Origin of the sequence: Peptoclostridium sp. AF21-18 (assembly GCF_003478825.1) — a bacterium.
GTDB lineage: Bacteria > Bacillota > Clostridia > Peptostreptococcales > Peptostreptococcaceae > Peptacetobacter.
Map to the genome: position 1 here is coordinate 57,672 of NZ_QUGE01000002.1, position 115,343 is coordinate 173,014.

General features: G+C 29.9%; 105 protein-coding genes, 1 pseudogene, 1 riboswitch and 2 other annotated features (2 of these 109 cut by a window edge). Of the genes and pseudogenes, 11 read left to right on the top strand and 95 right to left on the bottom strand.

The features are described from left to right. The 4 genes from DWX74_RS01655 to DWX74_RS01670 form a co-directional block, all read right to left on the bottom strand. Positions 1 to 512 carry the beginning of an FtsX-like permease family protein gene (locus DWX74_RS01655; protein ID WP_286164138.1) on the bottom strand. 2,740 nt of this gene lie to the left of the window's left edge, so only the first 512 of its 3,252 coding nucleotides appear in the window; it begins with the start codon at positions 510 to 512; its stop codon lies off the left edge, out of view. Further along, positions 512 to 1,216, bottom strand: coding sequence for an ABC transporter ATP-binding protein (locus tag DWX74_RS01660; protein WP_118548409.1), 705 nt, complete (start codon positions 1,214 to 1,216; stop codon positions 512 to 514). Before DWX74_RS01660 ends, DWX74_RS01655 begins: the two co-directional genes overlap by 1 nt. Before the next feature lie 165 nt (positions 1,217 to 1,381). Next, the gene (locus DWX74_RS01665) at positions 1,382 to 1,924 is read right to left on the bottom strand and encodes an NADH peroxidase (RefSeq protein WP_118548410.1); all 543 of its coding nucleotides are present in this window, start codon (positions 1,922 to 1,924) and stop codon (positions 1,382 to 1,384) included. 282 nt (positions 1,925 to 2,206) lie between these two features. Continuing rightward, positions 2,207 to 3,019, bottom strand: a complete 813-nt coding sequence (locus tag DWX74_RS01670; RefSeq protein ID WP_118548411.1) for a purine-nucleoside phosphorylase — start codon at positions 3,017 to 3,019, stop codon at positions 2,207 to 2,209. 345 nt (positions 3,020 to 3,364) lie between these two features. On the opposite strand from DWX74_RS01670, the gene DWX74_RS01675 reads away from it, so the two are divergent. Then, on the top strand, positions 3,365 to 4,150 hold the full coding sequence (locus DWX74_RS01675) for a DUF3800 domain-containing protein (protein ID WP_006439156.1): 786 nt from the start codon (positions 3,365 to 3,367) through the stop codon (positions 4,148 to 4,150). Positions 4,151 to 4,184: 34 nt separating this feature from the next. Here DWX74_RS01675 and DWX74_RS01680 read toward each other — a convergent pair whose 3' ends face one another. Continuing rightward, complete coding sequence (locus tag DWX74_RS01680; RefSeq protein ID WP_118548413.1) at positions 4,185 to 4,715, bottom strand: PadR family transcriptional regulator; 531 nt, start codon at positions 4,713 to 4,715, stop codon at positions 4,185 to 4,187. A gap of 211 nt (positions 4,716 to 4,926) precedes the next feature. Between DWX74_RS01680 and DWX74_RS01685 the strand changes: the two genes are divergently transcribed. The 3 genes from DWX74_RS01685 (at position 4,927) to DWX74_RS01695 (ending at position 8,288) form a co-directional block, all read left to right on the top strand. Next, positions 4,927 to 6,291 carry an MATE family efflux transporter gene (locus DWX74_RS01685; protein WP_118548414.1) on the top strand — a complete coding sequence of 455 codons (1,365 nt, stop codon included), beginning with the start codon at positions 4,927 to 4,929 and terminating at the stop codon, positions 6,289 to 6,291. A gap of 484 nt (positions 6,292 to 6,775) precedes the next feature. Beyond that, a complete protein-coding gene (locus DWX74_RS01690) occupies positions 6,776 to 7,165 on the top strand; it encodes a GntR family transcriptional regulator (RefSeq protein ID WP_006439155.1) in 390 nt (129 codons plus the stop codon). After that, complete coding sequence (locus tag DWX74_RS01695; protein WP_158573218.1) at positions 7,158 to 8,288, top strand: DUF5808 domain-containing protein; 1,131 nt, start codon at positions 7,158 to 7,160, stop codon at positions 8,286 to 8,288. Before DWX74_RS01690 ends, DWX74_RS01695 begins: the two co-directional genes overlap by 8 nt. Positions 8,289 to 8,669: 381 nt before the next feature. Here the strand turns inward: DWX74_RS01695 and DWX74_RS01700 are convergent, their stop codons facing one another. The 18 genes from DWX74_RS01700 to DWX74_RS01785 all read right to left on the bottom strand — a co-directional run bounded on the left by DWX74_RS01700 (position 8,670) and on the right by DWX74_RS01785 (position 26,447). Then, on the bottom strand, positions 8,670 to 9,473 hold the full coding sequence (locus DWX74_RS01700) for a Nif3-like dinuclear metal center hexameric protein (protein ID WP_118548416.1): 804 nt from the start codon (positions 9,471 to 9,473) through the stop codon (positions 8,670 to 8,672). Positions 9,474 to 9,498: 25 nt separating this feature from the next. After that, positions 9,499 to 10,185, bottom strand: a complete 687-nt coding sequence (locus DWX74_RS01705; protein ID WP_118548417.1) for a tRNA (adenine(22)-N(1))-methyltransferase — start codon at positions 10,183 to 10,185, stop codon at positions 9,499 to 9,501. Positions 10,186 to 10,301: 116 nt separating this feature from the next. Beyond that, positions 10,302 to 11,462: an RNA polymerase sigma factor RpoD gene (gene rpoD, locus DWX74_RS01710; protein ID WP_199647503.1), complete on the bottom strand. Its 1,161-nt coding sequence runs from the start codon at positions 11,460 to 11,462 to the stop codon at positions 10,302 to 10,304. 13 nt (positions 11,463 to 11,475) lie between these two features. Continuing rightward, a complete protein-coding gene (gene dnaG / locus DWX74_RS01715) occupies positions 11,476 to 13,305 on the bottom strand; it encodes a DNA primase (protein WP_199647505.1) in 1,830 nt (609 codons plus the stop codon). Between the two features lie 115 nt (positions 13,306 to 13,420). Continuing rightward, on the bottom strand, positions 13,421 to 14,701 hold the full coding sequence (gene aroF, locus DWX74_RS01720; protein ID WP_330415591.1) for a 3-deoxy-7-phosphoheptulonate synthase: 1,281 nt from the start codon (positions 14,699 to 14,701) through the stop codon (positions 13,421 to 13,423). After that, entirely contained in the window at positions 14,682 to 15,059 is a 378-nt protein-coding gene (folB, locus tag DWX74_RS01725; RefSeq protein WP_118548420.1) for a dihydroneopterin aldolase, read from the bottom strand. The genes aroF and folB overlap by 20 nt, the downstream gene beginning before the upstream one ends. Before the next feature lie 24 nt (positions 15,060 to 15,083). Further along, entirely contained in the window at positions 15,084 to 15,872 is a 789-nt protein-coding gene (folP, locus tag DWX74_RS01730; RefSeq protein ID WP_118548421.1) for a dihydropteroate synthase, read from the bottom strand. A gap of 13 nt (positions 15,873 to 15,885) precedes the next feature. Continuing rightward, the gene (folE, locus tag DWX74_RS01735) at positions 15,886 to 16,491 is read right to left on the bottom strand and encodes a GTP cyclohydrolase I FolE (RefSeq protein ID WP_178412097.1); all 606 of its coding nucleotides are present in this window, start codon (positions 16,489 to 16,491) and stop codon (positions 15,886 to 15,888) included. A 19-nt stretch (positions 16,492 to 16,510) separates the two neighbouring features. Then, a complete protein-coding gene (locus tag DWX74_RS01740; RefSeq protein WP_118548422.1) occupies positions 16,511 to 16,891 on the bottom strand; it encodes a hypothetical protein in 381 nt (126 codons plus the stop codon). A 234-nt stretch (positions 16,892 to 17,125) separates the two neighbouring features. Then, positions 17,126 to 18,328 carry an MORN repeat-containing protein gene (locus tag DWX74_RS01745; protein WP_118548423.1) on the bottom strand — a complete coding sequence of 401 codons (1,203 nt, stop codon included), beginning with the start codon at positions 18,326 to 18,328 and terminating at the stop codon, positions 17,126 to 17,128. Between the two features lie 153 nt (positions 18,329 to 18,481). Further along, positions 18,482 to 19,348, bottom strand: a complete 867-nt coding sequence (locus DWX74_RS01750; protein WP_118548424.1) for a YitT family protein — start codon at positions 19,346 to 19,348, stop codon at positions 18,482 to 18,484. Between the two features lie 384 nt (positions 19,349 to 19,732). Continuing rightward, on the bottom strand, positions 19,733 to 20,422 hold the full coding sequence (locus DWX74_RS01755) for an LrgB family protein (protein ID WP_118548425.1): 690 nt from the start codon (positions 20,420 to 20,422) through the stop codon (positions 19,733 to 19,735). After that, positions 20,415 to 20,783 (bottom strand): CidA/LrgA family protein, encoded by a 369-nt coding sequence (locus DWX74_RS01760; RefSeq protein ID WP_118548426.1) that lies wholly within the window; start codon positions 20,781 to 20,783, stop codon positions 20,415 to 20,417. Before DWX74_RS01760 ends, DWX74_RS01755 begins: the two co-directional genes overlap by 8 nt. A gap of 101 nt (positions 20,784 to 20,884) precedes the next feature. After that, complete coding sequence (locus DWX74_RS01765; RefSeq protein WP_118548427.1) at positions 20,885 to 22,264, bottom strand: aldehyde dehydrogenase family protein; 1,380 nt, start codon at positions 22,262 to 22,264, stop codon at positions 20,885 to 20,887. 103 nt (positions 22,265 to 22,367) lie between these two features. Next, positions 22,368 to 23,843 carry a VanW family protein gene (locus DWX74_RS01770; protein WP_118548428.1) on the bottom strand — a complete coding sequence of 492 codons (1,476 nt, stop codon included), beginning with the start codon at positions 23,841 to 23,843 and terminating at the stop codon, positions 22,368 to 22,370. 102 nt (positions 23,844 to 23,945) lie between these two features. After that, positions 23,946 to 25,373: a UbiD family decarboxylase gene (locus tag DWX74_RS01775; RefSeq protein ID WP_118548429.1), complete on the bottom strand. Its 1,428-nt coding sequence runs from the start codon at positions 25,371 to 25,373 to the stop codon at positions 23,946 to 23,948. A gap of 161 nt (positions 25,374 to 25,534) precedes the next feature. Continuing rightward, positions 25,535 to 25,870, bottom strand: coding sequence for a hypothetical protein (locus DWX74_RS01780; protein ID WP_118548430.1), 336 nt, complete (start codon positions 25,868 to 25,870; stop codon positions 25,535 to 25,537). 103 nt (positions 25,871 to 25,973) lie between these two features. Beyond that, entirely contained in the window at positions 25,974 to 26,447 is a 474-nt protein-coding gene (locus tag DWX74_RS01785) for a pyridoxamine 5'-phosphate oxidase family protein (RefSeq protein ID WP_118548431.1), read from the bottom strand. Positions 26,448 to 26,652: 205 nt separating this feature from the next. After that, positions 26,653 to 26,909 (top strand) — a binding site (T-box leader). Positions 26,910 to 27,032: 123 nt separating this feature from the next. Between DWX74_RS01785 and DWX74_RS01790 the strand changes: the two genes are divergently transcribed. Further along, positions 27,033 to 27,599: a tryptophan transporter gene (locus tag DWX74_RS01790; RefSeq protein WP_118548432.1), complete on the top strand. Its 567-nt coding sequence runs from the start codon at positions 27,033 to 27,035 to the stop codon at positions 27,597 to 27,599. Positions 27,600 to 27,708: 109 nt separating this feature from the next. Here DWX74_RS01790 and DWX74_RS01795 read toward each other — a convergent pair whose 3' ends face one another. The 4 genes from DWX74_RS01795 to DWX74_RS01810 all read right to left on the bottom strand — a co-directional run bounded on the left by DWX74_RS01795 (position 27,709) and on the right by DWX74_RS01810 (position 31,439). Further along, on the bottom strand, positions 27,709 to 28,305 hold the full coding sequence (locus tag DWX74_RS01795) for a ribonuclease H1 domain-containing protein (RefSeq protein ID WP_118548433.1): 597 nt from the start codon (positions 28,303 to 28,305) through the stop codon (positions 27,709 to 27,711). Between the two features lie 148 nt (positions 28,306 to 28,453). Further along, the gene (locus DWX74_RS01800; RefSeq protein WP_006439131.1) at positions 28,454 to 29,839 is read right to left on the bottom strand and encodes an MATE family efflux transporter; all 1,386 of its coding nucleotides are present in this window, start codon (positions 29,837 to 29,839) and stop codon (positions 28,454 to 28,456) included. 79 nt (positions 29,840 to 29,918) lie between these two features. After that, on the bottom strand, positions 29,919 to 30,731 hold the full coding sequence (locus tag DWX74_RS01805) for a MerR family transcriptional regulator (RefSeq protein ID WP_006439130.1): 813 nt from the start codon (positions 30,729 to 30,731) through the stop codon (positions 29,919 to 29,921). A gap of 42 nt (positions 30,732 to 30,773) precedes the next feature. Further along, the gene (locus DWX74_RS01810; protein WP_118548434.1) at positions 30,774 to 31,439 is read right to left on the bottom strand and encodes a diphthine--ammonia ligase; all 666 of its coding nucleotides are present in this window, start codon (positions 31,437 to 31,439) and stop codon (positions 30,774 to 30,776) included. A 190-nt stretch (positions 31,440 to 31,629) separates the two neighbouring features. Here DWX74_RS01810 and DWX74_RS01815 point away from each other — a divergent pair, with 190 nt between their 5' ends. After that, positions 31,630 to 32,601, top strand: a complete 972-nt coding sequence (locus DWX74_RS01815) for a TIGR01212 family radical SAM protein (protein ID WP_118548435.1) — start codon at positions 31,630 to 31,632, stop codon at positions 32,599 to 32,601. 175 nt (positions 32,602 to 32,776) lie between these two features. Here DWX74_RS01815 and DWX74_RS01820 read toward each other — a convergent pair whose 3' ends face one another. The 23 genes from DWX74_RS01820 to DWX74_RS01935 all read right to left on the bottom strand — a co-directional run bounded on the left by DWX74_RS01820 (position 32,777) and on the right by DWX74_RS01935 (position 57,585). After that, positions 32,777 to 33,565 carry a hypothetical protein gene (locus DWX74_RS01820; protein ID WP_006439127.1) on the bottom strand — a complete coding sequence of 263 codons (789 nt, stop codon included), beginning with the start codon at positions 33,563 to 33,565 and terminating at the stop codon, positions 32,777 to 32,779. Further along, on the bottom strand, positions 33,559 to 34,260 hold the full coding sequence (locus DWX74_RS01825) for an ABC transporter ATP-binding protein (protein ID WP_118548436.1): 702 nt from the start codon (positions 34,258 to 34,260) through the stop codon (positions 33,559 to 33,561). The genes DWX74_RS01820 and DWX74_RS01825 overlap by 7 nt, the downstream gene beginning before the upstream one ends. A 2-nt stretch (positions 34,261 to 34,262) precedes the next feature. Next, positions 34,263 to 34,628 (bottom strand): GntR family transcriptional regulator, encoded by a 366-nt coding sequence (locus tag DWX74_RS01830; protein ID WP_006439125.1) that lies wholly within the window; start codon positions 34,626 to 34,628, stop codon positions 34,263 to 34,265. 152 nt (positions 34,629 to 34,780) lie between these two features. After that, a complete protein-coding gene (locus DWX74_RS01835; RefSeq protein WP_118548437.1) occupies positions 34,781 to 36,718 on the bottom strand; it encodes an ABC transporter permease subunit/CPBP intramembrane protease in 1,938 nt (645 codons plus the stop codon). Further along, positions 36,708 to 37,505: an ABC transporter ATP-binding protein gene (locus DWX74_RS01840; protein ID WP_118548438.1), complete on the bottom strand. Its 798-nt coding sequence runs from the start codon at positions 37,503 to 37,505 to the stop codon at positions 36,708 to 36,710. The genes DWX74_RS01835 and DWX74_RS01840 overlap by 11 nt, the downstream gene beginning before the upstream one ends. 45 nt (positions 37,506 to 37,550) lie before the next feature. Continuing rightward, the gene (glpK, locus tag DWX74_RS01845) at positions 37,551 to 39,047 is read right to left on the bottom strand and encodes a glycerol kinase GlpK (RefSeq protein ID WP_118548439.1); all 1,497 of its coding nucleotides are present in this window, start codon (positions 39,045 to 39,047) and stop codon (positions 37,551 to 37,553) included. A gap of 184 nt (positions 39,048 to 39,231) precedes the next feature. Then, positions 39,232 to 39,984 (bottom strand): copper homeostasis protein CutC, encoded by a 753-nt coding sequence (locus tag DWX74_RS01850; RefSeq protein ID WP_118548440.1) that lies wholly within the window; start codon positions 39,982 to 39,984, stop codon positions 39,232 to 39,234. 31 nt (positions 39,985 to 40,015) lie between these two features. Then, positions 40,016 to 40,900: an alpha/beta hydrolase gene (locus tag DWX74_RS01855; protein WP_286164141.1), complete on the bottom strand. Its 885-nt coding sequence runs from the start codon at positions 40,898 to 40,900 to the stop codon at positions 40,016 to 40,018. A gap of 211 nt (positions 40,901 to 41,111) precedes the next feature. Continuing rightward, positions 41,112 to 42,191: a hypothetical protein gene (locus DWX74_RS01860; protein ID WP_118548442.1), complete on the bottom strand. Its 1,080-nt coding sequence runs from the start codon at positions 42,189 to 42,191 to the stop codon at positions 41,112 to 41,114. Between the two features lie 64 nt (positions 42,192 to 42,255). After that, on the bottom strand, positions 42,256 to 43,803 hold the full coding sequence (locus DWX74_RS01865) for a hypothetical protein (protein ID WP_118548443.1): 1,548 nt from the start codon (positions 43,801 to 43,803) through the stop codon (positions 42,256 to 42,258). Further along, positions 43,787 to 44,821 (bottom strand): transglutaminase domain-containing protein, encoded by a 1,035-nt coding sequence (locus tag DWX74_RS01870; protein ID WP_118548444.1) that lies wholly within the window; start codon positions 44,819 to 44,821, stop codon positions 43,787 to 43,789. The genes DWX74_RS01865 and DWX74_RS01870 overlap by 17 nt, the downstream gene beginning before the upstream one ends. 91 nt (positions 44,822 to 44,912) lie before the next feature. Beyond that, positions 44,913 to 46,445 (bottom strand): PP2C family serine/threonine-protein phosphatase, encoded by a 1,533-nt coding sequence (locus tag DWX74_RS01875; protein WP_118548445.1) that lies wholly within the window; start codon positions 46,443 to 46,445, stop codon positions 44,913 to 44,915. A 16-nt stretch (positions 46,446 to 46,461) separates the two neighbouring features. Beyond that, on the bottom strand, positions 46,462 to 47,178 hold the full coding sequence (locus DWX74_RS01880; RefSeq protein WP_118548446.1) for a vWA domain-containing protein: 717 nt from the start codon (positions 47,176 to 47,178) through the stop codon (positions 46,462 to 46,464). A 28-nt stretch (positions 47,179 to 47,206) separates the two neighbouring features. After that, the gene (locus DWX74_RS01885; RefSeq protein ID WP_118548447.1) at positions 47,207 to 48,523 is read right to left on the bottom strand and encodes a serine/threonine protein kinase; all 1,317 of its coding nucleotides are present in this window, start codon (positions 48,521 to 48,523) and stop codon (positions 47,207 to 47,209) included. 10 nt (positions 48,524 to 48,533) lie between these two features. Beyond that, positions 48,534 to 49,094, bottom strand: coding sequence for a TerD family protein (locus tag DWX74_RS01890; RefSeq protein ID WP_118548448.1), 561 nt, complete (start codon positions 49,092 to 49,094; stop codon positions 48,534 to 48,536). Positions 49,095 to 49,443: 349 nt separating this feature from the next. Next, positions 49,444 to 50,289 carry a MurR/RpiR family transcriptional regulator gene (locus DWX74_RS01900; protein WP_118548449.1) on the bottom strand — a complete coding sequence of 282 codons (846 nt, stop codon included), beginning with the start codon at positions 50,287 to 50,289 and terminating at the stop codon, positions 49,444 to 49,446. Beyond that, complete coding sequence (locus DWX74_RS01905) at positions 50,290 to 51,189, bottom strand: ROK family protein (RefSeq protein ID WP_118548450.1); 900 nt, start codon at positions 51,187 to 51,189, stop codon at positions 50,290 to 50,292. It lies immediately after the preceding gene. Positions 51,190 to 51,315: 126 nt separating this feature from the next. After that, positions 51,316 to 51,774, bottom strand: coding sequence for a YhcH/YjgK/YiaL family protein (locus tag DWX74_RS01910; protein ID WP_118548451.1), 459 nt, complete (start codon positions 51,772 to 51,774; stop codon positions 51,316 to 51,318). Positions 51,775 to 51,887: 113 nt separating this feature from the next. Continuing rightward, on the bottom strand, positions 51,888 to 53,387 hold the full coding sequence (locus DWX74_RS01915; protein ID WP_118548452.1) for a sodium:solute symporter: 1,500 nt from the start codon (positions 53,385 to 53,387) through the stop codon (positions 51,888 to 51,890). A gap of 56 nt (positions 53,388 to 53,443) precedes the next feature. After that, positions 53,444 to 54,325 carry an N-acetylneuraminate lyase gene (locus DWX74_RS01920; RefSeq protein WP_040410204.1) on the bottom strand — a complete coding sequence of 294 codons (882 nt, stop codon included), beginning with the start codon at positions 54,323 to 54,325 and terminating at the stop codon, positions 53,444 to 53,446. A gap of 148 nt (positions 54,326 to 54,473) precedes the next feature. Further along, entirely contained in the window at positions 54,474 to 55,139 is a 666-nt protein-coding gene (locus DWX74_RS01925) for an N-acetylmannosamine-6-phosphate 2-epimerase (RefSeq protein WP_118548453.1), read from the bottom strand. Between the two features lie 286 nt (positions 55,140 to 55,425). Next, positions 55,426 to 56,628, bottom strand: coding sequence for a hypothetical protein (locus DWX74_RS01930; RefSeq protein WP_118548454.1), 1,203 nt, complete (start codon positions 56,626 to 56,628; stop codon positions 55,426 to 55,428). A gap of 69 nt (positions 56,629 to 56,697) precedes the next feature. Continuing rightward, positions 56,698 to 57,585: a LysR family transcriptional regulator gene (locus DWX74_RS01935; protein ID WP_118548455.1), complete on the bottom strand. Its 888-nt coding sequence runs from the start codon at positions 57,583 to 57,585 to the stop codon at positions 56,698 to 56,700. 325 nt (positions 57,586 to 57,910) lie between these two features. Here DWX74_RS01935 and DWX74_RS01940 point away from each other — a divergent pair, with 325 nt between their 5' ends. Both DWX74_RS01940 and DWX74_RS01945 read left to right on the top strand, forming a co-directional pair. Continuing rightward, entirely contained in the window at positions 57,911 to 58,807 is an 897-nt protein-coding gene (locus tag DWX74_RS01940) for an NAD(P)/FAD-dependent oxidoreductase (protein WP_199647507.1), read from the top strand. A gap of 40 nt (positions 58,808 to 58,847) precedes the next feature. Then, positions 58,848 to 59,879, top strand: coding sequence for a YeiH family protein (locus DWX74_RS01945; RefSeq protein WP_118548457.1), 1,032 nt, complete (start codon positions 58,848 to 58,850; stop codon positions 59,877 to 59,879). A 147-nt stretch (positions 59,880 to 60,026) separates the two neighbouring features. Here DWX74_RS01945 and asnS read toward each other — a convergent pair whose 3' ends face one another. Next, complete coding sequence (gene asnS / locus DWX74_RS01950) at positions 60,027 to 61,424, bottom strand: asparagine--tRNA ligase (RefSeq protein WP_040410202.1); 1,398 nt, start codon at positions 61,422 to 61,424, stop codon at positions 60,027 to 60,029. 51 nt (positions 61,425 to 61,475) lie between these two features. After that, positions 61,476 to 61,718: a binding site (T-box leader), on the bottom strand. Positions 61,719 to 61,971: 253 nt separating this feature from the next. Between asnS and DWX74_RS01955 the strand changes: the two genes are divergently transcribed. Beyond that, complete coding sequence (locus DWX74_RS01955; protein ID WP_243412002.1) at positions 61,972 to 63,117, top strand: AI-2E family transporter; 1,146 nt, start codon at positions 61,972 to 61,974, stop codon at positions 63,115 to 63,117. Positions 63,118 to 63,166: 49 nt separating this feature from the next. Here the strand turns inward: DWX74_RS01955 and DWX74_RS01960 are convergent, their stop codons facing one another. From DWX74_RS01960 to DWX74_RS02030, 15 genes are all read right to left on the bottom strand, one after another. After that, the gene (locus tag DWX74_RS01960) at positions 63,167 to 64,405 is read right to left on the bottom strand and encodes a hypothetical protein (protein ID WP_118548458.1); all 1,239 of its coding nucleotides are present in this window, start codon (positions 64,403 to 64,405) and stop codon (positions 63,167 to 63,169) included. A gap of 100 nt (positions 64,406 to 64,505) precedes the next feature. Further along, positions 64,506 to 64,859 carry a cupin domain-containing protein gene (locus DWX74_RS01965; RefSeq protein WP_118548459.1) on the bottom strand — a complete coding sequence of 118 codons (354 nt, stop codon included), beginning with the start codon at positions 64,857 to 64,859 and terminating at the stop codon, positions 64,506 to 64,508. An 88-nt stretch (positions 64,860 to 64,947) separates the two neighbouring features. After that, positions 64,948 to 66,015: a peptidylprolyl isomerase gene (locus DWX74_RS01970; RefSeq protein WP_118548460.1), complete on the bottom strand. Its 1,068-nt coding sequence runs from the start codon at positions 66,013 to 66,015 to the stop codon at positions 64,948 to 64,950. A gap of 101 nt (positions 66,016 to 66,116) precedes the next feature. Continuing rightward, positions 66,117 to 66,695 (bottom strand): hypothetical protein, encoded by a 579-nt coding sequence (locus DWX74_RS01975; protein ID WP_118548461.1) that lies wholly within the window; start codon positions 66,693 to 66,695, stop codon positions 66,117 to 66,119. Positions 66,696 to 66,722: 27 nt separating this feature from the next. After that, positions 66,723 to 68,843: a DNA topoisomerase III gene (locus DWX74_RS01980; RefSeq protein WP_118548462.1), complete on the bottom strand. Its 2,121-nt coding sequence runs from the start codon at positions 68,841 to 68,843 to the stop codon at positions 66,723 to 66,725. 167 nt (positions 68,844 to 69,010) lie between these two features. Next, positions 69,011 to 69,190, bottom strand: coding sequence for a hypothetical protein (locus DWX74_RS01985; RefSeq protein WP_118548463.1), 180 nt, complete (start codon positions 69,188 to 69,190; stop codon positions 69,011 to 69,013). Positions 69,191 to 69,553: 363 nt separating this feature from the next. Then, positions 69,554 to 69,928, bottom strand: a complete 375-nt coding sequence (locus tag DWX74_RS01990) for a hypothetical protein (protein WP_118548464.1) — start codon at positions 69,926 to 69,928, stop codon at positions 69,554 to 69,556. Between the two features lie 286 nt (positions 69,929 to 70,214). Then, a complete protein-coding gene (locus tag DWX74_RS01995) occupies positions 70,215 to 71,708 on the bottom strand; it encodes a phosphomannomutase/phosphoglucomutase (protein WP_118548465.1) in 1,494 nt (497 codons plus the stop codon). A 499-nt stretch (positions 71,709 to 72,207) separates the two neighbouring features. Next, on the bottom strand, positions 72,208 to 73,260 hold the full coding sequence (locus tag DWX74_RS02000) for a galactitol-1-phosphate 5-dehydrogenase (protein ID WP_118548466.1): 1,053 nt from the start codon (positions 73,258 to 73,260) through the stop codon (positions 72,208 to 72,210). A 25-nt stretch (positions 73,261 to 73,285) separates the two neighbouring features. Next, positions 73,286 to 74,323 carry a zinc-binding dehydrogenase gene (locus tag DWX74_RS02005; protein WP_118548467.1) on the bottom strand — a complete coding sequence of 346 codons (1,038 nt, stop codon included), beginning with the start codon at positions 74,321 to 74,323 and terminating at the stop codon, positions 73,286 to 73,288. Positions 74,324 to 74,433: 110 nt separating this feature from the next. Beyond that, positions 74,434 to 75,708, bottom strand: coding sequence for a PTS galactitol transporter subunit IIC (locus DWX74_RS02010; RefSeq protein ID WP_118548468.1), 1,275 nt, complete (start codon positions 75,706 to 75,708; stop codon positions 74,434 to 74,436). 126 nt (positions 75,709 to 75,834) lie between these two features. Continuing rightward, complete coding sequence (locus DWX74_RS02015) at positions 75,835 to 76,119, bottom strand: PTS sugar transporter subunit IIB (protein ID WP_118548469.1); 285 nt, start codon at positions 76,117 to 76,119, stop codon at positions 75,835 to 75,837. Between the two features lie 36 nt (positions 76,120 to 76,155). Beyond that, a complete protein-coding gene (locus DWX74_RS02020; RefSeq protein WP_118548470.1) occupies positions 76,156 to 76,614 on the bottom strand; it encodes a PTS sugar transporter subunit IIA in 459 nt (152 codons plus the stop codon). Positions 76,615 to 76,893: 279 nt separating this feature from the next. Next, positions 76,894 to 79,848: a sigma 54-interacting transcriptional regulator gene (locus DWX74_RS02025; RefSeq protein ID WP_118548471.1), complete on the bottom strand. Its 2,955-nt coding sequence runs from the start codon at positions 79,846 to 79,848 to the stop codon at positions 76,894 to 76,896. 235 nt (positions 79,849 to 80,083) lie between these two features. Further along, positions 80,084 to 80,659: a xanthine phosphoribosyltransferase gene (locus DWX74_RS02030; protein WP_118548472.1), complete on the bottom strand. Its 576-nt coding sequence runs from the start codon at positions 80,657 to 80,659 to the stop codon at positions 80,084 to 80,086. A 330-nt stretch (positions 80,660 to 80,989) separates the two neighbouring features. Here DWX74_RS02030 and DWX74_RS02035 point away from each other — a divergent pair, with 330 nt between their 5' ends. Further along, the gene (locus tag DWX74_RS02035) at positions 80,990 to 82,492 is read left to right on the top strand and encodes an IMP dehydrogenase (RefSeq protein WP_118548473.1); all 1,503 of its coding nucleotides are present in this window, start codon (positions 80,990 to 80,992) and stop codon (positions 82,490 to 82,492) included. 195 nt (positions 82,493 to 82,687) lie between these two features. On the opposite strand, the gene grdD is transcribed toward DWX74_RS02035, so the two are convergent. The 12 genes from grdD to nadA form a co-directional block, all read right to left on the bottom strand. Further along, the gene (gene grdD, locus DWX74_RS02040; protein WP_006439088.1) at positions 82,688 to 83,836 is read right to left on the bottom strand and encodes a glycine/sarcosine/betaine reductase complex component C subunit alpha; all 1,149 of its coding nucleotides are present in this window, start codon (positions 83,834 to 83,836) and stop codon (positions 82,688 to 82,690) included. Between the two features lie 10 nt (positions 83,837 to 83,846). Continuing rightward, positions 83,847 to 85,379 carry a glycine/sarcosine/betaine reductase complex component C subunit beta gene (gene grdC, locus DWX74_RS02045; RefSeq protein WP_118548474.1) on the bottom strand — a complete coding sequence of 511 codons (1,533 nt, stop codon included), beginning with the start codon at positions 85,377 to 85,379 and terminating at the stop codon, positions 83,847 to 83,849. A 308-nt stretch (positions 85,380 to 85,687) separates the two neighbouring features. After that, positions 85,688 to 86,995, bottom strand: a complete 1,308-nt coding sequence (grdB, locus tag DWX74_RS02050) for a glycine reductase complex selenoprotein B (protein WP_118548475.1) — start codon at positions 86,993 to 86,995, stop codon at positions 85,688 to 85,690. Positions 86,996 to 87,013: 18 nt separating this feature from the next. Beyond that, positions 87,014 to 87,490: a glycine/sarcosine/betaine reductase complex selenoprotein A gene (grdA, locus tag DWX74_RS02055; RefSeq protein WP_083780535.1), complete on the bottom strand. Its 477-nt coding sequence runs from the start codon at positions 87,488 to 87,490 to the stop codon at positions 87,014 to 87,016. A 119-nt stretch (positions 87,491 to 87,609) separates the two neighbouring features. After that, a complete protein-coding gene (locus DWX74_RS02060; protein WP_118548476.1) occupies positions 87,610 to 88,896 on the bottom strand; it encodes a glycine/sarcosine/betaine reductase component B subunit in 1,287 nt (428 codons plus the stop codon). A 73-nt stretch (positions 88,897 to 88,969) separates the two neighbouring features. Further along, the gene (gene trxA, locus DWX74_RS02065) at positions 88,970 to 89,287 is read right to left on the bottom strand and encodes a thioredoxin TrxA (RefSeq protein ID WP_040410274.1); all 318 of its coding nucleotides are present in this window, start codon (positions 89,285 to 89,287) and stop codon (positions 88,970 to 88,972) included. Between the two features lie 104 nt (positions 89,288 to 89,391). After that, on the bottom strand, positions 89,392 to 90,342 hold the full coding sequence (gene trxB / locus DWX74_RS02070) for a thioredoxin-disulfide reductase (protein ID WP_118548477.1): 951 nt from the start codon (positions 90,340 to 90,342) through the stop codon (positions 89,392 to 89,394). A gap of 173 nt (positions 90,343 to 90,515) precedes the next feature. Beyond that, positions 90,516 to 90,890, bottom strand: a complete 375-nt coding sequence (locus DWX74_RS02075; protein WP_199647509.1) for a GrdX family protein — start codon at positions 90,888 to 90,890, stop codon at positions 90,516 to 90,518. 98 nt (positions 90,891 to 90,988) lie between these two features. Then, a riboswitch (glycine riboswitch) is annotated at positions 90,989 to 91,094 on the bottom strand. A 369-nt stretch (positions 91,095 to 91,463) separates the two neighbouring features. Next, complete coding sequence (locus DWX74_RS02085; protein ID WP_118548479.1) at positions 91,464 to 93,146, bottom strand: M3 family oligoendopeptidase; 1,683 nt, start codon at positions 93,144 to 93,146, stop codon at positions 91,464 to 91,466. A gap of 63 nt (positions 93,147 to 93,209) precedes the next feature. Next, positions 93,210 to 94,046, bottom strand: a complete 837-nt coding sequence (nadC, locus tag DWX74_RS02090; protein WP_199647511.1) for a carboxylating nicotinate-nucleotide diphosphorylase — start codon at positions 94,044 to 94,046, stop codon at positions 93,210 to 93,212. Continuing rightward, positions 94,024 to 95,331 (bottom strand): L-aspartate oxidase, encoded by a 1,308-nt coding sequence (locus DWX74_RS02095; RefSeq protein ID WP_118548480.1) that lies wholly within the window; start codon positions 95,329 to 95,331, stop codon positions 94,024 to 94,026. Before DWX74_RS02095 ends, nadC begins: the two co-directional genes overlap by 23 nt. 17 nt (positions 95,332 to 95,348) lie before the next feature. Continuing rightward, the gene (gene nadA, locus DWX74_RS02100) at positions 95,349 to 96,269 is read right to left on the bottom strand and encodes a quinolinate synthase NadA (RefSeq protein WP_006439075.1); all 921 of its coding nucleotides are present in this window, start codon (positions 96,267 to 96,269) and stop codon (positions 95,349 to 95,351) included. Positions 96,270 to 96,931: 662 nt separating this feature from the next. Here nadA and DWX74_RS02105 point away from each other — a divergent pair. After that, complete coding sequence (locus DWX74_RS02105) at positions 96,932 to 98,386, top strand: carbon starvation CstA family protein (protein ID WP_118548481.1); 1,455 nt, start codon at positions 96,932 to 96,934, stop codon at positions 98,384 to 98,386. Between the two features lie 73 nt (positions 98,387 to 98,459). Here DWX74_RS02105 and buk read toward each other — a convergent pair whose 3' ends face one another. The 17 genes and pseudogenes from buk to DWX74_RS02185 all read right to left on the bottom strand — a co-directional run. Further along, positions 98,460 to 99,524: a butyrate kinase gene (gene buk, locus DWX74_RS02110; protein WP_118548482.1), complete on the bottom strand. Its 1,065-nt coding sequence runs from the start codon at positions 99,522 to 99,524 to the stop codon at positions 98,460 to 98,462. A gap of 53 nt (positions 99,525 to 99,577) precedes the next feature. Further along, complete coding sequence (locus DWX74_RS02115) at positions 99,578 to 99,994, bottom strand: DUF3785 family protein (RefSeq protein WP_118548483.1); 417 nt, start codon at positions 99,992 to 99,994, stop codon at positions 99,578 to 99,580. 39 nt (positions 99,995 to 100,033) lie between these two features. After that, complete coding sequence (locus tag DWX74_RS02120) at positions 100,034 to 101,248, bottom strand: transglycosylase domain-containing protein (RefSeq protein WP_286164145.1); 1,215 nt, start codon at positions 101,246 to 101,248, stop codon at positions 100,034 to 100,036. A gap of 41 nt (positions 101,249 to 101,289) precedes the next feature. Next, positions 101,290 to 101,829, bottom strand: coding sequence for a 3'-5' exonuclease (locus DWX74_RS02125; RefSeq protein ID WP_118548484.1), 540 nt, complete (start codon positions 101,827 to 101,829; stop codon positions 101,290 to 101,292). A gap of 47 nt (positions 101,830 to 101,876) precedes the next feature. Next, a complete protein-coding gene (locus DWX74_RS02130) occupies positions 101,877 to 102,716 on the bottom strand; it encodes a tRNA 2-thiocytidine biosynthesis TtcA family protein (RefSeq protein WP_118548485.1) in 840 nt (279 codons plus the stop codon). A gap of 225 nt (positions 102,717 to 102,941) precedes the next feature. Beyond that, positions 102,942 to 104,123: an NAD(P)-dependent malic enzyme gene (locus tag DWX74_RS02135; RefSeq protein WP_286164149.1), complete on the bottom strand. Its 1,182-nt coding sequence runs from the start codon at positions 104,121 to 104,123 to the stop codon at positions 102,942 to 102,944. Then, positions 104,118 to 104,660 (bottom strand): annotated as a pseudogene (locus DWX74_RS11225) (Fe-S-containing hydro-lyase); the annotation flags it as partial. The pseudogene DWX74_RS11225 and the gene DWX74_RS02135, both read right to left, overlap by 6 nt. Before the next feature lie 12 nt (positions 104,661 to 104,672). Beyond that, entirely contained in the window at positions 104,673 to 105,512 is an 840-nt protein-coding gene (locus DWX74_RS02140; protein WP_118548486.1) for a fumarate hydratase, read from the bottom strand. 61 nt (positions 105,513 to 105,573) lie between these two features. Next, a complete protein-coding gene (ybaK, locus tag DWX74_RS02145) occupies positions 105,574 to 106,059 on the bottom strand; it encodes a Cys-tRNA(Pro) deacylase (RefSeq protein WP_118548487.1) in 486 nt (161 codons plus the stop codon). A 39-nt stretch (positions 106,060 to 106,098) separates the two neighbouring features. Beyond that, entirely contained in the window at positions 106,099 to 108,057 is a 1,959-nt protein-coding gene (locus DWX74_RS02150) for a YgiQ family radical SAM protein (RefSeq protein ID WP_118548488.1), read from the bottom strand. A gap of 11 nt (positions 108,058 to 108,068) precedes the next feature. Next, positions 108,069 to 108,605: a PaaI family thioesterase gene (locus DWX74_RS02155; RefSeq protein WP_118548489.1), complete on the bottom strand. Its 537-nt coding sequence runs from the start codon at positions 108,603 to 108,605 to the stop codon at positions 108,069 to 108,071. A 19-nt stretch (positions 108,606 to 108,624) separates the two neighbouring features. Further along, positions 108,625 to 109,365: a hypothetical protein gene (locus DWX74_RS02160; protein WP_118548490.1), complete on the bottom strand. Its 741-nt coding sequence runs from the start codon at positions 109,363 to 109,365 to the stop codon at positions 108,625 to 108,627. 32 nt (positions 109,366 to 109,397) lie between these two features. Further along, positions 109,398 to 110,117: a phosphatase gene (locus DWX74_RS02165; protein WP_118548491.1), complete on the bottom strand. Its 720-nt coding sequence runs from the start codon at positions 110,115 to 110,117 to the stop codon at positions 109,398 to 109,400. A 145-nt stretch (positions 110,118 to 110,262) separates the two neighbouring features. Further along, entirely contained in the window at positions 110,263 to 111,534 is a 1,272-nt protein-coding gene (locus DWX74_RS02170) for a 30S ribosomal protein S1 (RefSeq protein ID WP_118548492.1), read from the bottom strand. Positions 111,535 to 111,677: 143 nt separating this feature from the next. Then, positions 111,678 to 113,045 (bottom strand): MATE family efflux transporter, encoded by a 1,368-nt coding sequence (locus DWX74_RS02175; protein WP_118548493.1) that lies wholly within the window; start codon positions 113,043 to 113,045, stop codon positions 111,678 to 111,680. 151 nt (positions 113,046 to 113,196) lie between these two features. Further along, positions 113,197 to 114,279, bottom strand: coding sequence for a DNA polymerase IV (dinB, locus tag DWX74_RS02180; RefSeq protein WP_118548494.1), 1,083 nt, complete (start codon positions 114,277 to 114,279; stop codon positions 113,197 to 113,199). Between the two features lie 168 nt (positions 114,280 to 114,447). Then, on the bottom strand, positions 114,448 to 115,343 hold the 3' portion of the coding sequence (locus DWX74_RS02185; protein ID WP_118548495.1) for a DUF1846 domain-containing protein. Its footprint extends 613 nt past the window's final position; 896 of the gene's 1,509 nt are visible here — the last part of the coding sequence; its start codon lies beyond the right edge, outside the window; it ends in the stop codon at positions 114,448 to 114,450.

Genomic DNA, 115,343 nt, shown 5'->3' on the forward strand with positions numbered 1-115,343 from the left:
AGATTTTCACTCAATTTATCTTCGGTACCAGATTTTATCTTTAGAGTTTTTCCTATTTTCAAATTAAGATGGTCGTATTTTGGCTTTAATACAACACATTCACCTGAGTTTTTAGGAAGCCTTCCCTTTATCAATTTTACTCTGTTTATATAGTCCTTGTTGTCATTAGATAAATCATCTGTAGGAATAGCATGAACTTTTAATACTCTATCCTGATCTTTTACATTTGTTATAACATCCATAGAGTAAGTAGGAAATACACCCTCTACCGTATCCAATTTTTTAATTGCCTTTACATCATCCTCTGTTAATCCTAAAGTAGATATAATTTCCACATCCATAAAGTTGTACTCATCATAATAATCATCAACTGTATTTCTCATTACCTTAGGAGATACCTTTATTCCAGAAAAGAATGCAACACCTAGAGCAACAATCAACATTATAGAAAAGTATCTTCCCTTAGATTTTAAAATATCCCTTAATATATCTTTATTAAGCGCTTTTTTCATTACCATTCAATCCTTTCTATTGGAACAGGATTTTCGTTTTCAGTAATACTTTCAATCATTCCATTTTTTACTTTTATTACTTTATCTCCCATTGGAGTTATAGCAGAGTTGTGGGTAATAATTATAACTGTCATTCCCATTTCCCTACAAGTTCTCTGTAAAAGTTTTAATATAGCTTTACCTGTATTGTAGTCCAAAGCTCCAGTAGGCTCATCACAAAGAAGTAATTTAGGATTTTTTGCAAGTGCTCTTGCTATTGCAACCCTCTGCTGTTCTCCTCCTGATAACTGAGCTGGGAAATTGTCTTTTCTATCTTCAAGACCTACCTCTTTCATTATGTCATCTATGTCTAGAGGATTTTCACATATCTGAGTAGCAAGCTCAACGTTTTCTTTTGCGGTAAGGTTCTGCACTAGATTGTAGAACTGGAAAACAAATCCAATATCGTATCTTCTATAAGTTATAAGATCTCTATCGCTATAATTATCTATTCTTTTTCCGTCTACAATAATTTGTCCTGATGTTGCAGTATCCATTCCACCTAAAATATTTAGAATTGTACTCTTACCAGCACCACTTGCCCCAACTATTACAACACATTCTCCTTTATCAACAGAGAAGTTTACACCATTAAGTGCGGCAATTTCTACCTCACCCATTTTATATATTTTTTTTACATCTTTAAATTCTATATATTTGCTCATATTTCTTACCTCTGTTACAAAATTTATCTTTAAAATAATTATAGCATAAAGCAAATGTAAATTATATAACGTGGATTTCCAAAAAAACATAATATTTTTTTGAATAAAAAAAGGACTATTACAAATTATTGCAATAGCCCATTTATACATTCTATTTATTCAATCTTATTTGAAGTATCTATTTAATAATCCTAAGAATGCTTTACCATGTCTAGCTTCATCTTTACACATTTCGTGAACTGTATCATGTATAGCATCTAATCCTAGTTCTTTAGCTCTCTTAGCTAGTTTTAATTTACCATCAGTTGCTCCGTATTCAGCGTCAACTCTTAATTCTAAGTTTTTCTTAGTTGAAGTTTCAACTACTTCTCCTAATAATTCAGCAAATTTAGCAGCGTGTTCTGCTTCTTCGAAAGCTATTCTTTTGTAAGCTTCTGCTACTTCTGGATATCCTTCTCTATCTGCCTGTCTTGACATTGCTAAGTACATACCAACTTCTGTACATTCACCAGTAAAGTTAGCTCTTAATCCTTCAACAACTTCTTCATCTACACCTTTAGCAACACCTATTCTATGTTCGTCAGCCCATACTCTTTCTCCACCCATTTCTTCGAATTTTTCTGGACCTACTTTACATACTGGACATTCTGCTGGTGCAGTTTCTCCTTCATGTATATATCCGCATACTGTACAAACCCATTTTTTCATAATCTTAATCCTCCATAATCTTTAATTTCTAATTTTTATATTCAAATTCTTTTTAAAGAGTTTTGTCTTATCTCTTATGTTATTTATATACCCGGTGATAAATAGCTTAAACATATTTTTTTAAAATTTTTTCACTTTTTTTAAATATTTTTTTATTGAGCATTTTCTCTATTAATCGTATTTTTAAATTAGTCTTTATGTTGGATTAGATTACTTACTTATCTTTCGTTTTTATGAATTTATATCTATTGTTGCATATTTACTATCATTATTTATGTTTCTTTACAGGTTTTTTATAACTCTAGTTATTAGCTTAGCAAAATTAACTTTCACTTTTTCAGTTGTTTCTATTACTTCTTTGTGATTTAATTTTGTTTCTGATATTCCCGCAGCCATATTTGTTATACAAGATACTCCTATTACCTTCATTCCACAATGTGCTGCAACTATAACTTCTGGAACTGTAGACATTCCTACAGCATCACCACCTAAAACCTGAACCATTCTTATTTCAGCAGGTGTTTCATAGTTTGGACCTGAGAAGAATGTGTATACTCCTTCTCTTATTTCTATCCCCTCTTCTTCAGCAGATTTTTTTATTAGATCTCTATATTCCTTATTGTACGCATCTGACATATCTGGAAATCTAGGTCCTATTCTGTCGTCATTTTTACCTATAAGAGGATTTGAGCCACTTAGGTTTATATGATCTTTTATAATCATTAAATCTCCTGCATCAAAGTCTTTATTAGCACCACCAGCTGCATTTGTTACAATAAGTGTTTCTGCTCCAAGCATTTTCATAACTCTAACTGGCATAGTTGTAAGCGACTGAGAATACCCCTCGTAATAGTGAAATCTTCCCTGCATAGCAACAACATTTTTCCCTTCTAACTCACCTATAATTAATTCCCCCGCATGACCTACTACAGTAGATACTGGGAAATTAGGTATGTCGCTGTATTTTATTTTTACTGGATTTTTTATATTTTCAGCCATAGCACCAAGACCTGATCCAAGTATAAGAGCTATTTCTGGTTTTATATCAGTTATCCCCTTTATATATTCAGTAGCCTCTACTATTTTTTCGTACATAATTTTCACACCTTTCCAAGTTCAGTATTCTGTTTAACATATCATATCATTACAATAATATATTTTCAACACAAGTAAAGTTAATTTATTAAACTAAAATAGCAGCTTCGTATCAAAAAATACTCAGCTGCCTTTAGGGATTATGTAACTTTGACTTAATGTTACCAGTTACCAATTTAAAATTGTTCCGTTATTCTATTTTAAACTTTTTTGTGTTTTAAGTCAACTATTTATACTTTTTTATTTAATTTTTTACAATTGACGAAATTCTTGTATCTATTTGAATAATATTATTATAAAAAATATGCTATTATATAATTATTAATAGGAAATGGAGGAATAATTTTGATAAATATTTATATAGACGACTCAGGAAGCCGCAGCCTTAAAGATTTAGATCAGCCTGTATATCTTTTAACTGCTGTTTGTATAGATAATAGATATTTTGGAGATATTAGCGAAAAATTAAAGGTAATAACAGATAGATTCAAGTTTAAAATCGAAAATACACTGCAGTCATCTTTTGACAATAATACATATACATCTAATAGAGCCAATAAGATGTCTAAGCTTTTAACCGATTTAGTTATAAGCGAAAACTTTGAGCTACATTGCTCAGAAATTATAAGAGGAGATATTCCATATATAATTTTGGATAAAGATGATAGGATAAATACCATTAAAAGAACTCTTAGAGTTGTAGAAAGCTATGATATACCTATATTTACTGTTTATTGCGATAAAAATGAGTTTTTAAATCGTCATGGTAAAGGAAATGAGTCTGAATGTTTATTAAACAGAAAAATGACAGAGGCGCTTGTTGAAATGATTTCTATTTATTTAGAAAAAAACAATGAACAAGCTTGTATAATAGCTGACGAAGGTAATTATACTGTTTCTAACTATATGATTCCTTATCTTAGAGAAAATCCAAGCGAAAGAATAAGTTCTGAAATTATGCAGAAAAAAAGCTATGATAGTGTAAATATCCAACTTGCAGATGTATGCGCATATACTACTAATATGAAACTGATGCACAATATTAAAAAGGATAATTATAAGCATAAGAAGATTGCCGAGGAATTATTTACTGTTATAGAGAATTATAATACCTTAAATAGACTATTCTAAAAAATGCTGTCGTAAAATTTTACGACAGCATTTTTTAAAAGTTTAATTTTTCCTTTAATTCTAAAATCCATTTTTCAATCGCTTCTGCTAAAACATATTGTTGATTTAAAACTTCCATACCTGTTCTAGGTATTTCTGTATTATCTTTTTTTTCTTCTATATTAGTTTTTAAATATCCTTTTAAGATATTTATATTCTTTTCAATTTTTAATATACATTCCTTTTGATAATTCTCTGGTAAGTTTTCTAAATTTACAACTACTGCATTAAAATTTAAAAAGATATTTATAGGTTCATCTGATATCTTTAGCATCAATCTTTTGAATTCTTCTTCTCCATCGTTCGTCAATGTATAAACCACTTTTTCAGGCATATTACCCTCTTTTATATTTTTACCTTTTATTAATCCTTTTTTTTCTAATTGTATTGTTTTTTTATATATGGAAGGAGTACTAATTTTAACCCATTTTGAAATATTTCTATATTCTACTAATTTTTGAATATCATACGCTCCCATAGCTTTATCTTTTAACATTCCTAAAACTATTAAATCTATTGTTGACATATTATTCACTCCTATAATTTCTTTTAAAATATAACTTAATTTTACACTAGCTATAATTTATAGTATTAATTTTTATAATAATTGTCAAGAAATTAATATCTTAGATATTGACTTATACTATAATTTATACTACTATATATTATATCTTTTATAGTACTATATTTTACAGTAGTATAAAAGATGCAATATACATTTTAAGGGGGTTTTATAAATGAAACAAAAAAATAATAAAATTGAACTTTTAGGAAGCGCTCCTATATCACAATCATTAATATTACTTGGTATACCTATTATGATTGGTATGCTTATCAACGCATTTTATAATATAGTTGATGCTTATTTTGTCGGTAAACTTGGAGAAAGTGCTATGGCTGCAATTTCCATTGTTTTCCCTATTGGTCAGGTTGTTGTTGGATTAGGATTAATGTTTGGTAATGGAGCTGCTTCATATCTTTCAAGATTATTAGGAAAAGATGATAAAAAAACTGCCAATCAAGTTGCTAGTGTTGCAATTTATAGTAGTGTATTTATTGGGTTAATTTTTATAATAATTACTCTAGTTTTTATGAAATATATTTTAAAATATTTAGGTGCAACGAGTACAATAATACCTTATGCTTTACCATATGCAAAAATATATATATTATCTTGTGTTTTTAATATTTTTAATGTAACTATGAACAATATTGTTGCTAGCGAAGGTTCTTCTAAAACTGCTATGTCTGCTCTTCTCTTAGGAGCCCTTGCTAATATTTTCTTAGATCCTATTTTTATTTATTATTTTGATTTTGGTGTTATTGGTGCTGCTATTGCAACTGCAATTTCTCAGTTTATATCCACACTTGTATATATAATTTATATTTTGAAGAAAGAAAGTTATTTTTCATTTAATATACGAAATTTCCATCCTACAAAAGAAATATTTTTTGAAATTTTTAAAATTGGTATTCCTACTTTAACATTCCAATTTTTAACAAGTCTATCTATCGCTTTAATAAACATTAATGCTGCTAATTATGGCGATACTGTAATTGCCGCAATGGGTGTTGTAACTAGGATAATTTCAATGTGTACTTTGGTTGTTTTCGGTTTTTTAAAAGGATTTCAACCTATAGCTGGATTTAGTTATGGTGCTAAAAACTTTGATAGATTAAATAAATCTATTAAAATATCTATTTTATGGTCTACAACATTTTGTATAGTTGCAGGATTGATAACTATTATATTTTCTAAACAAATTGTTTCTCAATTTGCAAACGGAAATAATATTATGATTTCCTTAGGACAAAAATCTCTTATTGCTAACGCTCTTTCTTTCTTTTTATTTGGATTTTATACAGTTTACTCATCTTTATTTCTTGCTCTTGGAAAAGGATGTAAAGGATTTTTACTTGGGGCTTGTAGACAAGGAATTTGTTTTGTTCCAGTTATTTTAATCCTTCCTACTTTATTAGGTATAAATGGTATATTATATGTTCAACCCATTGCTGATATTCTTTCTACTTTTGTAACTATTTTTATGGCTATAAATCTACATAAGGAATTAAATTTAGAAAAAAATAATATTAATCTATAAGAAAATAAGGATGTCAAATTAAAAATTTGACATCCTTATTTTTAGTAAATGAAAATTGAAACTCGTGATCTAGATTGCAGAAAAAAAGTGAAACCCGTCACCTCGTGTTTCACTTCTTTAATAATCTCATAAAATAATGTCTTAGAATATCCCCGTCATCTCGTGTCATATTCCAATCTATTTTCACCTATATATTAACATATCCATTACATTTTTTCAAATTTTTAGCAAATTTTTTCGAAACATTTAACCTATTTTTTATTTAATTTTTACACCTATATGTTATATATTTTTATTTATTATATAGTATATATCCAATCACTTATTTTTAATAATATTTTAACTATTTTAATTCTTTAAAAATAAATTGTTACTCTTCCCACCATCAAATTTTTCAAAAAGTATATTGCTTTTTTGTTATGTCTGTTATATATTATATATAACAAATAGAATTAATATAATATTTGGAAAGGAGTTTATAAATATGAAATTAGAACTAGACTTTAGCAGCAGTAAATCCATATATCTGCAAATAGAAGATAATCTTATAAAAGCAATAGCAAAAGGAGATTTAAAAATAGGAGAATCTCTACCTTCTGTTAGAAGTATGGCTGAGGATATTGGTGTAAATCTTCATACTGTCAACAAAGCCTATAACGAGCTTAAAGATAGGGGTTATCTAAATATAGACAGAAGAAAAGGCGCTGTTGTAGCAGATCTTCCAATGGAAAAAAACGAAATTAAAGAAAAAGAATTATTTGATGAATTAGAAATATTAATATCTAATTCATTCTTATCAGGTATTCAGAAGGATGAATTCCTAAAATTAGCAGAAAAAATTTACAATGAATGTGAGGTTGTTAAAAATGACTAACTATAATATAGAATTAATGGTTATGGTCCCTATAATTATTTTACTTGCAATTGTAGATTACAATATGCAAAAATTTACAAGCAAGAAAGTATTCTATGGGGTTAATATTCCGGAGAAATATAGAAATTTCGAAGAGTTAAAACATATAGATAAAAGCTACAAAAGAGGTATAATAATCTCTACTGCTGCTGTACTTATAATCCAAATTGGATTATCTTTATATGCTAATTTTACATTAAATGAAAATCTTTATCTTGCAGCTGTTACAGTGCCTATAATACTTACAGTTGTTTTATACTACTTTATATACTATAGTAGCTACAAAAAGGTACTAGCATTTAAAGAAGATCATCTTTCTACAATAAATCCTGAGCTTAAATCAGAAAAAACTCAGATACTTGATGTAGATTTTATGCATGAAAGAGATAAATTAGTAAAAAAATACAGCTTAATATATATTATTCCTATACTTTTAGTTGTAGTGTCTTCAGCTTATGCTTTTATCAACTACGATAAAATACCTGAAATGATGCCTACACACTTCAATTTCCAAGGAATCGCAGATGGATTTACTGTAAAAACTAAAGCTTCTTTCTTAGCACAGATAGGTATACAAATAGTTGTAATGCTTTTAGTTTATTTCGGCTCTATTTATTCTTTAAAAGCTAGAATAAAAATAGATAAAAATGATTCTAAATCTGATATAGCAAATACTATTAAGTGTTTAAACCATTTAGCTAGCGAATCATTATTTATGCTATTTGCAATGGCCTTACTTTTCAGTTCAATTTCATTTGGGCTTGTTAATCAAGAAGTAAATCAAATACTTGTAATTTTATCAACTGTACTACTTCTAGCATCAATAGTTCCTTTAATCTATACATCTTCTAAATTAAAGAAAGGCAACTATTCTGATGTTTCATATACTGTTGATGATGATGACAAATACTGGATTTTAGGTTGTTTCTACTACAATCCAAATGATCCTTCAGCATTTGTTCAGAAAAGATTTGGAATTGGATGGACTGTCAATCTAGGAAGTGCTAAAGGAAAACTTATAGTTGCCTGCATTGTACTTATGCTAGTTGCAACAATTTTCATAAGCTTTAAATTTGCAGCATAGATAAGTGTATCAAAGCAAAATTACAAATCTATTTGAAAATAAACTTTGATTTCTTTATTCTAATATTTCAATAATTTTACAAACTGTAATATTCCGAAAAAATTTTGGAGCTATTAGTATAATATTGCAATAAGTTTCTTTTGTTAGTAATAATCTTTTATAAATTTACTAACTTAAAAAGTGGATAAAATCAAAATTTGCTAAAATTATTGATAGTATGTAGCATATGAGTTATATAGACAAAACTCTCTCGATAATCTGCAGACGTGGGTTTTAATTACAACAAAGTGTTTTACCTACACGCACGTCGAAGCCTGGAGAGGAGTTTGTCTATATCTCATATACTTTCATAATAACAAAATATTAGCAAATTTTGATTTATTATACTATTTTAAATGGATTTAGATTAGTTTCACTCTTGATTACTTCTACCCCAGCCAATTCATTTGATAAAAAGTTGTACATAACATCTTTAAATATATTTTCACTGTCAAAATGTCCGCAATCCACCAAATTCATTCCCATATCGAATACATCCTGAGCTTCATGGTATTTAACATCTCCAGTTAAAATAACATCTGCGCCTTCTTTAGCAGCCAGTTTTGCAAACTCTGAACCAGAACCAGTTACAACAGCAACCTTAGATATTTCTTTTCCTAAATCTCCAACAACTCTAAGTGCATCTATATTTAACACACTTTTTAGTTTTTTACAAAGTTCTTTTAAACTAATAGACTCTTCTAGTTTTCCGATTCTTCCAAGACCATAAGTTTTTCCTTCACAGTAGTTCTCGTCTGAATCTATCTTATCTAATACTTTTGTATCCTTAAAATCCATTACTTCCATAAAATAATCATTTAATCCATCAAAAGCTATATCAAAATTAGTGTGCATTGAGTAAACAGATATATCATTTTTTATAAGCTTATGGATTAAATTTCCTTTGAAATCACCTGTATTTACTCTATTTATTTTACCAAATATAAACGGATGATGAGTAACCACAAGTTCTACACCCTTTTCTATAGCTTCATTTACAACAGCCTCATTTGCTTCAAGTACTGTCATCACTTTTTTCACATCAGAATCAAAATCTCCTACTAAAAGACCTACATTATCCCAATCATAAGCTAAACAAGTTGGATATTTACTTTCTATTTTTTTAGTTATATCTTTTAATTTCATTATTATCACCTTTTCAACAAAATTTTTATAACATTTTTTCTAATTTTTCTATTTTAGACTCCACTTCTTCTCTTCTTTTTCTTATATTTTCATTGTCTATGCCTTCAAATTTTTCTAAAATAGCTTTATTTGTTCTTATTTTCTTTTCTACAAATTCTGTAAATAATTCATTTTTATTATTTAATAGTTTTTCTCCAACTTCGTAGTATATTTCATCAGAAGGTGTATTATTTTTTCCAGTATATCTAGCAGTCATTATTTCATATATTCTAAAGTCCTCGTTCTCTAAAACTTCTTCCATTATTTCATATCCATTGTTTAGTAGATATTTTCTAAGCTCTTCCTGTGCCTGCATTGGCTGAAGTATTAATTTTTCAGCGCTCTGAGCAACTTCTTTTTTAGCTTCTAGTATGTCTGCTATTAAAGCTCCTCCCATTCCTGCTATTATAATTTCATCTACTTCGCCTTTTTCAAGAACTTCTATACCAGAACCAAGTCTTAATTCCGTTTTAGCTTCTAGTCCGTTATGTCTTACTTCTTTTCTAGCATTTTCTAAAGGCCCTTTATTTATATCTGCTAAAATAGCAAATGGTATAGTCCCTTTATTTAATAAATAAACTGGTATATATCCATGGTCTGTCCCTATATCTGCTACTCTTTTTCCTTCAGATACAAAAGAGGCTATTTTGTATAATCTATCTGTTAATTTCATAAATTTATTCCTTTCAATACATTTATAATTTTTTATAATTTTACTTTATTTTAGATAGAAAAAATACGCCTTTTTTCAAGACGTATTCTTTCTGTATTTTATTAATCAAGAAGTTATTAATCAAGATAATCTCTAAGTTTTTTAGATCTACTTGGATGTCTTAATTTTCTAAGTGCTTTAGCTTCTATCTGTCTTATTCTTTCTCTTGTTACATCAAACTCTTTACCAACTTCTTCAAGAGTTCTAGCTCTACCATCTTCAAGACCAAATCTTAATTTAAGAACTTTCTGTTCTCTTTCATTTAATGATCCTAATACTTCTTCTATCTGTTCTTTTAATAATGAGTATGCAGCTGATATATCTGGAGCTGGAGCATCATCATCTGGTATGAAATCTCCTAAATGAGAATCTTCTTCCTCACCTATTGGAGTTTCTAATGATACTGGATCCTGAGCTATCTTCATTATTTCTCTTACTTTTTCTACTGAAAGATCCATTTCTTTAGCTATTTCTTCTGGTTTAGCATCTCTACCTAATTCCTGAAGTAACTGTCTTGAAACTCTCATAAGTTTGTTTATTGTTTCAACCATATGTACAGGTATTCTTATTGTTCTCGCTTGGTCAGCTATAGCACGAGTTATAGCCTGTCTTATCCACCAAGTTGCATATGTACTGAATTTGAATCCTTTTTCATAGTCGAATTTTTCTACCGCTTTTATAAGACCTAGGTTTCCTTCCTGTATTAAGTCTAGGAATAGCATTCCTCTACCTACATATCTTTTAGCTATACTTACAACTAGTCTTAAGTTTGCTTCAACTAATCTCTGTTTAGCCAATTCATCACCTTCATGCATTCTCTTTGCATATTCAACTTCTTCATGTGGTTTAAGTAGTGGGATTTTACCTATTTCTTTAAGGTACATTCTAACTGGGTCATCGATACTTATTCCTTTTGGAAGCGATAAATCTAATGCTTCTGAATCAACATCTTTATCGTCATCATCTGAATCAGGATCATCTAAATGATCAAATCCCATTTCATCATTATTTCCAACTGCAAATGTTGCATTATTTTTCTTAGATTTTTCATCAACTAGTTCGATTCCTACACTCTGAAGAGTATCATAAAGATTGTCCATCTGCTCTTTATTCATTTCAACTGTTTCAAAAGCATCACCTATTTCTTCAAATGTAAGAGATCCATTCTTCTTCCCTTTTAATATCAGTGCGTTTGCCTTTTCTTTTAGCTCTTTGTTTTCTGCTTTAACTTTATCCACACTTAAACCCCCTTTATAAATTCCTTAATCGTTTATTTAAATCTACTGATTGTAATGCTAAATTCATTATTTCTAAATCTAGCTCTTTAGCTGCCTCTTTATCAGATTCAGCTAAAATTTTACTTTTAGCACCTAGTTCTTCTTGCTTCATTCTAAGTTTATCTATAGTTTTCTTTAAAGAGTTTCTTCTGACACTCCTTACAGTTTCTTCTATTTCTTTCATATTTTTTATATTTATACTTTCCAAAGATGTTTTCTTTAAAGATTTAATGTATTCATCATTTATACCTTCCAACTCATCTGGCTCTACAATCTTTTCTGAATCTATCTTTGATAAATAGTTAAGTATTTTTTTGCTATCCTCCATTAAAAGCTCTTTTTCATCTATTTTTAATAAGATTTTTTCTCTAGCTGCTGGGATAGTCATCATTATTTTAATTAACATTATTTCAGTTAATTCTTCGCCATGTTGGATTGCATCCATTTTTTCTATAGGCTTTTCTTCTTTTTTATTAAATTTATTATTGAATTTTCCATTAGATAAATTTTTAGAACTATATGATTTACCGTATATTTCTCTCTTTACCGCATCTTCATCTAGCTGAACTATTTCACTTAAATATTTTATGTAGTAATCTATCTCTACAGGACTCTTTAGCTGTTTTATAATATTAACCGCCTCCTGAGCAAATTTTATATTATCCTGATCCTTAGATAAGTCGAAAGTTGACTTTAGATTATCTATTTTAAATTTAATCCGAGGTACAGCATCCTTCATTGCATTTCTATACTCATCAGTTCCATATTTTCTAACGTATTCGTCTGGATCCTTTGCATCTTTTAAATCAAGTACCTTAACTGATAATCCAGCCTCTACTAGTATATCAATAGCTCTAAGGCTTGCTTTTGTTCCTGGTCCATCAGAATCGTATGATATTATTACATTATCCGCATATCTTTTTATCAATCTAGCCTGCTGACTAGTAAGGGCTGTTCCCAATGTAGCAACAGCTATTTTTATACCGTATTGATACAGAGATATTAAATCCATATATCCTTCTACAAGTATTACGGTTCTTGAAGAAAGATTTTTTCTAGCAAAATTTAAACCATATAAATTATGTCTTTTATTAAATATCAATGTATCTGGTGAATTTAAATATTTTGGTAGTGAGTCATCTAGTACTCTTCCACCAAATCCTATTACATTGCCCCTATAATCAAATATAGGAAACATAACTCTATTTCTAAACTTGTCGTAATATTTATCTGTTTTTGTACTTTTTCCTATCAAGCCACATTCTAAAAGCTCTTCTACACTATAACCTTTTTCATCTATTAAATAATCCATTAAGCTACTCCAAGCATCTTGAGAGTATCCTAATCCGAATCTTTTTATGGTTTTATCATCTAGACCTCTATTTCTTAAATAATCATATCCTCTGTTTTTTGATTTTACGAGATTAGCAAAATAGAATCTAGCCGCTTCCGTATGTATATCTTGATATTTTTTACTTAATTCAATTTTTTGTTTTGTTTCTTCGTCGATGTTAAAATTTATGTCAATTCCGCATCTATTTGCAAGCAGTCTCACTGCATCCATAAAGTCTAGATTTTCCATTTTCATGACAAAATTTATAACATCTCCACCCTCCCCGCAACCAAAACATTTATAAACCTGTTTTGCTGTGCTTATGTGGAAAGACGGTGTTTTTTCGACATGAAAAGGACATAAGGCTTTGTAGTTTTGACCTGAAGGCTGTATTTTTATATAGTCACCTATTACGCTGGCTATATCGCATCTAGCCTTGATTTCCTCTATAATCTCTTTCATATCGTTCATATTAACACATCCCTCTGTTTTTTGTCTTAACATTTCTATTTTACACGAATTTTTATCTTTGTCAATGTTAATAATATAAATAATTCTACTTTTTTTTAGAATATCCTTCTTTTATTTATAAATTTTTATAATTTTTTTTAATTTTTTCCATCAGCTCTTCAAAATTATCAAAATCCAAAGACTGTTCTCCATCAGAAAGAGCCTCGTCTGGGTTAGGATGTACTTCAACCATTATACCATCAGCACCGCAAGCTAAAGCTGCATATGACATTGGAGCAACTAACTCTCTAATTCCTGTTCCATGACTAGGATCTACTATAACTGGTAATCCTGTTTCTTTTTTAATTATAGGTACTGCTGCTAAATCCAATGTATTTCTAGTGTAATCGTCGTAAGTTCTGATTCCTCTTTCACACATTATTATTTTTTCATTTCCTTCTACAGCTATATACTCAGCAGAGCAAATCCATTCATTTATAGTTGCAGCAAGTCCTCTTTTTAGCATAACAGGCTTGTCCTGCTTTCCTGCTTCAGAAAGAAGTGGGAAATTCTGCATATTTCTAGATCCAATCTGAATTATATCAGTAGAATCGTATACTTTTTCTAAATCTCTAATATCCATAAGCTCTGTTATTACAGGCATTTTTGTTTTCTTTCTTACCTCTTTTAATATTTCAAGACCTTCTTCTTTAAGCCCATTAAATGAAAATGAAGATGTTCTAGGTTTATATGCTCCACCTCTTAAAATATCTGCACCTTGACTTTTAACAAACTCAGCAGTCTTTAAAAACTGTTCATAGCTTTCTATAGCACACGGACCTGCTATAACAATATTATCTTTTCCAAATTCTATGCCCTTTTCTCTATTTACAATAATTTTTTTCTGCTGAGAAAATGGATTTTCTGCGTTTATTTCAAATTCTTTTATATTTCTTTTTTCTTCATCTGGCAATCTATTAAATGCTTCTAGTACATTTTCTCCATTTATATCCAGCTCTTTGCTTAAATCAAGTAATGGTCTAAGCACAAAAGCTCTCTCCTTCATTAAAGGATGTGGTACCTTTAAATCTTCTGTATCTATAACTTCATTATTATAAAGAAGTATATCTACATCTATTGTTCTAGGCCCCCATTTTATTATTCTTTTTCTATTTAATCTTGTTTCTATGTTCTGACAAAATCTAAGCATTTCGTGTGGATTAAAGCTAGTATCCACTTCTAAGCATATATTTAAGAAATCTGGCTGCTCTGTATATCCCCATGCTTTTGTTTCGTATATCTTTGACTTTTTAACAGAAAAAACATATACACTATCTTCTATCATACCGCACGCTCTATTCAGATAGCCAAGTCTATTTCCCATATTTGTTCCAAGACTAAGATAAACCTTGTTCATTCTGATATCTCCTTATTTCTACTCCCATATAATCAAAAATTCCCTTAACAGGAGCCTCTTTTTTTCTTATCCTTACCATAACTGAATAAGCAATATCAAATCTATTTAATATCTCTGATGCTATATTTTCAGCTAATGCTTCAATTAAATTGAATCTCTTATCTTCTGTAAATTCTCTAGTTATTTCATAAACTTCTGCATAATTTATTGTTTTTGTAAAATCATCATTTATTCCAGCTTCTTTTGTATCCGTTCCTATTTCTATATCTATAAAAAACTTCTGACCTAGAACACTCTCTTCTTTTAAAAGGCCATGATAACCGTAGAAAGCCATATCTTTTAAAATAATTTTATCCATAGCTATCACCTCAAATAAAGTCTACTATCTGTATATAGCATCTGCCATTTTTGCAGCTCTTAAATTTTCTGTTACATCATGTACTCTAACTATATCTACTCCATCTCTTATACCAAGTACCGTAGTTGCAACTGTTCCTTCAACTCTATCCTTAGGTTCTAAATGTAGTACGTTTCCTATAACAGATTTTCTTGAAGTACCTAAAAGTATTGGATATCCTAAATCTCTAAGCTCTCCAAGTCTTCTAAGCACTTCTAAGTTTTGTTCAAATGTCTTACCAAACCCTATTCCTGGATCTAGTACTATTTTTTCTTTTTTAACACCTGCATCTAAAGCCATTTTTATACTTTCATTTAAGAAGTCTTTTATTGATTCCATTATATCTTTATCATATTCAGTTCCATCCTGATTATGCATTATACAAACTTCCGCATCGTACTTAGCTATTACATTTGCCATATTTGTGTCTTTTCTAAGTCCCCAAACGTCATTTACCATTTCAACACCTAGCTTTAATGCTTCCTCAGCAACATCAGCTTTATATGTATCTATTGACATAGGAAGTGATATTTCTTTTTTTAATGCTTTTATAACTGGTACAACTCTTCTTATTTCTTCTTCACTATCCACATAAGTATGTCCCGGTCTTGTAGATTCACCACCAATATCTATCATATCGGCACCTTCTTCAACCATCTCTTTAGCATGTTTTAATGCTTTATCTACTGAATTAAAATCTCCACCATCAGAAAAACTATCTGGTGTAACATTTAATATTCCCATTATATAAGTTCTTTTTCCATAATCTAACATCTATCTACTCCTCCTATTTCATAAGTATTAAATTCATCGCTTCTGTTCTAGTAGCTATATCTTTTGCAAATACTCCTCTAACAGCTGAAGTAACTGTCTTTGAGCCAGGCTTTTTAACACCTCTCATAGTCATACACATATGTTCAGCTTCTATAACAACCATTACCCCATAAGGTCTTAATTCTTCCATTATTATATCCGCTGTTTCTTTTGCAATTCTCTCTTGTAGCTGTGGTCTTTTAGCTATAGTTTCAACTACTCTAGCTAATTTTGAAAGACCTGTAAGTCTTCCACCCTTTGGAATATAAACAACATGAGCTTTTCCAAAGAAAGGTACTAGATGATGTTCACAACAAGAATAGAATGGTATATCCTTAACTATAACCATTTCCTCGTGTGATTCCTCTGGGAAAGTAACTTTTAAATGCTCTCTTGGATCCTGGAAAATACCACAGAATATCTCTTCATACATTCTAGCAACTCTGTCTGGAGTTTCTTTAAGACCTTCTCTATCTGGATCTTCTCCAATAGCTTCTAAAATATCTCTAACAGCTCTTTTTATTTTTTCCTTATCCATTTTTCCTTCTTTTAATTCCATATTTTCTTTTGAATCTAACATTTAAAACACTTCCTTTTTATTAGTTTTTATTTATTTTTTCATACATTATTTTACATTTTTCAATGATATCCTCAGAAATTTCCTCTCTTTCAAAGACTAATACAGGCTTAGAAATAGCCTTTACAAAGAATTTTTCCCCTTTTTCTATATATTTATACGCACTTTCTATAGAAAAATAATTGATGTCAAATTCTACACCAAAGTAATTTGGAAACTCTCTTATTTGATCAGAAATCTGATTTTTTCTTATAACAAATAAATCTATATCATTTATAGATAAATTTTCGTCAGATAAGTCCTTATACTTTGCAGAACCTACCAACATAATAGAGATGTTATTCTCATCACTTTTTAATTTATTTACAACAAAATCAAATGCTTTTTGTTCTTTTTTTCCCATTTTTACACCTCCTAAATTATATTCTATTTTAGGCAGTACTATATACATTTCTATAAAAATTTTTTATTTCCTCTTTTTATTTTCAATTTTTTTATTTTATTTTTGTTTTTTTGCTCTCTTCCAATTTTTTATACTTTTCAAATCAAAAATTATACCTTTAAATAAAAAAATAGGGAACCTATATTTAATAAATTCCCTATTTCTTTTATTATTTAACATTTTTATTTTTCTTTATTATTCTCTGCCTGAGAAAACTTCTTCAAAAGACATTCCAAAAATTACTGGCTTGTCATTTTCCCAAGTTCCACTGTATAGTATATCTCCATCCACATCATAGAAAGTTCCTTCTCCATGTTTTCTTCCATCTTTGAAATCTCCCTCATAGCTCTTTCCATCTTCCCAGATAAATCTTCCTTTTCCGTTTATCACGTTATTTACCCATTGACCTTCATACACTAGTTTTCCATTTCTATCAAAGCAGCTTCCTCTTCCATTGAATTTTCCTTGTTTAAATTCACCTATATACATATCTCCATCTTTCCACTGGTAGAATCCATAGCCATCTTTTCTACTGTCTTTCCATTCGCCAAGATACTCAGAACCACTGTTATATATCATTCTACCTATACCATTTGCCATTTCTCTTTTGAAATTACCTGTATACTCATCTCCATTAGAGAATTTATAAACACCTTTTCCTTCTCTATTATTGTTTTTAAACTCTCCAACATATTCATTTTTTGTTTCTCTCTCAGAATAGAAAATATAATTTCCCATTCCATGCATTTTATTATTTATCATTTTTCCTATGTATATATCACCATTGCTAAACTCGTAAATTCTTTCCACAGGTTTTACATTTTTCCCATCTGGATTAGGTGTATATGCATCGACTTCCATATCCATTCCATATTCTCTTTCTGGCTCTAATTCATCATCATAATCATCATATTCTTCATCGTCAATATTTTCTATATTATTATCTAAATCATCTAAATAAAGAAGATCATCATCTAAAAGTTCTTCATCGTATTCTATATCTTCATCTGAACTATTGTCTAGTATATCTATATCATCCCAGAACTCATCCTGCGTTTCATCCTTTAGAAGACTCAAAGCTTTTCCTACATCCTCAGCGTTCATTCCATAGTCATCATCTATATCTATATCTACTTCTTCATATACACTTTCTTCAACCTCATCTTCTTTATCTATATAAAACTCAGATTTTTTGAAATATTCTTTTTCTATTTCCTCTTCTTCTTCATATGCCCTTCTCTGCATTTCTATTTCATTAACTTCAAAGTCAGTTGCATATTCTTCTCTTCTTATTAGCTTTTCTCTTTTTATTTCAAAATTTCTAACTTTTTTTTCGACAATTGCAATTTCTCTATTATATCTATTAAATATTTCTTTATATCTTCTAGGTAGATTCATAACTTTCCCCTCCAAAGTAAAATGTCTTTATTATATTATTTAAATTACTTTCTTATATTATTATAATACTAAATTCTTATATATAAAAGCAAAAAAATAAATCCTCACGCTTTTATCATGAGGATTTTATTTCCTAAAATATGTATTTTAATTTTAAAGATCTTTTGCTTTGAATCCTCGACCTTTTACTTCTGTAATATCATTTACTGAAATAAAGGCCTTATTATCGCAGCCAAGAGAAATTTCTTTTATCTGAGGAATTTCACTTGTAGAAACTATAGTGTATATTATTTTTTTCTTCTGATGAGTATATGCACCTTCCGCTTCAAGGAATGTAACACCTCTTACTAATTTTTTCATTATTATTTCAGAGATTTCTTCAGCTTTATCAGATACAACCATAACAGCTTTCTGTGAGTTCATCGCATCTTTTACGAAGTTCATTGCTGTTGCATTCATAAATATATCTATTAATGTATAAAGCGCTAAATCTAATCCAAATAAGAAACTTCCTATAAATACTATTACGGCATTTATCGCCATAGCAGTATCTTTTATTTCTATATTCTTTTTAACCTTTAAAATAGCAGCTATTATATCTGTACCACCAGTAGATGCTCTTGCTCTAAATACAAGACCAACTCCTGCCCCTGATAATAATCCACCGTATATAGCCTGAAGAATCATATCATTTATTGGTATAAACTGTGATATATCAGATGTTACACCTAATAAAAATGAAAATATCGCCATATTAATAAGACTTAATATACAGAATTCTTTTTCAAGATATATAAAACCTAGTATAAACACCGGTATGTTTACTACAAATGTTAAGAACCCTATATTCATCCCTGTAATGTAGTTTATCGCAGTTGATATCCCTGTAGCTCCTCCACTAAGAAGTCCAGCAGGTCTTAAAAATCCATTTACTCCTATAGATGTTATCAACATTCCTACTATCATTGTTAAAAGTCTTAAACTAGGATGCTCTTTTAGAGTATCTTTTACTTCACTCATTTTTTTCTCCCTTCAATTCCCTCAATTTAATAATTTTCTACTAATAATTTACTATAAATCAGTCTTTCCTGACTTCACATATATATTATAATCAAATTTTTTTTATTGTCTAGTCTAAAAAATCTATACTTTTTTAGCAATAAGAGCATTTTTTACTTTATTTATTACATAATTTATATTTTTTTATTAAGTTAATGAATTTTATTTTTCACATCTTGCAATTTTTCGCCCTTATTTTTGTCGTTATACAGTTTTATTGAAATTATTTCTAGTAGCTTTTCAATTTTATAAATTGAAGGTAAATTTAATTATCTTAAAAATTTTTTATTTTTCTTCCTAAAAAAATTTTTATTTTTCTATTTTACAGCAATACTCATACAAATTTTATAAGAATTTTATTAAAATAGGAATCAATATGACTGTAAGTGTTCCCGATATTCCTATTGATAATCCACTCATAGCACCTTCAACCTCACCCATTTCTATGGCTTTTGTTGTTCCAAGTGCATGTGATGCCGTACCAAGAGCTATTCCTCTAGCTATAGGATGCTTAATTCCACCTATTTTAAATACTAGTGGAGATATTATAGCACCTAATATTCCTGTACAAATTATCGCAACAACTGTTATCGCTTCTACGCCACCAAGAGAATTTGTAAGAGATATACCCATTGGAGTAGTTATAGATTTTGGTATAAGTGAGTTTAAAAGAGATGAGTCCGCATTTAAAGCTCCTCCAAGTATTTTTATAGATATAAAAGATACTAAAACCCCTACTGTTATACCAATTATTATCTCCATCATATTTTCTTTGAACAGTTCAAACTGTTTATAAAGTGGTACTGCTAGTACGACTGTTACTGGAGATAAAAAGAAGTTTATACTATCTCCACCTATCTTATATGCTTCATAAGGTATTTTTGTAATACTTAAAAAGGCTATTATACATATAATCGCTATTAAAAGCGGATTAAATATAGGATTTCCTGTTTTTCTTTGAATAAACCTTCCCAAATTATAAAAAATTATAGTCAAAAGAAGACCAAATATTGGTGTCTGAGTTATATTATACATTAGATTTCTTTTCCTTTCTTTTCATCATTATTTCCACCACAATTCCTGTAAACCACATAACTATAGCTGTAGTTACAAATATTGCTAAAACTAGAAGTATTATATTTTGCTTTATAAGATTCATAGATTTTATAAGCGATACTCCAGCTGGTACAAAGAACAATGCCATATTATCTAAAAAGAAACCAGATATACTGTCTATGCTCTCTATGCTTATAATTTTAAATTGAAGCATTAAAAATAACAGGATCATACCAATTATACTTCCTGGAATTAAGACAAAACTAGATATCATAGAGCTTATATACTCTCCTACTACCCAAATTCCAAGAATGATTGCTAACTGATTAAATACTTTCATTAATCATTCCTCCTTTCCCCTAAACTAAAATACCACATATTGTATACAATAGTCAAAGATATATTAATTACAACATTGTATTCTTTTTATTTTACTAAATGTTACAATATATTAAACACTTTTTTTATTAATTCTAGCTTTTTTTCATTAAATGGAGGATACTTCATACTTATATCTGCAAATTTTTTAGATTTTACAACAGATTTTTTATGACTAAATGCATCAAAGCTAGCTTTTCCATGATAATTACCAATACCACTTCTTCCTATTCCACCAAATGGAAGTCCCTCAGATGTACAATGGATTATAGTATCGTTTACACATCCACCACCAAAAGATACTTTTTCAATTATCTCTTTTTCAAATGAGTTATTATCGGTAAATAGATACAATGCTAAAGGATTTTTATTTTTATCTATTATTTCAAATATCTCACTTTTATTTTTGTAGATAATTATAGGAATTATAGGTCCAAATATTTCTTCTTGCATTATTTTTTCATCCATACTAGATACTTCTAATATCGTTGGCTCTATCTTTAAACTATCATCATCGTATTTTCCTCCAAATATAAGTCTTTTTCCTTCGATTAAATTGAGTATTCTATCAAAATTCTTTTTATTTATTATCTTAGGATAGTCATCTGACTCAATTGGATTTTCTCCATAAAATTCCTTGATATAGTGTACTAACTTATCTCTAAGTTCTAAAAATACAAGTCTATCGGCTATTATATAGTCTGGTGCAACACATGTTTGTCCAGCATTCATAAATTTTCCCCACACTATTTTTTTAGCTGCGTTATCTAAATCTGCCTTCCTATCAATTATACAAGGGCTTTTTCCACCAAGTTCTAACACACAAGGTATCAATCTTCTACCAGCTGATTCTGCAACAGATACACCTATTTTAGGATTTCCTGTATAGAATATAAAATCAACATCGGATTCAATTAAATTTATTGCCTCTTCCGCTTCACCAGAAAATACAGCAACATATTCCTCATCAAATACTTCTTCAACTATTTCTCTAACCACTCCAGATGTAAATGGCGATATTTCTGAAAGTTTTAATATACTAGTATTTCCCGCTGCTATACTTCCTATAAGTGGCATTAGTGCTAATTGAAACGGATAATTCCACGGAGATAGTATTAAGCAAACTCCATATGGTTGATTGTAGATTCTATTGTCTGAAAATGGATTCATAATAGATGCTCTGACTTTTTTAGGTTTTGACCACTTTTCTAGATTTTTTATAGTATTTTTTAACTCACTTTTTACTATTCCTAATTCTGTTTCATATCCTTCAAATTCCGATTTTCCTAGGTCTAGCTTTAATGCGTATAAAATCTTTTCTTCATACTTATCAACAGTATCTCTCAATTTTATTAAAGCTTTTTTTCTATAATTTATATCAATAGGCTTTCCAGTTTTAAAGAATTCCTTCTGCTTCTCGACAACTTCTTTATATCTTTTCATTTCCTCACCTCTAAATTAAATTCTTAATACTATTATTATATTTATTCAAACAAAAAGAAAGGGGTTGCTGATTTTTTTCAACAACCCCTATTGATTTTTTTATTTAGTTTTTATTATTTTCTTTAACTTCTTTTGGTGTTGCTTCTGGCTTTTGAGCTTCTCCACCTGAATTCCCTGTATTTCCGTCTGGTTTTTGAGTTTCTCCTCCACCATTATTTCCTGAGTTATTTTCGCCAGGATTCTGTGGTTCTTCTGGTTTTTCCTCTACAGGAGCAGTTCCTACAAATATAACACCATTCTGCTTTGGATAGCTTGATGTTGCGATTTTTTCCTTTTTAATCTGTTTTCCATTTTTGTCCTTGTATATTCTATATGTTTCAACAACATATCCATTTCTACTAGCCTTGTCTACTTCTTCTTTACCTGCTGGTAAATCACTTTTTTCTACCTTCTGAGGTGTAGCCTGTGAAACAGATATAGTCTTAGTCTGTATTTCTATATTCTGTTCATCTGCCTTGCTTCCAAATACCTGACATACTATTGATCCACCTGTTACATAGTTCTGAATATAGACATTATGTTTATACGGATTCTTAAATACAAAATCTATTCCACTATCTGTAACAGTAGCATCTCTACCCATTCCAACATAAGAAGAAGGTATTGTATGATTTTTTACATTTACAATTTCCATTCCTGATTTAAGTGCTGCATTGTACAAAGTAGATGATACCTGACATACTCCACCACCTAGATCTTCCTGCATTTCTCCCTGCACTATAACAGGCGCACTTTTATATCCATTGGCCTTATTTCTTTTTCCAACTATAGTGTTGAAAGAATATTCCTGACCTGGTTTTAAAATTACACCACTTGATGCATTTGTTGCTATTTTTATATTTTCAGTTCTGTTGTAATTATTTTTAAATGTAGTTACAGATGTTCCAAGTGCCTTGTCCATACCTTCAAGGTCTGATTTTTTTATCTTAGGCTCATCAAGCTTAACAACAGCTTCAGTCTTAAATTTATTTGCAGATAACCGCTTTTCAATAGCCTTGTTTGTTTCAGCTTCATTAAGAACTACTCCATTTTTTTCTGGAACTATAGTTATCTTATCATTATCAGTATTTATTTTTGCATTTTCTTTTTCTCTATCGACATCTTTTCTAATTTTATCAAGTTCTTCTTTTGCCTTAGCTTTATCGTATTCTATTGCCACACGTACATTAGTTTCGTGTCCCATCATAGATTTAGCCATATCGAACATATTAGAAAATATATTTCCACTTCTATCAACTTTGTATGCATTTTCAACTGTCTTATTTATGTCATATTCAAAGTTTAGCTCATCTAAATTAAGTTTCCAACTTCTTTCCTCGCTGCTTAGTGTAAACTCATTAGTATCAAATACCTTTATTTTATTTTTTGCCTCTTCTTTTGTCATTCCTCCAAGATTTATCCCATTTACTATTACGTTTTCAGCTATTTTATCGCTTTTTACTTTTGAAAACATAAAACCTACTGCTCCCAGAACAACAACCAATAAGGCTATTAATGCTACTTTTATTTTTTTCGACATCAAACTTCTCCTCTTTTTGTTTTATTTTCAGAGTACATCCTTAAATCTCTGAATTAGTTAAATACCTATTTTTATATTTTTTACTAATTCTATTCTCCCATATTATATAAGAACTAGTTTATTATTTTCGAAAGAGTACACTGCACCACTGTACATATCTACGCAGTACAAGTCTTTACCTCTTAAGAACCCTTTATTACCTATAAAGAAGAAATATGTATTCTCCTTCTTATTTAGCATTTCACTTATTTTCTTATCACTTTTAGAATATCTTTCTGCCTTATCAGAGTCAATTTCTTCCACTTTTTTATATACCCTTTTCTTCTTTTCTAATTCATTTTTTAGATTTTCTGTTGCGTCTTTTTTAGAAATAGCAAATTCAATTTCTCCATTTGTATTTAGTCTAAAGAAATTGGCATTATCAATATCTTTATATGACCTTTCTCCATCCTTGTATAAATATAGCTTTTTATTTTCTGCATTTATAAGAACTTCATTTATTCTTTTACCATATTTAAGTATTTCTGCATAATAGTATTTTTCTCCATTTACCATCTGTGGTAGAGGACTTACTGTTATTCCCTCTGGTTCTATATCAACTGCCTTACAGTATATATTTTTTATATCATCTGATCCTAAAGTGTACTCATCTAATTTTTTCTGATAATCCTTTAGAATTTTCTCGACTTTTTCATCATCAGGATAGTATTTTTTTACATATTCCATATATTCTGTCGCAACTTGGTAATTTCCACCCTTTGCTGCTAAAGCAGCTTCCTGAATATAATAATCATACATTTTTTCTATACATTCTTTTTTATTCTCTTCAGCCTTTTTATAGTACTTTTTATCCTTTTCAAGCACCTTTTCATAGTTTTCGATAGCCTGAGAATACTGGAATTTCTTTTGATATTCGTATCCCTGTTCATATAACATTCTAGAATCGTATATAAATTCTATATCTTGTCTATATTCTTCTGTTCCAACTTCCATTCCCTGTAATGCTGAAATAGTATCCACAAATGATTTGGCTGTTTCATAATCTATACTTCCATCACTATACATATCAGCTGCTTTTTTACACTGCTCTAACAATTTTTCGCTTTTAACAGTTATTCTATCTAAAGAATTGACCATATTGACAAATCCAGTAAATTTTTCTTTTGATATACTTCCTTTAAAAAAATCATCTCCGGTATTTTCTAAGAATTTATTTATTTTTCTAGAAAGCTTAGCATTAAATCTATCCATTTTTCCCTCTGAAAACTCTTTTTCTAGAGAAGAATAGTAATCTATTGCTATGGCGTATTGTCTTGATTCTATATAATCCATCATATGATTTATTTCTGAATAGTATCTAAAATGATTCCATATAGCAAACACTAGTAATACAGCTACAACTATTTTTATGATGCTAAATTTGCTTAGATTTTCAAACTTGGGTAGATTCCTCTTTTTCTTTTGTTTTTTCCTTTTTTTATAATCCGGCTCTTTCTCACCGAAATCATTCACCCATCCATCAATTTTCATAAAACTTCCCCTTTTATAAACAATTTATAAAATAATTTAATTTTCAAGTTATATCTATAAAAAAAATAAAACACAGTAACAACTGTGTTTATTTTTATATATACAATTGCATTTTTATCGAGCAAATAAATATCTGGTATTTATAAAATATATATTTAATACTATGATACCTTTCTTCTGTATTCTCTTTCTGGTGTAGATACTGCAGGAGCGCTCTTTCTGCGAACTTTTTGTTTCGCAACTGCTTTCTTTTTAGTAGGTTTTCTAAATACTTTATCAGCATTTGCTAATACCATAAGTGCACTTAATCCAAGTGCTACTAAACTTGCTGGTATAAAATACCACCAGAAGTCTGGAGTATTAGCACCTAAAAAAGCATTAATTACTCTTAATACAATAGCTGAAGCATAACATATTATAAATGACATAGCTGTATATTTTAGTATTTTTTTTAAACTTCTTTTTATTATTTTAACTATTGAACCTGACTTTTTCAAGAACTCACCTCCATTGTATTTACTACATATATTTTAATTTACATAACATAATTTAACTATAGCAAAAAAAACGACTATTTGCAATAACTTTCACAATATTCATCTATTCTTTAGACGCTTTTCCTGATATTTTTTCTGGTACAACTTTTATTATATCTGTTATTTTGAAAAGTTTTTCTATATATTCATTTCCATCTTCTATATAATCTGTTGAATATGTTTTTATTACCTCTCTTAATACGTTTCTTTTTTCTTCCTCATCTTCAACTATAGACGCATTTCCAAATACTACTACACTTTTGTATCCAACAGTAAATTTATCCGGTACAAATTCGTAATCTGAAACTGCACTTACACAAACTTTGCTATTTTCATTTATATTGTCGATTTTATGTCCTTTTTTTGAACAATGATAGTATATATTTCCGTCTAAGAATACGTGGTTCATCGGAACCGCATACGGATACCCATTATCTACAGATATTGTAGATAAAAAACTCACATCTGAATTTTTTAATATTTCTATCCCTGCTAAACTTCCTTTATCTCTATCAACTCTTCTCATATCTCTGAACATCGAAAGACACTCCTTTTTCATTTAATATTTTTTAGTTTTTATTTTATTACTTAGTTATATATATTCTATATAATTTGTATTTTTCCTTTTTTAAAAAGAATTATTTCTCTTTTTTGTATCATATTTCAAAAAATTCAAAAATAATTATTGACAGAATCTTTTTTTTAGATTATGATTAATACAAGTTAAAAATAATAAATTTTCAGTAAATTCTTTGACGAGGAAGAGTAACTGTTTTTAGGTTCAATACAGAGAGTTGACGTTGGTGAGAGTCAGCAAGAAAGAAAATAGTGAATGGGCCTTAGAGAACCGGATTGAAATATTTTTAAAGTAGACTCCGGCGTTTGGTGTACGTTACAACACACAGAATATGTTAGTATTCTTGCAGAGATGTATTTCTTGTATAATTTTACAAGATATACGAATTTAGGTGGCAACGCGAATTAATACTTCGTCCTATATATAGGGCGAAGTTTTTTTATTTTACGGAAAAGGAGGTGTAAACTATGGTATGAACTTTACTAGAAGATAATATCGAATCAGAATGGCAAAATAATAAATTTAAAATACTTGGAGGAAAATACAATGAAAGCAATAGCAAATACAACAGCAAATACAACAACAAAAGTGAATACAAGAAAAATGGTTCTAAACTCAATACTTCTTGCAATAGGTCTTATACTTCATCAGATTACACCTGCTCTAGGACTTCCTATGCAGCCAGACTTCGCACTACTTACAATGTTTATAGTAGTTTTAATAAATGGAAATGATTATAAAAGCTGCTTATTAGCAGGAATAGTTACTGGTGTATTTACAGCACTTACAACTAAATTCCCTGGTGGACAGCTTCCTAATGTTATAGATAAAATAATATCTGTAAACTTTGCATACTTACTAGTTTACATAATGTATAGCATACCTTTCTTAAGAAAAATGGATATGAAAAAAGCAGGTAAAATAGTTTCTATATTCTTATTCCCGCTAGGTACACTTGTAAGTGGATCTATATTCCTACTTGCTGCTCAGTATATAGTTGGACTACCTGTAGGATTTAGCGTTCTTTTCATATCAGTTGTTATACCAGCAGTAGTTATTAACTTTGTTGCAGGTTTAGTACTTTACAATGTAATACTTCGTTGCATAAAATAAATTGAATTAGTTTAATAAGATATCAACTATTTTAAGTTTGAAATCCTCAATATAAAAAAGGATGTAAATAATGTCTTTTAATACAGATATTATTTACATCCTTTTTGTTTTACTTATTTAATCCGTCTTTGGCAAGTTGATCTGCCATCTCATTATATTTGTCGCCGGTATGAGCTGCTACTTTTACGAAACTAACATCTAATCTATCTTTTATAGAGTTGTAATAATCTCTATACTCTATAGTTCCTTTTTTGTTAGCTTTCCATTCTCCTGTACACCACTTTTCTATTCCCTGATAATCAAAATATATTACCAACTTTGGAATATTATTTTCTATACAGTAGTTCATAGCGTACTCAGAAGCTTTAATTTCCCCTGCTACATTTCTCATACTTAGATATTCTTCATCGTTTCCACCAAAGCTTTCTGTATGTATAACTTCTCTATTTTTTAGTACAACCACACCAGAGCCATACTTTTTAATTGAATGCTCATAGCTTCCATCGACATATACTTCTATTGTATTTTCATCAACTTTTATTTCTTTTTTTATTCCGTTGACAAAGTTTTCAGCTTCTTCCATAGTTGGAAAGCTTTTAAACTCCGCCCCTTTAAATCCACTTATCTGTTTGCTACATTCAGTCCAAGTTAAAAACACACCAGTTTTATAACCTTTTCTAACTGCGTAAAATTTCTTTTTAGCCAAACAAACACCTCCAATATTTTCTAATGGTATTAAAATTATTAATAATTTGGTCTTTATACTTTTTCTATTCTAACAGTTTTTTGTTTTTATGTCATTGGTTATTTTTTTTAGAGGTGTTTGCTGCCTTATCTTGATTTCATAGTTATATTTAATAACATTCATTTAATTTTTCTTTTTTTACTTTAGGTGATTTCATATCCTTGTAAACTGCCTTTATTTTTGTCTTGTATAGAACTATTGCTGTTATCATACAAGTTCCTTCTGCTAGTATTGCAGAATACCATATTCCTTCTCCACCAAGTATAGCTATCATTAAGTATAATGCAGCTAATATCAAGAAGAATCCTCTTCCTAAAGATACTACTGCTGCTATTCCTGGTCTTTCAACTGATACGAAGAATGCTGAAACTATTACGTTTATTCCCATAAATGCAAATGCGTAAGAATAAATCTGAAGCACTCTTATAGCTTCTGTAAATATCGCTGTTTCTGTTGGATCTATGAATAATCCTACTATAAAGTCTGGTATAAGGTGACATATTACAACAAATGCTGCCGATGCTATTACACCTGCTATAGCAGACATTTTAAATAGTTTCTTCATATTAGTAGAGTTCTCTGCTCCAAAGTAATAACTTACTAATGGCTGCATACCCTGTGCTATACCCATCATTGTCATAAGTACCAATGTGTTTACATAGTTTATAATACTGTAATAAACTACACCCTGTTCACCTATGTATTTTATTATGTTTAAGTTGAAAAGCATTACTACTATACCGCAACTAAGTTCTGTTGTTGAGTCTGGTATACCTATAAATGCTATTTTCTTAAATTCTGGGAAATCAAACTTAAATCTTGAGAAATTAAGTGTTGAATTTTTTCTAAAGAAGTGAACTAAGAAGAAGACTGTAGAAAATACCTGTGATAAACCTGTTGCAATTGCTGCACCCATTACACCCCAATGGAATACCATTATAAATAAGTAATCAAGTACAACATTACTAATTGCTGATATTATAACTCCACAAGTTGCTAAAATTGGGAATCCATCTGTTTTTATAATTACTTCAAGCGAATAAGATACCATAAAAAATCCATTAAATAGTACTATTATTCCAAGATAGTGTTTTACATAATCCATAGTTGAAGCAGTAGCACCTAGCATTGTAGCTACTTTTTCTAAATTTAATAAAACTCCGCCCATTATTAATAATGAGAATATTATTATTACTACTGTATTCATAGTAAATATTTTATTAGCTGAATCTATATCTTTTTTACCAAGATATACAGCTATTATTGTAGATGCCCCTGTTGAGAACATCAGTGATAATGCGAATATAAAGTTTACAAAAGGCATTGAGATATTCACAGCTGCAAGTGCTGTTTCCCCTACTCCTCTTGCAACGAATATACCATCGACCATTGTATAAAGCGAGAACACCCACATAGATACAACTGAAGGTATCATATACCTTAAAAATTTTGCCTTTAAGCTCATGTTTTCATTTGATAACAATTTCGAATCCATTTTATATACTCTCCTCTCTTCTTATCTAAAATGATAAACTATGGTATAATACCATAGTCAAGAGGTTTTATGAAATTTTCTATATTTTTTTAACAGGAATTTGTATTTCTGTAACAAATTCTTCTGGATTTCCCGTTTCATGTATATCAATTTTATATATTTCCAGAGGCCCACCAACTGCTTCTAAATTGTTTTCTTTTATATATTCTTCTAGTTTTTTTAAATGCTCGTGATTGTATATATAATCGCCTTTATAAGTAAATGTTACATAGTATCCTTCTTCAAGAGTTATGTTATAAGTTTCTTCATCGTCATCTATTAGACAAAATACTGATTTAAATACATTATTTAAACCTTTTTTTAAAGCTTCTTCTGAGAAAAACGATCCTATATTATTATTTCCTAAAATATCAAATCTTCCCTCATACTCGTTTTGAAGCCTCTGCACGCAGAAGTCAAACTCCTCATCTCTAGTTATATTTGCATTTAATTCTATAGCTTTTCTCTTTTCTATATATTTTAATTCTATGTTTTCAAAATTTGTTATTTCTTTAGATTCAGCTATAGCACTTAGTCTATTTATGATATTACTTCTCTGAGAGTTTAACTCTTTGATCTTAGTTTCCGTCAAAATAAGCTCCTCATTTAAAATTCCTTCTGTAGTTCTTAAATTTCTATTTTCAAGATATTCTTTTATCTTTTTCATAGAGAATCCAAGTGTTCTAAGCTCTTTTATGAGATTTAAACGATATAAATCCTGTATGCTATACATCCTATATCCATTAGTATCTCTGTCTGGTTTTAAAATCCCTAAATCCTCATAGTACATAAGAGAATCCTTGCTGAATCCATATATTTTCGAAATCTCTCCTATTTTATAGTAATCCTTCATATTTTCCTCCTCATATAATATTTTCGTCTAAATTTACATACCTTAAACTATATTTACTTCTATTATTGCACTTTGATATTCCTCTTTTATTTCTCCTAAATTATAATTTAATTTTTTATTAAATAAAGGTCCATCTACCACAATTGTGTGGTATTCTCCATTTTCACCGCATAAATCTATTTCTATGTTTTTTTCCTCAGAATATCTTTTGATATCCTCAATAGTTTCTCTATTTAATTCTCTTCCTAAAAAACTTTCATTCAAATAATTTAAATTAACCTTTTTAATAATTGCCTTAAATCCAGAATCTATAAATCTTTCAACTGCTTCTTCTCTATCTATCTTTTCTAGTGGCATTATACATTCAATACCTACGTTTTTGCATCTTGTCTTATTCCAATTTAAGTGTTGCTCTATGTCTATATCTCCAAACACACAGATATTTACTCCTCTTTCTTTTTTTATTCTTCTTAATGTATTTTCAAATTCTTCCTCATAATTATCCATTCTACAAAATACCGGATATACTTTTAATCCAAGTACATTTTCATATTCTTCTATCATTTTTAAATTTATCCCATGAGTCCAAGAATCCGTTTCCTTTACTGTTATAATTATTGAATCCGGAATAAATCCTCTTTCCTTTATTAAATACATTGCTAAAGTACAGTCTTTTCCCCCGCTAAATGAAGTAACAAACTTTTCCATATATAAAATCTCCTTATTTTGTACATTGCTTATTTTATCTGTTAAAATTCCTTATTATTTAATTATATAATATCAATCTCAATACTAACAACTTCATTTGTACCTCGATATATGTTATTATTGATTATATAAATTTTGAAAATATACTATTAAAAACTAATAAATAAAAAATTTTAGAAAGGAATTTATAATGGAAAAATTCAAATACTCTTTTGATAAAAATAAAAGATACCATACATGGAACTACTATTTAAGACAGACTTTTGGAGAAAAAATTTTTAAAGTTTCTCTAAATGCTGGTTTTACTTGTCCTAATGTAGATGGGACTTTAGGATATGGTGGATGTATATACTGTAGTAGAGAGGGATCTGGAGATTTTGCAGGTAATCCAAACGATAATTTAAGAAAACAGTTTGATGAAATAAAAGCTATGATGCTAAAAAAATGGCCTAATGCAAAATATATAGGCTACTTCCAGGCATTTACAAATACTTATGCTCCGTTAGAAGTATTAAAAGAAAGATATGAAACTGTTTTAGGATTTGAAGATGTTATAGGTCTTTCAATATCTACTAGACCTGACTGTTTACCTGATGATGTTGTGGATTATCTAGCTGAATTAAACGAAAGAACTAATCTTTGGGTAGAACTTGGACTTCAGACTATACACGACGAAACATCTGATATAATAAACAGGGGACACACATATCAAGATTTCTTAGATGGTTTTAAAAAATTAAAAGATAGAAATATAAAAACTGTTGTACATATAATAAATGGACTTCCTGGTGAAGATAAAGAAATGATGATGCAAACGGCAAAAGCTGTTGCAGATATGGGGGCGGATGGTATAAAAATCCACCTTCTTCATATAATAAAAGATACTCCTCTACGGGACTTCTTGAACAATGGACAAATAGTACCTATGGAACAAGAAGAATATATTAATTTGGTATGTGATCAGCTTGAAATCTTACCTGAAGAGATGGTTATCCACAGACTTACTGGAGATGGTAAAAGAGATGAACTTCTAGCACCTCTTTGGAGTCTAAAAAAATGGGAAGTTCTTAACCGGATTGACGATGAAATGAAAAGAAGAGGAACTTTTCAGGGAAGTAAATATGTAAAACCTGATTACGATATATTTAAAGATTGCAAATAAAAATATCAAAATTTATCAATTTAAAATAGCCATTTGAATTAATTTTTCATACGGATAATAATTATCTTACAGAGTTGAAAAACATAGACAAAACTCACTCGACAATGCGACTTGATCGCCTGGAGAGTAGTTTGTCTATGTTTTCAACCTCAAGATATATTAACCTATGAATTTTTTATTCAAGATTTAATTTCTTTTCAAGTATGTAAGAAGTTATCATAAATAATACTACAGAAACTACACCATAGAATACTAATGTGTATATTGATGATGCACTTAACATTGACATACTCTGTGGAGCTGTTAGTATATTCATACTTTCTAATAGATTTGAAAGTCCATCACTTATAACTGATACTATCATATTTATTATGAAAAATGCTATTATCGCAACAGGAGTTCTGTGTTTGTTAAATGGTTTTAACTGTCCTATTGATAATGAAGTGTATATCACTAATATGAAAGATATATAATCTACTATACCTAACATAAATGTTATTATCATATTTAATATTATATCTCTAGCACTTAGTAAATTCATAACCATGTAGTTCCAAACATTTCCCATAGACCGTATAAATTCTTTCATTGTAGCCATACCAGAAGGAAGCATTATTACAACAAATACTAAAAATACTACTATAGTACTTAAAATTAAATAAACAACAGATGTTATTATTTTAGATGCTACTATTTTCTTTGCACTTACAGGAAGTGTCATCATCAAATAACCTTCATCGCCAAGTAAGTTTTTGCTAAATCTTTTTATAATAACAGTTATTGTTAAAACACCAAGTGTAATCATTAAAGCTACCATTATTAACATACCTAAACTCATGCCTACATCTACATTTGCAAGCATAAATATTCCTATTAATACACCAGTAAGTATTAAACTCGCATATATCGCTAAGAAGCTTCTCATTGTAGCTTTGAATTCATATTTTATAAGTTTACCTAACATCTAAATTCCTCCCTAAATAAGGCATCTATTGATTTACCTTTTTCTTCTCTTATTTCATCTACATTACCCTGTAGTTTTATTTCTCCGTATGATAAGAATATTATCTCATCACATATATTTTCTATTTCACTTATTAAATGTGTTGCTATTATAAGTGTACTCTCTTCAGAGAAATTCTGAAGTATTGTTCTCATAATAAATGATCTTGCAGCAGGGTCAACACCACCTATTGGTTCATCTAGTATGTAAACATCAGCATTTCTAGACATCACTAATATTAACTGTACCTTTTCCTTAGTACCTTTTGACATATCTTTTATCTTTTCATCTACATTTATATTTAATGCTTCTATCATTTCCTCAGCTTTTTCTAAGTCGAAGTCTTCATAAAAATCACTGAAGAATTTTAAAAGGTCTTTCATCTTCATCCATTCACTTAAATAAGTTCTTTCAGGTAAGTAAGATACTATTTTCTTAGTTTCTATAGAAGGTTTCATACCAGCTATTTCTATAGTACCTTCATCTGGCTGTAGTAGTCCATTTAATAGTTTTATCATTGTACTCTTACCACTTCCATTAGGTCCAAGTAAACCTACTATCTTACCTTTTGGAATATCAAGGCTTATACCTTTTAATGCTTCTTTTTTGCCGTATCTTTTAACGACGTTATCTAATTTTATTATAGTATTTTCCATAATTATTCTCCTTTCACATTCTCGGCTATTAGAGAGATTATCTCATCCGGGCTATATCCTAGCTGTACAAGAAATTCCTTTAAACCATCTATTCTTTCATTTGCCATATCTTTTTTCATTTTATTTATTTTATCTATATCATCAGTTACAAATCTGCCTTTTGTTCTTTGACTATACATAAGCTCCTCCCTCTCTAACTCAGATAATGCTCTCTGCATTGTATTTGGATTTACTTCAGCTTCTGCAGCTAAAGCTCTAACTGTTAGCATTTTTGACCCCGGTTGAAACTCTCCGGATACAATCTTCATCTTTAGAGTGTCAACTAGTTGAATATAGATAGGCTTGCTATTATCGAATTCCCAGCTCATAACTTTCCCTCCTTTTTATTATTGTATTAAGTTGTTAATACAATAATACTATAGTACAATCTACATTGCAATCTTTTTTTGATTTTTTTATAAATAATTTCAAAAAATAAAAGAGATTATCAAGTTAAAACCTGATAATCTCTACTTTACGTCTATATAAGGAGTAACATCGCTTGTACTCCAAAGTTTACTGATAAAACTGATAGTAAATTGTTGAAAAAGTGTATTCCAACCGATGTAAATATTGATTTTGATTTATATACATTGTATGCCATTACCATTCCCAGTATAGAAGTCGGTATTATTCTAATAAAATCTAAGTGCATTATACCAAATAATATTCCACTTACTACAATAGCAAACATAATATATTTTTCATTTTTCTGTCCAAAAGTTTTTTTATCTCTAAATGCAGATAGTATAAATCCTCTAAACAATGTTTCTTCGCATATTGCAGGTACCAATGCAAATAATATTATCTGAGTGAATAATCCTCCACTAGATCTTATAATATTATTCAACTGCTCAGATACCTTCATTTGATCTGGGAACAGTTTTAATAATATCATCACAAATACGGACATTATTAAACTTCCTACAAACCAAGTTAATGCTGCTCTTATTATGTCTTTTAGTTTGATTTTTTTTATGCTAAATAATTTTTTGAAGTCCGCCTTTATGTATATTGCAATTAATACTGGTATCATAGCCATAATGAACTGATTTATAGTATTCCCCATTATTCCAAGCTTCATATTTAGTATAGGAGATACGTATATTAAGCTTATAAATGCCAATACATATACCATAAATCCGTCGCTAATTCCTGGCATACTCCCCTCTTTTATACTACTTCTCTTCTGAATAAGTTTAAAGTTTCTTTTTTCACCAAATAAAATATCCTCAGAATTGAATATTTTTGAAAGTAGTACTAGAGAAATTAGTACAAATATTAGATTTACAATAAGTACCAAGCTCACCATTTTCATATTTGCTCTAAGTGATATTACACTTTTTATTAGAAGTGAAATATTTACAACTGGTATTGTTGCAGTTATTCTGCTAAGAGAAATATTTGGTATCATTGAAATATATGCTGGTACCATTATTACAAGCATAAGCGGTGTTATATAGTTTTGAGCCTCTTTAAATGTCTTAGCAAATGAGCAAACACACATAGCAAGTGCTGATACAACCTGAGCAAACAAAATAACACTGACTATGGTTATAAGTACAGCACCACCTAGTACCGAGTAATTTATATGCACCATAGAGGGATTATATATCGATTCTGCCTTCATAAAGTATCCCAATGTGCAACTCATAGAAATTATGTTCAATAAAGACGTCAAGATAGCACTTGCAGATACTGCCATATACTTACCTATTACAAGCTCCATATTAGATATTGGAAGTGAGAACAATGTTTCAAGAGTTCCTCTTTCCTTCTCACCAGCCATAACATCTATTGCTGGATAAATAGAGCCAAATAGCACACCTATTATAAGTATAAATGGTATTACCTGTCCTAATAACATTCCCGCTTTTTTAGCACTATTTGTTATATCTACTTTTTCATATTTTATAGGTTCTAGTATCTGCTTAGAATTTAATCCATGTTTTTCTATCTCTCTCTCAGACATTTTTCTTTTATATTTATTCATTACATCAAATATAGCATCTGCCTTTATTCCTGATTCATCTGATGCAGAATTTATAATAACTTTGTAGTCATTATCCTTTATAGAATTGTCTATATAGGCATCAATTTCACCTTTTTCCAATTCTCTTTTATAATCTTTAATATTTGTTTTTATTTCTATATTTCCTAGTGTATCTTCTTTTTCTCTAATTGAATTTTCATTGTCTACAATTTCTACAAACTCCGCATTTGGAGCCGAAGATAATCCAAGTGTTATAGTTTCTGATGTCATTTTATTTATTGATGAATTCATTATTCCCATCAACAACACCATTATTATAGGATATAAAAGTATTGGAACAACTATCATCATAAATATACTTTTTCTATCCCTTACTATATCCAAAATTTCTTTTTTAAAAATTTCTTTTATTATTTTAATCCTCATTCAAACCCACCTCTTTATCCGCTAGTTTTATGAACACCTGTCTTAAAGATTTTGAGTTTGTTTCTCTCATAAGGTCTGCTGGCTTACCTTCAGCAATAATTTTTCCCTCATATATAAGAATTATTCTATCGCATAAAGTTTCAGCCTCTTTCATATAATGAGTAGAGTATAAAACAGTTTTTCCATTTTGCTTTTCACGTAACATGAAATCTATTATTGCTCTACTGCTCAAAATATCCAAGCCTAGAGTTGGCTCGTCAAATATATATACGCTTGGTGAATGTATAAGACATCTAGCAATAGAGGTTCTCTGAGTCTGACCTGTTGATAAATTTTCTATTCTGTTGTCTATAAAATCTTCCATACTCATTATTTCAGATATTCTATCTATGGATTTTTTTATACTTTCTTCGTCCATTTCATACATTTTTCCAAATATAGTCATTATTTCTCTCGGGGAAAATCTTCCATATAATCTAGTATTCCCTGATAAATAGCCTATTTCCCTTTTTGCGAGATTCTTCTCTTCTTCATAGTTATATCCACAAATTTCAACGCTACCAGATGTAGGTGTCAAAATTCCAGCTAACATTCTAAGAAGCGTCGTTTTTCCTGCTCCATTTGGTCCAAGTATACCTACTATTTCCCCTTTTTCGGCTTTAAATGAAATATGGTCTACAGCAAGAAACTCCTCTTCCTTGACCTTTACCTTTTTGCCAAATCTTTTTTTCTCTCCATCACTAATAATTCTTGTAAATATTTTACATAAGTCGTTAACTTCTATCATAGTACCCCTCCATTTGAGCTAAATAGAATTAAATTTATATTCTATTTATTCTTCCCAAGCAAGAGATCTTTCTACAGCTCTTTTCCAATCTTTGTAAGATTTTTCTCTAACTTCTTCGCTCATTTTAGGTTCGAATTCTCTATCACAAACCCATCTTTTCTTTATATCTTCTTTGCTCTTGAAGAATCCAACTGCAAGTCCAGCTAAATATGCTGCACCTAGTGCTGTTGTTTCAACTATTTTAGGTCTATCTATTTTTACATTTAATATATCTGACTGGAACTGCATTAAGAAGTTATTATTACTAGCACCACCATCTACTTTTAATGATTTTAGTTCTATTCCTGAGTCATTTTGCATTGCTTCTAGTACGTCTTTTGTCTGATATGCTATAGATTCTAGAGTAGCTCTTATTAGATGTTCTTTCTTTGCTCCTCTTGTAAGTCCGACAATTGTTCCTCTAGCATACATATCCCAATAAGGAGCTCCAAGTCCTGTAAATGCAGGCACTACATATACTCCATTAGTATTTTCAACTCTCATAGCATATTTTTCACTGTCAGCTGCACTCTTTATCATTCTAAGCTCATCTCTAAGCCACTGAATAGATGCACCTCCCATAAATATACTTCCTTCTAGCGCATACTCTACTTTTCCATCTACTCCCCAAGAAATAGTTGTTAAAAGTCCATTTTCTGATTTAACAGGTTTTTCTCCTGTGTTCATAAGTAGGAAACATCCTGTTCCATAAGTATTTTTAGCTGTCCCTTCTTCAAAGCAATTCTGTCCAAATAGAGCTGACTGCTGATCTCCAGCACATCCTGCTATAGGTATTTTTATATCTGCAAATAATCCGGAGTCAGTATATCCATATACACAACTAGATTCTTTAACTTCTGGAAGCATTATTTCTGGTATATCAAGTTCTTTTAATATATCCTTATCCCATTCTAATGTGTTTATATTGTACATCATTGTTCTAGACGCATTTGAATAATCTGTTACATGTACTCTTCCACCTGTTAATTTCCATATTAACCAAGTATCTATTGTTCCGAAAAGTAATTCTCCTTTTTCAGCTCTTTCTCTAGCACCTTCTACATTATCTAGTATCCATTTTACTTTTGTTGCAGAGAAATACGCGTCTATTATAAGTCCTGTTTTTTCTCTTATACATTCAGTTAGACCTTTTTCTTTTAATTCATCGCATATTTCTGAAGTTCTTCTACATTGCCAAACTATTGCATTATATATAGGTTTACCAGTTTTTTTATCCCATACTACAGTAGTTTCTCTCTGATTTGTTATCCCTATAGCAGCAATTTCTTCTGGATTTATCCCAGCAGTGTCTACAGCTTCTCTCATAACACCACTCTGTGAACCCCATATTTCCATAGCATCGTGTTCTACCCAGCCTGGTTTTGGATATATCTGTTCAAACTCTTTCTGCGCAACTTTTATTATGTTTCCATCTTTATCAAATATTATACATCTTGAACTAGTAGTTCCCCGGTCAAGTGCCATTATATATTTCTTTTCCATTATTAATCTCCTCCAACAATTTCGTTATGAAAATTTACTTTGAAAACGTAATTCGTTATATTAAATATTATAACCATTTTTATAGTAGCTGTGTTAATACAATACAACTTTTTTTAATTAAATACAAAAAAATCCGCAGATTTTAAATCTACGGATTATAAATTTCAATTATTTTTTTAAATAATTATTTTCTTGCGTTGTCTAATACTTCTCTAGCTTCTCTTATTTTTTCTGCACTAGTCTGACATATTTCATATTCACTCATCATAGGAAGTCCCATACTTACGCCTTCTTTTCTATATTCCATTTTGCTATCTAAAGTAACTTTTCCAGACATATGGAATGAAGTAGCATTTGTGTCTGCTAAGAATTCTTTTATAACATTAGCATTAACTCCGCTTCCTACTAATATTTCTATGTCATCTCCTGCTTTTTCTACTAATTCTTTTATTAAATCTTTTCCATCTAGTGCATTATTTTTATGCCCTGATGTAAGTATTGTTTTTATTCCTAATTTTTTAGCCTGTTCTAATGTTTCAAATGGATCTTTTGTCATATCAAAAGCTCTATGTAATGTTACATGCATATCTCCAGCTTCTTTAACTAATTCTTCCATTTTTTCTAAATCTAATGTTCCGTCTACATTTAAGCATCCAACAACTACACCATCTGCCCCAGCATCTCTAAACATGGCAACTTCTTCTTTTAATATTTTAAATTCATTTTCTGTATAATGGAAATCTCCAAATCTTGGTCTTAACAGTACAAATATTTTTATATCTGACTGTCTTCTTATTTCATTGTATAATGCTATACTTGGTGAAGTACCTCCTATTATTAGGTTTGCTGCAAGTTCTATTCTATCTGCCCCACCTTTATCAGCCTCTAAAGCCGATTCTACTGAATCCACACAACATTCTAGTACAAAATCCTTCATGATTTCCTCCTGATTATTTATAATATTATATTTAATTTATTTTATCGCTTATAAAATTACAGATACTTTCTACAGTTATATCTAGCTGTTTATCTTCAGATATTATAGATTTTGTATCTCCCTTTTGAAGTCCATAATCTCCAAATGCAGAGTGATTTCCACCTTCTATTTCTACATATTCTGTATCTTTCGGTAAATCTTCCTTAGCCTTTATCATATTGTCAAAGTTTATTACTCCGTCTTTACTTCCCCAAATTGACAATACTTTTGCTCCACTATCTTTTATTTTATCTCCTGATGGATAAGATGCTAAATATACTATTCCTTTAATCTTATTATTTGTAGATATTGCATTTGTCGCCATAGCTCCACCTAATGAATGACCTACTATAACCCAATTTTCAATATCTTTATTCTCTTCAATTACTTTATCTGCTTTATGTGATGAGAATATTGCCATATTAAACGGCATATCTACTGCAAATACTTTATATCCATTCTGTGCTAGTCTATTTGCAAGTGGTGCATATGCTTTAACATCAATTCTAGCTCCAGGATATATTATCACACCGGTATTAGATACAACATCCTTAGGTATAAATTCTGTTATATCTCCTTCAACTACTTTTACTTCACTGTTAGAAACTAAATTTTCTCTAGCTACATCTTGTGGTTCGTAGGCATTTAGAAGCCATGCCAATGATCCAACAAGTGCTATAATAACTACAACTGCTACTGCTTTGAATATATTTTTATTTATTTTTCTTTTTTTCTGTCTTTGTTTTTCTTCGTTTTGTTTTTTTAATTCTTCTTCAGTTATTAAAGGTTTGTTTAGTTCCATAGTCAAGCTAAAAGTATCATATTTTTTTTCGTTGTTCTTTTTTCTTCTGATTTTTGAGCTTTTATCGCTATGCATAACTTTTTCCTCCATTTTTCGTGTTCATTATTATAGTTTAACTTAATGTGTTTTTTTTTTCAATATTATTGATTTTTTTCACATTAAATACACATACTGTTCTTTTTACAAACAAAAGATAAAGTTTTTATAAGTATTAATTCATATTTAACATAAAAAAGTACTATCAGATTAAACAAAAAATGTTTAATCTGATAGTACTTTTGTTTATCTAACATGGCCGTGGTTCAGTCATGTACGGTGAAAAATAAAATACTTTTCCATCTGATTTTCTAACAACATAATTCATATCCCGCATATCTCCAAACTCATCTTCTACAGAAAATATATAATAATTACTATTATAGTATTCGTAGTTAGTTAATGCCATTAAATAATTACTTTCTTTTGTATATTCATAATCAAAAGTAAGACTATTATCTCCTGTTTTTCTATATAATATTTCTATAGCTTCCTCTACACTAATCCCTTTACCTACATTATTATGCTCTTCCTCTGTTGAACACGCTCCATCATGCATTTTTTTACATTCTACCTGCCAGTCTTCAAGTCCTAAATTTTCATCACCATAAGGTAATATATAGTTATTAGGATAAGCTGCTATAGAAAATTCATAAACTTCCATATTTTCTTTTTTAACAGCTAAATCAACATCTCCTTCATCGCTAAAATAAGCATTTTCATCTAGACCATAATCTGAAAATACATAGAATTTTTCACCTAAATCATATTTTTCATTTCCTTCTTTTTCCAATTCTGGATCATACTCATATTTATAATAATCTTCTCCTACTGTATTTTTTATCCGTTCATATGCTTTTTTTATTTCAGGTTGCATTTCATAGTAGTATTGTTCATATTCTTTCTTTACTTTCCAACTATCTGCCTTTTCTAATGCATTCATTTGTCCACCAGCAAAATAGACATTGGTATCATTTGTATTTTTATTTACTAAATAGTTACATTTTCTAATATTTGTTATTTGTCCATTTTCATCAGCATCTATTACATTAAATGCATAATAATTACTTTTTATAAAATCTTCCATTATATAATTTTTATCTGGATTGTACTGATAAACAACTCTTTCTTTGTTATCTCCAGTTATTTTATATAAGTTGTTCATAGCTTTTTTTACTTCTGGCTCTAATGTTTCTTGGCTTGCTAATATTGGCCTTATGCTATTTTTTTCTCTTTTTTCCATATATGTTTTTATGTTTAGACCTAACATTACACTTAAGCAAAGAATGCAAAATCCTAGAATTGTTATTAATATTTTTTTGTTTTTCATTGTATTCCTCATTCCATAAATTAATATTTAATAAGTTTTTAATACTTTATTATCTCTATACATATTAGAAATACTCTCTATAATTTGTAAAATCAAAGTAATCTACATTTGGATCATATTCCTGTTTGTATATAATATCCCAATCTGTATAATTATCAATTAGCCATCTTTGGTTATAATAATCATAATATGTTGTCATTTTTTGAGTTTCTATCTGTATTCTTTCATTGTCTACAACAAATACAGTATCTAAACTAAATGTCGCCTTATCTTCTCCATACATTTCTAAATTATATATGCTAAAATGTTTTACATATACACTTTTATGTTTATATTGTGGTATAGATATTTTTAGTTCTTTTGATAATTGTCCATCATCTACTAAATCTCCCCGAACGTATGAATAATCAGCATTTGAAACTGCTTTTTCATAGTCTGTATAGTATTCAGTTAATAAATCTTCTTGCTCCATAAAATAAGACTGTTTAGTTGAACTATAGTCCCCATATTCGCTATATCTTGTTGGAAGTGATTTCTTGACTGTTGGTGCTGAGGACATTGCACCTTCCATAGCTCTATTTACTTTTTTCTCTTCAACTTTTGGTTCTGTTTCTGATTCTTCGTAATAATTTTCATCATTATAATTTTCTTGTTCTGAGTTTGCTACAACTTCGCTACTTTTATTTATATTATCATCTGTTGTATTTGCTAGCGTGTTATTTTTTGAACTAAACATTAAATTAGCTACAATAAGTAATCCGATTAACAATATACTTGCAGCCATTATTTTATTTGTTTTTTTCTTATTTACAGTATTTGAAGTAGTATTTTGTACATTTACATTATTAATACTCTTCTGATTTACTGTATTTAATTGTTTATTATTTGATTTTAAACTATTAAATATACTCTTTGTAGTATTATTGTTTATCCCTTTATTAGTATTATTTAATCTTAATATTATATTATTTATTTCAATATTTACTTTTTCTATTTTTCGCTTATTCTGTTCTTCATTTTCTAATATGTACAGTTCTTTTTTAGTTTCGTACAATTCTAGCAAATATGGCTCAGTATTATTTTGTTTTGATAATCTTATACCTTCATCAATTAATGTATGTATATAATTTATTTTATTTCTTATAAATTCATTTGTATTGCTTTTACTTTTATCTTTTAAACATTCTATTTCTACTTCTGCTAATTTTAAGTTTATTAATTCTTTATATTTATAACCATAATGGCTTAATTCATTTAATTCTATAATTCTTTGGTTGTTATTATTAAATGCTATAAAATAATTATCTAATGCCGACATACTTATTCTTTTATCTTGTTTAATTTCTTCTCTTATAACTATTTTTAACGCATCAGCTATATCTCTCTCATCTTTTGAATTTCTTATAACATAATTAATTTTTTCATCAAAAGAAAGATTTAGTTTAGTAGCATTTTTTCCTAATATTTCGGCATCTGATTGAGTTTTATTTGTATATAATCTAGTATTTTTTGCATTGTTTATATTTAACTTATTTGATTTAATTTTATTTTTTTTCTGCTTGTCCATAGGTTTTTCTAAATTAATCTTATAACCACTATTTTTTCTTTCCATAATAACCTCCTTCATTTTTTATAATCATTCCAGCCATATCCGCTTTATTTATAATAATATTGAATTTTGATATATTTGTTATATTTTTCGCCTGTTTAAGCATGATAAAATAATTCATTTTTAATTTTATCTCATTTATTGATTTTAATACTAAATCTGATTCTAATTTAAAATATAAAATATTTTCTTTTTCATAATTATTTTCAATAAATTCTTTTACATCATTATAATTTCTTAATACTGATTTTGTATAACAATAGTAATTAAAGTAATAATTATCACATAAAGGCATCACATTTGTAATTTGATGAGTTTTTCTTATGTAGTTTGATGTTACATTAAAATATTTATAATTTGGATATTTCTTACCATTTATATATATATTGTCCCAACTTATATCAATATGATAGCTTTTATTATTTATTTTTATAATATTCCAAGCATGTTGACTATCAGTTTTTATATTAAAACCTTGATTTGTTTTTCCATATGCTACCATACATTTTATTGAAACTAAATCACATAGTAATTTAAATGCTTTTGATATTCCTTCACACACAGCTCTTTTTTCTATAAATACCCCCATTATAGAGTGTGCATTAGGAGAATAAAATCTATCATGTTCTACAAATTCAACATTTTTTATTATACTATCATGAAAATATTTTTCTGTTTGAAATGTATTTAAATTCTTTACTTTTATATTATCAATTATTTTATCTGTAATTTTTCTTACTTTTATATATTTTTCTTTACTTTCTTCTTTATCATATATATACAACGGCTCTATTATTACTTTTTTTAATGTTTTTTTTATAGATAATTTATTTTGATTAACAAAAAAAAACAATGGTGTATCCATTAATATCCTTATATACAGCTCATGTATTTGTTTTGTACTCCATTTTTTATCTATCTCAATTTCTTTATCAAAATTTTTTATTCCATTATAAATTTTTTTATACAAATCTTTTTCGCTATCATTTTCTAAAATACTATAATAATATTTATTATTCAATTCATTTCATCTCCCGAAATATTTTTAATAATAAAAACAGATATATCAAATTTTTAATAATACATCTGTCTTTATTATTTCAATTAACTATTTAAATCTTTTTCCAAAATTTCCAAGATTTTTTTTCTTTTTTAATATTTTTGCCTACTTTCTCGTTTTCATCTGATAAATCTTCTTTTGATTTTGGGATTTGTGGTATCTCATCATTTTGCAAAGGATCTTTCTTTTCTTCTTCTATATTTTGATTTTCATATTTTTCTAACACTTCATTTTTATCATCTGTGCACTCTAGCTTTGTTTCACTTAATAAACTATCTTTATTTATTTCTTCCAAATTTACATATTCTTTTTTTAAACAATTTGTCTTTCCAGATATTTCATCATCAGATAATTGAATATCATTTCCATTATTTATTTCAGAGCTATCACTATCAATAGAAGTATTATTCCCTTTTTCTAAAATATCTTCTCCATAGTTATCTGCTACTTCCGATATTTCTTGTTCTAAAAAATCATTTTTAGAAGATCTATTCTTTTCTTTTTCATCATATAATAAATTATTTTCTTCTAAATGATATTTAACTTCTTGAATATTTTCCTCATCATACATTTTTATCTTTAATGTTTTATCAGATTTTAAGCTTTTATTCTCTATAGAATCAGTATCTATTATATCAGATATATTTTCTTCATTATCATCTTGAGTTTCTGATGTTTCGCTTCCCAATAAATCTTTTTCAAAACTCTTAATAAAATCTAGTTCTTTTATATTTTCAATATCTAATATTGAAGCAATAGAAATATCATCTCCACTTCCATGCTTTGATAATGTTGGAATATAATTTTTTAACTCTTCATATGCATCTTCAAATTTAGTATTAGAAAAAGAGTACAATACTGTTCTATATAACTCATACAATTGTTGATCGTTTTGGAATGAGTCATCAACTCCATCAGTTCCAATAAATACTGCAACAGGTAAACTTTTTGAATCTGATTTTTCAATAAAAATATGTCTAAAGCTATCAATAGCATCTTCATCACATATTGATGTAGTAACATTTAAAAAACATTTCTCATCTATAGGTACAGGTTGAATAAATTCGCCATCAGAATTTATAAAAATACATTTCCCATCTCCTATTTGGATTGCAAAACAATATTTTTCAGTACATACTACTGCTATCATTGTTGTCCCATATGCTGAATAAAATTTTTCTGACTTATCATTTGAATATCTTTTTCTAGCTCCTTCAGATACCCTATTTAATTCTTCCTCTGTAAAAGGATTTTTTGATATATCTTCCTTTACTTTTTCATTCCATGAAAATATTATACTAGCCTTTAAATTATACATAACTCTGTCGTAATAATCTTTATCTTTTTCAAAAGACTCTATTTTCTCAAAATCTTTTATGAATTTTTTTACTTTTTTTAAAGCTACTTCCTTCGCTATATCAGATCCCTTCGAACTTCGAACATAATCATCTCCGCCGTGTCCATCACAAACTACAATGATAGAATAATCTCCATTACTAAAGCTTATAGATGCATCTTGACATTCTGTTCCTCTTTTTATATGGCTTGCTCCTATATAAGAAATATTAAAAGATTTATATTCCATCTATATAACCTCTTTTCTACCATTCTTCATCATCAAATGAATCCCAATCAGCTGCATCCGCAACCTGATTTTGTATTTCTTTTGTAAATTCTTCTTGTTTACTACTACTTCCTATACTTGCACTTTTACTAGCTACCTCTGATGCTCTTACGCTAACAAACTGTATCCATTTTTTTAGTGCTTCTGGTGTATGTACTGTTATTACAGATTCTGAACTTCCTGTAAATTCTTCCAATACATCCTTATTCGCATCATCACCTATTGCTATAGCAACTTTTATAGCTTTTTTAAACCAGTTATTCTGTTTTAATTTATCAAGTCCATGTTTGTAGTTATCTGTTGGACATCCATCTGATAATAAGAATATCGCTGGAGCAAATGACCCTGTAGCATCACACATAAATTCATCTTTTGATAATTTATCATTTAGCTTATTACAAGCTTCTCCTAAATCTGTAAGTCCGTTTGCATTTAAGTAATTCCATCTAAACTTTTCTGCTTCTATAGGTTTATCATCTACCCAATGAGCTCCTGATGAAAATGCTAATGTAGCTATTTTTATCTGTGCATCTGCATTATTTTCAGACAAATCCTTTAATTCTGGAACTATTTCTTCTATAGCTACATTAACAGTTCCTATCTTTGATCCAAACATACTTCCTGAAACATCTACTAAGAAAAATAAAACCATTGTTCTTCTTGGTATTTCTACTACTTTATCATATATTCCCATAACATAATACTCCTTTAATTTTTATTATTTATAACATTATCTCTCCAACTACATTATCACCAAAATCTATTTTTAGTCCTTTTCCAAGTTTTATAACTTCTCCATTCATATAAGATTTAGTTAGACCATTTGGCAATATAGCTTTCCATGTGTTAATTGATTTATTTTTTAATCCTATCGCTGATTTATTTACTTTGCTAGTTACTATTTCACCTATCTCATCATTAAAATTATCTGTATCTTTTAAATGACATGTATACACTTTTTCGCCTTCTATTATAGGTATATTATACTTTTTAATTTTTAATGTTAGATACTGTGGCAATTTTTTATTACAATTAATACAAGATACTTCATCTATATCTTCATATAAAAATGTTTCCTCTCCACATAATGGACATTTTATTGTTCTATTTCTAAGTTCTATAAAAATTCTTATCCATTCTTTTTCTAATATTCTTTGATCTCTATCCGTTTTTAAACACTCTTTTGAAAAAGCTTTTTTAAAATTATCCCTGATAAATTTAGGATATATTGGCCAAAGCGCTATTTCATTAGAATGCACACCTCTAACTGGTCTATTTGAATCGTCACTATCATCCCAAACAAATAATGCTTCTTCCCCATAAAATTTTCTTTCAAGTTCTTCTGTCATACATGGTTTTTTTAGAGTTCTTTTACCTTCTAAAGGATGATTTAAAAATAATATTAAATATAGTATTACTGATAATGAAAATCTGTCTGTTTTTATATCTGGTTTTTTAATTTCATCTGATGACTGAGCAACTAACTCTGGAGCCATATATCTACATTTACCCATAATACCTAAGTTTTCATTATTTGGTGCAACATTATCATTATCACATATCAACACATCACCATTTTTAGGATTTATAAAGAAGTTTCCGTCATTCAAATCTTGATAACTATATCCTCTTTGATATAATTTTCTTAAACCTTTTGTTATGCTTAGAGCTGCATTTATTACAGCATATATATTAGCAAATTTTTCTTTTGCTAATAAAAACTGAGAAAAATCTTTATATTCTTTTGGTCTTAAATCCATAAGATATCCAAAACTATCCTCATAATATTCTGTTATCTTCTGTGGCCATAAAAATACATTATCTGGAGATCCTTCTTTTATATTATTCTGTATATTCATATAGAATGAGTCTATTCTATCTCCTAACTTCTTTTCAAAATACCACTTTAGAGCATACTCTTTTCCCTCATATTCAACTCTATATACTATTCCTTGACCACCTTCTCCAAGTTTTTCAATAATTTCTAATTGACCGCCAGATACAACATCAATCTTTTGCCCTTTTATAAATTCATTCATATTTTCCCTCCTATATATTTCCTCCGTAATATCTTATAATATCTATTAATCCACCTTTAAATCCCTTCGATTTAGGTGTATATTCCCACTCTTCACCATTTCTTACTATTTCTAAGGCTATAATTGCTTTTTCATTTCCAAATTCTTTTTCTAAATCAAATTTAAACATCATTTTCCCAGATAAATCAAATTCATCTCCTGATTTAGATATTTTTAAATTAGAATTTTTAATATCTTTAAAATAATAATCCTCATCATCAACTTCATGTATACTTGCCACTATAGATATTCGTTCTATTTCTGACGTCACTTTATTCAAATTAACAACTATTAATTCTTCATCATCGACTTTATTACCAGTTATATTATCTGATGTATATATAACAGAATCATCTTCACTTATTTTATTGTTATAGAAAATAAAATTCTCATCTCTATCCAACTTTTTATCTTTATTTAGTAAAAATGCCGATACATCTAAATCAAATGTTTCATTTTCATTCCTACTTTCATTCCAATTTAAATCACCTATAATTAATTCTATATTATCTTTTTCTTCTATCTTTTCCATCCAACGCCTCCCATATCACATATAATTATAGAAACAAAAAAAGCACAGTTTTCTATAATGTATTTAATCTACATAATATAGAACTGTGCTTATATTCAAAAAAATGTATAACAAATAAACTAACTTGTTTGTTAGTCTGTCTGTCTGTCTGTCTGTCTGTCTGTCTGTCTGTCTGTCTGTCTGTTGATTTTATCGAATATCATCAAAAGAATACAACCCCTTTTATTATTTCTAGCAATTACACATTTATTTTATTATTTTTTACATTTAGATTATATCATAGATTTATACAAAATAAAATAAAAAAGCACATAATACCGTTGATACAATATTATATGCTATTCCTTTTTTACTCATTATACAATTTTATCGCATCAGTTGTCTTAATCTTTCTCTCAACAACCTCAGCAGACTTCTCTTTAACAACCTGAGTATACACAAGATCTATAATAAAGAACTGTGCTAGCTTTGAAGAAATCGAACCTGTCTCAAGTATACTCTCTCCAGAAAAGTACCCTAAATTAACATCTGAAACATCTCTCAGCCTAGAACTCTTGTCCTCTGTAACAGAAATAACACTTGCTCCATTTGCCTTTGCAATATTAACTGTCTTTATAATCTCGTCTGTTTCTCCAGAATGAGAAATAGCTACAATAACATCATCTTCATCCATAAGTGATGCCATCATAATCATATTATGGCTGCTATCCATCGCCATGCAGTTAAACCCTATTCTAGAAAACTTATAATTAGAATCCTCTGCAGTCATACCAGAATATCCTATACCTATAAAGAATACTTTCTTGGCATTTATAATCATATCTGTAGCCTTTTCGATATCATTTCCATCTATTATATTAAAAGTATTTTCTAATATTCTTATATTAGAATTGAATAATTTTCGGGCACTTTCCATAACACCTTCATCATTTTCTATACTTCTATTTATAATTGTTCTATTTTTTAATCCTGAAATCTCCCGAGCTAATGTAACCTTAAAATCCTGAAGTCCACTATACCCCATTTTCTTAGAAAATCTAGTTATAGTAGCCTCCCCAATTCCACTTTCCTTAGCTATCTGAGATATCGACTTATAAAAAACATCCTCGATATTTTCCTTTATATACTCGATTAATACTTTATCAGATTTCGTTGCTTTAAAATTTGGTTCTTCAAGCTGTTTTAATATACTCATTTATTCCTCCACGTGTTTATTTAAAAAGTTGCGTAGAGCTCCTATCATACCTGCACTATTTTTCATATATGCAAATTCTATTCTTGTATTTTCATAAACTCTTTCAACTAATATTTTCTTTAATTCTTCATCTAAGATTGGTCTAATATACTCTTCCTGAGCCATTATTCCTCCACCTAGAATTACAGTATCTGGATTCACAAGGTATGCAACATTAGAAATACCTAAAGCTAAAACTCTTATCATTTCTTTTAAAGATAATATGCATATCTCATCTCCAGCTTTTGCCTCTTCAAATATTATTTTACCATTTAAATCTTTATAGTCCATATTTTTTAATCTTGCTACCTTTTTTACAAGGCTAGAAGTTGAAGCTAAATCCTGGAATGAATTTCCTTCTATTATTGTATGTCCTATTTCTCCGGCACTATTGCAGCAACCATTGTGTATTTTACCATCTATTATTACTGCTCCTCCGATTCCCGTACCTATAGTCATACATACAGATGTTTTACTTCCTTTTCCTGATCCTAACCATGCTTCTCCAAGTCCTGCACAGTTTACATCATTTTCAACTTCACAAGGTATATTGAATTCTTTTTCTATTTCTTTCTTAAATTCAAGTCCTGTATATCCTGGTATTATACTTTCTATAGCATAGACGATTTTTCCTTCTTCTGGATCTACCATACCTGCTGTAGATACACATATACCTTTTATATCATCATTTTCTTCTATATATTTTCTACTTATATTTTTAGATTTTTCAAGAATTCCAGGTCCACCCTTTTCAAGAGCTTCTGTATCCATCTCCTGTCTATCTAATATTTCTCCTAATTCATTAGCTAATCCGTATTTTATAGAAGTTCCGCCGATATCTATACAAACATATTTACTCATTTTGATTCCTCCGATTTATAAATCTTTAATATATTAACATATTATTTATTTTTCTTCAAGTTTAGCGCTTTTACGCAAAAAAGAGGCTAATTATAAAATAGCCTCCTTAATTATCTTTATATTCAACTATTTTATTATAACTTTGAAAATCGCTTTTTTTATTGAGCTTTTTTCTTCACCAGCTTTTAGTGCTGTCATATGTGCATCTTCAGGATAGCATACTAAAAAGTCTCCACTTCTAAGTACTACTTCTGAATTAACTGCATCTCCTTCTAATGGAAGAAAATCTCCTTCTTCCTGGAATTCTTTCTGTTCTAAGTTTTCTATGAAGTTAAGAGCTATTCTTTCTTCTCCACTTAACATTAGGTGTACATCTATATATTTTCTATGAGCTTCCCAGAATCTTTCTTCTTTTACAGTTGTATCATATCCAACTATATTTACAAAGAAATCATCTCCATCTATTACATGAGATCCTTTTTCAAAATCTAAAAGATTATTTTCCTTTGCATATTCAAAGCATTTTTTTATATCTTCTGGTAAAACTGAATTTGTTTTATCATAGTTTATATTTCCAAAGATCATTTTATTTTCCTCCGTATAATTTTTTAGAGTAACCGCAAATGCGATTACTCTAAATTGTTAGATGATATAATTTAAATTATATAAGCACTTTGGTTGGTTGCAATTTTATATAATTAATTTTTACCGTAGAATACAGTTGTTTCTGATTTTGCTTCTTTTCCATCTTTGTTAGTGAATTTACTTACTATTAAACCAACAACTACACATATAGCTATTGTTATTAAAGAGTATGCCCAGTAAGTAACTTCTGGTACAAAGTATTTTAAGTATACTACTACTATTGCTGATGCTATAAATCCTGCATAAGCACCTTTGCTATCTGCTTTTTTAGAGAATGCTCCAAGTATAAATACTCCAGCTAAAACTCCTAGAACAAGTCCCATGAAACTATTGAACCATTCATAAGCTGATTTTATATCTCCACTAGCAAGTACTATTGCTACTATTATTGCAAATATCCCTACTCCTAATGATACATACTGTGCTATTTTAGTCTGTCTTTCCATTGGAATTTCTTCTTTAGATAATAGAGCCTGTATATCTAGAACCCAACTTGTTGCAACTGAGTTTAATCCAGTTGATAAAGTTGACTGAGATGCTGCATATATTGCTGCTAAAAGTATTCCAGTTACACCTACTGGTAATTCATAAGCTATATATGATGCAAATATCTGGTCCTGCTGAACTGTCTGAGCAAGCTCTGGATTCTGTCCGTAGAATACGAATAAGCAAGTTCCTATTAAATAGAATATTGTTGCTAATCCCATTGAAAGTATTCCGTTTCCATAAGTCATTTTATTTAACTGTTTTATATCTGTTGTAGTTGTAAATCTCTGAACAACGTCCTGACTTGATACATAAGATGACAATGTATTAAGACCAGCACCAAAGAATATTATAAACGCACTTGTGTGTAAGAAGTTTGGATCGAATAATTTTTCATCAGGTAATAAGAATTTATTTCCTGTTGTAAGAGTACTCATTACTTCTCCAAATCCACCGTTTATCTGGCTTATCATGTATATTAACGCACCACTTACACCTATTATAAGAACCATTCCCTGTATGAAATCTGTCCATAAAACGGCTTTTAAACCACCAGTGTAAGAGTATATTATTGCTATTATACCCATTACTACTATAAGTATATTAACATTTATTCCTGTTAAACTTGAAAGTACCACAGATGGAAGGTACATTATTATTGACATACGTCCTATCTGATATATTATGAACATTAGAGCACCTAATATTCTAAGACCTTTGCTTTCATATCTCATTTCAAGATACTGATAAGCTGTATCTATTTCTAATCTACTGTATAAAGGAAGGAAGTATCTTATAGTTAAAGGTATTGCTATAAACATACCTAACTGAGCAAACCATAAAATCCAGCTTCCTGCGTATGAGTTTCCTGCTAACGAAAGGAATGATATTGGACTTAGTAAAGTCGCGAATATTGAAACTGATGTAACCCACCATGGTATAGTACCATCACCTTTAAAGAATTCCTTTCCTTTCATCTCCTTTTTCGAGAAGAAAAGTCCAGCGAATAAGACCGCTAGTAGATAAACTACTAATACGACTAAATCGATCATCGTAAATCCTACCATTATTTATAATCCTCCATTGACTTATATGTAATCTATCCCTATTTATTACTTATTTATTAAAAATATTTTTTATGTATTTCTTTCGCTCTTGCTGCCATTTCTGGAGTTGTTTTTTTCATTGGTTCTCTACAAAGACCAGCGTGTACTCCTTCTTCTTCTAACATAGCTTTTATTGTGTGATATAATCCGTTATCTAATATATCTGTTATTAAATCATTTGTTACATGCTGTATTTCTCTAGCTTCTTCTATTTTTCCAGCCTGAGCAAGTTCAAATATCTGTCTAGCTCTAACACCGTTTACATTGAAAGTAGAACCTATAGCTCCATCTACTCCTAAAACTGTAGCTGGTAACATCATTTCGTCGAATCCAGCAAATATTAATTTATTAGGGAATGCTTTTCTCATTCTTTCTAATAAGTAGAAGTCTGCTGCAGTGAATTTAACACCTATTATTTTTTCGTTTTCGAATAATTCTGCAAACTGATCTAAACTCATGTTTACACCTGTTAAGAATGGTATAGAGTATATTATTAATCTGTTATCTACTGAGTTTATTATTGTATTGTAGTAGTGTTTTATTTCTTCGAAATCGAATTTATAGTAGAATGGTGTAACTGCACTTATTGCATCGTATCCTAAATCTGTTGTGAATTTTGCAAGTTCTACAGCTTCTTTTAAGTTTACTGAACCAACCTGAGCTATTAATTTTATTTCGTCTTTAGCTTCATCTTTAGCTATTTCAAATATTCTTTTCTTTTCATCAGTTGAAAGCATGAAGTTTTCCCCTGTACTTCCACCAACATATAATCCATCAACTTTCATTTTATCTATATTGTGTCTTATTATTTCTCTTGTCCCCTGTTCGTTTACGTTTCCATTTTCATCAAAAGAAACTAATAATGCTGAATAAATACCTTTCATATCTGTTGTTTTCATTTTCCAATCCTCCAAAATTTTATAATTTATTTTATTTTTTATTTACGCATCCTTTACGGATGAAAGTTACATCTTAATTAACGTTTTCCTAAACGTCGCAATATTCTTCATTTTCAAACTGAAGAGTAAGAATGACTTACTCTTATCGCTATTTTATTGCATCTGCAAATTTAGCTGTTATTAACTGTGGTCTTGTTATTGCTGATCCAACTACTGCAGAAAATACATTATGTGCATATACTTCTTTTAAATCTTCAGGAGTATTTATTTTCCCTTCTGCTATAACTGGTACTTTTAAGTCGCTAACAAGTCTATCTATTAATTCAAAATCAGGTCCTACTTTATTTACTGAGTAAGATGTGTATCCTGCAAGTGTTGTAGAAACACAATCTACACCTAATTTTTCAGCTTCCATAGCTTCTTCATAAGTAGATATATCTGCCATAACTAGTACATTATTTTCTTTTATATATTTTATTAACTCAGCAAGATTTTCATCTCCTGGTCTTTTTCTATCTGTACAATCAAGAGCTATCATTTCACATCCTGTTGTTAAAAGCTCGTCTATTTCTTTTTTTGTAGGTGTTATATATATTTCTGAATCATCGTAATTTCTTTTTATTATCCCTATAACAGGAAGTCCTGTTACTCTTTTTATTTCTTTTATATCTTCAACACCCTGTGCTCTTATACCAGCTGCTCCACCTTCTTTTGCTGCATTTGCCATTCTTCCCATTATGAATGAGCTATGAAGTGGTTCATCTGGTAATGCCTGACATGATACTATTAATTTTCCTTTTACTAAATCTAGCATCAATCTACCTCCTTTTGAAAGTTTATTTCAATTTTTATTTTTCTAATATCGTTTTCAACAATTAAATTCTACCACGCATTTTCATTTTGTGCAATATATTTTCATAAATTTATTCAAATTTTGAAATAAAATTTCTTTTATACATCTTTTAACTGACTTTTGTAGTTATTTTTGATAATTAAGCAAAAAAAATCACTGCAATTTTCATTTTTGCAGTGATTACATAAAATAATTTTCATTTTTATTATAGAAATAAATTTTCATTTATAATTTTATAACATTATTTTTATTTGAATAAATCATCTAAATGAGGTGCTACCCTATATCCTATTTCTGTAAATACTACAGTGAATAATATAGATATAACAAATGTAGTGAATGTTCCAGCTCTAACTGCTAAATCCATAGATGACATATTCTGAATCATTGATCCTGATATTGAAATAGCACTAAACTTAGCTACTAAACCAACTAAAAATCCAAACGCTATACTGAAATGTAGCACAGTTTTTCTATTTTCAAATCTGTAGTTTCTATATATATTTGCTCCGACAAAAATCATAGCTATGGCAAATATACAGAATATAATCCGTATAAGTAGCTTAGTGTCTGTAAATGTAGCACTATTGAATATACTGAATATAGACATAGATGATGAATCACCTATATGTACTATTCCTCCTGTAGCTATTGTAATTAAATATGCCGCCATCTGCATAATATACGCTATTACAGCGCCACCCTTTGAATAATCTGAAAGTCCAAAGTCATAAAGTGTTGAATTTTTTGTAAATACAACTATCACAGTTATAACTAGTATTATTAAAGATAATTTTAAAAACTCTTTAACAGCGTCAGATATTATATCTGTTGTGTAGTACTCTCCATGGAATTCTTTTCTATAATTTAAAATAACAGATGTTAAAAATGCTATTAAAAATCCGTTTCCAAATGCTGGGAAGAATTTATAACCTATGGCTATATAATTATTTCCGAACCCAGATATATTTCCCATTCCAAGATTTATTCTTGTTGTACTAAATATTGATGTTATAGCCAATAATAGGCCATATATAAAACCTACTTTTAGAGCTTCAATAATACATCTATCAATAGATTCTATTTTTCTTCTATATATAAATAAATTTGCAACTATTAAAGCTAAAATAGGTATCAATAATAGAACTATTACTCCTATATTTATTGTAGATGAAGAGAACATCATCATTCCATTACTTCTTATTCTAACTCCAATAAGATTTAATCCTAAAAGTATACTAAACATATTAACATTTCCTATACCGCCTAAAAACTGTCTCCGCACAGAACTTGCTATTATAGAAACAATAAGAAGTATAACAAAAGCTATTCCTGCAACCTTTAATGGCTGATTTCCTTCTCTTTTTAAGTTTATTTTTTCCTTCAGACCCCTTATATTCTCTTTTATATTATCAAAATTGGGTTTTTTAAATTCAAAATTTGTGCTCATCCGTATCCACTCCTATTTCATTTTATAGAAATATAATACAATACAAAACTTAATTCTAACTTAAAGAATTTATTTTAATGAACTCTTAAAAATCTCAAATATCTTTTCATAATCCTCTGAAAATGCACTATCTTTATTCCATAAGAATGTAAAATCATGACTAACTTTAAAATCATCTAATTTAATTTCTTTAAGTGTTCCATTTTTTATTTCTTTTTCAACAGCAGATTTATATAAGAATGAAATTCCACAATCCCGACATAATAAATCTACTATAGTGTGAATATTTTCTATCTCTATTGTTCTTGGAAAATCTTCTACATTAAGGTTTTTAACAGCCAAGCTCTTAGTAAGTATTGCTCTAGTTCCAGAGCCATTTTCTCTTATAATAAGTCTTTCGTTTGTAAGGTCTTTTAAAACTTTCACTTCCTTTTGGAATTCATGATTTTTAGCAACTACGGCTATGTAGTCCTCTGTTTTAAATACTCTTGTATTATAGTTGTCTGCTTTAAAATAGCCTTCAACTATTGCAAAATCTATACTTCCTTCATGAAGATAAGAAAGAAGAGTTTGAGTATTTCCGTATCTAACCTGAAAATCCATATCTGGGTTTGCATTTATAAAGTCTATCAATGAAGGAATAACCGTATATCCACCAATAGTCATAGTTACCCCAAATGTAAGTATTTTCTTTCCTATCATACTTTCCTTCATTCTATTTTTCATTGTAGTTTCATCATTTCTCATTGTTTCTAAAGTAGATCTAAGTATTTCTCCAGCTGGTGTAAGACTTAGTTTCTTCTTATCCCTTATAAATAATGGTGTTTCATATTTTTCCTCAAGATACTTTATATGCTGGGATACAGCTGGCTGAGTCATACAAAGCGCTTCTGCAGCGTGAGTAAAATTCATATACTCACATACCTTTAAAAATGTTTCAATTCTAAAATCAAGCATATCTTTCCTCCAAAATTTTGTGCTTTCCTCTAACACATCTTATTTTCAAAAGATCCTTTTAACCTTATATAACATATTTTCCTATTATCCTATTTCGCTATTCTAGTATTTTAGCTTATAAACTTATTTTATATTAATATTGATTTTTACACCATAAAGAAAAGGAATTTTTGTATCATAAGATATATTTATCTATATATTATTATACATAATTTTACAAAATGGTTGTTAGGGTTTATAGTTAAAGCATAGCAAAGAACAAACGCAAAACAAAAGCTAATTAAAAAATTTAAACACTTTAATTTTTAAAAGGAGGAACGGAATTATGTACGATATAGTAATCATAGGAGCAGGACCAGCTGGTGTAAGTGCTGGAATATATGCTAAAAGTAGAGGAAAAAAAGTACTTATAATAGAAAAAGAAAAAGTTGGTGGACTTATAGGAAAAGTTTCTACAGTAACTCATTACGCAGGAATAGTAAATGGTGAAACAGGAATAAGTTTTGCTGAAAGACTAAAAGAACAGGCCGAAAATTCAGGAATAGAAATAGTTTATGAAGATGTAAACAATGTAGATTTAAAAGGCGATGTTAAATTAGTATTCACTAATAACAATCTTTATAAAGCTAAAAAAATAATAATCGCCAACGGTACTAGAGCAAGAAAACTTGGTATAGAAGGCGAACTAGAATTAGCAGGAAAAGGAATAGGTCTTAATGCTGCTAGAGATGGTAAAGATTATATAGGTAAAAATGTATATGTTGTAGGTGGTGCAGATGGCGCTATCAAAGAAGCTCTTTATCTTGCACAGTTTGCTAAAACTGTTACAATAATACATTTTGAAGATTCTCTTGGATGTATAGCAGAATTTAGAGAAAAAATCAAAAAAACTAGTAATATAAATGTAAAATTAGGATCAAGACTTCACGCTGTTTACGGAAAAGAGAGAGTTGAATCTCTTGATATATCAGATGAAAAAACTGGTAGTATAGAAACAATATCAGATCCAGGATGCGGTATATTTGTCTATGCAGGTACTGTTCCTAACACAGAGCTATACACTGATTTAAAATTAGAAAATGGTTTTATACCAGTTGATGAAAAAATGGAAACAGAAATAAAAGGTGTTTATGCCGTTGGTGATATAAGAGTTAAACCAGTTAGACAGGTTGCAACTGCTGTATCAGACGGAACAATAGCTGCAATAAATGCATCAATGTAAAAACAACTCATAAATGTAAGCTTTAGGAGGATTAACTTATATGAACTTTATAAAAGAAAAATGGAAGGGTCTTTTAATGTGCTTAGCCATTTCTATCCCTTCAGTACTACTTGGAAAAAAATTCCCGATAATAGGAGGTCCAGTGTTCGCAATACTTATAGGTATGGTTCTTACAATGTTTATAAAAAATAAGGAACCATACGAACCTGGAATTAAATATACATCTAAAAAAATATTACAGTACGCTGTAGTCCTTTTAGGATTCGGTATGAATCTTGAAGTAGTTATGGAAACAGGTAAACAATCTTTACCTATAATAATCTGCACAATATCTACTTCACTTATAATTGCATATCTACTTCATAGAAAATTAGATATGCCTGAAAAAATATCTACACTTATAGGTGTTGGATCTTCTATTTGCGGTGGTTCTGCAATAGCTGCCACTGCACCAGTTATAGATGCCAATGAAGAGGAAGTAGCTCAAGCTATATCAGTCATCTTCTTATTCAACGTACTAGCTGCTTTAATATTCCCTAGTTTAGGTGCTCTTCTTGGCTTCTCTACAACATCTGGTGAAGCATTTGGAGTATTTGCTGGAACTGCAGTTAACGATACTTCTTCAGTAACAGCAGCTGCATCTACTTGGGATAGTATATACCAGTTAGGAAGCCGGACACTTGATAAAGCAGTAACTGTAAAATTAACTAGAACATTAGCAATTATACCAATAACTCTGTTCTTAGCTTTTAGAAGAGCTAGAAAAGCAGAGATGGAAAATGGTAATAGTATACCACTAAAACAGGTATTCCCATTCTTTATACTGTTCTTTATAGGAGCAAGTATAATAACTACAGTAGCTACATCTGCTGGTGTATCACCAGAATTCTTCCTACCATTCAAAGAATTATCTAAATTCTTTATAATAATGGCTATGGCTGCAATAGGATTTAATACAGATATAGTTAAGTTAGTTAGAAGTGGCGGTAAACCAATACTTCTTGGAATGTCTTGCTGGATAGGTATAACAGCTGTTACATTAACATTACAGCACTTTATGCATATCTGGTAAATAAAATTGCCTCTAACCCCAATTTATTTTATTATACATATTTTAGGAAAAGCTGTCGTATGAATATTAATCGACAGCTTTTTCTCTTGAAATTAAGTATAAAAAATGGCTACCGCAAAATATTGCGATAGCCTATTTTTTAAGTTATTAGAATTCTGCATTTTTAGGAGTTCTTGGGAATGGTATTACGTCTCTTATGTTTGACATTCCTGTCATGTACATTATTATTCTTTCAAATCCTAGACCGAAACCAGAGTGAGTAGCTGTTCCGTATTTTCTAAGTTCTAGATACCACCAGTAATCTTCTTCATTTAAGTTCATTTCCTGCATTCTTGCACGAAGTACATCTTCTCTTTCTTCCCTCTGAGATCCTCCGACTATTTCTCCAACTCCTGGAACTAATAAGTCCATAGCTCTTACTGTTTTACCATCTTCATTCATTCTCATGTAGAATGCTTTTATATCTTTTGGATAGTCAGTAACGAATACTGGAGCTTTGTATATTTCTTCTGTTATATATCTTTCGTGTTCAGTCTGAAGATCGCATCCCCATTCTACTGGGTTTTCGAATTCATGTCCTGATTCAAGTAGTAATTCTATAGCTTTTGTGTAAGTTATTCTTACGAAGTCAGAGTTTACTACGTTGTTTAATCTTTCTAATAAACCTTTGTCTATGAAACTATTGAAGAACTGCATTTCTTCTGGAGCATTTTCCATTACATAGTTTATTATGTATTTTATCATATCTTCTGCTAATTCCATGTTATCTTCAAGATCAGCGAATACTATTTCAGGTTCTATCATCCAGAATTCAGATGCATGTCTACCAGTGTATGAGTTTTCTGCTCTGAATGTTGGTCCAAATGTATAAACATTTCTGAAAGCAAGAGCCATTATTTCAGCATTTAACTGTCCAGAAACAGTAAGGTTAGCTTCTTTACCGAAGAAGTCTTTAGAATAGTCTATTTTTCCTTCTTCTGTTCTTGGAAGGTTTTCCATATCTAATGTAGTTAATCTGAACATTTCTCCAGCACCTTCACAGTCACTTCCTGTTATGATTGGAGAGTGAGCGTATACGAAGTTTCTTTCCTGGAAGAATTTGTGTATAGCATAAGCTGCTAAAGATCTAACTCTGAATACTGCAGAGAAAGTATTACTTCTAGGTCTTAAGTGTGCTATTGTTCTTAAGTATTCTAATGTATGTCTTTTTTTCTGAAGTGGGTATGAACTATCTGACATACCTTCTACTTCTACTTTTGTTGCGTGTATTTCTACTGGCTGTTTAGCACCTTCTGTTGATACTAATTCACCTTCTACTAGTATTGATGATGATATAGGTAATTTACCTATTTCTTTGAAGTTTTCTAATTTTTCATCTAATACTATCTGCATATTTTTGAAGAAACTTCCGTCATTTAATTCTATGAATCCGAAGTTTTTTGACATTCTTGATGTTCTTATCCATCCAGCAACTTTTACAGTCTGCCCAACGTGAGCTTCTTTGTTTCTATAAAGCTCTTTTATTTCTAAAAATTCTTTCTGCATATTTTTCTCCACCTTTTCTTTTTTTTAAATAAAAAAACCTTTCAATCCCATAATAGGGACGAAAGGTATAATAATCAATTCGCGGTACCACCCTGATTGCTGACAATCTCAGCCACTCATAAAGCTTTTGCTTATGGAATATAACGGTTCCTACCGTCTGAGCCTACTAACAAATGCTTTCGGTCAGCTGCTCCAAGATGTTCTTCAGTATAGACAATTAGCAATCGGACTCTCAGCAACGCCGACTCTCTGTAACTATTAGAAAATACCTACTCTTCTTTTCACTGCATTTAATATAAATATATACAATTCTTATTTTTAAAAATTGTGTTATCTATTTGCAATTATATCAGTAGTTTTTAATTAAGTCAAGAATTTTGCAATTTTTGATTCTTTCACTTCAATTTATTTTTTTTATTTGATTTTTTCTTTATTTTTTCTTAATATTTAATCCCTTGTATAAAGCAATTAAAAAATGTATAATCTTTTTTATAGATTTTTAAAAATTATTTAAAACTTAAATTTTTTTTGAAAGGAGTTAAAAATATTGAGTGTTAAACGTAAAAAAAAGAAAGTTTACTTAAATGTAGTTTTCACACTAGTTTTAACGTATTTAATCATAAAACTTATCGATAACTACCAGTATTTCTTTGGAATGCTCGATTTCCTTATAGGCTTACTTATGCCTTTCGTTATAGCTTTTGTTTTGGCTTATATATTCAATCCAATTATAAAGTTTTTCGAAAATAGGTTTAAAGCTAAAAGAGGCGCTTCTCTATTTATAGCTTATGGTGGGCTTATTGCAGTATTACTTGCTATACTTTTTATGACCTTACCTGTGATAATAGAGAGTATTATAGACATAGTAAATCACGCTCCAACATACTTTGCTGAAACAGAAAAATTCTTAATAAACTTCTCAAGACATTTAGAAAATATAGATGCAGCTACTATGCAGGAAATATGGAATAAAATTTCTAACATGCTTCCTAATTTAAGTAGTTTATTTGTAGGATCTATAGGAGAAATATTTAAAAAGACATTCTCATTTGGTAAGTTTATATTCAATCTTGTACTAGCATTTATCATTTGCTTCTACATACTTCTTGAAAAAGAAAAGATATTTGATTTTTTAAAGAAGGTTGTATATGTAGCTTTAGGTGATAAAAAAGCTAGTTTTGTGTTGACAGTTTCAAGAGATCTTAATGAAAATGTAGGTAAATATTTTACTGGAAAGATATTCGACTCTATCATCGTAGGAGTACTTTCTGGTATAGGTCTATTTGTATTGAAGTCTAAATATGCGTTATTATTTGGTACTTTAATGGGACTTATGAATATGATTCCTTATTTTGGACCTGCAATAGGTATGGCTCCTGTTGTTTTAATAAACCTATTCTCAGATCCTAAGATAGCATTATTCTCTTTAATATATCTTCTTGTTGTTCAGCAGGTAGAAGTTGCATTTATAGAGCCTAAGATTGTCGGTGGTCAGCTTGGTTTAAGTCCATTCCTTACAATACTTGCGGTAACTGTAGGTGGAGGATTCTTTGGAATACCAGGTATGATTCTATCTACTCCAATAATGGGGGTTTTAAAAGTATATATTACAGAATACGTAGAAACTAAATCTCAAGAAATACATATGAGCAATTTTGATAATCCAAAAGATCAAAATAATAATCAAGAATAAAAAATATGGGTATCTCAATTAATTAACTGAGATACCCTCTTTTATTTTCTTAATATTTGATTATAATTTTTTCACTCGGTTTTGTAGATTCATTTTCACCTACTCCAACCATATATATTTCTAAAGTCTTTTCCTTATTTTCACCTTCAGTTTCCTCTTCATTAGATGATTCAATTTCTATAGTTGTATTAACCTTGCCTTCTTTTTCTTCAGACTGTGGAATTGATTTTAATACTTCATATCCTTCATCATCGTATTTTTTAGCATAAACCTCATAGGATTTTATTCCATCCAGAGAATCCCAACTTATTTCTATCTTTACTTTTCCTTCTTCAATATTGTATGAATAATTGACATTCTTTATAGAACTATTTTTAATACTTCTTTTCTTTACCGTTATTTTTACAGTTGCCTTCTTTTCACCACAAGACACTATAACTTTTTCAGTACCTTCTCTTACCGCTGATATTTCACCTTTTTCAGATATATAAGCAGCTCTTTCATCCTTTTTCTTTTTAGTTGAATAGTTATACTCTACATTTGGAGCTTTTAGGCTTTTAGGAGAAGTAGTTATCTTCGCTTTTATCGTTGCACTTTGACCTTCTTCTAGTACAAATTCATTTGGAACTTCTAGTTTAGCAACTTTTGCCTCTATTTCCAGTGGTATCTCTACAGTTTTCCCACCACATTCGCCACTTATAGTCGCACTTCCTACTCCTACAGCTTCTACATTATCTCCTTCTATCTTCAATACAGATTCGTTGCTGCTTAGATATTTTGTTTTATATGTATCCGTAAACTTCTTATAATTTGATATAGCAACTGAGCTTGTTATAGTTGCCTTATCGCCTACATATTTTAAGCTATCACTTAAATCAAGGTCTAAGCTCTCAACATCAGGATTAACTATTTTTATCATAGCTTTTTTAAGTACCCTAGTCTTCTTCATAACCGCCACAGAAGTATACCCTTCTTTTAGTGCAGTCATCTTGTTGCCTTTAATCTCTGCAATACCGGTATCATCTAATACATTGAACCAAAGCTCTGGATCCTTTGCATATCCAGGTATTTTGACATAATTTCCTGCAGATATTTCAACCTCATCGCCTAGTTTTATAATATATTTATCCAGGTCTTTTATATAATTTCCTCCGATAATCTTTATTTCTACGCCTTTTACTAGCGGAGTTATTATCCCTTTTGAAAACATAAAATACTGTCCTACTAGGAGAAGTGGTACAATAATTATTAATAATATTATTTTTTTATTTTTATTAAAATCTTTCATTTTATATCTCCTCCTTTACTTTATATTTTCAAAATAATACCTAAAAGTAATATATCATTTTTTTAATAATTTTTCAAACAATTCTGTATAATGCAGTATATTATTTTTCATCAAAAAGAACTACCGCTAGAAAATCTAGTACTCCATCTCCTATATTTTCTATTGAATGTTTTGCACCATCTGCTGTGTATATAACATCGCCTTCTTCTACAACAATTTCTTTTCCATTGTCGTTAACTAGTCCTTTTCCACTTAGTATATAATATACTTCAAAATCTTTAGTATGGTCGTGTTCACCTATTGAAGCACCTGGTTCTAATACTATTCTATTGAATAGTCTACCATGTCCTCTTAATTCTTCTGGAGTTACTAATACTGTAAAATCTCCCTTTCCTTTTCCACCCTGAACATGTTCTCTAACCTGTGTAGTTGTTTCTGATTTTTTTCTTATCATAAAAAAAACACTCCTTCTCTTTGTAGATATATTTTTTCTATATTATATTATTCTTTTTAAATTTTTCAATTCCTTCTAATTTTTATATTTATATCAAAAATTTAAAAAGGTGCAACAAATCTGCTGCACCTAGTTTTATCTTATATTTATCTTTTATTTCAACATTGTACTCTTTCATCAATTCTTCCATAAGTTTGATTTGTTTTTTATAAGAAAGCATACTTTTTATTTCCTCTTTTACTTTGTCAAAAGATTCTTCCTCAGTACCAATTCTTTTTATAATGTGGTATCCATAAATACTTTTTAGAGGTTTTTCTATATATTCTCCTTCTTTTAAAGTCGAAATTTTTTTTCTCAAATTCTTATCTGTAAAACTCATTTCAAGACCCCCTAGTCCACCTGGTATAGTACCACCTATATCCTCAGAGTACTTTTCTTCTAAGTCTTCAAACGTATATCCTTCTTCTAGTTTTTTATAGATTGCATTTGCCCTCTTTTCAGCATCAGCTATTTCTTCATCGCTAAGCTTTTTACCTGAGTTATCTACAGTACTTATAAATATATCTCTATATACTCCTTCTCTAAATTTATCCTTATTAGCGTCATAATATGCTCTAGCTTCCGAATCACTAACCTGCGTTTTTTTATCTAGATACTTGTACGCTTTTATAGTCTTTCTCATGCTTTTTACTAATTTATTTTTGTCGTCAGCATACTTACTTTTAAACTCATCTTCATCCAACCCAATCTTACCTGTTATAAATTTTTCTAGGTTATCATAGGTATCCTCTATTTCTTGTCTTGTTACATGTACATTCTCTTCCTTTGCTTTTCTATAAAGAATATCTTCGTATACAACATACTTGATTAGTTCTCGTTTATAATTATCAGAACCTATATTTTCTATTATATTATTTTTATCTATATAGAATGCTTCTTCGGCTCTTTTTTCTACTTCATTGAATCTTAGTTTTTCTCCGTCTATGTATGCAACTACTTCTTTAGAATCATTTTTTAAGTTACTATCTACAGGTCTTATATATACATAGAGCATAGTCAAAAATATCAATACTAATGCAATTACTATTAATAATTTTGAATCGAGTAATTTTGATATATATTTTTTTATCTTCGAAAAAATATTTTTATTACCCATTCTATTCCTCCAAATAATCAATATCTTTTATTTATAATATAAATTATCGCTATGTATATAATATGAAACATTTATGAAAATGATTTGAATTGACTAGATTCTTAATTTTTTTTATTTCTTATTTTTTTCAATGCATATGGAATTGATACTAAACATCCTACAAGAGCATCAATCATATCCATTACTGTATCTGTAAGTCCTCCTACTTGAGTATGTGTATGCATTATATGGTCCATACTAAACTCTCCTATTTCCCATAATGAAGCAATTCCCATACTGAACATAAACATAAATATCGCTATAAATATAATATTCATCTTGCTTATTTGTTCATCTGTATTGAAAAATTTGATGAATGTATACGCTGCTGTAACAGTCAATAATCCAGAAGTCACATGTAGAAAATCATCATAGTGAGGTATATCATAGAATCCATATCCAGATCCTAAAACAGATGCTATACACGCATACCACATGAATACACTATACAATCCATCACTAAGCAGTTTAGGTAATCTTTTATTTACCTGATAAAGCACTACTGTAAGTATCAAGCAAAATACAGATACTGATATACCCATACTATCTTTTGTGTATAGGAAATATCCTAAAGAGCCTATAAAGAATATAGTTAAAATTATTGTTGTTATTTTCTTTAATCCTAATTTTTTACTATACATTTTATTGCCTCCTGTTTTTATTAGCATCTATTTTTTTAATTTAGCCAATGCGTCGGCAAAAGGATTATTAAAGTTTTCATTTTCTTTTTTATTTTGATCCTTCAAGTACTTATTAATATCCCTTTTAGATGCTTTATTTTTTTCTTCTTTTTTTCTATTGTTAAAAGAAGATAGCTTTTCTCTGTACCCACAAGAACATACAAATATTTTATTTTCCCCTTCTCCTCTTAATTCAAGCTTTTTATGACACTCTGGACATCTTGCATTTGTAGTTTGAGATAACATCTTTCTAGTATTACATTCTCTATTTTCACAAACTAACATTTTCCCTCTTTTTGTTTTTACTTCTAGCATATAGTGCCCACATTCTGGACATTTGTTTCTAGTTAGATTGTCGTGTTTAAACTGACTATCACTATTTTTTATATCGTCTATAGCTTTTTTAGAATAATCTTTTATTTCATTCATAAATACATTTTTATTCAATTTATTCTCTGATATTTTCTGAAGTTTTCTTTCCCATTCAGAAGTCATCTCTGCACTTTTTAGTTTTTCAGGAACTAATCCAAGAAGCTGCTTTCCTTTGGATGTTATTATTATATCTTTATCCTTTTTTTCTAATAAGAATGATGAGAATAGTTTATCTATTATATCTGCCCTTGTTGCAACTGTTCCAAGATTATTTTTTTCCATTATTGTTAAAAGCGATGCTTCATTTAATCTAGAAGGTGGATTTGTTTTACCTTCTGTTTTTGATATAGATCTAACTTCTAATTTTTCACCCTCTTTAAATATAGCAACTGATGAATATACATCATCCTCATCTTGATTAGAATAAAGCTCTTTCCATCCTAATTTTTTAATATTTTTAAACTTAGCAGTAAATTTTTCTCCTGCTATTTCACATTCTATACTTGTTTCATCGTATTCCTCAGGATCATAAAGAACTGATAAAAATCTCTTAATAACTAAGTCGTATATATTTCTTTCTTTGGCTGTTAAATCATTTAAAAATGCCCTTTCCTCTGTTGGAATTATTGCATAGTGTTCAACTACCTTTGAATCATCTACAAATGATTTAGATACTTTTATTTTTCTTTTTAAAACACTATTTGCAACTTTTCTGTAATCCCCAATATTTACAGCATTTACTCTGTCTTTTAAAGTATCTACTATATCACTAGAAATATATCTTGAATCTGTTCTAGGATATGTAAGTAGTTTATGTCTTTCGTACAAGCTCTGAACTGTAGATAAAGTTTCCTTTGCAGAATATCCATATATTTTATTTGCATCTCTTTGTATTTCATTCAAATCGTATAACTGAGGTGAATAGTTCTTTTTAGTTTTTACAGAGTATTTTTTTACTTCTACATTATTTCCTTTTATTTTATTTATAATCTTATCTACTATTTCCTCGTTGAATACTGATGTATTTCCTTTATTATTTTTCCAATTTAATTTTATGACACTTCCTGCTTTATTTACCTTTACTTCTATTCCATAGAATTTTTTAGGTTCAAAAGCTTTTATTTCTTCTTCTCTTTTCATAACCATGTTTAAAGTAGGTGTCTGCACTCTACCACAAGATAGTTGTGCGTTGTATTTAACTGTGAGCGCTCTAGTTGCATTTATTCCTATTATCCAATCTGCTTCAGCTCTTGCAAGTGCTGAGTCGTATAATCTATCGTATTTTTTAGATGATTCTAACTTTGTAAATCCTTCTTTTATAGCCTTATCTGTGTTTGAAGATATCCACAGTCTTTTCATAGGCTTTTTAACTCCAGATTTTTCTATAATCCATCTAGCAACTAGCTCTCCCTCTCTTCCAGCATCTGTAGCTATTACTATTTCAGATACATCGTTTCTTTCTAATAAAGTTTTTACTTTTTGATATTGCTTACCACTTTTTTTGATTACAACTGTTTTTAAATACTTTGGTATAATTGGAAGATCTTCCATTTTCCACTCCTTGTATTTTTGATTGTATCCTTCTGGATCTGCAAGTGTAACTAGATGACCTAGTGCCCACGTTACTATATATTTATCGCCTTCTATATATCCATTTTTTTCATTTTTACATTTAAGTACATTAGCTATATCTTTTCCAACAGATGGTTTCTCTGCAAGTACTAATATTTTTCCCATAAAAATTACCTCTCATAAATTTACTTTGTACAGAATATTATAATACTTTTATATCTAATAATCGATACAAGTTTTTAATTTATAAGAGGTTTTCTCTATTTTGTCTTTTATTATTTACTTTTTTATAGAAAAATTTATCATTTTTTTATTTTAAATTCACTTTAATTCTACATTAGTTTGTAAAGTAACATATTTGATACTGTCATTACAATTATAGACATTATTAGATTATTTTGAAATACTAGCATACAAACTATCATTCCTATTATTTGAATTACTACAAATATTATTGCTATAGCTATTATATTTGCTGCAGTTTCTCTCTTGTTATCTTTATCCTTATACATATCTGTCACCATTTTTATAGTTGCTACTACTAGTTTCCAACTTTATCAGAAAATATGTAGCTCTCCTTTCTCTTGAATTTTACAATCAGTTATATATATTTTTTTATTCTCTCATCTTGTTATTCATAATTATAGAGTAATATACTAAAGATAAAGTTCATTAAAACTAAATTTTTTCTAAATTTTATCTTTTATTTGTATAAATATTAATTCTTTTCTATTCTCTTTTCAATACAATTTGTATGAAAGGTATTTTTTCGTGTATAAAAGGTATTTTTAAATAAAAAAAGAAAGGAACACCTATAAGATATCCCTTCCCTCTGATATGATTTATATATTGATTGTAAAATTGAGAGGACTAATTTATTTTATTCTTTCCATATATCCACTTGGATGGAAGAAGAATACCTGACCATTTTTACTGTTTACAAAGTATCCCATATCTCCTTCTTCATCTGGTAAGAATATGAAACCTTTTAATTTTTTAGCCTGTAAAGCATCAAAATCTTTTTCAGTTCCCATGTAGATATATTCTACACTGTTATCAATTTTGTTTAATATATTTAAAGCCTGTTCCTGACTTAATAGCTTTTTAGTACTTTTTTTCTTAACTACTGTTGTAGCTACTTTGCTTGGTTTTGATGCAGCTGATACAGTGCTAACTGTTGGTGCTACTATTCCTCCTACTAATACTGCACATAGTGTAGCTATCATTATTGTTCTTGTAGTTTTTTTCATATTGATCACTCCTTCATTTGTGACATCTATCTATAATTGCATTTCTATTATTCGCTTTTATAATACCTGTCTCTTAAAAATTTTTTTGTTTTAATTTATTTTTATTTATCTTGTTATACTTATTTTACCACTAAAAAGCATAAAAAAAGATTACACCTCTGTCATTTTGAGTTACATAATTGTAACGCTTTTTGGCATAAATGTAATCTTTTGTAATTTCTTATTTTATGAAATTTTTATTAGTTGTAATTTTATTCTATAGTTATTTTAGGCTATAAATTTTATTTTATAATCCTTTTAAATCATAGTTTTCTAAGAATGATTTAAGTGTAGCGTATATTTTATCTGTTCCACCTATTTCATTTGATTCTATGTTTAATGCTAATAGAGGTTCGTGAAGTGATATTCTTATTAAGAACCATCCATCTTCTCCTTCACCTGTACAGTTAGCTCTTATTCCTTCGTAGTTTTTAGGAACTAATGACCAGTTGTCACTTTCTTCAACAAATACACTTAGTTCTGATAATATCTGTTCTGCGTATGGTCTGAAGTCTTCTTTATTTATTCCTATTCTAACTTCTTTTTCTTCTGCTGCTTCTTTTAAATCAGCTATTAATGATTCTATAGTTTTTCCTTCTTTAGCCATTTTCGCAGCTTTTATAAGTATTTTAGCTATTAAATAAGCTCCGTCATCAAGGAAGTAGTTTTCTTTTATTGCAGCATGTCCTGAAGTTTCTATTGCTAAGTGACATTCTTCCCCCTCGTTGTTTAATCTTATAGCTTCATTTATTACATTTTTGTATCCTCTTTTGAATCTATGGTGTTTTCCACCATGGTTTTCTATAAACTCAGCTAATCCTACAGATGTTATTGAGTCTGTTACTATTGTAGTGTTAGGATTTTCTTCTAATAATATTTCAGATATTACAGCTATAAGAGCATTTTTATTTATGAAAGATCCGTCTTTTCCAACTAATGCAGCTCTATCTACGTCTGTATCGAATATTATACCTAAGTCAGCTTTGTTGTCTATAACAGCTTTACTTATACTTGCCATAGCTTCTTTGTTTTCTGGGTTTGGTATATGGTTAGGGAACATTCCGTCTGGTTCTAAGAACTGACTTCCTTCTGTATCAGCACCTAATTTTTCAAGTACTTTTTCAGCAAAGAATCCACCAGCACCATTACCAGCATCCACTATTATTTTCATTCCATCGAATGGTTTTTCGTAGCAAGATTCAGAGTTAACACCTTTTCTTATTTTATCAACTAATACTTCAGCGTAATCGTCTATAAGGTTTCTTTCACATATAGAACCTTTTTCAGCAGATTCTACTGTTTTTCCTTCACATACTATATCAAGCATAGCTTTTATATCAGCTTTTTCAAGACCACCATTTTCTGTAAAGAATTTTAATCCATTGTAGAAGAATGGTAGATGACTTGCAGTTATCATTATTGATCCATCGCATTTGTATCCGTCCATAACTGTTGTCATAAACATTGATGGAGTTGTTGATAATTTACAATTTACTACATCACATCCCTGAGATGTTAATGCTTCTATTATTGTATTTCTAAATTCTTCTCCTGTTATTCTAGAATCATTTCCTACAGCTACAACTATTTTTTCTTTTCCAGTTTTTTCTTTTAGCCATACATGGAATGCTCTAGCTATTTTTTCCACTTCTACTTTTGTAAGAGTTACTTCTTTTTCATCATTAGGGTATGCAACCCCTCTTATGTCTGTTCCATTCTGTAATTTATAAATTTTTTCCATAATAAATTCTCCTACCTCTATTTTAGTTATCATTTTAATTATAGAAATATTTCAAGATATATGCAACAAATTTCAAGAAAAAAGAACTTTCTAAATACCTTTTATTTAATTTTCATAATTTTAATGAGTATTTTTTTCTTGTTAAGTTGTTTTTATATTTTTTTGTAATTTTATTTTTCATTTCAAAAATTTATCTTTTGACAAATTAATGTTTTCGTGATAACATTAACTTGTACAGAGTTAATAAAGACACTGTTTAGAAGTTTTCAATAATTTACTTAATATTTTAAATTTCATTTTTGATTTTATATTTTTAAAATTTGAATCGTTATATTCTGACAATTAATATGTAAAACAAGCTTTAGGTTCAAAAGTAGGCAATGGGATTAATCCTATTGCTCTTTTTTTTATTTTTTTCAAAAAAAATGCTACTGGACAATTATTTTGCCCCGTAGCATCTTTTTTTATATTAATGTTTGGAGTTAGGTTGATAACTTAATTAATTTTCTTCTGGATAGAATAGAACTTTTCCTATGTATTCTTTTCTTTCCGCTACTTTTTCAAACATATTTGATCCTTCTGATAATGGTAATTTATGAGTTACTAAAGGTTCAGTTTTTATTTTTCCCTGTCTCATAAATTCTATTGTTGTAGTCCATTCTTTTCCTGGGAATGGAGATGATATTGCATTCCAAGAACCAAATACCTGTAATTCATTTCTAACTATTTTTTCAAAATAGAATCTTTTTACCATTACATCTCCATAAGGTATTCCTAAGAACACTACTTTTCCACCTTTTTTAGCTAGTGAAAATGCCTGTGCAGATGTTATAGGAGAACCAGCAGATTCAACAACTACATCCGCTCTTCTTCCATTAGTTATTTTTTCAAGCTCTTCGCAAGGTTCTACCCCCATAGAATTTATTATATCCGTTGCTCCAAGCTGTTTTGCTAGTTCTAATTTTTTATCATCTATATCTAAAGCTATTATTCTTTTTGCACCGAACACTTTTGCCCACTGTATAGCAAGCAGTCCTATAGTTCCACACCCTATAACAGCAACATCATCTCCTGGTTCTAATCCAGTTTTGTATAGCCCATGAAGAGATACACAAGATGGCTCTACCATAGATGCTGCTTCAAAACTAACTTCATCTGGTATTAATAAAGCATTTTCTGATGGAACTTTTACATATTCAGCAAATGCACCAGGATCTTTAGCTCCTATTACCTTTAATTTTTCGCATCTTGCAAATTCTCTCTTTTTACAAGATTCACATTCTCCGCAGTATAGAGCTGGACAAACCGCTACTCTATCTCCTACTTTTACATTTTTTACATTGTTACCTATTTCTTCTACTACACCTGAAAACTCATGTCCCCAAGTCATACCTTCTATATAAGGTCCTAACTGTGCGTATCTATGTCCATCAGATCCACATATTCCAGCTACTTTTACCTTTACTATTATTTCATTATCATTTTCAATGACAGGATTCTTTGTATCCTCAAATCTAATATCCCTTGCCCCATATAAATTTAGTGCCTTCATGATATTATCACTCCTTATATTTAATTTAATTAAATGATTTAACTATTACTTTTATTTCTGTTCCAGCTATTAGAGCTTCCATTCCTTCTTTGAAATCATCTAAATAAACTACCTTTGTTATAAGTTTTTCCACATTTACCTTTTTGCTTGAAAGAAGGTCTAGTGCTAAATCCCAAGAACTTGGTTTCTGTGATCTACTTCCAACATAAGTTATTTCTCTCTGGATTATTGCATCCTGATCCATTTCATTTAATTTTTTAGCAAATATACCAACCTGTACAAAAGTACCTTTTTTCTGTATTAGTCTTAATGCCTGATTAACTGCTGGCATAAATCCTGAACAATCAAATACTTTTGTTACACCATTTCCATTTGTTTCTCTATTTACCACATCTTCAAGATTTTCTTTTCCTACGTTTACTATTACGTCAACGCCTAATTCTTTTGCTAATTCTAATCTAGGTATATCTTTTTCAACACCTGACATTATTATCTTAGCACCTCTAGATTTTACAACCTGAGCTAATAATATTCCTATTGGTCCAGGACCTATTATTAACACTGTATCATCTTCAGATACACTTGTTTTTTCTAGAGCTGCATGACAACAACATGCTAAAGGTTCTGTAAATGCTGCTTCTAATGTAGATACATTTTCTGGAAGAACATGTATACTTTCTTCTCTTGAAAGAACATATTCTGCAAAACTTCCATTTATCCGAGTTCCTATACCTTTTCTATTTCCACATAAGTTATAGTCTTTTGTTTTACAGTATATACATTCTTCGCAAGTTGCAAATGTTGTTTCAGATGTTACTCTGTCTCCTACTTTTACATTTTTAACATCCTCTCCAACTTCTACAACAACTCCTGCAAATTCATGTCCTAGTACAACTGGAGCTTTTAAATTTGCATACTCTCCTTTGAAAGAATGTATGTCTGATCCACATATTCCACTATAATCAACTTTTATTTTAACTTTATCAGCTTCAACTTTTGGTTCTTCTATGTCTAGTATTTCGATATTATCATATCCTGGTTTTGTTTTTACAACTGCTTTCATATCTCACATCTCCTTATAATTAGCCTTTATGTCCTAAAATATAGCTCTTTTCTTAAAATTTAAGAAAAGAGCTTCTATTTATTTTATTTAGTTTTTTAATCAAATATTACTTAGAATATTCCTAGCCCAGATACAAGCTGAGATAGTTTTAATATTGCCCATTTGAATAAGTTACCACCAGTATCTATACTTGATACAATAGCAGCTCCTTCTGGCATCATGTTAGCCTGCTGAAGTAATTCTGTATGTACAGGAGCATAGTTTGTAGACATGTATAATGATATAGCTAATACTATTGTTCCAGTTATTACAGACTGAACTATATTACCTTTTCTGAAGCATACTATGAATGCTACATAGAACGGTATTGTAGCTAAGTCACCGAATGGAAGAACTTTATTTCCTGGTAATATTACTGCTAATAATAATGTTATAGGCACTAATATAAGAGCTGTTGATAAAACTGAAGGATGTCCAGTTGCAAGAGCAGCATCTAGTCCTATATAAAGGTCTCTACCTTCGTATTTTTCCTGTAAGAAGTCTCTAACAGCTTCTGATATTGGAACTAGACCTTCCATAAGTATTTTAACCATTCTTGGCATTAAGAACATAACTGCACCCATTGACATACCAACGTTGAATATTTCTGATACTTCATATCCTGCAAGTGTTCCTAATATAAGACCTAATATTATACCCATCATCATAGGTTCTCCAAATATACCGAATCTTTTCTGTATACTATCTGGATCTGCATTTAATTTGTTTATTCCAGGTATTTTTTCAACTACTTTACCTACTAAGTATCCTAGTGGTGCAAATGAAGTTGTTGATCCTGTTGGTAAACATATACCTTCTAATCCATAGAATTCCTGAACATAAGGAGCTGTTTTATCAGCTGTATATAGAACTAAACATTCCATTATTATTGCACATATTATAGCCCATACATAACTTCCTGTTACTATGTATCCAGTAGCTCCTGCTACTATGAAATGCCAGTAGTTCCATAAGTCTATATTTAAAGTTTTAGTTTTATTGAAATATATTAATATAAGGTTTACTATTAAACATATTGGTATTAATAGCGGTGCAACTGGAGATGCCCAAGTTGCAGATGCTGTCATTGGCCAACCAACATCTATTATAGTAAGACTTAGACCGAATCTTTCAACCATTGCCTGTGCTGCTGGTCCAAGTGTTGTAGTTAATAAGTTTACAACTAAGTTGATACCTACGAATCCTATCCCGATTGTAAGCCCTGATTTTAATGCTTTTGAGAATTTAATTTTGAATATAAGACCTAAAATTAAAATTGTTATTGGTAGTATGACAGTTGGTCCCATGTTAAGGATGTACTGTACTACTGCTAATACTTTATCCATTTTCTCTTCCTCCTAATTACGTTAATTTCCACAATATAATGTATTTAAAAAATAATATTAAAATATTAATTTTCCAATTTTACTTAGAGATAAATAGATGAAAAATCTATTTATCTCTATTTTTTATTATTCACCCTGTAATACTTCAAGTATCTGTTTTTCTGTAGCTTTTATATTTATACCTGTTATATAAGCTGTAGCTTTTATAGCTGGTATTTTATAAGTTGTTGGTAGTATTGTTGTTGATACTATAAGATCTGCTTCATCTTGTTTTGCTGCACATTCAGCTATTTTACACTGAACTATTTCTGCATCAATATTGTTTTCTTTTATAAGTTCTTCTAATTTTGAACAAACTACTGTTGATGTTGCGATTCCTGCTCCACATGCTACTAAGATTCTTTTTTTCATTTTTTACATCCTCCTAAACATTATTTTTCATCTATATTATAAAGATTCGATTATCTTTAAAATATCTTCTTTATTGTTGGCATTTACTAGTGCATTTACAGTTTCTTTATTCTGTATTAACTGCATTAGTTCCTGTAGTATAGTCAACTGACTATGTGGCTGATTTAAACCTAGTACAAATGCTAATTTAATATTTACACTTTCATCTGCGTCTTCCATAGATTTAAACTCTATTTCATTTTTTAACTGGCATACTGCTATAAATTCTTCTCTGATGTATTCAGCATCAGTATGAGGTATAGCAACACCTACTTCTCCTAAATTTAGTCCTGTTGGAAAATTCTGTTCTCTCTGAAGAATTTTTTCATAAAATTCTTCTTTAACATATCCATTCTCTATTCCTATATTGTGAATAGTTTTAAATAATTCTTCTTTTGTTTTACATTCTAAACTTGGAAGAATCATGTTCTCATTTATATACTTTATGATTTCCACTGTTATCCTCCATTCTTTTTTCTTTTTACACTATATTTATAAAGCATCTAGCGTGCCAACTTTTTGATTTTTTTGTTTTTATTTTTGGATTTATTTTTTTAATTGTTTAGGTTGATTGGAAAATTAACGTTTTCCTAAGGAAAATGTTTTTTTATCTTTTGTTTAACAATCAAAAAAATCCAAACTTTTTTTGATTGTTTTTTTTTGTTTTTTTCAAGAATGTGTATTTTTCAACATTTATTATTTTTTTATTAAATACAAATAAAACCAAACCAGAGTTTAATAGAACAACATGGCTATATCTGTTTTATTTTTGGTATTTTTTAATTCATCCAAGAAGTTTTCTTCACTCAGTTTCTTGAATAATTCTTTTATTTCTATTTTATTGTTTTCTTTTATTGCTATTAGTACTACTGCCTCCACCATAAACTCATTGTCCCAGACAATTGGTTTATTTAGTTTTGCAATTGCTATGGCTGGTTTTATTACATGTTCTGGTAATCCATGAGGAATAGCTACCTTTCCACCTAGCACTGATCCACCCATAGCCTCTCTTTTGTACAAGCTTAATATATATTTTGAATCTACAAACCCTCCCTCTTCTAGCTTTGCAACAAGTGTATCTATTATATACTCCTTAGAAACACCTTCTATATCATCTAAAATTAACTCTTCATATATTAAGTTCTCTAATTTATTTTCTTTTTTGTCTTTTTTGTACTTAGAGTATTGAATAACTTTATCAATTCCATTTCCTTTTAGAATATCTGTATATGGTATAAATGGTATATCGTTTATTTCTGTTTCTAATGTTCCGCATATAGCTATTATTCTATACTCTGTTTCTAATTCTTTAATCTTTTCTTCTACTTTTTTATCATCTATAACACCAAGAGCTTTTACTTCTATACTTTCTATATTTTCTTTTAAAAGCTTTTGCTCTATCCTATTTTTAAGAGATAACGCAGTACCTCTACCACTTAAACATAGTGTTAATACTAAATCTTTTTTATTTACATCTTTAGACTTATAGTTTTTATTACTTACTATAGAGTAGTATTTGTTCTTCTTTAAATCTTCAACTATCTTATCTAAATTTTTTCCTTCTATTACTGCTGATTTTCCAGCCTCCATAGCTAAAATAGTATCCACTCTGTTTATAACCTTACATTTAAGACCTAATTCTTCTTCAATTTTGTCTCCAAGAATTACCAAAGATCCCATGTCTATAAGCATCAATATGTCATTTTTTAAATCTAAAGCTTTTATATCCTCCATCACTTTTTCAATTCCCTTTTGTGGTGGCATATCCATAGGGAATTCTATACCATAGGTACACATAGTTCCTAAAATTTGATTTACAACTTTAGACATTTCTATACCAACTTTTCCATGAGTTACTATTACTACTTTTACTTTTTTATCCATAGTTTCTTCATTCATGCAAAACTTATATATATAGTAGGCAATATATCCTATTTCATCTTCTGGAAGAGATATTTTAGCTATATTTTCTATTATAGTTACTACATATCTAGCTAAATCGTATTCCTCAGACATATTTTCTTTTATATTCTCTAAACTAGGGTTTATTATATTTTTTTCATTTCTAATCCTTTTAATAGCTTCTTCTATATGTGTAGCTAAAACCATATAAAGTCCATTATTTATAAATCTATATTGATTTTTTATAACAATTATTACTTTGTTCATTATATCTATAGTTTCTGGATTTAAATTTTCACTCATTATATGTATCTTTTTTCTGTTTTCTATAATGTTGTTTTTCTTTATTTGATTAAACTTTCTATCCAGTCTTTCAAAAAATAGATTCTTTATTTCTTCTTGAGAATACTGTCTACTTTCTAATACCTTTAATTCTTTTTCAGCATATTTATATATTTCATCTACATTTTCTTCAGATAGGCATATTTTATTGGAATTTATTTCATCTATATCTATGTATGTATCTTCTATATTTACCCTATCAAAAGAAAACTCTAGATTATCTTCATTATCTTTTATGCTTTCTTTTATATATGTTCTAAGGCTATCTACATCTATAATTAGTTTATCGCTAGAATCGGGATTTTTACTGAATGCTCTTGCACAACTTACTTGTATATCACTTTTTAACTGCCCTATATTAGACTTACATTTATAGTTCATAAATCCATATAACACTTCTTTAGTGATTATTATGTTTTTATTTATTCTTATAGCTTCTCTTTCAAAGAATTTGATTATTATATCATATCGCTCTAATTTTGGTCTAGAATCTAGGTTTGGAAGTGTTATAACCATTGGGATACGTCTTCTAAATGTATCCAATAGATTTGAGTCTGGATCTTCTGTAGTTGCTGCAATTATAAGAACGTTCGCCTTTCTTGTATTATTAGTCTCCCCTAATCTTCTAAATTCGCCTCTGTCTATTAATGAGAATAATATCTCCTGACCTGATGCTGGAAGTCTATGTATTTCATCTAAAAACAGTATTCCACCATTTGCTTTTTCCACTAATCCTTCTCTATTTTCAGATGCACCAGTATATGCTCCTTTTATAGAACCAAATAACTGTGACATAAGCATATTAGGGTTTTCTGCATAGTCTGCACAGTTAAATACTATAAATGGAGATTCTTTTTCTTTTATACCTGTTCTAACAGCATATTTATACATACAGTTAGCCAATTCACTTTTACCAACCCCAGTTTCTCCATAAATCATAGTATGAAGTCCATTAGGTGGATACACTATAGCTGATTTAGCTAAATTAACCTTTTCTTTTAAGCTACCATTATATCCTATGAGCATTTCAAAATCGTTTTCTTTTTCAGTAGGATTGTTTATTTTTAACACGTTTTCCACATTTATTTCTTTTTTAGAATTATTAGTTTCTGCAACTTTATCACTTTTAGAATTCATTTCATATATTCTATTTTTTATTTCATCGCTCTTTAGCATCTTTGATACAGCACTTCTTGAAATATCGAATCCTCTCTCCACTAGAATTTCTGTCATTTTTCTTTCAGTTATATTAGTATTTTCTGCTAATATATTTAATAACTCATTTTCTAATAGTTCTTTTCTTCTATCTCTAGAGTTTGGTATGTTATTATCTTTTCTAAATTGAACTATATCTCCTCTAGATATTCCTAATATTTCAGAGAGTTCTTTATCTGTATAAGGATTTTTTTTATCTTCATTTTGAATCTCAAGTAAAATCTTTTTCATATACATCTCCCTTAGTTCTTTTTTTAAGTATTTTTATAGTCTTATCTAATTATATATTATTTTTATAAATATATATCACTATTATCATAAATTTTTATATAAAAAAAGAACCAGATTTTATTTCTGATTCTTTTCTGTTTTATTTTTACAATTTTTGTATTTACTTTTTTTAATTATTTTTAGTTTTCAGCGTTTATTTTTGTAATACTAGCCATATATTTCGATTATATTACTATTAGTTAAATTCTATTTCTCCATCTTTTATAGCCTTTACAGAAACAAGAGATTCTATTCTTATTCCATTTGCTTCTAGTATTGGTCTACCTTCTTGGTATGCTTTTTCTATTACTATTCCAACACCTTCTAACACTGCTCCTGCCTGTTCTATAATGTCTTTTAATCCCATTACAGCTCCACCTTTAGCTAGGAAATCGTCTATTATTATAACTCTATCGCCTTTATTTAGGTACTGTTTATTTATTCTTACAGAGTATTCTTTCTGTTTAGTGTATGAATATACTGAAGTTTCATATACATCTGTATCCATATTATTAGATATTGTTTTCTTTGCGAATACAACTGGAACATTATTAAAGTACTGAGATGCTATAGATGCTATTGCTATTCCTGAAGCTTCTATTGTAACTATTTTATCTATTTTTTCTATATCTTTAAATCTTTCTGCGAATTCTTTTCCTATTTCATTAAGAAGGTTTATATCTAACTGATGGTTAAGGAATGCTCCAACCTGTATTATGTCAGTTCCTTTTGCTCCACCTTCATTTAATATTTTATTTTTTAATAATTCCATACTTCTTACCTCCATTTTTATAATTTTATATTTTTTTAATATAATTTTTTTATCTGCTTAATTTATATGATATTCAATTATATATTATTGCAAGAAATTCTTCAATAAATATTATAAAATTATGCGAATATTTTCTTGATTAAAGCAATAATTGTTCTTATAAATATTGACTATTTTTCGTTTTAATGTTAAACTTTAAAGAAATAATTATTATCTAAATCAATTTATAAAAGATACAGCTTTGGTAGTTCCATGCAAGTGTCTTTTTTTGACTTATAACAAAAAAATATATTTACATTTATAAAAATTATATAAGGAGTGACTTAAGAAATGGCATATTATTTTGAAACACCATCTCATACTTTTAGTGAATACCTACTAGTACCAGGATATTCTTCAGCTAATTGTATACCTGCTAATGTTAGTTTAAAAACACCATTAGTAAAATTTAGAAAAGGTGAAGAAGAATCACCAATATCAATGAACATACCTATGACTTCTGCTATAATGCAGGCAGTTTCTGATGACAACATGGCAATAGCACTTGCTAAAGAGGGTGGTATATCTTTCATATACGGTTCTCAGACTATAGAAGATCAGGCAGCTATGGTAGCTAGAGTTAAATCTTACAAAGCTGGTTTTGTAGAAAGTGATTCTAACCTTACTCCAGACAGCACATTAGCTGATATACTTGAATTAAAAGAAAAAACTGGACATTCTACAGTTGCTATAACTGATGATGGAACAGCTCATGGTAAATTATTAGGTATAGTTGCTAGCCGTGACTACAGAGTTAGTAGAATGGACTTAGATACAAAAGTATCTGAATTTATGACTCCATTAGATCAGATAGTTTCTGCACCTAAAGATGTTACATTAAAAGAAGCTAACAACATAATATGGGATAACAAATTAAATTCTCTTCCAGTTGTTGACGATGAAGGAAAATTAGTTTACATAGTATTCAGAAAAGACTACGCTTCTCATAAAGAAAATCCTCTTGAATTATTAGATGATTCTAAGAGATACGTTGTTGGTGCTGGTATAAACACTAGAGACTACGCAGAAAGAGTTCCTGCTCTTGTTGAAGCTGGTGTAGACGTATTATGTATAGACTCTTCTGAAGGTTTCTCTGAATGGCAGAAACTTACAATAGATTGGATAAGAGAACACTATGGTGATACTGTTAAAGTTGGTGCTGGTAACGTTGTTGACGAAGAAGGATTTAGATTCCTTGCAGAAGCTGGTGCAGACTTCATAAAAATCGGTATCGGTGGTGGTTCTATATGTATAACAAGAGAACAGAAAGGTATCGGTAGAGGACAGGCTACTTCAGTTATAGAAGTTGCAGCTGCTAGAGATAAATATTTTGAAGAAACTGGTGTTTATATACCAATATGTTCAGATGGTGGTATAGTTTACGATCATCATATAACTTTAGCACTTGCTATGGGTTCTGACTTTGTTATGCTTGGTAGATACTTCTCTAGATTCGATGAATCTCCAACAAACAAAGTTAATATAAACGGAAGCTACATGAAAGAATACTGGGGTGAAGGTTCTGCAAGAGCTAGAAACTGGCAGAGATATGACCTTGGTGGAGATAAAAAACTTTCATTCGAAGAAGGTGTTGACTCTTATGTACCATATGCTGGTTCATTAAAAGACAACGTGAATGCTTCTTTAGCTAAAGTTAGATCTACTATGTGTAACTGTGGTGCTCTTAGTATACCAGAATTACAGAAAAACGCTAAATTAACTCTAGTTTCTGCTACAAGTATAGTAGAAGGTGGAGCACACGACGTTTTACTAAAAGACAATAGAAACTTATAATATGTAATTGAATATATAAATAATTTAGGAGTAGAGAAATCTACTCCTTTTATTTTGCCTATTTTGTTTATTTAATTTATTTTTATTCTTCATCTTTGTCTATTTTATAAATAAAAAAGAGGCTATCACAGTAATCTGTAATAACCTCTTCATAATCCAGTTTTTATCTAAGAATATTATTTTTATTTATCGATATTATGCTATAAAACCAGCTTCTTTAAGATGTGCTGCAGCTTCTTCACCTTTAGCTTCATTTACTAAAACTATTGGTCCAGTACATCCCATTCCACTTTCTGCATATATACCTTTTTTCCATAATGCTGCAACAGCATCATCAAGTTCCATTATATCCACACCAGCTATCTGATGAGTTACAACTTCTTTATCTGGCATTTTAACTTCTTCAGCTTCACCTTTATCTTCTTTTTTAGCGTTAAGAGAAGCTATTATGTTATCTAAGCCAGCTTTTTTAGCGTCTGCATATTCATTTCTTGCAACGTCACTTACATTACCAAGAACAGCTTCGTATGCATATTTTAATGCATTAGCAACAACAGGAGATCCTGATGCTCTAGAAACTATGAATATTTTTCTATCGTAGTCTTCACCTACACCAGGTCCGTATCCGAATCCCTGAGATTCGAAATCTCCACCAGTTGTGAATGAAGAGAATACTTTCATTAATAGGTTTCCTGTTAATGTATCAGTAACCATTACGTCTGGAGTACCTGCAAGAAGGTCATTACCTCTCATTACACATCCTCCATCAGCTCTCATAGATTCAGCAAATTCTATTCCGTATCCGTTAGACTGTAATTCTTTTAAGAATTTTTCTACCTGTCTAGCTCCATCAACGTTTAATATACCTACTTTAGGATTTTTTATACCTATTGATTTAGCTGCAGATATTCCGTATACAGCATTTCTTATCATTGCTTCTATTCTGTTAGTTGCACTTGTTCCTGTAGTAGTAGCAAGTATCATTTCTTTACCTCTACCTGGAGTAAGTACTCTACCAACTGTAGAAACACCTATTGGGAAATTATAGTGCATAGTTACACATGCATCTATGTATTTGCTGTCTAGAAGTTCTTCCATTTTTTTATGCATTTCAGATTCTTCGTTTACTTCAACTATTTCAAGATCAGTGTCAACTTTTGGTCCTATTAAAACTATATCAAATAATTTTGATTTAGCTAATTCAGCACCTTTAACTAAGTTTTCTACACCGTGTTCACTTCCAAGAGTTGTTAAACCTATTCTTACTTTAGGTCCGAAGTCTCCACTTTCTATTGCATTAGCTACTTCTAGGAATACATCTGCTATTATATTTTTTGATGACATAATTTCACCCCTATTCCTGCACCATATCTAATGCCATTTTTTTCATTGTTTCAGCTATTATTTTTTTGATTTCATCTTTAGAAACACCAGCTGTTTCTTCTTCTGCACCATTATTTCTTTCAACAACTACAGATACACCGTCGAATAAGTTAGTCATTCTTCCTAAGAATAAACTTCCTTTACCAACTATCATAGCTCTGTTTTTGTCACCAGTTGTTAAGTCATCTATCATGAATCCTATGTAAGGAACACCTGATGGTATATGACCCTGAGTTGGAGCCCAACCTGGTAGTCCGTGTTCAGCTATGAAGTTTTTAAGTTCTTTCTTTTCTAAGTCTCCACGTTTAACTGCAAGGGCACCTATCATTTTGTAGTTTGCTTCTGGTACGTTACCTGCACCAGCTGGTTTAGTTATATCTGGGTTCTGCATTTCTACAGAGAATACATCTATATCAGTTATTTTTAAGTTACCTTTGTCTATTCCTTCTGCTATTAAAGCACCCATAACAGCCTGAGGAGCTGATCCTGTAGCAACAGTATGGTTACCAACTAAGTCAGTTCTTATCATTGGGCTAACACCGTCGTTTTCAGATACTAATACTGCGAATCCTCCAACAACGTCTTCTAATACTGGAAGACCTTTTTTAACGTGGTCTTTAGCATTCATACCTAATTTAGCAGTTGCTCCACCAGCTACTACCATTACGTGTTTGTATATTCCAGCTTTTACAAGAGCTGCTGCATGTATTAATGCATGAGTAGGTCCTGCACAGAATCCTCTAGTATCTGATCCTGTTGCGTTCTGTATTCCAGCCATTTCAGCTATAGATTTAGCGAAGTTTCCTCCACCTCTCTGGTTTATATCTCCACAAGCTTCTTCAGAACATTCTATAACGTATCCTATTTCATTTCTATCTACTGAAGAATGTCTTAACATATGTAAAGCTGCTAATACACCAGATGCTTTAACAACTAAGTTTTCGAACATTGTATGAGCGTTTAAGTTAACGTCAACATCATGAGCTGCTCTAACGTATCCAACCATTTTTCCTTCATGCATTAAAACTTCTGCTGCATGAGAAGCTATTAATTCTTCTGCATTTGATATATCACAAGCTCTTAATTTGTCCATGAAAGGAGCTAGTTCTGGATAGTTAGCTTCTATTTTAGGTTTTACTTCTGAAACGAATTCTTCTGATAATTCAACTAAGTCGAATACGTCACATATCTGCATTAAAGCTATGAATTCGTCCTGAGGCATTATTTCACCCATTTTACCTTCTCTTTTTCCTTCAACTTTAGTTTCGCACCAAGGTAAAGGCATATCGTTTAATTCTTCTGGTCTATTGTTTCCTATATAAACCTGGTTTGGCATATAGTTAACTACATCTTCGTAGCTTCTTATATGGCTTCCTACTTCTTTTAGGAAATCAGAGTCTGGATTTGTAGCTCTTTCTACTACACATGTACTACCATTCTGTACTATCATATCTGGTGTATGAACTAGTACATATCCTGCACTTTTAAATACTGGAAAAGTCATTTTTCGGCACCCCCGCTATTTATTCTTTGTTTATGATAAAAATTTTATTTATAATTAATAAAATTAATTATTTTCAAAATCATTAAAGCAAAATTTTTGCTCAAATCTTATCTAATTTGTAAGATAGTTTCAAATAATTTTATTTTTGGGATCTAATATATTTTCTAATATATAAATCTCACGTCATATATAAATAATTTAAAAATAAAAAAATCTTAATATAATTCTCTTAATATTATTATAGATTCCGCAGATGCCCGAAAGCATCCGCGAAATCTATTATTTCAAGTACTATTAGCTTTTATAGACTAGTCTTCGAATACTGTCTGTCCATCAACTTCTACAGTTAATGCATGTAATGCTTTTTCTACTAAACCTCTTCTTAAAGATTTTTCTTCTTCATGAGTTAAAGCAGGATTTCCTAAAGGATGAGGTATAGCTATTGTAGGAACTATTCTGTTAGCTCCAACTGTTAAAGATATTGGAACTACTGTACACATGTGTACTACTGGTAGTCCAGCTCTTTCTATTTCTTTTACCATAGTTGCACCGCAACGAGTACAAGTACCTCAAGTAGATGTTAGTATAACAGCATCTACTCCAGCTTCAACTAATTTTTTAGCGTATTCAGCTGCGAATTTTTTAGAACTTGCAACTGCAGTACCATTACCAACTGTTGAGTAGAAGTAGTTGTGTAATTTTCCTATTACGCCTTCTTTTTCTAAATCTCTTAAAACGTCTACTGGTAAAACTCTATCAGAGTCTTCGTTACAGTAAACTGGGTCGAATCCACCGTGAGCAGTTTCGTAAGTTTCTTCAGTAAGATCCATTACACCGTCTAAGCAGTATTCACCGTATTTAGATGCTGATGAAGATTCTATTCTGTCTGGGTTTCCTTTTGGAACTATACCACCAGAAGTAACTAATGCTATTGTAGCTTTAGATAAATCTTTTACAGCTGGGTTAGGATCTACTCTATCGAAGTCAGGCATTGGATATTCAGTTACGAATTCTTCACCTTTTATTTTCTTGATAAGCATATCTACTGCTCTCTTAGATCCTCTTTCTTCTGCAAAGTAGTTAACTCTAACTCCTCTTGCTATGTATCCTTCTTCAGCTGGAGAACCTATTTCTTCTCCTTTAGCTAATTTCTGAGCTAATTTAGCTATTTTAGGAAGTGCTTTTCTCATTCCTGCTGCAGAGTCTGCTGTTTCAACTATATATAAGTCTTTTTTGAACATATCTGCACCTGGGTTTTCTATATACATACCTGTTAAGCAAGGTATATTTAAAGCTTCTTTAACAACTTTTGTTATAGTACCTGCTGCAACACCGTATCTACCAGCATTGAATGCAGGACCAGCTATGAATAATTCTGGTTCGAAACTTTTTATTAATTCAAGTACTTCTGCACTTGCTTCATCCATATTTTCACCGAAGTAACTGTCACCACAAACAACTGTAGCAACTATTTCTATATCTTCACCTAATTTACTATTAAGCTGTACGCTTATAGGAGGTAAAGTTTCTGCCACGTGTGGCTTAGTATCGGCTTTTTCTTCTCCACCTATTCCAGCGAAGAACTGGTTTACATAATGAACTGCTTTTATTGCCATTTCATTGTCCTCCTAGAATTAATTGTATTTACAATATTCGTCTCTTATTTCTTTCATTTCGTCAGCTATTTCGTCTACTTCAAGAACCATTTCCATCATTCCAACCTGTTCTTCGTAAACTTCTTCGTCGAATAATTCTTTAACTTCTTCTTCAACAACGTGGTATACTGCTAATCCTAATTCAACACCTGCTAAAGGTCCAGCAAAAGTAGGGTCTCCTGCTGTAACTGTTTCTGCTGCAAGACCTGCAGCTTCGGCTTCAGCGGCACCTAGTAATATCACAAGATTTTCAGCTCCGAATTTATCGGCAGCATCTTTAACTCTCTTCTGATTTTCTAAGTCCATAGCCCCAGCAGCTGTTCAGACGAAACATTCTGTTGCTGAGAATATAACTTCTGCGCTGTCAACTGTTTTAACACATTCTTCTATTGCAGGTCCTGGCACACCATCACGGTCGCCTATTATCATGACCTTTTTATTTTCAAGTACGCTCATAATAGTCCTCCTAATTTTATTTTTCTTATTATTTTTTATATTTTTATTCTTATTATTTTTTATATTTTTATATTTACAGTCTATCACTGTAAAGTTGATTTTTATTATTTAGATATTGATTAATATCCTTTTGCAGTTAAATATCCGAAACCAGTTTCGTTAGTAGCACCAGTTATAGCCTGTATTTCTACTTCTATAGTTCCGTCTGGTCTTAATGCACCAGCAGCTCCACCTGCTATTACATCAACTGCTTCTATATGTCCTATAACTCTATCAAGTTTAGGTAAGTTTATAACCTGGTTAGCATTTCCTCCAGTTACAACAGCATTTGCTCTAACATCTGCATCTGCTAATGACTGAGAAGCACCATCTCTACCAGCATATTCATCTGTTACTATAACAGTTTTAACACCCTGCATTTCTATTTTTTTACAGTTCATTATTAAGTCTGTATCAGGGTTACCGAAACCTTCCTGAGATACTATAACAGCATCTAATCCAAGGTATTTACATAATTTTGAAGACCAGTTTGAAGATCTTTCTTTGTCAGCTAAGTAAACATTTTCATTAGTTATTATAACACCCATGAAGTTTATTTCTTTTCCGTGCTGAGCATATAATTCTTCTATTACACCGTTGTTCATGTGTACATAACTTGGGTTTTTGTCACATGCAGAAACACAGTTACCACTTACTATAGCAGTATCAAGTACTTCTGTTGGGTAAAGTATTGTTGGAACTATCTGTTTAGCATCTACACCGTATACGTAAGTATCGTGTAATAGTCCCTGAGTCTGAAGCATGTAAACATATCCAACTTTTGGAAGTTCTGGATATTCTGCAGCCTGTTCGAATAATGGTTTAGTTTCATATACAGATACTTCATCAGGAGTAAGTTCTTTAGCAACTTTTCCTAAGTAAGCAGCAGCTTTGAATCCTATCATTCTAACAGCTTTTTCATGATCATGCTGTCTTAAACCATCTACTGGTTCAGCTATAACAACAACGTTGTTTAATTTTGAGAATGGAGTATATTTAGCTCCTTCTCCTGTCATGTCTACTATACCTTCCTGGAAACCAACTATTTTACCAGTTGTAACTACAGCAACACCTTTTAATGCGTGAGTTCTACCTTCACCAACTGTATCAACTTTAGATATGATACCTGGGAATACTCCTCCGTTACCTTCTACCTTAACTCTTGGTTCGATAACATCTTTAACTGGTGTTATTCTTATGCTTTCGCCTGGGTGAGCTAATTCTATATCTATTGATTTGATATGTTCATCTCCACCTATTTCCTGTAGCATCTCTTCTTTGTTTACGAATAAAACACCATCTTTAACTTCAGTTTTTTCACCAAACTGAACATCTTTTATAAAGATTTTTCCTAATTCAAGACGCATAACGCACCTCCCATAAAATTTTGTATAAAATTAACCTTTTAAAATAAATTAATTAAAAGCTAATAATAGGCTCTTAAACGTATTTTTTAATCATAGCTTCTATGTTAGCTATTGTTGCATCATCTTTAGTAACTTCGTCTATTTTTTCTCCGTCTTTGTAAACAGCTAATGTTGGAAGTCCTAAAACTTTTTGTTTTATAGCAAGTCTTCTTGCTTTTGTTATGTCCATTTCACAGAATTTCATTCCTGCAGCATATTTTTCAGCTAATTCATGTACTTCTGGCATTAAAGCTTTACATGGTTCACATCCCTGACTCCAGTAATCTACGAATACGTATCCTTCTGCTTCTAATACTTCTGTTGCGAATGTATCTTTGTCTAATGCTAACATCATTTTTTTGTTCCTCCAATTTTTTATTTATTTTACCTGGAAGCCAAAAGGCTTCCAGAGTATATGCTTTTTATATTTTATTAATTGTTATTATCTTTCACTGATTATTCAGCAAAATGTTCTTCTATGTATTTTTCAGCCTGAGTAGCAGCTATTGCACCATCAGCTGTTGCAGTAACAACCTGTCTTAAAGGTTTCTGTCTACAGTCACCAGCTGCGAATACACCTGGTATGTTAGTTCTCATGTGGTCGTCAGTTAATAAGTAGTTCTGTTCGTCCATATCTAATATACCTTTGTATAAGTCAGTCTGAGCTATAACACCTATGAATACGAATACACCCATTGTTCCGTCTTCTTCATCAGCGAAATATTCATGAGTTTCTCCAGTAACTTTGTTTTTGAATACTACAGATTCTAGTATTCCGTCACCTTTTATTTCTTCAACTACTGTATCTAGTAAGAATTCTATTTTAGGGTTCTTTCTAGCTTTTTCTTCTATACTCTTAGCACATCTGAATCCCTGTCTTCTGTGAACTATTGTAACTTTTCTAGCGAATTTAGTTAAGTACATAGCTTCTTCTAAAGCACTGTCTCCTCCACCAACTACGAATACTTCGAAGTCTTCAAAGAAGTCAGCGTCACAAGTTGCACAGTAAGAAACACCTTTACCAGTGAATTCTGCTTCTCCTGGGCATCCTATTTTTCTTGGGCTAGCACCAGCTGCAACTATAACAGCTTTAGCTCTATATTCTGTACCACTTTCACATTTTAATACTTTTATATCTCCTTCAAGCTGAACTTCAACTACACCATCTCTTTTTATTTCAGCACCGAATTCATCACACTGCTGAACCATTCTAGCTGTTAAAGATGGACCACTTGCATTTTCAACAGATCCAGGATAGTTTGCAACTTCGTGAGTTATAACTATCTGTCCACCGTTTTTAGTTTTTTCTAATATTAGAGTTTTCATTTTAGCTCTAGCTCCATATATTCCTGCAGCTAGTCCAGCTGGTCCTCCACCGATTATGACTATGTCATATAAATTTTCCATTTCGTCATCCTCCTGATTGAAATATAAATCTTTTTATTAATTTAAAATTCAAAATTTAAAACAATATTATATTTTTGAATAGTAATTACTAGTATAACACTTCGAAAATGTTTTCCCGTTGCACAAATACATTTGTAAATGTTTTCCACAAAGATAAATATAATACTATTCTTTTAATACTCATACTGGATTCTTGAGATTGTATTAGTCATTATATCTAAATCTATAACTCTAAAATCATCCATTACTCTTTCTATCCAGTTAGGAGTTTTCTTATCATTTTGGAATTTAGAAGCTGTATTTATTGCATCTTCTATTAGTTCCACTGACTGATAATCCACCCCTTTTCCTTCAGCCATTATAACTGTTCTGTAAGGAGTTTCATTAGGTTTTACACTTCCATAAAGTGGGTGTGAAAGTAGTTTACATCCTTTGTGAATGTATTTTCTGCATTCTTCAAGAACACCTATGTAAGATGTATCAATAAGTCTTACATCCTTTTCAGGAAAACTTTCTTTTATTTTAGAATTATTTGTTACTATAAACATCTTTACACTCTCTTTCATCCTAGAAACTTTAAACAAAAAAACAGAGAAAACAAATCTCCCAATTTGTCTTCCCTGTCAAAATTCATCTTCAGAGATCTGTCCGCAATATAGTATATTCACCTGAGAATTTCACATTTACTATTGGGAAATAGTAAACATTTGTACCTTCGGTCCCCATTTAAGGAAGTCTCCTATACGCTTCATCCAGAAATATAAACTTTTTATTTTTGTCTGTTTCTATATTTGTTAAGTTTAGTATATAAATTTTCGATACAAATATCAAGTCTTTTTTTTAAATTTTTTCTATTAAATTTTCAAATGTTTTTCACATATTTTTCTAACAACTTATAAAAGTTAGTTATATACTTAACTTTAGCCACTTACATCTTTGATTGTTCATTAAGGTTGTTAGTCATATTTTTTTTATTTTGGGGCTATTTTTATATGATTTATTTAATTTTCTATATATATTTTAAAATTTATATTGTATTTTATATATATATATATATATATATATTTATTTTATTGATATTTAATATACTTTTGAAACAAGTCTTTTTATTATCGATTTATTTATATCTTACCAATGCTCCAATTATAGATTTTTTCTATAATTATATCTAGACAATCCTTTTCAAAAGGTGATTTTAGTTCACCCTCTTCAACTGTTTCCACAAAAGATCTCTTGCCAGCATCTCTACAAATACGTATATATTTTTCTAAAACTCTATCATAATCGTCTTGCATATCAGCCCAAATTTGAAGTGCACAAACTTCAGCAAGAGCATAGTCTATATAATAAAATGGATTTTTAAATATATGTCCTTGCTTAAACCACCAACAACCTTTTTCTAAAAAATCATTTCCATCATAATCTTTCCATGGCGTATATATTTTCTCTAGTCTTCTCCACTCCGAATTTCTTTCTTCTGGAGAAAGTTTTGGATTTTTATATACAATATGCTGAAACTCGTCAACTACCATACAATATGGAATTAATCTAACAATTGTAGCCATATGTGTCCTTTTAAATTTTTCATTATCTTCTTTGAAAAATAGCTTCATCCAAGGCCAAGTCAAAAGTTCCATAGACATAGAGTGTATCTCACAACAATCTAACGTAGGGAAGTTTATTTCTGGCATATCTATATCTTTAGACATGTACAATTGGAATGCATGTCCTGCTTCATGAGTCAATGTATCCACATCATCAAAAGTCTTATTGAAATTAGAAAAAATAAACGGTGCTTTTATTTCTGGAATATAAGTACAATATCCCCCAAATCCTTTAGATTCTTTTGTTTCTAAATCCATAAACTCATTTTTTACCATAAAATCGAAAAATTCCCCAGTTTCCTTAGACAACTCGTGGTACATTTTTGATGCTGCTCCTAAAGTTTCTTCATAATCTGTAACGGGCTCCATATTCCAACCAGGGTATTCAATATCATCATCGTAATATTTTAACTCGTCTATTTCTAGTCTACATTTCTTTTGTTTATTAAGCTCATCAACTAATGAAATCCATTTTTTTCTAACCTCATCTCTAAATTTAGCTACATCGGCTTCCCCATATTCAGTTCTTTTCATTCTGACATATCCTAACTCTACAAAATTATCATATCCCAACTTTTTAGCAATTCTATTTCTCACTTCTACTAACTCATCAAAATTCGAATTGAATTTGTCTTCAATTGATTCAAAATAATTATAGAATTTTTCTGATGCCATTCTTCTTTCATCTCTGTTTTCTGATAACATATATTTATTCATTTGTGATAAGTTATTATACTTGCCATCATAAAATATTTTTGCAGATGCTAATAACTTAGTATACTCAGAACAAAGTTTATTCTCTATTTTTAAATCATCAACTATTTCATCTGAAAATTCCTTTAAACTAAACTCTACAAGTTTATAAAAATGCTTTCCATATTTAGCTTCTATATCTGTTTTAAAGTCTGAATTTACAATAGTTTCATAAAATATCTTATCTATTTTTTTATACTCTGGACCATACTCATCCCAATATCTATTTTCTATAGCTATCTTTTCATCATGAGTATTTATACTATAATTTATAGATGCTAGTGTCTTCATACTCTCTACATGATTTCTTATTTTATTTATTTCTACTATATTTTTATCAAATTTTTCAAAATTATCACTTTTTTTTATATCATTTATTAATGATATTATTTTTTTATTAATCTCTTCAAAACTTGGTCTTTCATATTTATACTCTGAAAATTTCATCTTACCACCTCTCAAAAAAAGCTGTATAAGAATTATCCTATACAGCTATCTTTTTATATATAATTATATATTTTTTAAGTTTTTCATACTTATATCAAGTGCTTTTACTGAATGAGTAAGCGCTCCTGAAGATACAACATCAACACCTATTTTACCTATCTCTTCTATATTATCTAATGTAACATTTCCAGAGAATTCTACTATAGCTCTATGATCTATTATCTCTAAAGCTTTTTTAGCAGTTTCTAAGTCCATGTTGTCTAACATTATTATATCTGCTCCAGCTTCCACAGCTTCTTTAACCATATCTAAAGTTTCAACCTCAACTTCTATTTTAGTAACAAAAGATGCGTAGTTTCTAGCTGCTTCTATAGCTTCTTTTACACCACCAGCAGCTCCTATATGGTTATCTTTAAGCATTACAGCATCAGATAAATTCATTCTATGGTTGTTTCCACCACCCATTTTAACAGAATATTTATCTAATATTCTAAGATTAGGTATAGTTTTTCTACTATCTAATAATTTTGTATTACTTCCTTCTAATTTTTCTACAAACTTATTAGTCATAGTTGCTATACCACTCATTCTCTGAAGGTAATTAAGTGCAACTCTTTCTCCCATTAAAAGATTTCTAGTACTTCCTGTAAGTTTAGCTAATAACTGTTTATTCTGTACTTTATCTCCATCTTTTACAAAGAATTCTATTTCAACATCTCCAAGTATATCGAATACTCTTTTATATACTCCAAGCCCTGCTATTACTCCATCTGCTTTACATATAAGATCTACTGTAGATCTTGATTCTTCACCAACTACAGAATTAGTACTTATATCTTCATTTGGAATATCTTCTATAAGGGCTTCTCTTATCATCTTATCTACAATCAAATAATTCATAATCGAAATCCTCGCTAATTTTAACTATTTCATCAATAACTTTCATTTTATTTTCTTTCATTAATTCATCTACAGAAACTTCAAGATTTGGAAGTTCTTTAGTAACAAGTTCTGTATCTTTTATATGTGCATTTATATCATTTGCTGCTCTTTTTGAGAACACTAATCCTTCAAGTAATGAGTTACTTGCTAATCTATTAGCACCGTGTACCCCTGTACAACTAACTTCACCTACTGCATATAGATGGTCCATAGTAGTTTTTGAATTAAGATCTACATGGATTCCACCCATAAAGTAATGCTGTGCTGGAGATACTTTTATTAGATCTGTACCTATATTAGTACCTCTTTCTAAGCATCCGTTGTATATAAATGTAAATCTATTTTTTAAATACTCTTCTCCAAGGTGTCTAGCATCTAGATATACATAATCTGTTCCATCTTTTTTCATCTGTTCAAATATCGCATGAGATACAACGTCCCTTGGTAGTAATTCATCTACAAATCTTTCTCCATCTTTATTTTTAAGAAGAGCACCTTCTCCTCTTAAAGATTCAGATATCAGCATTCTTCTTCCATTTGAATTTTCTTCATAGAATGCTGTTGGATGTATCTGTATGTAGTTTAGATTTTCTACTTCTACTCCATTTTTTAGAGCTATAGCTATACCATCTCCAGTTAAATGTCTTTGGTTTGTAGAGTTTTTGAATAATCCTCCAATACCTCCACAAGCTAATACTACATCTTTCGCAAATATATGCATTTCTTCTCCATCTTTGAATACTCTAGCTCCGATACATTTGCCATCTTCTGTTATTATATCTAGAAGAGTTGCATCTTCTATCATTTCTATATTGTTTCTAGTAAGTGCTGCTTTATAAAGAGTTTTATATACTATTTCCCCTGTATTATCTTTGCAGTGAACTATTCTATTTACTCTGTGAGCACCTTCTCTAGTATAATCTATCTTTCCATCTTCCATATCAAGTGGCATACCATATTCTTCAACTATCTGAGATATATTTTCAATAGACTCTTCAGCTAATACCTGAACAGCCTCTTCTCTATTTTCATATCTTCCCGCTTTCATAGTATCTTCTACAAATGGTTTAATATCCGCTTCATTTAATGCAGTAGATATACCACCTTGAGCAAGATATGTATTATTATTGTCCATAGTTGATTTAGATATTACTGTTACATTTAGTTCTGGATTTAAATTAAGAGCACAGTAAAGTCCAGCTACTCCACTGCCCACAATTAAAACATCTTTTTCTAATTTCATTTTTATCCCTCGATTTTTTATCCCTCTGATAATTTGTGCATATTAAGTAGTGAATTTAAAGCATTAACTCTAACATTTTCTTCTACTATAACTTCATTTTCCATATTTAGTAAAGTATTATATAAGTTTTCTAATGTAGTCTTTTTCATATCACCACACTGTATTGCACCATTTCCTCCTGGGAAATAGAATTTTTTATCAGGATTTTTTTTCTGTAGCTCGTATAATATTCCTTCTTCTGTAGCTACTATAAATTCTTTAGCTTCATTTTCTGTAGCATATTTTATTATTCCAGAAGTACTTCCAACAAAATCTCCCATACTTCTTATTTCTTTTCTACATTCTGGATGAACTAATACCTTTGCATTTGGATGAGCTTCTTTTAACTCAGTTACTTCACTTTCTTTTATTCTATCGTGAATTGTACAACATCCATCCCAAAGTATAAATTCTTTTTCTGGGAAATGTTCTGCTATATATCCACCTAAGTTTCTATCAGGTAAGAATAATATCTGTTTATTTTCAACATTACCTAGTATTTTTAAAGCACTTGATGATGTAACAGACACATCACAATGAGCTTTAACATCAGCAGTTGAATTTATATAACATACTGTTAATGCTTCTGGATATTTTTCTTTCATTTCTATAACAGCCTTTTCGCTAGCCATATCTGCCATTACACAACCAGCATTCTTCACAGGCATAAGTACAGTTTTTTCTGGTGAAAGTATTTTTGCACTTTCTCCCATAAATTTAACCCCACAGAATACTATAACTTCTTCCTTACAATCTCTAGCTATTTCACTTAAATAATAAGAATCTCCTACTTCGTCTGCTATCGCCTGTATTTCAGGCGGCTGATAGAAGTGAGCTAATATTATAGCATTTCTCTCTTTTTTAAGCTCTTTAATTTTGCTTACTAAATTTTCGTTCATGTTATTTGTACACCACTTTCTTGTTATTTTTTTATCTAGTTTTTTTGACAATCTTACGATTTTATTTTTTATTTTCTAATTATAACTCAAAATTATTATAGCATTATACTTTATCTTCTTCAATGATAAAGAAATTTTTAACATATTTGATAGAAATTCTATCATTTTCAAATGATTTAAAAATTTTATTATTTGTTATTTTTTTATCATTTATATTTATTTTTAGCTATTTTTATATTTTTTAATAAATATAATCATATATTTTTTCTATCGAATATAAATAAATTATCATTTTTAATTATCATAAATCTGTAACTTTTTTAACATTTTTATAGTAAGTTATTTTTTTACATTGACTCAAAATAAAAAAAGCTTTTCCTAACTACTCTTTCTTTACTTTATTTTTTTCATTAATTTCTTTATTTTTATTTGATATTATCGCATATTTTTCACACTTGATTATGATATTCTATAGTTGTATACTATATATAAAGAGTTTTGTATACAATGTTGAATTTTAATAATTGTATTTTTGTATTGAAATTATAAATTTTTTAGTTGATTTTTTATCAACTATATTTATTTTTTGTTTTAACTTTATTTTGAATTTAACATAAAATACAATTCTTATAAAAATTTTATATTAAAAGAGGTGTTTTACAATGACAGCATTCATAATTGGACTAGTAATGCTTCTAGTTGGTGGTATGGTTTATGGTAAATACTGTGAAAAAGTATTTGGACCAGATGATAGACCTACTCCAGCAATAACTCTTGAAGATGGTGTTGACTTCGTTCCTATGAAAAAAATGAAGAACGCACTAATCGAGCTACTTAACATAGCAGGTACAGGACCTATCCTTGGACCTATCCAGGGTATATTATTTGGACCTATAGCGTTCATATTAATACCAATAGGTTGTGTTCTAGGTGGTGCAATGCACGACTACATGAGTGGTATGATATCTTTAAGAAATAACGGTGAACAGATGCCAGGTATAATAAGAAAATACTTAGGAAAAGGTGTATATAATGTATACAACGTATTCCTTTGCTTCTTAATGATACTAGTTGGTGCAGTTTTCATTTATACACCAGGGGACTTAGTTGTTACTCAGATACTTCATCAGCAGTCAGTTATATCTAACCCAGTTGTTTGGATTGTTTACGGTGCTATATTTGCTTACTATCTAGCAGCTACATTATTCCCAATAGATAAGATAATAGGTAGAGTTTATCCTATATTTGGTATAATACTTCTATTATCAGCTATAGGTGTTGGTATAGGTATATTTGTAAAAGGATACGATTTAACTCCTTTAACAGCTGAAAACTGGATGGGTGTTCATCCTCAGGGATTACCAATACTTCCTATATTCTTCGTAACAGTTGCTTGTGGTATCGTTTCAGGATTCCACTCTACTCAGGCTACTTTAATAGCTAGATCTGTTACAAATGAAAGAGAAGGTAAATTCACATTCTACGACATGATGATACTTGAAGGTTTAATAGCTATGATATGGTCAGCAGCAGCAATGGGTGTTTACAATGCTCCAGGTCTTGTTGCTCCAGAACAGATTGGTTCTCCAGATGTTATCGGTATAGTTGCTAATGACTTACTTGGTAAAGTAGGTGGACTTATAGCAATACTTGGTGTTATAGTACTTCCTATAACTTCAGGAGATACAGCTTTAAGATCTGTTCGTCTTATGATAGGTGATGCACTTCACATCGACCAGACTAAGAAGAAAAACAGATTCACATTATCAGCTTGTATATTCATACCAGTTGCAGCTATATTAGTATTCGCTAAATCAAATGCAGAAGGTTTCAACGTATTATGGAGATACTTCGCATGGGCTAACCAGACTATAGCTTGTTTCGCATTTGCTATGATAACAGTTTACTTATTATCTCATAAGAAAAACTACATCATGTCACTTATCCCAGGTATGTTCTATGTATTCATCATATCTGCATACATCTTAAATGCTCAGATAGGATTCAGATTACCAATGAATATAGCTTACATAGGTGGGGTTGTATTAGCAATTGTATACGCAGCCTTAGTTATTAAAAAAGGTAAAAATACAGTTGATGGTGAAAGATTAGCTTAATCTTAATCATGATATAACTAATAATTAATATAAAAAAAGACTATGCAAATTGCATAGTCTTTTTTTATATTAATTATTTAAATTCTCTAGCAGTTTCTTCTCCCTTTAATACTCTTAAAGCTCCAAATGCTAAAGATTCCATTTCATTTTCTCCTGGCATAATCTCTACATGAGAAATAAATCCAACTTTTTTCTTAAGCTTACTTGTAAACATATTAGAATGCGCTATTCCTCCTGTAACTATAATGGCATCTACATCACCATCTACAACTGTTGCCATCTCTCCAATAGCCTTAGCCATCTGATAAACCATTGCATCGTATACTATTTCAGCATATTTATCGCCATCAGATATCATTTCTTCAACTTTTCTTAGGTCGTTTGTATTTAGGTAAGAGTATATACCACCTTTACCTCTTATCTTCTTTTTCATATCGTATAGGCTAAATTTATTAGCATAACATTCTTCTATTAAAGCTATACAAGGAACTCTACCAGATCTATCTGGTGAAAATGGACCCTCATCATCAGAAATCATATCACTCATCTGACCATGTTCATGAAGATAAACAGTAGCTCCTCCACCAACATGAGCAACAATTAGATTCAAACTTTTATAATCTAATCCCTTATCTTTAGCATATTTTAAAGCCATTGCTCTAGTATTTAAAGCATGCCCCATACTAGTTCTTTCAAAGTCTTTTAAACCAGATATTCTTGCCACATCACTCATCTCATCAACAGAAATAGAATCATAAATAAATGAATTTATACCTACAGAATCAGCTATGGACTTAGCTATAACAGCCCCTAAGTTTGAAGCATGGTCTAATACTGGTCTATTTTTAAGAGTATCAATCATCAAATCATTTACTCCATACGCACCTGATTTAACTGGTGGAAGCGCCCCACCTCTTCCAACTACAGCATTTAAACTTTTTACATCTATCCCTTTTTCTTCAAGCAATTTTTCTATAGCTTCAGTTCTCATTTCTAACTGATCCATATTGCATTTATATTTTGAAAGTTCTTCTGAAGAATGTGCAATTGACTCGCTCATTATTAAATTCTCATCATCATAAACTGCAACCTTAGTTGAAGTCGATCCTGGATTTATCGCTAAAACTCTAAACTTCATAACCTATTACCTCTCATACACTATAATTTATTGAATACTAAAATATTAAATTATTATACTTCACAGTTTTCAACCTGAACTATATATTCTCCACATTCAGCACACACTATTATGCTAACTATGTAGCTATCATCAACTTTTCCTGCTCTACTAAGCTTATTGAAAGAGTTTCCTTTATATTCTTTATCTATATCACTTATAACATATTTTCCATCTTTAGTGAAAATATAGAAATGATATTCATAAAAAGCAAAGAATTTCTGTTTTTCTTTAACACCTGCCATACAATCAGGGCAAGCTTCTTGATAATACTCTTTTGCAAATTCTACATCTTCAGCTTCAGAAACTAATCTCATAGCTTCTTCAACAGAAAATCCACTTACTTCTTTTTCCTCATCATTGAAAAATTCACTACATTTTTCAGAGTCCAAAACATATTCTCTACCATCACAATTAAATTTATATTCCATAATAACCTCCAAAAAATATCTCAAAAAATTTTATAAAATTTATTCTATTTCACTTCTAAAATGAACCATTTCAGCAACCGCCTCTTTGTATTGAGCCTCTTTTATATATCCAAGCTCATACATCTTTTTAAGAATAATCTTCTGTCTAGTCTTAGCTGCACTATAATTACTATAAATCTTAGGATTATTTGTAATACCTACTAACATAGCCGATTCTGCTAAATCTAAATCCTTTACATTCTTTCCAAAGTACAACTCTGCACCTGCAGCAACACCATATGCATTTTGTCCAAAATAGATATTATTTAAATATGCTTCCAAAATTTCATCTTTTTTCATAACCCTATTCATTCCGACAGCATTGTACATATCCATTATCTTTCTCTTTATCGAAACCTCTGAACTAGTCAATAAGTTTTTTGAAAGCTGCATTTCTATAGTACTTCCACCCTGTCTTGAATCAGTCAATATGTTATGAATAAGCGACCTTGCAAGTGCCTTTTTATCAACACCATCGTGTTTATAGAATCTCTCATCTTCAATAGCCACTATTGCATTTCTCAGGTTCTTAGGCATATCTTTTATAGGTACCTCTTTAGACGAAATATACTTCTCATGTACCATTTTTGCAGTAACTTCAGGCATATCTTTTGTAACATACTTAGCATATCCTATACCACAAGTCCCTGCCACAATACATAAAACAAGAAGCATTGCTACTATTCTACTCACATAGTAGAATACTTTACTTTTTATTTCATTTTTCTTATTCTTCTTATTCTTACTACTTTTTCTAGTCTTTTTGATGATTTCTCTATCTCGACTTGATTCTCTCTCTTTTTCTCTAGCACCATAGTTGAATTTAACATCATCAGAAACAGAATTTCTACTATCATCCATTCTAGAATTAGAAACATTAGCGTTCTCTCTAGCTCTCTTCTTTCTTTCAGAAGGAAGCATACTATAATCATATTCTTTTTCTTTATTATTAAGATTTTCCCTATTATTTTGTCCTCGGTTACTTCTAGGCTGCAATCTCTCTCCATTTTTTCTAGAAAGTGCAGATCTACCAGTATTTCCTCTTTTAAAATCATCATTAGCCGTTCTTTCAAATAATGGCTTTGATTTGGTATTTTCTCTTAATCTTTCTTCATCGTAAGAATTATCTGGTCTTCTTATTCTATTAGAGGAACTCCCTCCACTAGAAGACACATTCCTTCTTCTTACCTTATTCTCATTGCTGTTGTTGAACATTAAATTTCCTCCTAATATATCAACCCCAAAATTAATCTATATTACTTGTCAACTTTATCTCTTATCTTTAAGAAAAGCTCAGCAGTTGCCTGAGTATCACTACTTGCTCTATGTGCATTTTTATTTTCTATACCGTAATATTCGCATGCTGTAGCTAATTTTTTATTCTTTCCTCCATAAGAGCTAACTTTCTTTAATAATTCTAAAGTACATATATAATCTTTAATTTCCTCAAGACCTAGCTTATTTAGATAGTAATTTAAAAACTTAATATCAAATTTTGCATTATGTGCAATTATTGTATTACTTCCTATAAACTTTCTAAATCTAGGAAGTACCTGTTCTATAGTATCTTCATTTGCAACCATTTCATTAGAAATACCTGTAAGCTCTGTTATAAATGGCGGTATTTCCTGTTCTGGTTTAACAAATCTACTATAACTTCTAACTATTTTTCCATTTCTTATCTCAGTAATACCTATCTCTATAATTTCATTTCCTTCAAATGGATTAAGACCTGTTGTTTCAAGGTCGACTACTATAAATACCTCGTCATTTCCAAAAAGGCTAATCTGCTCCATAATATCACCTCACTAATAATTTATAACTATAAAACAATCTTTTATCGTTAAATCTCTTCAAATTCTTCCATAAAGCTGTGTTTTACTCCATCTTTTTCCCATCCTAAAACAGAGTCAATCTTTACATTTTGAGCTGCTTTAAAAATAGATTTTTCAACATTATCGAAGTTCTCTGAAAGACTTGATATCAATTCTTTTATCTCATATCTCTTATTTCCAGCTTTTTTAGATGTCACAGTACATGCGCAATCTAAAGGCTCTATCCCTGTATATCTAACAAATCTCTTTATATATTCTTCCCTAATATAATAAAGAGGTCTTATAATTTGCATTTCTCCACTCTTTGATGACTTTATCTTTGGAAGCATAGTCTTAAAGTTTCCAGAACATAAAATATTCATCATAGTTGTTTCAATAACATCATCATAATGATGTCCCAGTGCTAATTTATTACATCCAAGCTCCTCAGCCTTATTGTATAAAGCACCTCTTCTCATTCTTGCGCACATATAACAAGGATTATCTCTAGCTATTTCATCAGTTATTCTAAAAATACCAGATTCAAATATTTCAACAGGAATATTTAAATACTTGCAAAGTTCTTCAAGCTTAACCCTTATATCATCTCTATATCCGGGATCCATAGCTAAAAATACTAACTCAAAATCTATATTTGAATATTTTTTAAGCTCTTGAAACATCTTTGCCATTAGCAAACTATCTTTTCCACCAGATATCGCTACAGCAATTCTATCTCCATCACTTATTAATTTATAATCATTTATAGCCTTTAAAAACTTTGACCATATATGCTTTTTATATCTTTTTACAATGCATCTTTCTATATCTTCAAGTGGTCTGACTTGTATATTGTCAGTTGCCGTCATACTCTTGTCCTCAACTTTCTATGAAAATCTTCATTATACTATAATACCACAAAATAAATCATTTAGTTATCACTTCTATCAAATTTCATAATCTAGAAGAAAATTGTAATATTTTCTTTAGAAATTCTTTAATATTATTACAATTTTTTAATAAAAAATGCCAATCGTTTGATTAATTTATCATACGATTGGCATAGTTACAAAGTTGTAAATTTATTTATTAAATTATTTTTTTACTACTCCAGATTCTATAGCAGCATTTTTTACAGCTTCAGCTACGTTTTTAGCTACATTCTTATCAAATGCCATAGGTAATATATTTTCTGTACTTAATTCACTATCTGATACAGAATTTGCTATTGCATATGCAGCTGCAACCTTCATTTCTTCATTTATATCTGTTGCTCTTACATCTAATGCACCTCTGAATATTCCTGGGAATGCAAGTACATTGTTTATCTGGTTAGGGAAGTCTGATCTTCCTGTTCCAACTATAAATGCTCCACCTTCTTTAGCCTCATCAGGCATTATTTCAGGTGTAGGATTTGCCATAGCCATTATAATAGGCTTATCTCCCATAGTCTGAACCATTTCTTTTGTAAGCATTCCTGGTCTAGAAACACCTACAAAAACATCCTTACCTTTTATAACATCTTTTAATAGACCTTTTTCTTTATTTTTATTTGTGACTCTAGCCATTTCAAGCTGAGCTTCATTTATTCCCTCATAATCCTCTGTTATAGCACCGAATCTATCACAAAGTATTACATTTTTTACATTCATATTTAAAAGCATTTTTGCTATTGCTATTCCAGCAGAACCTGCCCCATTTATAACAACTTCTAGATCTTCTACATTTTTGCCTTCTATTAACTTAGTTGCATTTATAATCGCTGCAGATACGACTATTGCAGTACCATGTTGGTCATCATGGAATACTGGTATATCTAGTTCTTCTTTTAATCTTCTTTCTATTTCAAAACATCTTGGAGCTGATATATCCTCTAAATTTATTCCTCCAAATACAGGTGCTATATTTTTAACTGTTCTAACTATATCATCTACATCATTAGTATCTAAACATATTGGAAATGCTTCAACTCCAGCAAATTCCTTAAATAATATAGCCTTACCTTCCATTACAGGTATTCCAGCAGAGGCTCCTATATCTCCTAGACCTAAAACTGCACTACCATCGCTAACTATTGCAACCATATTTCCTTTTAATGTATATTTGTATACGTCATCTGGATTTTCATGTATTTTTACGCAAGGTGCTGCTACACCTGGTGTATACGCTGTAGATAAGTCATCGCTATTTTTAACAGATATCTTACTAGACATCTGTACTTTTCCCCTGTTTTTTTCGTGTAATTCTAATGATAATGCTGAAAAATCTTTTTTCATAAATTTCTTTCTTCCTTCCTCATAGATATTATTTCCTTCAGAATCTATTGCCACAGTTAGCTTTAAATTTTCTACTCTAAGTTTTCTAACTGCTTCTGCACCTAAATCATCATATGCTATTACTTCACATTCTTTTATAGAATCAGATATATATGCTCCTGCACCACCGATAGCAGCTAGATAAACTGCCTTGTATTTTTTCATAGCTTCTACTACCTTATCAGCTCTTTTTCCTTTTCCAATCATAACCTTTAAACCTCTTTCAAGTAGAGGCACAGTTAAGTCATCCATTCTATAGCTAGTAGTAGGCCCTGCAGAGCCTATTACTTCTCCTGGTTTTGATGGTGTAGGACCAACATAGTATATACCTTGTCCATCTGGATTAAATGGAAGTTCTTCTCCATTTTCAATAGCATTTATAAATCTTTTATGTGCCGCATCTCTTCCTGTGTAAATAACTCCACTTAATTCAACCATTTCTCCTGCTTTTAAATCTAAAATATCTTCTGTAGTCAACGGCATTATTAGTTTTTTCATATTAATCCCCCCTTATATAATAGCCTTCTTATGTCTTGATGCATGGCAATTTACATTTACCGCAACTGGAAGTCCAGCTATATGGGTAGGATATGTTTCTATATTTACCCCTAGAGAAGTTGTACTTCCTCCAAATCCCTGAGGTCCTATTCCCAAATTATTTATCTCTTCTAGTATTTCTTTTTCTAATTTCGCAATACTTTCGTCTTCATTATGCTGACCTAACTCTCTAAATAAAGCTTTTTTAGCTATTTCACAACATTTATCCATAGTTCCACCTATCCCAACTCCAATAACAGTTGGTGGGCATGGATTTGGACCAGCTTGAGATACTGTTTCTACAACAAATTTCTTTATACCCTCAATACCATCAGAAGGTTTTAACATTTTAAGAGCACTCATATTTTCGCTACCAAATCCCTTTGCTGCAAATTCTATTTCTATCCTATCTCCCTTTATAAAATCGTAATGTATAACAGCAGGGGTATTATCTTTAGTATTAACTCTATCAATAGGAGAAACTACAGATTTTCTCAAATATCCTTCAGTATACCCTTCAGATACACCCCTATTTATAGCTTCTGTCAATGTTTCTCCTTCTACTATTACATCTTGTCCCACTTTAACAAAAAATACAGCCATACCTGTATCCTGGCAAATAGGAATATTTTTCTGCTCTGCTTTGTCAGCATTTTCAAGTAAAATATTTAAAATATTTTTACCTGTTTCACTTTTTTCTGTTTCTATACTTTTTTTAATCCGATTTTTCACATCGTCTCCTAAAAATATAGCAGCCTCAATACACATATCCTTTACGGTATCTGTTATAACTCTTGAGTTTATTTTTCTCATTTTATCCCTTCTTTCAGAAATTAACGCTGGTAAACTATAATCTCTATATTTTTTTAGCTTTTTATTTTATAATATCTACAAATTCACATCCTACAACTTTTTCTAAATCTCTAGGTGCAAGCTCTACTTGATATCCAATCTTTCCTGCGCTGACAATCATTGTTTCAAGCTCTAGCGCTGTATCATTTACAAATGTCTTGTACTGTTTTTTCATACCAATAGGAGAGCATCCTCCTCTTATATATCCAGTAACCTTGTTTATGTCCTTAACATGAATCATTTCTATATTCTTTTCCTTAGCTGCTTTGGCTGCTTTTTTCATATCTAATGATTCTGCTACTGGTATAACAAATACAAAAAATTCTTTGCTATGTCCTTGAGCAACTAAAGTTTTATATACTTCTTTTTCATCTCTACCTATACTGTGGGCAACTGTAACGCCATCAACATGATCTTTATCCACAGGATAAGTAAGCTCTTTATGCTCTATCTTATTAGAATCTAGTATTCTCATAGCATTGGTCTTTACTGCTTTAGCCTTTGCCATATCCTATCCCCCCAATCGTACTTCAATTTTTCTATATAGTTATCTTCTTTTCTTTCTAGATTTAGAATTTCTACTTGATTTTCCTCTTGAACTATTTCGCGAGCTATTATCTTTTGAGTTTCTTCTTGATGAATTTTTTCCACTTTTAGAATTTTTACCTTTTCCTCCAGAGTTTCCTCTTTCTTCGTAACTCCAATCACCTTTTCTAGGTTTTATCAGACAATTTCTACCATATCCAATTAAATCCTCTCTATTAGCCTTTACAAGTGCTTCATGCACTAAATCGTAATTTTTAGGATTCGAGAACTGAAGAAGTGCTCTCTGCATAGCCTTTTCATGTCTATCTTTTGGAATATACACAGGTTTCATATCTATTGGGTTAAGTCCTGTATAGTACATTGCTGTAGAAAGAGTTCCCGGTGTAGGATAGAAATCCTGTACCTGTTCTGGCTGGTAGTGTGTATCTCTTAAAAACTCTGCCAATTCTATAGCATCATCTAATTCACATCCTGGATGACTAGACATTAAATACGGTATTAAATACTGTTTTAATCCTAGTTTTTCGTTTATATCAAAGAATTTTTTTCTAAAACTATTGTAAGTCTTTCCAGCTGGTTTTTGCATATAATCTAACACTCTTTCAGATATATGTTCTGGAGCAACCTTTAGCTGTCCACTTACATGATATTTTATAAGCTCATTTAAAAATTTATCATTTTTCTCTGCCATAACGAAATCATATCTTATACCAGATCTTACAAATACCTTTTTAACACCTTCAATACTTCTAACTTTTCTAAGTAAGTCTATATAGTCGCTGTGGTCTGCATTAAGATTTTTACATGGTGATGGATATAAACACTGTCTATGTTTGCAAGTACCATGTTTTAACTGCTTCTTACATGCAGGCTCTCTAAAGTCTGCAGTAGGTCCACCAACATCGTGAATATAACCTTTGAAATCAGGCATTTTTGTCATTTCTTTTGCTTCTCTTATTATAGACTCTTTACTTCTACTCTGAATCATTCTTCCCTGATGGAATGTTATAGCACAGAATGAACAACTTCCAAAACAACCTCTATTACTTACAATACTGAATTTAACTTCATTTATAGCCGGAATTCCGCCGTCTTTTTCGTATATAGGATGATAATTCTTCTGGTACGGAAGGTCATACACTCTATCTAGCTCTTCTCTAGTAAGAGGTTTTTCAGGAACATTTTGTACTAGATATTTATCTCCGTGCTGCTGAACTATAATCTTTCCTCTCATAGGATCCTGTTCTTCATACTGAACTTTAAATGCCTCTGCATATTTTTTCTTATCAGAAACAGTTTCCTCATGAGAAGGAATTACAACATAATCTCCGTATATTTCATCTAATGAATCAGCTAAATAACAAGTCCCATTTATATGTCTTATATATTTAGGATCAAAACCATCATTTAAAGCGTTTGCAACCTCTACTATCTGCTTTTCACTCATTCCATAAACTAATAAATCAGCTCCACTATCTACTAGTATAGAATTTCTAACTCTATCATTCCAATAGTCATAGTGAGAAAATCTTCTTAAACTAGCTTCTATTCCACCAATTACAACTGGAATATCTCCATAAATCTCTCTAATTTTATTACAATAAACTATAACAGCTCTATCTGGTCTTTTCCCCATTTTTCCACCAGGAGAATATAAATCCTTATCTCTTCTCCTTTTACTTACAGAATAGTGGTTTACCATAGAGTCCATATTACCTGAGTTTACTAAAAATCCAAGTCTTGGTCTGCCAAATTTCATAAAATCATCATTCTTTTTCCAATCTGGCTGAGATATTATACCTATCTTGTACCCCGCATCTTCTAATACCCTAGATATAATAGCTGTTCCAAAGCTGTGATGGTCTACATATGCATCACCTGTAACAAGTGCAAAGTCTACCTCTTCCCACCCTCTTTCTAGCATATCCTCTCTGCATATAGGTAAAAACTTATTTTTCACTAAATCACCTCCTATTTTTTATCGTGTTTCTTTTTATCTTTAATATCCGGAATTTCTATCTCTTTAACATCATCTGGATCTTCAAACCATTCTTCTTCACAGAAAAAGCTTCCATCTGTAATTTTGTCCACAGCCATCTTCATATACTTACCATAAGCAGTAGCTGCAATTTCTCCAGTTTCAAGAATTATTTCTCCAGTTCCTTCAAACAATTTTCTATTTTCTTTTTCTATTCTTCCTATTACATAAATCTTTGAATCTGTTGGAACTGGCTTTTTATATTTAATTTCTAGGGAAACAGTTACTCCCCATACTTCTTCATTTCCTATGCTAACAGCTCTACCTATAGTTTCATCTAATAAAGCTGCAGAAATTCCACCATGAACTCTTCCAGGATAACTCTGATGCTCATCTAATGTATGACATACACATAATAGTTCTCCATTTTCTAGCTCATAAAAACTAGACTTTAATCCTAAATCATTCTGGTTACCACATACTATACATTTTCTTCCTATATTCTGTTTCTTTAAAACTTTATACTTCAAAAAATCATCTCCACATTAATTAAAATCTAATTGCATTCATTGAAAGGCTCATAACAAGAAAAACAATTCCTATTACTCTAATCATAAATACAATAGTGTATTCTATTATACCTTCACTAAATTTCTTTTTAAGTCTAAATATTTCCTCTGGATATACAAAAAGTATTACACCTATAAAAGTCATAGCCAATGGTATAATAACTATATTTTGAGTATTCATTATATTCATCTCTCTAGAATGGTACATTATAGCAGATTCTATAAATCTATACTCAAATGGAACCTTGCTATCGTATTTGAAATTGTACTCTAGCTCTCCATTTTCCTTTGAAATAGATACAGCAGATTTCAAAAGTTCGTTGTGTAGTTTAGCATCCATTACAAACTTATTTCCATTAAACAATTTCATAACAACTGTATTCTTTGAATCATTTGTACTTATATATGTAGCTACTTGTTTTCCATCTTTCTTTAATTCATAGTCGCTATTATATCTCCCTGTTAAGTACATCTCCTCATTTTCCATTTCATCCACGATTTTTCTGGTTTCAGTTAGCTCATAAATTGTCCCATCTTCACATTTTATCTTTGATGTATTTTCCTGTGTTCCCATATATCTATATATTTTTCCATCTATTGAAAAAGATTCATAAGAAATATACTCTTTACTTATAAAGAATATATTTAACATTACTGTAACAAGCATTATTATAGAAAATACTTTTTCTTTTCCTATTTTCCTCAAACCCTTCTCTAGCATTATTCCACTCCTGCACCACTAAATATCACTATCTAAAAGTCTATTCCAAAAAATTCTACAATCTGATCTTCCCAATAACTTATAACTAATTCTTCAGGGAATTCTAATTCTTTTATAAGTTTCTCGCAGTTATCAAATTTTCCAATTGAGTAGCATATATGGGAATCTGAGCCAAATATAACTTTTGCATTATATTTTTTACAGTACTCAAACATTTCTGCATAATTTTTATCCGCTCCTTTTCTAGAGCTATTTGGATTTAATGATGTATTATTTACTTCTAATAGAATATTTTTTTCAGCTGCTTTTTTTACAACTGCTTCGTAGTCTATTGGATATCTATCATCATCTGGATGCCCTATTATTTTTACAAATGGATTGTCCATAACATTTAAAAGAGCTCTTGTATTTTCTTCTTTAGTTCCTGGAACTATACAAGGATTGTGTAGACTTGCTATTGCATAATCTAATTTTTTTAAATCATAATCTGATATATCTATACGTCCATTAAAATCTAATATATTTGCCTCTATTCCTCTTAATATCTTCACATTTCCAACCTGTCTAGGTATTACCTTTAAATTATGGAAGAAATATTCATGAGGTCCGCCTGGCATTTTAATTCCATGTTCAGATATACCTAAAAATTTAAGACCTACTTCATTTGCTTCATCTATATTTTCTTTAACTGTGCTATATGCATGACCACCAAAAACTGTATGAGTATGCATATCTATTATTGCTTTTTTCATAAATCATTTTCCTCCTATAAAAGAAGGCTGCCTTAATCCTGTATCGGGATACAAAGCAGCCTTATTATCTCTCCAAATGCAGAATCCTGCATATTTAAATATTTATTTTTAGTTTTATAAATTGTAAATTTTATTTATTTTATTATTATTCAACATCTAAATCTTTGAATTTATCTTTGAATAATTCTCCAAGGCTTCCTAGTGAGTCTTCAACTTCAAGATATTCACTTATATCTTCTTCTGGTTCTCTTTCAGCTTCTACTTTAGAAACTTTCATTCTTCTATTTTTGTAGCTGAATTCGATTACTTTAACTTTTATTTCATCTCCTTCATTAACTACATTCTGAACTTTAAGAACTCTATCTTCACTAAGTTCGCTTATTGGTAAGTAAGCTTCTACAGATTCTCTAACTTTAACAAATGCTCCACTTTCTATTATTCTTAATACTTCAACATTTATTATATCTCCAACAGATATTTCTTCAGAAGCTATTTTCCAAGGATCGTTGTTTATATCTTTTAATGCTAAACCGAATTTTCTATTTTCCTGATCTATATTAAGAACATAAACTTCTACTTCCTGTCCTTCTGTTACGAAATCTTCTACATTTTCTACTCTGTCCCAAGAAAGATTATTTCTGTGAACTAAACCTTCTATTCCACCGATATCAACAAATGCTCCGTACTGCATTATTTTAGTTACTTTACCTTCTTTTTTCTGTCCAACTTCAAGGGCATCAAACATAGCTTCTTTTTCAGCTTTTACTCTAGCTCTTTCTGCAGCTTTTTCTTCTCTTATTCTTGCTCTTTCTGCTTCTCTTTCTGCTTTTATTCTAGCATTTCTTTCTGCTCTTTCTTTGTCTAATCTTTCCTGAAGCACTTCTCTTCTTGAAGCTACAGCTCTATTTCTTCTAGCATCAAGTTCTTTAACGTATACTTCTAAAGTTTTTCCTACATAGTTTTTAGTATCCTGAACAAATTTAGTATCTAACTGAGATATTGGTATGAATAATTCCTGAGTTTTGTAAGTAGCAAATATACCTCTATCTATTGCTTTTGTTCCTTCTACTGTTAATATTGTTTGATTTTCTAAAGCTTCTTTTAATTCAGCATAGTCTACTTTTTTATCAGCTGCTAATTTAGATATTGTAACAGTTGTATCTTTCTGTCTAACACTGTTTATAACACCAGTTATTTCATCACCGATTTTGTAAACTTCATCAGCGTATTTTCCTTTTTCTAAATTTAATTCTGATACTGGTATTAATCCTTCAAATCCAGCACAGTTTTCTAATTCTAATTTTATTTCTTCGTTATCTATTGATGTTACTTTTCCAGTTATAGTCGCACCTATCTGTATTTTTTTCATTTCCTGATCCTGAAGATCAAGCATTTCCTGCATAGTTAATTCTGCCATTTTTGAAACTCCCTTTCAAGTAAAATTTTCATATTTAATATTATACCATTTTTTTATTACATTCTGTTGATTTTTTGTTATATTATTACATTTTAATCTGTATTTTTTATCAATACATTTTACATTGTAAAAATATATAATATTTATTTAGTTTTACCTTCACTTAAATTCTTTTTATAGAAATTATAGAAACATATCGCAGTTGATGTTACCGCTAATATATCCGCTATCGGCTCTGCTAATAATACCGCAAATAATTTATCATTCATAAATGTAGGTAGTATGAATATTAATGGTATTAAAAGTATTATTTTTCTAAGCATAGCCAATATTAATGATATTTTTGCTTTTCCAAGTGCTAAGAAAGTTTGCTGACATGCTATCTGAATACCAAACACTAACATTCCTACAAAGTATATTCTCATAGCCCAACTTGTAAATTCTATTAACTGTGGATCTGAGTTGAATATTTTTACAAAAAATGCTGGGAACATTAAACAAGCTGATGTTGCAACTAGTGTAAATGCTAAACAACTTATTAGACAAAGTTTAAATGATTTTCTAACCCTATCAAAGTTTTTAGCACCATAGTTATACGATGTTATCGGCTGTGCTCCCTGAGTTATTCCAAGTATTGGTAGTGTTATCATCTGCATTATACTACTCATAACTGTCATAGCTGCTACTGCTATATCTCCACCGTACATCTGTAGTTTTGTATTTAAAGAAATTAGAACTAAACTTTCTGTAGACTGCATTATAAATGGAGATACACCCAATGCCATCATTCCACCTACTATCTTAGGATTTATTCTAACGTTTTTCATTCTTATTCTAAGGATAGTTTTTTTGCCAGCAAGGAATACTAATACCCATATTGCAGATACTCCCTGAGATATTATTGTAGCTAATGCTGCCCCTTTTACTCCCATATCAAGTCCAAATATTAATATTGGATCTAGTACTATGTTAAGAACAGCTCCTATTGCAACAGTTATCATACCTGTTTTTGCAAATCCCTGAGTTGTTATAAATGGGTTTAATCCAAGAGCTATCATAACAAATATAGTTCCTGCTAGATATATTTGTATGTAGTCAACTGCATAAGATATAGTATTATTACTTGCTCCAAACATCCATAATATAGGCTCTTTATAAATTTGGAATATGCAAGTAATTACAACCGCTAATAAAACTAATGCAGCAACAGCGTTACCCATTATTTTTTCAGCTCCATCGTTGTCCTTTTCTCCCATTTTTATAGCTGCAAGTGGTCCACCACCCATACCTATAAGAGCTGCAAATGCACTTATTAATGTTATAATTGGGAATGAAAGTCCTACCCCAGCCATTGCAACTCCACCATTTGCCATTCTTCCTATAAACATTCTATCTACTATGTTGTATAGAACATTTACAAGCTGTGCAACTATGGCTGGTGCTGCTAATTTAAATAACAATTTACCGACACTGCCGTTTTCTAATTCATTCTGATTGTTTTCAGTTGCCATTTTTTCACCTTTCTCCTTTTTTAGATAACCTTATATTTTTTATATTATTGTATTTTTACACTCAATTCGTCTAATCTAATTTATTAGATACTAAAATAATCTAACTTTTATGATAACATATTACAGATTATTATAAAAGTATATAATAGATTTAATCTATATAATCAAATAATGTTATCTCTTCAAAAGATTCCTCTTCCTTTTCTAAATTAGATACAGTAACACCAAATAGTCTTATTGTTTTGCTAGTATCCTCAACATGTGTCAATAACTCAGCCGCATAAAATCTAATATCATCGTAATTTCTTATATAATCATTTACACTAAGACTCCTTGTTATAGTTTTAAAATCTTCAAATTTTATCTTTAAGGTTATTGTTTTTGCTACCTTATCCTCTTTTGCCATTCTTTCTGCAACCTCTTCACAAAGCTCATCTAAAATCATAACCGTTTCTGCATCGTCTATGTTTTTATTTTCGATAAGGGTAGTCTCAGCTCCTATAGACTTTCTTATTCTAGTTGTATTTACTGGTCTATTGTCTATTCCCCTAGCAAAATTGTATAGCTCTAATCCTCTATTTTTAAATATCTTTTCTAATTTTTCTAGACTAGTATTTCTCAAATCGTATCCTGTATTTATACCATTATTTTTTAGAACTCTTTCCGTCACCTTTCCAACTCCAAAGAATTTTTTTACTGGAAGTGCATCTAAAAATTCTTGTACATTATCCTCTGTTATCACAGTTAATCCATTTGGCTTTTGATAGTCTGAAGCTAATTTTGCAACAAATTTATTGTATGATACACCAGCAGATGCAGTAAGCCCAGTTTCTCTTTTAATATCTTCTTTTATTAGTTTCGCTATTATTGTAGCACTTTTTATTTTTTTCTTGTTTTCAGTTACATCTAAAAATGCCTCATCTAAAGACAACGGCTCTACTAAATCAGTATATCTATGAAATATATTTCTTATTTGATTTGATACTTCCTTATACACATAAAATCTTGGTCTTACAAACACTGCATAAGGACACCTGATATACGCTTCTTTACATGGCATAGCAGAATGAATTCCATATTTTCTAGCTTCATAGGAGCACGTTGAAACCACTCCTCTACCATGAGGAGAACCTCCAACTACAAGTGGCTTTCCTTTAAGAGAAGGATTATCTCTTTGCTCTATAGAGGCGTAAAATGCATCCATATCTATATGAATAATTTTTCTTTTTTTCATCTCTTATCACCTTTTAAAATTAATCTTCTATTAAAATATAATACTAAAATTAAAACAATGATACAAGCAAATACAAAACAAACGTTCTGTTATTTTCGAATAAATTTTTTCATAAAAAAACTGCTACAAATATTCGTAGCAGTTTAATATTTCTATTTAAGTTTTAAATTATATATAGTATAGATTCTGTGATGCAAATTCTGGATCGCAAGTTACATCTATTCCTATCTTTTTAAGTGTCTGTTCATCATCTTTAGTCATCATTACTGTTGAATGAGCCTGGCATCCTTTTAATTCAGATATTTTTCCAAGAGCATAAGCTGCACTAGGATTTGTTACCGCACATATACTTAATGCTTCTAATACTTCCTGACAACTTAAAGAATTATTTTTACTAGATAATATCTGAGATTTTAATTCTACTATTGGATCAAGTATTGTTCTTGATATTAAATGCATTTCATCAGGTATATTTCCTAAATGTTTTATAGCATTTAATATTAATGCAGCAGATGCATTCATTAAATCAGAACCACGTCCTGTAAGTATAGTTCCATCTTCTAACTCTATAGCCATTACTGGACACATATCGTTTTTATCTTCGCATTTTTCTTTTAATACACTACTGTATTCTCTAGCTGGATTAACAACTTTTCTATCTTCAGGTTTTAAGTCTAGTTCTTCCATTATAAATTTCATTCTCTGTAGTGCAGATTTATCAACCTGTCCTTTTTTATAGTCGCAAGCTGTGTTGAAGTATCTTCTTATTATTTCCTGTATAGATGCTTCTTTAACTACATCATCGTTTACTATTCCAAATCCGACTCTATTTACGCCCATATCAGTTGGAGACTGGAACATAGACTCTTTTCCAGTTATTTTTTCTATTATCTTTTTAAGAACTGGGAATAATTCTAAATCTCTATTGTAGTTTACTGCCATTTCACCGTATTTTTCAAGGTGGAATGAGTCTATCATATTAACGTCCTTTAAATCTACAGTAGCTGCTTCGTAAGCTATATTTAGAGGATGTTTTAGTGGTACATTCCAAACTGGGAATGTTT

Coding starts and splice junctions, on each gene's coding strand:
- glpK (WP_118548439.1), bottom strand. CDS start 39,047: ATGGAAAAGAAATATATAATGGCACTTGACCGGGGAACTACTAGTTCA.
- DWX74_RS01775 (WP_118548429.1), bottom strand. CDS start 25,373: ATGAAAATTGATGGATGGGTGAATGATTTCGGTGAGAAAGAGCCGGAT.
- trxB (WP_118548477.1), bottom strand. CDS start 90,342: ATGGAAAATTTATATGACATAGTCATAATCGGTGGAGGACCAGCTGGA.
- asnS (WP_040410202.1), bottom strand. CDS start 61,424: ATGCAGAAAGAATTTTTAGAAATAAAAGAGCTTTATAGAAACAAAGAA.
- DWX74_RS01790 (WP_118548432.1), top strand. CDS start 27,033: ATGAAAGCAATAGCAAATACAACAGCAAATACAACAACAAAAGTGAAT.
- DWX74_RS02075 (WP_199647509.1), bottom strand. CDS start 90,890: ATGTTTATAGTAACAAATAATTCTAAAATAAAAGAAAGTTTTCCTGAA.
- DWX74_RS01760 (WP_118548426.1), bottom strand. CDS start 20,783: ATGAAAGTATTTAATCAGTTAGCAATCATTCTTGGAATTTGGGTAGTA.
- DWX74_RS02035 (WP_118548473.1), top strand. CDS start 80,990: ATGGCATATTATTTTGAAACACCATCTCATACTTTTAGTGAATACCTA.
- DWX74_RS02130 (WP_118548485.1), bottom strand. CDS start 102,716: ATGACGGCAACTGACAATATACAAGTCAGACCACTTGAAGATATAGAA.
- DWX74_RS02000 (WP_118548466.1), bottom strand. CDS start 73,260: ATGAAGGCACTAAATTTATATGGGGCAAGGGATATTAGATTTGAGGAT.
- DWX74_RS01890 (WP_118548448.1), bottom strand. CDS start 49,094: ATGGAAAAGATAGAAGAAAAAGATAATATAGAATTAATTATAGGTGAT.
- dnaG (WP_199647505.1), bottom strand. CDS start 13,305: ATGAACGATATGAAAGAGATTATAGAGGAAATCAAGGCTAGATGCGAT.
- DWX74_RS02140 (WP_118548486.1), bottom strand. CDS start 105,512: ATGAGAAAAATAAACTCAAGAGTTATAACAGATACCGTAAAGGATATG.
- folE (WP_178412097.1), bottom strand. CDS start 16,491: ATGTTAGATTCAAAAGAAAATATGGAATTAAAAGAAGGAAAAATGGAT.
- DWX74_RS02015 (WP_118548469.1), bottom strand. CDS start 76,119: ATGAAAAAAAGAATCTTAGTAGCATGTGGAGCAGGAATCGCAACATCA.
- DWX74_RS02135 (WP_286164149.1), bottom strand. CDS start 104,123: ATGAAAAAAGATTTTTCAGCATTATCATTAGAATTACACGAAAAAAAC.
- DWX74_RS01700 (WP_118548416.1), bottom strand. CDS start 9,473: ATGAAATTAAAAGATATAACTAAAAAAATAGAAAGTAAATATCCAACT.
- DWX74_RS01915 (WP_118548452.1), bottom strand. CDS start 53,387: ATGGTAGGATTTACGATGATCGATTTAGTCGTATTAGTAGTTTATCTA.
- DWX74_RS02165 (WP_118548491.1), bottom strand. CDS start 110,117: ATGAAAAAAGCAATAATAGATATGCATACTCATACAGTTTTTGGTGGT.
- DWX74_RS01980 (WP_118548462.1), bottom strand. CDS start 68,843: ATGGGAAAAATATTAGTACTTGCAGAGAAACCATCTGTTGGAAAAGAT.
- dinB (WP_118548494.1), bottom strand. CDS start 114,279: ATGAAAAAAAGAAAAATTATTCATATAGATATGGATGCATTTTACGCC.
- DWX74_RS02175 (WP_118548493.1), bottom strand. CDS start 113,045: ATGGCAACTGAAAACAATCAGAATGAATTAGAAAACGGCAGTGTCGGT.
- DWX74_RS01885 (WP_118548447.1), bottom strand. CDS start 48,523: ATGAATGAATTTATAAAAGGGCAAAAGATTGATGTTGTATCTGGCGGT.
- DWX74_RS01810 (WP_118548434.1), bottom strand. CDS start 31,439: ATGGAAAAGTTTGTTACTTCATTTAGCGGGGGAAAAGACTGTACTTTA.
- DWX74_RS02060 (WP_118548476.1), bottom strand. CDS start 88,896: ATGCGTCTTGAATTAGGAAAAATCTTTATAAAAGATGTTCAGTTTGGT.
- DWX74_RS01995 (WP_118548465.1), bottom strand. CDS start 71,708: ATGGAAAAAATTTATAAATTACAGAATGGAACAGACATAAGAGGGGTT.
- DWX74_RS02120 (WP_286164145.1), bottom strand. CDS start 101,248: ATGTTCAACAACAGCAATGAGAATAAGGTAAGAAGAAGGAATGTGTCT.
- DWX74_RS01785 (WP_118548431.1), bottom strand. CDS start 26,447: ATGTTCAGAGATATGAGAAGAGTTGATAGAGATAAAGGAAGTTTAGCA.
- DWX74_RS01705 (WP_118548417.1), bottom strand. CDS start 10,185: ATGAAATTAACAGATAGATTATACAAAATAGCCTCTTTTGTATCTGAA.
- ybaK (WP_118548487.1), bottom strand. CDS start 106,059: ATGGCAAAGGCTAAAGCAGTAAAGACCAATGCTATGAGAATACTAGAT.
- DWX74_RS01690 (WP_006439155.1), top strand. CDS start 6,776: ATGAAATTAGAACTAGACTTTAGCAGCAGTAAATCCATATATCTGCAA.
- folB (WP_118548420.1), bottom strand. CDS start 15,059: ATGGATAAAATTATTTTAAAAGATATGGCTTTCTACGGTTATCATGGC.
- DWX74_RS01860 (WP_118548442.1), bottom strand. CDS start 42,191: ATGAAAAACAAAAAAATATTAATAACAATTCTAGGATTTTGCATTCTT.
- DWX74_RS01805 (WP_006439130.1), bottom strand. CDS start 30,731: ATGAAGGATTACTATAAAATAGGAGAGATTTCGAAAATATATGGATTC.
- DWX74_RS01840 (WP_118548438.1), bottom strand. CDS start 37,505: ATGATAGAAGTTAACGACTTATGTAAAATATTTACAAGAATTATTAGT.
- nadA (WP_006439075.1), bottom strand. CDS start 96,269: ATGAACGAAAATTTAGTAAGCAAAATTAAAGAGCTTAAAAAAGAGAGA.
- DWX74_RS01745 (WP_118548423.1), bottom strand. CDS start 18,328: ATGAATCTACCTAGAAGATATAAAGAAATATTTAATAGATATAATAGA.
- DWX74_RS02115 (WP_118548483.1), bottom strand. CDS start 99,994: ATGGAATATAAATTTAATTGTGATGGTAGAGAATATGTTTTGGACTCT.
- DWX74_RS02160 (WP_118548490.1), bottom strand. CDS start 109,365: ATGCTAGAGAAGGGTTTGAGGAAAATAGGAAAAGAAAAAGTATTTTCT.
- DWX74_RS01685 (WP_118548414.1), top strand. CDS start 4,927: ATGAAACAAAAAAATAATAAAATTGAACTTTTAGGAAGCGCTCCTATA.
- DWX74_RS01910 (WP_118548451.1), bottom strand. CDS start 51,774: ATGATCTTTGGAAATATAAACTATGATAAAACAAATTCAGTTTTACCA.
- grdD (WP_006439088.1), bottom strand. CDS start 83,836: ATGTCATCAAAAAATATAATAGCAGATGTATTCCTAGAAGTAGCTAAT.
- folP (WP_118548421.1), bottom strand. CDS start 15,872: ATGTTAGATTATGGAAAAAGAACTTATATAATGGGAATATTAAATGTT.
- DWX74_RS02085 (WP_118548479.1), bottom strand. CDS start 93,146: ATGAAATTTTCAGAGTATAAATATGAAAGACCAAGTTTTGAAGAGATT.
- DWX74_RS01665 (WP_118548410.1), bottom strand. CDS start 1,924: ATGAAAAAATGGGTTTGTACAGTATGCGGATATATACATGAAGGAGAA.
- DWX74_RS01750 (WP_118548424.1), bottom strand. CDS start 19,348: ATGAGTGAAGTAAAAGATACTCTAAAAGAGCATCCTAGTTTAAGACTT.
- DWX74_RS01920 (WP_040410204.1), bottom strand. CDS start 54,325: ATGAAAACAACAGATATGAAAGGTATTTATTCAGCATTATTAGTTTCT.
- DWX74_RS01985 (WP_118548463.1), bottom strand. CDS start 69,190: ATGTATAAGGATAAAGATAACAAGAGAGAAACTGCAGCAAATATAATA.
- DWX74_RS01905 (WP_118548450.1), bottom strand. CDS start 51,189: ATGAGTAAATATGTTTGTATAGATATCGGCGGAACTTCTATAAAATAC.
- DWX74_RS01740 (WP_118548422.1), bottom strand. CDS start 16,891: ATGGGAAAAAAAGAACAAAAAGCATTTGATTTTGTTGTAAATAAATTA.
- DWX74_RS02025 (WP_118548471.1), bottom strand. CDS start 79,848: ATGAAAAAGATTTTACTTGAGATTCAAAATGAAGATAAAAAAAATCCT.
- DWX74_RS01670 (WP_118548411.1), bottom strand. CDS start 3,019: ATGTACGAAAAAATAGTAGAGGCTACTGAATATATAAAGGGGATAACT.
- DWX74_RS01925 (WP_118548453.1), bottom strand. CDS start 55,139: ATGCTAGATTTAGTAAAAGGAAAATTAATAGTATCATGTCAGGCATTA.
- DWX74_RS01940 (WP_199647507.1), top strand. CDS start 57,911: ATGTACGATATAGTAATCATAGGAGCAGGACCAGCTGGTGTAAGTGCT.
- DWX74_RS01960 (WP_118548458.1), bottom strand. CDS start 64,405: ATGAAAGATTTTAATAAAAATAAAAAAATAATATTATTAATAATTATT.
- DWX74_RS01680 (WP_118548413.1), bottom strand. CDS start 4,715: ATGTCAACAATAGATTTAATAGTTTTAGGAATGTTAAAAGATAAAGCT.
- DWX74_RS01850 (WP_118548440.1), bottom strand. CDS start 39,984: ATGAAGGATTTTGTACTAGAATGTTGTGTGGATTCAGTAGAATCGGCT.
- buk (WP_118548482.1), bottom strand. CDS start 99,524: ATGAAGTTTAGAGTTTTAGCGATAAATCCAGGATCGACTTCAACTAAG.
- grdC (WP_118548474.1), bottom strand. CDS start 85,379: ATGACTTTTCCAGTATTTAAAAGTGCAGGATATGTACTAGTTCATACA.
- DWX74_RS01875 (WP_118548445.1), bottom strand. CDS start 46,445: ATGGAATATAAATCTTTTAATATTTCTTATATAGGAGCAAGCCATATA.
- DWX74_RS01965 (WP_118548459.1), bottom strand. CDS start 64,859: ATGATAAGAAAAAAATCAGAAACAACTACACAGGTTAGAGAACATGTT.
- aroF (WP_330415591.1), bottom strand. CDS start 14,701: ATGAACAAGGTTTATCTTAGTCTTGGAACAAATATGGGAAATAGACTT.
- DWX74_RS01695 (WP_158573218.1), top strand. CDS start 7,158: ATGACTAACTATAATATAGAATTAATGGTTATGGTCCCTATAATTATT.
- DWX74_RS01945 (WP_118548457.1), top strand. CDS start 58,848: ATGAACTTTATAAAAGAAAAATGGAAGGGTCTTTTAATGTGCTTAGCC.
- DWX74_RS02010 (WP_118548468.1), bottom strand. CDS start 75,708: ATGGATAAAGTATTAGCAGTAGTACAGTACATCCTTAACATGGGACCA.
- DWX74_RS01815 (WP_118548435.1), top strand. CDS start 31,630: ATGGAAAAATTCAAATACTCTTTTGATAAAAATAAAAGATACCATACA.
- DWX74_RS01935 (WP_118548455.1), bottom strand. CDS start 57,585: ATGCTTGATTTTAGAATTGAAACATTTTTAAAGGTATGTGAGTATATG.
- DWX74_RS02105 (WP_118548481.1), top strand. CDS start 96,932: ATGACAGCATTCATAATTGGACTAGTAATGCTTCTAGTTGGTGGTATG.
- DWX74_RS01820 (WP_006439127.1), bottom strand. CDS start 33,565: ATGTTAGGTAAACTTATAAAATATGAATTCAAAGCTACAATGAGAAGC.
- DWX74_RS02005 (WP_118548467.1), bottom strand. CDS start 74,323: ATGAAAGCAGTTGTAAAAACAAAACCAGGATATGATAATATCGAAATA.
- DWX74_RS01770 (WP_118548428.1), bottom strand. CDS start 23,843: ATGTCGAAAAAAATAAAAGTAGCATTAATAGCCTTATTGGTTGTTGTT.
- DWX74_RS01660 (WP_118548409.1), bottom strand. CDS start 1,216: ATGAGCAAATATATAGAATTTAAAGATGTAAAAAAAATATATAAAATG.
- DWX74_RS01900 (WP_118548449.1), bottom strand. CDS start 50,289: ATGAGTATATTAAAACAGCTTGAAGAACCAAATTTTAAAGCAACGAAA.
- DWX74_RS02170 (WP_118548492.1), bottom strand. CDS start 111,534: ATGGCAGAATTAACTATGCAGGAAATGCTTGATCTTCAGGATCAGGAA.
- DWX74_RS01825 (WP_118548436.1), bottom strand. CDS start 34,260: ATGGAAAATACTATAATAAAATTAGATAACGTCGTTAAAAGATACGGC.
- DWX74_RS01765 (WP_118548427.1), bottom strand. CDS start 22,264: ATGAAAAGATATAAAGAAGTTGTCGAGAAGCAGAAGGAATTCTTTAAA.
- DWX74_RS01975 (WP_118548461.1), bottom strand. CDS start 66,695: ATGTATAGTAAAAAATTAGGATTAAAGAAAATAACAACAATAATTTTA.
- DWX74_RS01830 (WP_006439125.1), bottom strand. CDS start 34,628: ATGAGCTGGGAATTCGATAATAGCAAGCCTATCTATATTCAACTAGTT.
- trxA (WP_040410274.1), bottom strand. CDS start 89,287: ATGTTAGCATTAGACAAAGATACATTCGCAACAGAAGTATTAGAAGCA.
- DWX74_RS01930 (WP_118548454.1), bottom strand. CDS start 56,628: ATGAGCACAAATTTTGAATTTAAAAAACCCAATTTTGATAATATAAAA.
- DWX74_RS01755 (WP_118548425.1), bottom strand. CDS start 20,422: ATGTATAATATAACTCAGACACCAATATTTGGTCTTCTTTTGACTATA.
- DWX74_RS01855 (WP_286164141.1), bottom strand. CDS start 40,900: ATGCATAGCGATAAAAGCTCAAAAATCAGAAGAAAAAAGAACAACGAA.
- DWX74_RS02125 (WP_118548484.1), bottom strand. CDS start 101,829: ATGGAGCAGATTAGCCTTTTTGGAAATGACGAGGTATTTATAGTAGTC.
- DWX74_RS02095 (WP_118548480.1), bottom strand. CDS start 95,331: ATGAAATTAGAAAAAGATGTTTTAATTGTGGGCAGTGGAGTAGCTGGA.
- DWX74_RS01800 (WP_006439131.1), bottom strand. CDS start 29,839: ATGGATTCGAAATTGTTATCAAATGAAAACATGAGCTTAAAGGCAAAA.
- DWX74_RS02030 (WP_118548472.1), bottom strand. CDS start 80,659: ATGGAATTATTAAAAAATAAAATATTAAATGAAGGTGGAGCAAAAGGA.
- nadC (WP_199647511.1), bottom strand. CDS start 94,046: ATGAATTATTTGATTGTAGATAAGATGATAAGAGAAGCCCTTATAGAA.
- DWX74_RS01990 (WP_118548464.1), bottom strand. CDS start 69,928: ATGAAAAAAACTACAAGAACAATAATGATAGCTACACTATGTGCAGTA.
- DWX74_RS01835 (WP_118548437.1), bottom strand. CDS start 36,718: ATGAGGATTAAAATAATAAAAGAAATTTTTAAAAAAGAAATTTTGGAT.
- DWX74_RS01970 (WP_118548460.1), bottom strand. CDS start 66,015: ATGGGTAATAAAAATATTTTTTCGAAGATAAAAAAATATATATCAAAA.
- DWX74_RS01880 (WP_118548446.1), bottom strand. CDS start 47,178: ATGGGAATATATGATAAAGTAGTAGAAATACCAAGAAGAACAATGGTT.
- DWX74_RS01865 (WP_118548443.1), bottom strand. CDS start 43,803: ATGGAAAGAAAAAATAGTGGTTATAAGATTAATTTAGAAAAACCTATG.